Origin of the sequence: Amycolatopsis ponsaeliensis, assembly GCF_030182635.1 — a bacterium.
GTDB lineage: Bacteria > Actinomycetota > Actinomycetes > Mycobacteriales > Pseudonocardiaceae > Amycolatopsis > Amycolatopsis ponsaeliensis.
This window is the reverse complement of sequence record NZ_JAPZLD010000051.1, coordinates 1-82,905: the sequence shown is the minus strand read 5'-3', so window position 1 is coordinate 82,905 and position 82,905 is coordinate 1. Positions and strand designations below refer to the sequence as shown.

Annotated in this window: 69 protein-coding genes; 27 read left to right on the top strand and 42 right to left on the bottom strand. The window is 72.2% G+C overall.

What is annotated here, in order from left to right; genetic code table 11:
* Nucleotides 1–117: 117 nt before the first annotated feature.
* Genes QQ657_RS46670 through QQ657_RS46660 form a run of 3 tightly spaced genes read right to left on the bottom strand, consistent with a single transcriptional unit; the run spans nt 118 to nt 3,016 of the window.
* Nucleotides 118–960, bottom strand: coding sequence for an alpha/beta hydrolase (locus tag QQ657_RS46670; RefSeq protein ID WP_284748850.1), 843 nt, complete (start codon nt 958–960; stop codon nt 118–120).
* Nucleotides 957–1,904: an aldo/keto reductase gene (locus QQ657_RS46665; RefSeq protein WP_284748849.1), complete on the bottom strand. Its 948-nt coding sequence runs from the start codon at nt 1,902–1,904 to the stop codon at nt 957–959. Before QQ657_RS46665 ends, QQ657_RS46670 begins: the two co-directional genes overlap by 4 nt.
* Nucleotides 1,905–1,912: 8 nt before the next feature.
* On the bottom strand, nt 1,913–3,016 hold the full coding sequence (locus QQ657_RS46660) for a zinc-binding dehydrogenase (protein ID WP_284748854.1): 1,104 nt from the start codon (nt 3,014–3,016) through the stop codon (nt 1,913–1,915).
* Between the two features lie 56 nt (nt 3,017–3,072).
* On the opposite strand from QQ657_RS46660, the gene QQ657_RS46655 reads away from it, so the two are divergent.
* On the top strand, nt 3,073–4,362 hold the full coding sequence (locus QQ657_RS46655; RefSeq protein WP_284748848.1) for an amidohydrolase: 1,290 nt from the start codon (nt 3,073–3,075) through the stop codon (nt 4,360–4,362).
* Here QQ657_RS46655 and QQ657_RS46650 read toward each other — a convergent pair.
* Nucleotides 4,359–5,087 (bottom strand): SDR family NAD(P)-dependent oxidoreductase, encoded by a 729-nt coding sequence (locus QQ657_RS46650; RefSeq protein ID WP_284748847.1) that lies wholly within the window; start codon nt 5,085–5,087, stop codon nt 4,359–4,361. The genes QQ657_RS46655 and QQ657_RS46650 overlap by 4 nt on opposite strands.
* Nucleotides 5,088–5,132: 45 nt before the next feature.
* Between QQ657_RS46650 and QQ657_RS46645 the strand changes: the two genes are divergently transcribed.
* Nucleotides 5,133–6,059, top strand: a complete 927-nt coding sequence (locus QQ657_RS46645) for an aldo/keto reductase (RefSeq protein WP_284748846.1) — start codon at nt 5,133–5,135, stop codon at nt 6,057–6,059.
* 53 nt (nt 6,060–6,112) lie between these two features.
* Here QQ657_RS46645 and QQ657_RS46640 read toward each other — a convergent pair whose 3' ends face one another.
* The 5 genes from QQ657_RS46640 to QQ657_RS46620 are packed head-to-tail and all read right to left on the bottom strand — an operon-like array spanning nt 6,113 to nt 11,902.
* Nucleotides 6,113–6,835, bottom strand: a complete 723-nt coding sequence (locus QQ657_RS46640; protein ID WP_350310759.1) for an alpha/beta fold hydrolase — start codon at nt 6,833–6,835, stop codon at nt 6,113–6,115.
* 12 nt (nt 6,836–6,847) lie between these two features.
* The gene (locus QQ657_RS46635) at nt 6,848–7,690 is read right to left on the bottom strand and encodes an ABC transporter permease (protein ID WP_284748845.1); all 843 of its coding nucleotides are present in this window, start codon (nt 7,688–7,690) and stop codon (nt 6,848–6,850) included.
* On the bottom strand, nt 7,687–8,631 hold the full coding sequence (locus QQ657_RS46630; protein WP_284748844.1) for an ABC transporter permease: 945 nt from the start codon (nt 8,629–8,631) through the stop codon (nt 7,687–7,689). The genes QQ657_RS46635 and QQ657_RS46630 overlap by 4 nt, the downstream gene beginning before the upstream one ends.
* Nucleotides 8,628–10,205, bottom strand: coding sequence for an ABC transporter substrate-binding protein (locus QQ657_RS46625; RefSeq protein WP_284748843.1), 1,578 nt, complete (start codon nt 10,203–10,205; stop codon nt 8,628–8,630). The genes QQ657_RS46630 and QQ657_RS46625 overlap by 4 nt, the downstream gene beginning before the upstream one ends.
* Nucleotides 10,202–11,902: a dipeptide ABC transporter ATP-binding protein gene (locus QQ657_RS46620; RefSeq protein WP_284748842.1), complete on the bottom strand. Its 1,701-nt coding sequence runs from the start codon at nt 11,900–11,902 to the stop codon at nt 10,202–10,204. The genes QQ657_RS46625 and QQ657_RS46620 overlap by 4 nt, the downstream gene beginning before the upstream one ends.
* 226 nt (nt 11,903–12,128) lie before the next feature.
* Between QQ657_RS46620 and QQ657_RS46615 the strand changes: the two genes are divergently transcribed.
* Nucleotides 12,129–13,103 (top strand): methyltransferase family protein, encoded by a 975-nt coding sequence (locus tag QQ657_RS46615; RefSeq protein ID WP_284748841.1) that lies wholly within the window; start codon nt 12,129–12,131, stop codon nt 13,101–13,103.
* Nucleotides 13,100–14,008 (top strand): alpha/beta hydrolase, encoded by a 909-nt coding sequence (locus tag QQ657_RS46610; protein ID WP_284748840.1) that lies wholly within the window; start codon nt 13,100–13,102, stop codon nt 14,006–14,008. The genes QQ657_RS46615 and QQ657_RS46610 overlap by 4 nt, the downstream gene beginning before the upstream one ends.
* Before the next feature lie 2 nt (nt 14,009–14,010).
* Here QQ657_RS46610 and QQ657_RS46605 read toward each other — a convergent pair whose 3' ends face one another.
* The 4 genes from QQ657_RS46605 to QQ657_RS46590 form a co-directional block, all read right to left on the bottom strand.
* Entirely contained in the window at nt 14,011–14,598 is a 588-nt protein-coding gene (locus tag QQ657_RS46605) for a TetR/AcrR family transcriptional regulator (RefSeq protein ID WP_284748839.1), read from the bottom strand.
* A gap of 65 nt (nt 14,599–14,663) precedes the next feature.
* Nucleotides 14,664–16,274 carry an amidohydrolase gene (locus QQ657_RS46600; RefSeq protein WP_284748838.1) on the bottom strand — a complete coding sequence of 537 codons (1,611 nt, stop codon included), beginning with the start codon at nt 16,272–16,274 and terminating at the stop codon, nt 14,664–14,666.
* A gap of 2 nt (nt 16,275–16,276) precedes the next feature.
* The gene (locus QQ657_RS46595; protein WP_284748837.1) at nt 16,277–17,020 is read right to left on the bottom strand and encodes a MoaF C-terminal domain-containing protein; all 744 of its coding nucleotides are present in this window, start codon (nt 17,018–17,020) and stop codon (nt 16,277–16,279) included.
* A gap of 6 nt (nt 17,021–17,026) precedes the next feature.
* Entirely contained in the window at nt 17,027–18,880 is a 1,854-nt protein-coding gene (locus QQ657_RS46590; protein WP_284748836.1) for a primary-amine oxidase, read from the bottom strand.
* Nucleotides 18,881–18,993: 113 nt separating this feature from the next.
* Between QQ657_RS46590 and QQ657_RS46585 the strand changes: the two genes are divergently transcribed.
* Nucleotides 18,994–19,704 carry an SDR family NAD(P)-dependent oxidoreductase gene (locus QQ657_RS46585; RefSeq protein WP_284748835.1) on the top strand — a complete coding sequence of 237 codons (711 nt, stop codon included), beginning with the start codon at nt 18,994–18,996 and terminating at the stop codon, nt 19,702–19,704.
* A gap of 13 nt (nt 19,705–19,717) precedes the next feature.
* A complete protein-coding gene (locus QQ657_RS46580) occupies nt 19,718–20,518 on the top strand; it encodes an SDR family NAD(P)-dependent oxidoreductase (RefSeq protein WP_284748834.1) in 801 nt (266 codons plus the stop codon).
* 4 nt (nt 20,519–20,522) lie between these two features.
* Here QQ657_RS46580 and QQ657_RS46575 read toward each other — a convergent pair whose 3' ends face one another.
* The 7 genes from QQ657_RS46575 to QQ657_RS46545 are packed head-to-tail and all read right to left on the bottom strand — an operon-like array spanning nt 20,523 to nt 27,119.
* Nucleotides 20,523–21,215 (bottom strand): ABC transporter ATP-binding protein, encoded by a 693-nt coding sequence (locus QQ657_RS46575; RefSeq protein WP_284748833.1) that lies wholly within the window; start codon nt 21,213–21,215, stop codon nt 20,523–20,525.
* The gene (locus QQ657_RS46570) at nt 21,212–22,912 is read right to left on the bottom strand and encodes a branched-chain amino acid ABC transporter ATP-binding protein/permease (RefSeq protein ID WP_284748832.1); all 1,701 of its coding nucleotides are present in this window, start codon (nt 22,910–22,912) and stop codon (nt 21,212–21,214) included. Before QQ657_RS46570 ends, QQ657_RS46575 begins: the two co-directional genes overlap by 4 nt.
* Nucleotides 22,899–23,759: a branched-chain amino acid ABC transporter permease gene (locus tag QQ657_RS46565; protein WP_284748831.1), complete on the bottom strand. Its 861-nt coding sequence runs from the start codon at nt 23,757–23,759 to the stop codon at nt 22,899–22,901. Before QQ657_RS46565 ends, QQ657_RS46570 begins: the two co-directional genes overlap by 14 nt.
* A 10-nt stretch (nt 23,760–23,769) precedes the next feature.
* On the bottom strand, nt 23,770–24,939 hold the full coding sequence (locus tag QQ657_RS46560; protein ID WP_284748830.1) for an ABC transporter substrate-binding protein: 1,170 nt from the start codon (nt 24,937–24,939) through the stop codon (nt 23,770–23,772).
* Nucleotides 24,936–25,331 (bottom strand): nuclear transport factor 2 family protein, encoded by a 396-nt coding sequence (locus tag QQ657_RS46555; RefSeq protein ID WP_284748829.1) that lies wholly within the window; start codon nt 25,329–25,331, stop codon nt 24,936–24,938. Before QQ657_RS46555 ends, QQ657_RS46560 begins: the two co-directional genes overlap by 4 nt.
* 12 nt (nt 25,332–25,343) lie before the next feature.
* Entirely contained in the window at nt 25,344–26,105 is a 762-nt protein-coding gene (locus QQ657_RS46550; RefSeq protein ID WP_284748828.1) for a MoaF C-terminal domain-containing protein, read from the bottom strand.
* 57 nt (nt 26,106–26,162) lie between these two features.
* Complete coding sequence (locus tag QQ657_RS46545; RefSeq protein ID WP_434056851.1) at nt 26,163–27,119, bottom strand: AraC-like ligand-binding domain-containing protein; 957 nt, start codon at nt 27,117–27,119, stop codon at nt 26,163–26,165.
* A gap of 326 nt (nt 27,120–27,445) precedes the next feature.
* Between QQ657_RS46545 and QQ657_RS46540 the strand changes: the two genes are divergently transcribed.
* Nucleotides 27,446–29,665, top strand: a complete 2,220-nt coding sequence (locus QQ657_RS46540; RefSeq protein ID WP_284748826.1) for an ATP-binding protein — start codon at nt 27,446–27,448, stop codon at nt 29,663–29,665.
* A gap of 401 nt (nt 29,666–30,066) precedes the next feature.
* On the opposite strand, the gene QQ657_RS46535 is transcribed toward QQ657_RS46540, so the two are convergent.
* From QQ657_RS46535 to QQ657_RS46525, 3 genes are read right to left on the bottom strand one after another with little or no spacing between them, the layout of a single operon-like run.
* Entirely contained in the window at nt 30,067–30,783 is a 717-nt protein-coding gene (locus QQ657_RS46535; RefSeq protein ID WP_284748825.1) for a glycosyltransferase family 2 protein, read from the bottom strand.
* Nucleotides 30,780–32,021 (bottom strand): bifunctional PIG-L family deacetylase/class I SAM-dependent methyltransferase, encoded by a 1,242-nt coding sequence (locus QQ657_RS46530; RefSeq protein ID WP_284748824.1) that lies wholly within the window; start codon nt 32,019–32,021, stop codon nt 30,780–30,782. The genes QQ657_RS46535 and QQ657_RS46530 overlap by 4 nt, the downstream gene beginning before the upstream one ends.
* Nucleotides 32,018–32,959, bottom strand: a complete 942-nt coding sequence (locus QQ657_RS46525) for an acyl-CoA dehydrogenase family protein (RefSeq protein ID WP_284748823.1) — start codon at nt 32,957–32,959, stop codon at nt 32,018–32,020. Before QQ657_RS46525 ends, QQ657_RS46530 begins: the two co-directional genes overlap by 4 nt.
* A gap of 482 nt (nt 32,960–33,441) precedes the next feature.
* Here QQ657_RS46525 and QQ657_RS46520 point away from each other — a divergent pair, with 482 nt between their 5' ends.
* Nucleotides 33,442–37,998, top strand: a complete 4,557-nt coding sequence (locus tag QQ657_RS46520; protein WP_284748822.1) for a HAMP domain-containing protein — start codon at nt 33,442–33,444, stop codon at nt 37,996–37,998.
* 14 nt (nt 37,999–38,012) lie between these two features.
* Nucleotides 38,013–40,379 (top strand): SpoIIE family protein phosphatase, encoded by a 2,367-nt coding sequence (locus QQ657_RS46515; protein ID WP_284748821.1) that lies wholly within the window; start codon nt 38,013–38,015, stop codon nt 40,377–40,379.
* Nucleotides 40,380–40,414: 35 nt separating this feature from the next.
* Here QQ657_RS46515 and QQ657_RS46510 read toward each other — a convergent pair whose 3' ends face one another.
* The 3 genes from QQ657_RS46510 to QQ657_RS46500 all read right to left on the bottom strand — a co-directional run bounded on the left by QQ657_RS46510 (nt 40,415) and on the right by QQ657_RS46500 (nt 43,568).
* Nucleotides 40,415–41,305, bottom strand: coding sequence for a cobalamin-binding protein (locus QQ657_RS46510; protein ID WP_284748820.1), 891 nt, complete (start codon nt 41,303–41,305; stop codon nt 40,415–40,417).
* Between the two features lie 211 nt (nt 41,306–41,516).
* Entirely contained in the window at nt 41,517–42,614 is a 1,098-nt protein-coding gene (locus tag QQ657_RS46505; RefSeq protein WP_284748819.1) for a calcium:cation antiporter, read from the bottom strand.
* 51 nt (nt 42,615–42,665) lie between these two features.
* Nucleotides 42,666–43,568 (bottom strand): LysR family transcriptional regulator, encoded by a 903-nt coding sequence (locus QQ657_RS46500; protein ID WP_284748818.1) that lies wholly within the window; start codon nt 43,566–43,568, stop codon nt 42,666–42,668.
* A gap of 70 nt (nt 43,569–43,638) precedes the next feature.
* Between QQ657_RS46500 and QQ657_RS46495 the strand changes: the two genes are divergently transcribed.
* Nucleotides 43,639–45,372, top strand: coding sequence for a pyruvate dehydrogenase (locus QQ657_RS46495; protein WP_284748817.1), 1,734 nt, complete (start codon nt 43,639–43,641; stop codon nt 45,370–45,372).
* Here QQ657_RS46495 and mftB read toward each other — a convergent pair.
* From mftB to QQ657_RS46475, 4 genes are all read right to left on the bottom strand, one after another.
* A complete protein-coding gene (gene mftB, locus QQ657_RS46490; protein ID WP_284748816.1) occupies nt 45,369–45,632 on the bottom strand; it encodes a mycofactocin biosynthesis chaperone MftB in 264 nt (87 codons plus the stop codon). The genes QQ657_RS46495 and mftB overlap by 4 nt on opposite strands.
* Before the next feature lie 20 nt (nt 45,633–45,652).
* Nucleotides 45,653–46,765 carry an NDMA-dependent alcohol dehydrogenase gene (locus QQ657_RS46485; protein ID WP_284748815.1) on the bottom strand — a complete coding sequence of 371 codons (1,113 nt, stop codon included), beginning with the start codon at nt 46,763–46,765 and terminating at the stop codon, nt 45,653–45,655.
* A 93-nt stretch (nt 46,766–46,858) separates the two neighbouring features.
* Nucleotides 46,859–48,463, bottom strand: coding sequence for a sigma-54-dependent Fis family transcriptional regulator (locus QQ657_RS46480; RefSeq protein WP_284748814.1), 1,605 nt, complete (start codon nt 48,461–48,463; stop codon nt 46,859–46,861).
* A gap of 101 nt (nt 48,464–48,564) precedes the next feature.
* The gene (locus QQ657_RS46475; protein WP_284748813.1) at nt 48,565–49,395 is read right to left on the bottom strand and encodes an urea carboxylase-associated family protein; all 831 of its coding nucleotides are present in this window, start codon (nt 49,393–49,395) and stop codon (nt 48,565–48,567) included.
* Between the two features lie 142 nt (nt 49,396–49,537).
* Here QQ657_RS46475 and QQ657_RS46470 point away from each other — a divergent pair, with 142 nt between their 5' ends.
* Nucleotides 49,538–50,851 (top strand): hypothetical protein, encoded by a 1,314-nt coding sequence (locus tag QQ657_RS46470; RefSeq protein WP_284748812.1) that lies wholly within the window; start codon nt 49,538–49,540, stop codon nt 50,849–50,851.
* A gap of 82 nt (nt 50,852–50,933) precedes the next feature.
* The gene (locus tag QQ657_RS46465; RefSeq protein ID WP_284748811.1) at nt 50,934–51,590 is read left to right on the top strand and encodes an HNH endonuclease family protein; all 657 of its coding nucleotides are present in this window, start codon (nt 50,934–50,936) and stop codon (nt 51,588–51,590) included.
* On the opposite strand, the gene QQ657_RS46460 is transcribed toward QQ657_RS46465, so the two are convergent.
* Nucleotides 51,587–52,411 carry a fructosamine kinase family protein gene (locus tag QQ657_RS46460; protein ID WP_284748810.1) on the bottom strand — a complete coding sequence of 275 codons (825 nt, stop codon included), beginning with the start codon at nt 52,409–52,411 and terminating at the stop codon, nt 51,587–51,589. The genes QQ657_RS46465 and QQ657_RS46460 overlap by 4 nt on opposite strands.
* Nucleotides 52,412–52,465: 54 nt before the next feature.
* Here QQ657_RS46460 and QQ657_RS46455 point away from each other — a divergent pair, with 54 nt between their 5' ends.
* Nucleotides 52,466–52,822 carry an MmcQ/YjbR family DNA-binding protein gene (locus QQ657_RS46455; protein WP_284748809.1) on the top strand — a complete coding sequence of 119 codons (357 nt, stop codon included), beginning with the start codon at nt 52,466–52,468 and terminating at the stop codon, nt 52,820–52,822.
* On the opposite strand, the gene QQ657_RS46450 is transcribed toward QQ657_RS46455, so the two are convergent.
* The 5 genes from QQ657_RS46450 to QQ657_RS46430 form a co-directional block, all read right to left on the bottom strand.
* A complete protein-coding gene (locus QQ657_RS46450) occupies nt 52,747–53,604 on the bottom strand; it encodes a GNAT family N-acetyltransferase (protein ID WP_284748808.1) in 858 nt (285 codons plus the stop codon). The genes QQ657_RS46455 and QQ657_RS46450 overlap by 76 nt on opposite strands.
* A gap of 56 nt (nt 53,605–53,660) precedes the next feature.
* The gene (locus QQ657_RS46445) at nt 53,661–55,733 is read right to left on the bottom strand and encodes a putative Ig domain-containing protein (protein ID WP_284748852.1); all 2,073 of its coding nucleotides are present in this window, start codon (nt 55,731–55,733) and stop codon (nt 53,661–53,663) included.
* A gap of 108 nt (nt 55,734–55,841) precedes the next feature.
* Nucleotides 55,842–56,063: a hypothetical protein gene (locus QQ657_RS46440; protein ID WP_284748807.1), complete on the bottom strand. Its 222-nt coding sequence runs from the start codon at nt 56,061–56,063 to the stop codon at nt 55,842–55,844.
* Nucleotides 56,064–56,262: 199 nt separating this feature from the next.
* On the bottom strand, nt 56,263–57,834 hold the full coding sequence (locus QQ657_RS46435; protein ID WP_284748806.1) for an acyl-CoA synthetase: 1,572 nt from the start codon (nt 57,832–57,834) through the stop codon (nt 56,263–56,265).
* A 189-nt stretch (nt 57,835–58,023) separates the two neighbouring features.
* Nucleotides 58,024–58,614, bottom strand: a complete 591-nt coding sequence (locus QQ657_RS46430) for a hypothetical protein (protein WP_284748805.1) — start codon at nt 58,612–58,614, stop codon at nt 58,024–58,026.
* 53 nt (nt 58,615–58,667) lie between these two features.
* Here QQ657_RS46430 and QQ657_RS46425 point away from each other — a divergent pair, with 53 nt between their 5' ends.
* Nucleotides 58,668–59,033 carry a DUF488 domain-containing protein gene (locus QQ657_RS46425; RefSeq protein ID WP_284748804.1) on the top strand — a complete coding sequence of 122 codons (366 nt, stop codon included), beginning with the start codon at nt 58,668–58,670 and terminating at the stop codon, nt 59,031–59,033.
* A gap of 290 nt (nt 59,034–59,323) precedes the next feature.
* On the opposite strand, the gene QQ657_RS46420 is transcribed toward QQ657_RS46425, so the two are convergent.
* Both QQ657_RS46420 and QQ657_RS46415 read right to left on the bottom strand, forming a co-directional pair.
* Nucleotides 59,324–61,714 (bottom strand): glycoside hydrolase family 2 protein, encoded by a 2,391-nt coding sequence (locus QQ657_RS46420; RefSeq protein ID WP_284748803.1) that lies wholly within the window; start codon nt 61,712–61,714, stop codon nt 59,324–59,326.
* Between the two features lie 81 nt (nt 61,715–61,795).
* Complete coding sequence (locus QQ657_RS46415) at nt 61,796–62,830, bottom strand: LacI family DNA-binding transcriptional regulator (RefSeq protein ID WP_284748802.1); 1,035 nt, start codon at nt 62,828–62,830, stop codon at nt 61,796–61,798.
* A 150-nt stretch (nt 62,831–62,980) separates the two neighbouring features.
* Here QQ657_RS46415 and QQ657_RS46410 point away from each other — a divergent pair, with 150 nt between their 5' ends.
* The 10 genes from QQ657_RS46410 to QQ657_RS46365 all read left to right on the top strand — a co-directional run bounded on the left by QQ657_RS46410 (nt 62,981) and on the right by QQ657_RS46365 (nt 75,039).
* A complete protein-coding gene (locus QQ657_RS46410) occupies nt 62,981–64,498 on the top strand; it encodes a sugar ABC transporter ATP-binding protein (RefSeq protein ID WP_284748801.1) in 1,518 nt (505 codons plus the stop codon).
* Nucleotides 64,495–65,535, top strand: a complete 1,041-nt coding sequence (locus QQ657_RS46405) for an ABC transporter permease (protein WP_284748800.1) — start codon at nt 64,495–64,497, stop codon at nt 65,533–65,535. The genes QQ657_RS46410 and QQ657_RS46405 overlap by 4 nt, the downstream gene beginning before the upstream one ends.
* A complete protein-coding gene (locus QQ657_RS46400) occupies nt 65,528–66,541 on the top strand; it encodes an ABC transporter permease (protein ID WP_284748799.1) in 1,014 nt (337 codons plus the stop codon). The genes QQ657_RS46405 and QQ657_RS46400 overlap by 8 nt, the downstream gene beginning before the upstream one ends.
* 5 nt (nt 66,542–66,546) lie before the next feature.
* Complete coding sequence (rhaS, locus tag QQ657_RS46395; RefSeq protein WP_284748798.1) at nt 66,547–67,611, top strand: rhamnose ABC transporter substrate-binding protein; 1,065 nt, start codon at nt 66,547–66,549, stop codon at nt 67,609–67,611.
* A 65-nt stretch (nt 67,612–67,676) separates the two neighbouring features.
* Nucleotides 67,677–68,021 carry an L-rhamnose mutarotase gene (locus tag QQ657_RS46390; protein ID WP_284748797.1) on the top strand — a complete coding sequence of 115 codons (345 nt, stop codon included), beginning with the start codon at nt 67,677–67,679 and terminating at the stop codon, nt 68,019–68,021.
* Nucleotides 68,018–69,193 (top strand): L-rhamnose isomerase, encoded by a 1,176-nt coding sequence (gene rhaI / locus QQ657_RS46385; protein ID WP_284748796.1) that lies wholly within the window; start codon nt 68,018–68,020, stop codon nt 69,191–69,193. The genes QQ657_RS46390 and rhaI overlap by 4 nt, the downstream gene beginning before the upstream one ends.
* Nucleotides 69,194–69,195: 2 nt before the next feature.
* Nucleotides 69,196–71,214: a bifunctional aldolase/short-chain dehydrogenase gene (locus QQ657_RS46380; protein ID WP_284748795.1), complete on the top strand. Its 2,019-nt coding sequence runs from the start codon at nt 69,196–69,198 to the stop codon at nt 71,212–71,214.
* A 9-nt stretch (nt 71,215–71,223) separates the two neighbouring features.
* Nucleotides 71,224–72,645, top strand: coding sequence for an L-fucose/L-arabinose isomerase family protein (locus QQ657_RS46375; RefSeq protein WP_284748794.1), 1,422 nt, complete (start codon nt 71,224–71,226; stop codon nt 72,643–72,645).
* Between the two features lie 5 nt (nt 72,646–72,650).
* The gene (locus QQ657_RS46370) at nt 72,651–74,048 is read left to right on the top strand and encodes a rhamnulokinase (RefSeq protein WP_284748851.1); all 1,398 of its coding nucleotides are present in this window, start codon (nt 72,651–72,653) and stop codon (nt 74,046–74,048) included.
* 229 nt (nt 74,049–74,277) lie between these two features.
* Nucleotides 74,278–75,039 carry an NPP1 family protein gene (locus tag QQ657_RS46365; protein ID WP_284748793.1) on the top strand — a complete coding sequence of 254 codons (762 nt, stop codon included), beginning with the start codon at nt 74,278–74,280 and terminating at the stop codon, nt 75,037–75,039.
* Here QQ657_RS46365 and QQ657_RS46360 read toward each other — a convergent pair.
* From QQ657_RS46360 to QQ657_RS46345, 4 genes are all read right to left on the bottom strand, one after another.
* On the bottom strand, nt 75,036–75,566 hold the full coding sequence (locus QQ657_RS46360) for a mycothiol-dependent nitroreductase Rv2466c family protein (protein ID WP_434056852.1): 531 nt from the start codon (nt 75,564–75,566) through the stop codon (nt 75,036–75,038). The genes QQ657_RS46365 and QQ657_RS46360 overlap by 4 nt on opposite strands.
* Before the next feature lie 66 nt (nt 75,567–75,632).
* Nucleotides 75,633–76,241, bottom strand: a complete 609-nt coding sequence (locus QQ657_RS46355; RefSeq protein ID WP_284748791.1) for a response regulator transcription factor — start codon at nt 76,239–76,241, stop codon at nt 75,633–75,635.
* A complete protein-coding gene (locus QQ657_RS46350) occupies nt 76,238–77,314 on the bottom strand; it encodes a sensor histidine kinase (protein ID WP_284748790.1) in 1,077 nt (358 codons plus the stop codon). Before QQ657_RS46350 ends, QQ657_RS46355 begins: the two co-directional genes overlap by 4 nt.
* A 10-nt stretch (nt 77,315–77,324) precedes the next feature.
* A complete protein-coding gene (locus tag QQ657_RS46345; protein ID WP_284748789.1) occupies nt 77,325–77,717 on the bottom strand; it encodes a hypothetical protein in 393 nt (130 codons plus the stop codon).
* A 132-nt stretch (nt 77,718–77,849) separates the two neighbouring features.
* On the opposite strand from QQ657_RS46345, the gene QQ657_RS46340 reads away from it, so the two are divergent.
* The 3 genes from QQ657_RS46340 to QQ657_RS46330 all read left to right on the top strand — a co-directional run bounded on the left by QQ657_RS46340 (nt 77,850) and on the right by QQ657_RS46330 (nt 82,779).
* Complete coding sequence (locus tag QQ657_RS46340) at nt 77,850–78,893, top strand: LacI family DNA-binding transcriptional regulator (protein ID WP_284748788.1); 1,044 nt, start codon at nt 77,850–77,852, stop codon at nt 78,891–78,893.
* Between the two features lie 17 nt (nt 78,894–78,910).
* Nucleotides 78,911–79,399 carry a DinB family protein gene (locus QQ657_RS46335; protein WP_284748787.1) on the top strand — a complete coding sequence of 163 codons (489 nt, stop codon included), beginning with the start codon at nt 78,911–78,913 and terminating at the stop codon, nt 79,397–79,399.
* 167 nt (nt 79,400–79,566) lie between these two features.
* Nucleotides 79,567–82,779, top strand: a complete 3,213-nt coding sequence (locus QQ657_RS46330) for a TIM-barrel domain-containing protein (protein ID WP_284748786.1) — start codon at nt 79,567–79,569, stop codon at nt 82,777–82,779.
* The last annotated feature ends 126 nt before the right edge of the window (nt 82,780–82,905 follow it).

The window sequence follows — 82,905 nt, the reverse complement described above, 5'->3', positions numbered from 1 at the left end:
CGTCTCCACCGTCGGCAAGAACGGCCTCAACGTCATCACCGCACTCCGCGACGCCATCACCGGAAACCCCTGGCTTCCAACCAGCCCCGCAACCACCTGACTAGTTACCACGGTTTCTCACTCACGACCTCCCGCGCCGAGCAGCCGCCGGAGCCAGGAGGACCGCGCCGCCAGCGCTGCCCGGGTCACCTCCGACTCCGGGGCGAAGCGGTCGAAGCCGTGGTGCGCGCCCGCCCAGACGTGCAGTTCCGTCGGGACTCCCGCACTCGCCAGCCGTTGCGCGTAGGCCATATCTTCGTCGCGGAACAGCTCCGCCCCGCCGACCTCCACGAACGCGGGCGGCAGACCGGAAAGGTCCGGCATCCGCGCCGGGGCCGCGTACGGTGACGTCCGCCCGGCCAGGAGGCTGCGCCAGCCGAAGTCGTTGGCTTCGCGGGTCCACACGAGGTCCGGGAGATCCGCGGACGTGCGGTCGTCCAGCATCGGGCACAGCAGCAGCTGACCCGCCAGGTCCGGCCCACCGCGATCCCGCGCGAGCAGGGCCACCCCCGCGCTCAGCCCACCACCCGCGCTGCCGCCACCCACGATCAGCCGGGAGAAACCCTGGCCGGCGAACCAAACCAACCCCGCGTAACAGTCTTCCAAGGGCGCCGGATGCGGGTGCTCGGGCGCCAGCCGATACTCGACCGTCGCGCAGACGAACCCGAACTCCTCGATCAGCGCCACCAGCCGCGGCAGGTCGGCGAACCGGTCGTCCATGACCATGCCGCCGCCGTGGATGCTGTACAGCCCCGGGGCGTCCGGCCGGGCGTGCCGGGGCCGCAGGACCGTGACGGCCACACCGCTGTCGAGGACGTGGTCCGACCACACGATGTCCCGGTCGCCGATTGCCTCCTCCGGGCGGAGGTTGCGGATCGCGGCACGGACCGCGGGCAGCGTCTCGGCGGACAGCGCGGTCACGGCCCCTCGGGATCGACGGCGTCACGGTCCGCCCAGAACGGCTCCACGAGCGAGCGCAGGGCAGCGGCGCCCACCCGCTCCACCAACGCGACCGCCTCCAGGTTGTCGGAAAGCTGCTCGACACTGGTCGCGCCGAACAACGTCGTCGTGTTCGCCGGATGGGTGAGCGTGAAAGCCAGGCACAGCTGCGCCGGCGTCGCTCCGAGGCTCGAAGCGACCTTCGCGAGATCGGACGCCGAGTCCGCGATCCGCTGCCGGACGGCCCCCGGGTCCCGGCCGATCTGCCGCCCGCCCTTGCCGAGCAGCACGCCGCCCTCGAAGACGTCCGATGCCTGGAGCGAAACACCGCGCGCGAACACCGATTCGAACGGCGATCCGTCCGGAATGGACCGCCGTGCGACGCTGTACTTGAGCTGCGCGATCGCGGGACCGGGCGCTCCCTCGGCGAGGGCGATGTCGTGCACCGCGTGGACCGCGCCGGCCGACCAGTTGTTCACGCCCCACTGGCGGATCAGGCCCTCGGCTCGCAGCGCGGCAAGGTCGCCGACCAGAGCACGCAGATCCGTGTCGTCGCGGCGCAGGTCGCCGAGGATCACCAGGTCGGCGTGCGCCACCCCGGTCCGGAACAACGCGTTCTCCAGCTGCGCCCGCAGGCTCTGCTCCGGATATCCCTCCAGCCAGAGCTTCGCCGACAGCTGGTAGTCCTCCCGCCGCAGGCCCGCGGCCCGGACCATGGCGGAGAACAGCACGTCGGTGAACACCGGCGGGCTGCCCGGAAAGCCGTACACACCGACGTCGAACAGGGTGATGCCGGCGTCGACGGCGGTCCGCAGCAGCGCGACGGCGTCGCGGAAGTCCATCCGGTCGTACGTGTGCCACGAACCGAGGGACAGGACGCCGGTGAGCGGGCCGTCGCGGCCGATGCGGCGCTGGGAGATCGTCACGGGCACTCCTAGGGCAGTCGGGGGTCGATGACGGCTTTGAGCTCGCCGAGCCGGGACATCGACTCGACGGCGGCGGACGCGCCGGCCAGCCCGACCGGCGCGCTGAACAGCTCCGCCCAGGGCATCCGGCCGGCGAACGCGCGGAAGAACTCCACGGAACGGTGGTAGTCGGCAATGTCGCCGTTGAGCGATCCGGCGATCGTCAGCTCCTTGCCCATCACCGTGCCCAGCGGCACGGGGGAGGGCACCGGCCCGGTCGACCCGACGATCGCGACCGTCCCACACTGCGCCGCGAACGCGACGGCCTCTTCGCCGATCGTCGGCCCGCCCGCGAAGTCGAAGACGTGGTCCGCGCCCCGGCCGCCGGTCAGCTCACGGACCCGCTCGACGCGTTCGTCCGGAGTGGACTCGACGGAGACCGTGGCCGTGGCCCCGAACCGTTCGGCCGCTTCCAGGCGGGACGAAGGCCCGCCGACGGTGATCACCACCCCGGCACCACAGAGCCGCGCGACGGCCGTCGCGAACACGCCGAGCGCGCCCGCGCCCTGGACGACGACCGTCGCGTTCGGACGGATGCCGCCGGACCGCGCGACCGCGCGCAGCACGGTCTTGCCCGCGCAGCCGGACATCGAGGCCCACGTGTCCTCGACGTCGTCCGGCAGCAGCAGTTTCGCCGCGCCGGGCGTGACGTAGCAATACCGGGCGAGTCCGCCGGTGGCGTACGGGAACCGGTCGGCGCGCTGGAGAAAGCCGTAGCCGCGACGCTCGCACGCGACCGGCTCGCGCAGGATCGTGCAGCCGTGGCAGCGGCCGCACGTCGACTCCGACCAGCCGATGCGGTCACCGGGCCGGATTTCGCGGCCGAGGGTGTCGGTGGTGCCGGCTCCGGTGGCGACGACCTCGCCGACCATCTCGTGCCCCAGCACCATCGGCAGCATGCCGGGCAGGCTCATTTCGCCCGACCAGAGGTGGACGTCGGTGCCGCACAACGTGGTGCAGGTGAGCCGGACGAGCGCGGCGCCGGGCTCCGGCTCCCCGGGAAGGGGCAGCTCGCGCAGTTCGAGGGGCGCGTGGTGGCCGGTGAGGACGGCGGCCTCCGTGTGGGTGGGCAGGGCCATCGTTTTAGTCTACAGTTGTGGAAGATAAAGTCCAGGGCCGGAAGGAAACCATGACGCCACAACGGATCCGGCCGGCCGACCTGGTGGTCCACCGGGGCACCGTGCTCACCTTCGACGCCGTGGGCACCGTGGCGGACGGCTTGGCCGTGCGCGACGGGCGGGTCGTCGCGGTGGGGGACGTCGCCGGCCACATCGGACCGGACACCGAAGTCCTGGACCTCGCCGGGCGCACGGTGCTGCCCGGCATCAACGACGCGCACCTGCACGCCACCTGGCTCGGCGCGCGCTGGCCGCACCCGCTGCTCGGTGCGCCGCACGAGGAGAAGCCGGTGACGACCGGCGAGGAACGCCGGGCGGCGATCCTGCGCGCGGGCGACGTCTGCGCCTCGCTGGGCATCACCAGCTACACCGAACCCGGCCTCGGCCCCGGCGAGACCGGGTGCTTCTCGGCGGAAGTCCTGGACGAATACGCGGCCCTGAACCGCGAAGGCCGGCTGCGGGCGCGGGTCACCGTCCTGCGTCTCTTCGGCCTCCTCGACGGTGCCAGTTCGACGGCGGACTTCTTGCGTGGTCTGGAAACGCCGGTGCCGGAAGCGGATCCGGAGTGGCTGGCGGTCACCGGCGTCAAGATCTTCGCCGACGGGATCCCGCCGATGCGCACGGCCTGGACGCACCACTGCTACGCCGACGGCTCCCACGGCGCGCTGCTGGTCGACGGCGCCGACGACGGCACCCGCGCGGCGAACCTGGCCTCGATGATCTCGGCGGCCCACCGGGCGGGCCTGGTCGTCGGGGTGCACGCGACGGGGGAGCGCAGCATCGAAGCCGCGCTGACCCACCTGCGGGACGGCGACCACCTGGTCCACGGCGATCTCGTCACGCCCGCGCAGCTGCGCCGGATGGCGTCCGCCGGGGTCGGCCTGACCACGCAGCCGGCGATCGCGACCGCGATGCGCCCGATGGTCGCGGCCGCCTTGGGTGACGACGTCGCGGCGAAAGCGTGGCCGCTGCGGGACGTCCTCGGCTCCGGGGTGCGGCTGACCTTGAGCAGTGACGCGCCGGTCGTCACGCCCGACTGGCGCGTCCACCTCGCGGCGGCCGGCGAGCTGCTCGACGCGCGAGGCGTGACGCCGGAGCTGACCGCGCGGCTCCTGCGCTGCTACACGGCCGAAGCCGCCGTGCAGGACGGCTCCGCTAGCTGGAAGGGCTCACTCGAACCCGGGATGGCCGCCGACTTCTGCGTCCTGGCGGGCAATCCCCTCGACGTCGCCCTGGCGGACCTGCCGTCGGTCACCGTCGAGCTGACCGTGACCGGCGGCCGGATCGTCCACCGGGTCTAAGTCAGCAGCTGCCCGCCGTCGACCGCCAGGCTCACCCCGGTGATGTGCTTCGCGGACGCCAGGAAGACCACCGCCGGCGCCACGTCCTCGACGTCGGCGATCCGGCCGAGCGGGATCCGCGCCTCCCAGGCCGCGCGGGCGGCGGGGTCCGCGGCGAACCCGGCGGTCATCGGGGTGTGTACCGGGCCGGGCGCGACGGCGTTCACCCGGATTCCGTGCGGTGCCAGCTCGAGTGCCGCGGACCGCGTCAGCGCGTCGACGGCCGCTTTGGTGGCTTCGTAGTGGCCGAGGCCGGGCGTCGGCTGGCGGGCACCGATCGAGGAGACGTTGACGATCGCGCCCCGCGTCCCTGCCGCGACCATGTGCGCGCCGACCGCCCGGGTCATCAGGAACGTGCCGCGGAAGTTGACCCGCACGCAGCGGTCGAACACCGCGATGTCGAGGTCGGTGAGCGGCCCGCCGCCCCCGGCGAGCCCGGCGTTGTTGACGAGCACGTCCACCGGCCCGAAGCGGCCCGAGACGAGCGAGACGGCCGCGTCGACCGAAGCCGGTTCGGAGATATCCAGCTCGACGTGCTCCGCGCCGAGCTCCCGGGCGACGTCGTGCGCCGCGCGGGCATCGACGTCGGCGAGGACGACCCGGTCGCCCGCGGCGAGGAACGCTTCGGCGACACCTCGCCCGATCCCGCTCGCGCCACCCGTGACCACCACGATTCGTGCTTTCATTCTACAATCGTAGACGAACGATGTGCTGAAACGAAAGGAAAGCTCGTGAGCGTGCTCGGGAAGTCGGTCTTCGGCCTCGGTTCGTGGAACACCTGGGACCGGATGGAGTTCGGCGACGCCGTCCGGCTGTTGCGGACCGCCGCCGACGCCGGCGTACGGCTGTTCGACGTCGCGCACTACGACTTTGGCCCGCACGCCGAGAACTCGCAGACCGACGTGATCTTCGGGAAGGCCGTGCGGGAGGCGGGGATCGCACGCGAGGACTACGTGCTCTGCGGGAAGCTGTGGCTGTGGGACTACCCGCGCGCCGGGTTCGCGCGGCAGCTGGAGACGTCGCTGGGCCGGATCGGCACCGGGCACGCGGACCTGGTCGTGGTGGGGGACTACCGCGAGCGGCCGGACGTCGCGCGGGTCGTGACGGAGGTGGCCGAGCAGGTCCGGGCCGGGCGGATCGGTGGCTGGGGCGTCAACAACTGGCTCGCTGCCGACCTCGACCTCGCACTGGAGTTCGCCGAGCGCGAAGGTCTTCCGGCGCCGGAGTTCGCGCAGCTGAAGTACTCCATCGCCCGCCGGTCGATGGCCGAAGGCGAGTTCTACGGCAAGCACATCGCGAGCGGACGGCTGGTGCTGCAGGCCTCGGACGTCTTCGAGGGCGGTGTCCTGCTGGGCAACGCGACCCCCGCGCGCAAGATCGGCGCCGACCCGGGCGGCATCCGTCAGTCCATCGTGGACGCTTCGGCCGAGCTGACGGCCATCGCAGCGGACTTCGGCGCGACGCGGGCCCAGCTGGCGCTGGCGTTCTGCCTGGCGTACGCGCCGGTGGCGAACGTCCTGTTCGGAGTGAGCCGGGCCGGGCAGCTGACCGACAACCTGGGCGCGCTCGACCTGGCCCGCAGACACGGCACGGAGATCCGCACGGCTCTCGACCACCTGTGGCTGGACCGCGCCGTCAACCCCGACGGCTCCTGGTGACGCGGTCGTGAGCGGGAAACAGTGTTCTAACCCTGTTTCCCACTCACGACCGGCTACGGCGTGTCGAGGAACGTGAGGGCCGCGATGCGGAACGGTGCGCCGCGCAGGGCCGCGCCGTGGTCACCCGGGACCGTCAGCAGCTCGCTGCCCGGCACCAGCCGGACCAGGTGCTCGATGCCGGCGCTGACCGGGTCGTCGCGGCCGGCCACGAACCGCGTCGGCACGCCGATCGTCCCGACCCGCGGGGTGAACGGCTCGCGCCGCAGCCCCTCGATGCAGCGGGCCAGCGCGACCGGGTTCCGGCCGGGTGCGGTGATCATCCGGGCGATCGCCGCCGTCAGCGGGTCAGCGGGCAGCCTCCCACCACTGGCGAAAGCCAGTGCCGCCTCGACGTCGACCGCGCCGAACGGCTCGTGCGGGCTGATCCCGCCGAGCACCAGCCGCCGGACCGGCAGCCGCGCGGGCAGTTCCCACGCCAGCCGCGCGCCGAGCGAGTAGCCGATGACGTCCACTTCGGACACCTCGCCGACCGCCAGTGCCAGCTCTTCCACCACGGCCTTCGGGGTGGCGTCGACGGGTGCCGGGCTCGAGCCGTGGCCGGGCAGGTCGGGGACGAGCACCGGGCGGCCCGACGCGGTGAGCGCCGCCGGCCAGCCGGTGCTGACCCAGTCGGTCGCGCCGTCGGAGGCGAAGCCGTGCAGGAGCAGCACCGGCGGACCGGCGGGCGGGCCGTCCGGGGCGAACCGGCGCACGGCCAGGGAAGGCGAGAGCGTCAAGGAAGTCCTCTCTCAGGAGCGGGGACGCGAGCGCAGCCGCTGCAGCTCGCCGAGCGTGCGGGCGCGGGCGTCGACGGCGATCCGCAGCGCGGAGCCGATGAGGTTGAGCAGGAACACGCAGAGCATGATCGTCACGCCCGGCACGACCACCAGCCACGGCGCGGTGACCAGGTAGGACCGGCCCTCGGCGATCATGTTCCCCCAGGTCGGGGTGGGCGGCGCGATGCCGAGGCCGAGGAAGCTCATCGCGCCGTCGACCAGCATCGCGGCCGCGGCGAGGATGACGACCTGCACCAGGGCCAGCGGCAGCACGTTGGGGAACACGTGCACCAGCAGGATCTTGCCGCGGCTCATCCCGGACACGCGCGCGGCGCCGATGTACTGCCGGCCGGCGACGCCGAGCACGCGGCTGCGGATGACCCGCGCGGTGAACGGCGTGAAGATCACCGTGAGCGCGATGAGCTCGGTCCAGATGCTCGCGCCGAGCGAGATGGCCAGCGCCATCGCCAGGATGATCGCCGGGAACGACATCCACGCGTCCATCAGCCGCATCAGCACCGCGTCCGCCGCCCGGTAGAACCCGCTGACCAGGCCGATCACCATGCCGGAGAACGCCGCGCAGAGCGTGATCAACGCCGACAGGCCCAGCGACGCCCGCCCGCCGGACACCAGCCGGGCGAGCACGTCCCGGCCGAACGAGTCCGTGCCGAGCGGGTGCGCGGCCGACGGCGGCAGCAGCCGGTGCACCGGATCTGTCGCGCTGACGCTCGGCAGGAAGAACGGCAGCACGACCACCGTGAGCACGATCAGCCCCAGCAGCACCGAACTGATCACCAGGGTCCGGTTGCGGCTCACGCGACGCGCACCTTCGGGTCGAGCAGGGCGTACGACAGGTCGACCAGCAGGTTGACCACGACGAAGAGCACCGCGACGAACAACGTCACGCCCTGGATCAGCGGGAAGTCGCGAGTGGACACCGCGCCCATGAGCAGGTGGCCGAGCCCCGGCACGACGAAGATCGACTCGATGATCACGATCCCGCCGACCAGCATGGCGAAGTTGCTGCCGAGCTGCGTGACCAGCGGCATCAGCGCGTTCGGCAGGACGTGCTTCAGCATGACCCGCCGCTCCGGCAGACCCTTGACGCGGGCGGTGCGCAGGTAGGCCAGCGGCAGTTCGCCGAGCACGCTCTCGCGCAGCGTCAGCACGAACAACGCCGTCTGCCCGATGACGAGCACCGTGACCGGCAGCACCAGCGCGGGCACCGCGGCCACCGGGTCGGTCAGCAGGTCGTGGTAGCCGCTGGAGGGGAACCACCGCAGCGTCACCGAGAAGACGAGCACGAGCACCAGCGAGATCCAGAAGTCGGGCATCGCCATGCCGAGCGCGGAGAACCGGTCGAGCGCGCGGGCCAGCGGGTTGCGTGGCGACACCGCCTGCCACGCCGTGATCGCGACCGACAGGAAGAAGCTGATGACGGTCGAGAGCACGGCCAGCGTCAGCGTCGGCACGATATGCGCGGCGACCACGTCGAGCACCGGCTGGTGGTAGGTGATCGACGTCCCGAAGTCGCCGCGCAGCACGTGCCCGGCCCAGCTCAGGTACTGCTGCCACAGGGATCCGTCGAGACCCATGCTCGAGCGCAGCGCCGCGACGTCGGCCGGGCGCGCGGTGGGGCCGAGGATGGCCTGGGCCGGGTCGCCCGGAATCAGCCGGATGACGAAGAACATCATCGTGCCGACGATGACCAGGATGATCGCCAGGTCGCGCAGCCGGCGCAGCAGCACGCCGGTCACGACGCCAGCCAGGAGTTCCAGAACACCCGGTAGAAGTCGCCGTAGCCCTTGAGCCGCGGGGTGTAGGCGGCGTAGAGCTTCGACTGGCTGAGCGTGATCACCGACAGCTGCTTCCACGTGAAGGCCTGCAGCTTGTCGATGACGGTCTTGGCCTGTTCCGGGGTTGTCGAGGCGTTGAACTCGGCCATCAGCCCGTCCAGCTCCGGCGACGACGAACCGTTCAGCGTGCCGAGGGTGAGCGCGGGCATCTGGGCGGGCGAGGTCAGCGACGAGTCGAAGAACATCGTCGTGATGTCCCAGCCACCCGGGTCCTTGGTGAGCGTGCCGAGCATGGTGGCGAAGTCGTAGGTGTCGATCTTGGCGCCGAGCCCGATCTTGCCCAGCTCGTCCTGGAGGAGCACGGCCCACTTGCCGAACTCGGGGTAGGAGTTCGTGGTGACGATGTGGATCGTCGTCCCGGCGGTGATCCCGGCCTCGGCGAGCAGCTGCTTCGCGCGCGCCGGGTCGTGCTGCTGGTAGACGTCTTGGCCGGCGGTCGAGTAGGACGCCTTGTTGTCCGGGGAGGCGAACGCGCCGGTCTCGATGGTCAGATCCTTGCTGCCGCCGGTCGCCGCGTTGATCGCCGGCTTGTCCAGCAGCAGGTTCAGCGCCTTGCGCGCCCGCGGGTCGGCGAACTTCGAGCCGGGGTTGAAGTTGGGGATGATGACGTTCTCGTTGCCGCCGGGCAGGTTGTGCACGACGAGGTTCGGGTTGGCCTTGAGCTGCTCGTACTGGTCGTTCGCCGGCATCGCGTGGTCCCACTGGCCGGTCTGCAGGCCGTTGACCAGTGCGTCCTGGTCGCCGACGACCTTGTAGGTGACCGTGTCGAGGTAAGCGTGCTTCGCGCCGGCCTGGCCACCCCAGTCCTCTTCGGACCGCGACTTGTAGCCGTCGTAGCGTTCCAGCACGAGCTGCTGGCCGATGTCCCAGCTCTTCAGCTTGTACGGCCCGGTGCCGATGGCCTTGTCCTGACCGAAACCGGTGGCGGGAAGACCGGCGAGGTTCTTCGCCTCGTAGATCTCGGTGCCGGCGCCGGCCAGTTCGTCGATCAGCGGGTAGCGCGGCCGCTTGAGGTGGACAGTCACGGTGGCCGGGTCCGGCGCGGCGATCGCGTCGATGTCCGGCGTGACCAGCTGGCCGGTGCGGTGGCTCTTCTGCCAGCGCTGCAGGCTCGCGACGACGTCGGTGCCGGTCAGCGGGTTGCCGTCCTGGAACGTGACGCCCTGGCGGAGCTTGAAGGTGTAGGTGAGCCGGTCCGGGCTGATGTCGAACGTGTCGACCAGCATCGGCCGCGCGACGAAGTGCTGGTCCACTTCGAACAGCTTCTCGTACATCATGTTGCCGATCTGCGCGGTCACCTGGCCGGGGTTGGCGACCATGTCGAGCGACTGCGGATCGGTGGGGACGGCGACGGTGAGGTTGCCGCCGCGGACCGGCGGCCCGTCGGCGGCGGCCTGGGTTCCGGCGCCGCCCATGCAGCCGGCGAGCAGCGTGGCCGCGGCGGCGAGGGTGGCGAACAAGGGAATTCTCTTCATGGGCGCGTCGATCCTGTGTGGGGGAGGGCGGGCAGTTCGGGATTCGCGGCGAGCAGCCGTCGCGTGTAGTCGTGCCGCGGGGCGAGGCGGATCTCGTCCGGGGTGCCGGTTTCGATCAGCTCGCCGCGGTACATGACGCCGACGCGGTCGGCCACCGACAGCACGAGGCTGAGGTTGTGGGTGATGAACAGCAGGCTCAGCGTGCGGGTGCGGCGCAGGTCGAGCAGCAGGTTCATGACCTGGCCCTGCACCGAGACGTCGAGCGCGGACGTCGGTTCGTCGGCGACGATCAGCTCGGGCCCGGCGGCGACCGCGCGGGCGATGGAGACGCGCTGGCGCTGGCCGCCGGAGAGCTGGGACGGGAGCTTGCCGGCGGTGTCCTTCGGCAGGCCGACTTCGTCGATGAGGTCGGCGACCCGCCGGTCGAGTTCGGCGCCGCGCAGCGGGGTCAGCTCCTTGAGCGGCTCGGCGATGATCCGCGCGGCGGTGTGGCGGGGATCGAGGGAGCTCTGCGGGTCCTGGAAGATCAGCTGGACGCGCCGCCGGAACGCGCGTTCGCCGCCGGTGAGCCCGGCGGGTCCGATCCCGTGTGGGCCGAAGGTGACCGTGCCCGAGGTCGGCGGTTCGAGCGCGGTCACCACCCTGCCGAGGGTGGACTTGCCGGAGCCGGACTCGCCGACCAGGCCGAAGAACTCGCCCGGCGGGATCTCGAGGGAGACGTCGCGGACGGCGTCGATCCGTCCTTTTCGGCCGTACACTTTGGACACTCGCTCGATCGTGAGCGGAGCCCCTTGGTGGACCCGGTCCGGACGCTGTGCCACCGCGGGCGTCTCGAGGGTCATCGTGGGGGAGATGACCGGGAAGCCGTCCCGGCGGCTGACGCCGAGCTGCGGCACGCAACCCAGCAGCGCCCGGGTGTAGGGGTGCCGGGGTCGCGTCAGGACGTCGTCGCGGGACCCCGCTTCGACCAGGCGGCCGCGGTACATCACCGCGATCCGGTCGGCGACCTGCGCGGCGACCCCCATGTCGTGGGTGATGAACACGCACGCGGTGCCGTGGTCGCGGCGCACGCGGTCGAAGAGCGTGAGGATCTCCGCCTGCGTGGTGACGTCGAGGGCGGTGGTCGGCTCGTCGGCGATGAGCAGGTCGGGGTCGGCCATCAGGGCGAGCGCGATCATCACGCGCTGCTGCATGCCGCCGGACAGCTGGTGCGGGTACAGCCGCAGGATCCGGCCGGTGTCGGCGAGCCCGACCTCGGTGAGCAGCCGGCACGCCTTGGCCTCGGCCCGCTTGCGCAGGGGACTGCCGCGCCGGGCCGCTTGCCCGGGTAGCGACCCGGCCTCGCGGTAGGCCTCGACCAGCTGCCCGCCGACGCGGCGGCCGGGGTTCAGCGAGTCGAGGGCTTCCTGGAAGACCATGCCGATCCGCGGGCCGCGGTAGGCGCGCATGGCGTCGGCGGGCAGCTTCGTGACGTCCACGCCGTCGATCGCGATCTCGCCGCGGGTGCGCACCGGGGCGACGAATTCGAGCAGGCGGATGATCGAGAGAGCGGTCACCGTCTTGCCGCTGCCGGACTCGCCGACCACGCAGAGCGTGCGTCCCTGCTCGAGATCGAGCGAGAGCTCCCGCACGAGTTCGCGCTCGGCGTCCTCGGTGACGACACCGACGGTGAGGTCCCGGATTTCGAGCAGCGTCATGGATTCCCCTTCCTCGCGCCCGCCGCGACGGGCGAGCCGGACTGCCGGTGCCGGCAGGGGTAGTTCTACGCATGTTGACACTCCCCGGAGAGCGTGTCAATGGTTTTATTCTACAAACGTAGGAAGTTGAAACACGACGGATTTCCGTTGCTGCGCGTGGGAAATCGGCACTGGACGGTTTTATCTACGCATGTAGAGTGTCCGCGTCGAACAGAAGGAGGACGACGTGACGACGACCCCAGCCACGCCGGAACGGATCGTGGACATCGCGGTGGGCTACATGGCCGCCCAGCAGCTCTTCGCCGCCAACCGGATCGGCCTGTTCCCGGCACTGGCTGCCGGCCCGCTGACCGCCGCGGACCTGGCCTCGCGCACCGGGCGGCCGGAGAAGATCACCCGGATCCTCGGCGATGCCCTGGCTTCCCTCGGCCTGCTGTCCCGTGTGGACGGTCGCTACGCCCTCGCGGCCGACACCGCCGCCTACCTCGGCGGAGACGGCCTGGACCTGGCGCCCTTCCTGACGTTCCTCGAGACGATCAGCTACCCGCACTGGCAGCAGTTCGCGCACACCGCCGACACCGGCGAACCCGGCGACCTCGACCTCACCGGCGACCGCTGGGACACCTTCCTCGGCGGAGTGATGGTGTATAACGCCCTACACGCTCGGCAGCTGGCGAGCGCCTTCGACTTCGAGGACTGCAAGAGTCTCCTCGACCTCGGCGGGCTTTCGGCGGAGTTCGCGCTCGGAGCGTTGCGGGCCAACGACGTCCTGCGAGCGACGTTCGTCTACGACCCGCGGTCGGTGCCGTCGGTGACCGCGGCGGTGGCTCCGTTCGCGGACCGGACTTCTGTTCACGGCGTGCCGACTCCGGAAGCCGAGCCGGAGGGCGAGTTCGACCTGGTCATGGTGAACCACGTGGTGCACCGGTTCACCGTCGACGAGAACCGGGCGATCCTGCGGCACGCGCGGGCCGCGGCGGCGCCCGGCGCGCGGCTGCTGCTGCTCGACTTCTTCCTGGACGACGACGCCACGCCGCGGGCGCTCGACGCGTTGCACGCGGGGGAGTACCTCGTCATCGACGGCACGGTGGTGTACCCGGAGGCGGACGTGCGAGGCTGGCTGTCCGGCGCGGGATGGCGCACGGTGGACCGGCTGACGCTGCCGGGTTCCCCGCGGGTCCTGGTCGCGGAGGCGGTATGAGCCTCGACCCCGCGGTGCGTGAGCTTCTCGACCGGAGCCCGGACGCGCCTGCCCGGCCGTTGACCGCGGTGGAGCTGCGTGCGGCGTTCGCCGCATCGCGGCCGCGGCCGGGTGCGACGGCGCCGGTCGCGTCGGTGACCGACCACCACCTCCCGGGCGGCCTCCGGGTGCGGCTGTACTTGCCGGAGACGTCCGGTCCGGTGCCGGTGTTCCTCTGGATCCACGGTGGTGGCTGGACGATCGGCTCGATCGAGGAGAACGAGGTCGCGTCACGCGCGGTGTGCGCTTCGGCGGAGGTCGCGGTGGCGGCCGTCGAGTACCGGCTCGCGCCCGAAGATCCTTACCCGGCCGCGCCTTCGGACTGTTACGCGGTGCTGGAATGGCTGGCCGCGGGCGGTGCCGGACCTTCGGTGGCCCCCTCCCGGATCGCGATCGGCGGGGAAAGCGCGGGTGGCAACCTGTCCACTGTGGTCTCGCTGATGGCGCGGGACCGGGGCGGGCCACCGATCGCGGCGCAGGTCCTGATCTGCCCGGTGTTCGGCCATCCCGACGACGGGTTCGCGTCCTATGCGGACTTCGCGACGGGCTACGGCATGACGGCGGACGCGATGCGGTTCTTCTTCGCCCAGTACGTCCCCGGCTCCTGGGACGACCCGTACGTGCTGCCTTCGCGGTCCGATGACCTGTCGGGCCTGCCTCCGGCGCTGGTGCTGACGGCGGAGTACGACGTCCTGCGTGACGAAGGCGAGGCGTTCGCCCGGCGGCTGTCCGAGGCCGGGGTCGCGGTCGATCTGCACCGGTACGCGGGGCAGATCCACGGTTTCTACGGGCTGTACACGGACCTGCCGGCGTCGCCGCGATCGCACGCCGAAGTGGCGGGATTCTTGCGGCGGATCTTCGCCTGAAGTCAGGGGCGGGTGAGTCTCCCGAGCAGCGACTCCAGGTGCCGGTGCTGGAGCTCGACGGTGGAGAACTCACCCGCCACCAGGCTCATGACGTTGGCGCCGGCGTTGAGCAGGACGATCTCGTCGACGAGCTGCTCGTCGGGGGTCCCGGTGACGATGTCGCCGTCCTCGCGGCCTTCGGCGAGGAAGCGGTGCAGGAGGCCGCGCCATTCGCGGACGTGCTCGAGGTACTTGTCGTGCATGGCCCGGTTGGCGAGCGACATCTGCCAGAAGATCATCAGCACCCGCCCGGCGGTGATGCGCTCTTCGTCGATCGGCATGGAGGAGACGCAGATTTCGCGGAGCGCGGTGAGCCCGCGAAGGCCGTCGAGCTCGACGTACTGGCGCATCATGTCGAGCGCGCGTTCGTAGGTGGCCGCGATGATGTCTTCCTTGCTGGGGAAGTACAGCTTGAGGGCACCATTGGCGAACCCGGCCGCGGCGGCGATCTCCCGCATGGTGGCGGCTTCGATGCCTCCGCGCACGATGAGGTCCCAGGTGACTTCGACGATGTCCCTGCGCCGCTGGTCGTGGTCGATGATCTTGGGCACCCGGCACCTCCCGCGCTGGTTTCTCTACCAGTGTAGGAGAAAGTACCGGCGGGTACAGCGCCGGGCTACCGCCGGAACACGCGCCGCCCCGCGAACCACGTCTCGACCACCTGGGTCCCGGCCACGTCGGCCGTCCGGAACGGATCGCGGTCCAGCACGACGAAGTCCGCCGACCGGCCCGGCGTCAGCGAGCCCGTGACGTCGTCGAGCCCGCAGGCCCGGGCCCCGCCGAGGGTGAACACCTCGATCGCTTCGGCCACCGTGATCGCCTGCTCGGGCCACAGCGCACCGGGCCGCCGCCCTTGCGGGTCCTGCCGCGTCACCAGGCCCGCGATGCCCTCCCACGCGTTCGGCGACTCGCTGACCGGCCAGTCCGAACCACCCGCGACCAGGGCGCCCGTGTCCAGCAGCGTGCGGTTCGGCTGCATCCGGGACGCGCGCGCCGCCGGCAGCACCTCCGCGATCCCGTCGGGGATCACGCCGGGCACCCACAAGAACGGCGAGATGTCGGCCGCCACGCCCAGAGCCGCGAATCGCGGGACGTCGGACGGATCGACGAACTGCCCGTGCGCCACCTGGAACCGCGTCTCGGTGTACCCCGCGGCCCGCACCCGGGACACCGCGTCGAGGAACTGCCGCACCGACGCGTCCCCGGTGCAGTGGACCTTCGCCGAAAACCCCGCCGCGGCCGCTTTCACCAGCCAGTCCGTCAGCTCCTCGGGTGGCATCGTCGTCGAGCCGCGGAAACAGCTGCCGTGGGTGTCGTCGGGGAGGTACGGCTCGAGGAACGCCGCCGTGCGCGTGGGCGGTACGCCGTCGAGGAAGATCTTCACGAAGTCCGGCCGGTGGTGCTCTGTGCGATACCTCCCGGCCACCTCCAGCAGCGGTGCGCCGATCGGGTCGAACCCGAAGATCGGGTCGTTGACCAGCAGCGACGACACCACCCACGCGTCCAGTTCCCCGGCGAGATCCAGCGAGTGGAGCGCACCCAGGATGTCGGTCGAGACGCCGGCGTCCTGGAACGCCGTGACGCCGAAGCCGTGCAGGATCTCGATCGCCCGCTGGGACGCCCGGCGGTGCTGCGCGGGAGTCAGCGCGCCGGTCACGCGCTCGACGAGCACGCCCGCCGCTTCCAGGAGGAGGCCGCTGGGCGAGCCGCCGTCCCGGACGATCACGCCGCCGGCCGGGTCCGGGGTGGCCGCGGTGATCCCGGCCAGCTCCAGGGCCCGGCTGCTCACCCAGCGGTTGTGCCGGCTGTCGTCGGTGAGCGAGACCGGCCGACCACTCGCGGCCTCGTCGAGCGCGCGCCGGGCCGACGCCGAAGACATCGTCTCCACCAGGGTGGACGCCCACGCCCCGCCGGTCAGCCACTCGTCCGGGCCCAGCGTGGCGGCTCGCGCGCGGACCGCGTCGAGGATGTCGTCGAAGCTCGCGTCCGCACCGAAGGTGAGCTCGAACAGCTCGGCGCGCCCGGCCATCGCGTGGTGGTTGTGCACGTCGACCAGGCCCGGCAGGACGAACGCCCCGCCGAGGTCCAGCACCTCGGTGCCGGGCCCGCGGTCGACGTCCTCGAGCGCGACGATCTTCCCGCCGGTGACGGTCAGGGACGATGCCCACGGCCGGGCCTTGTCCACTGTGTACACCACGGCGTTGGTGACGACGAGGTCGGCGGCCACGGTCAGCTCTCCGCCGGGTCGAGGTGTCCGGGGTGGACGGTGGTGCTCAGCAGCCGTCCGTGCGCGCCGAAGGTGAAGTGCGCCGCCCGCTCGCCGGTCGCGCCGAGTCCGAAGAGGACACCGTGCGAGCGCAGCCCGCGGGCGTCGCGGTGGTCGGCGATCGTCACCGACGCGCACGGGATCACCTTCTCCCGCCAGGTGAAGACGTGGATCCCCGGCCGCACCCGGTACACGGTGTTCTCGTCGGTGTCGGCGAGGCCGTGTTCGGGCCCGGCCAGGCACTGCCACGTGTACCAGTGCGGGCTGAGGTAGACGTGCTCGTAGGCGTGCTGCTCGCTGTAGACCCACAGCACCCGCCGGCCGATCAGCGCGGTGCTCGGCGCCATCGCCTCGCCGCGGACCTCGATGCCGTCGATCGTCGCGGGCCGGAACTCCTGGGTGACGCGCGGGGTGCCGGTGTCGCCGATGCGGGTGGTGATGACGAGGGCGCGGCCGTCGCGCACGTCGAGGACCAGCGAGACGGCTTCGCGAGCGTCGCCGGGGTCCGGCTGGACGTAGTACAGCCCGTCGTCGACGAGGAAGGTTTCGCCGGGTTCCGTGCCGTTCCAGGTGAAGACCGGCCCGTCGTCAGTGCGCAGGACGAACGAGCGGCCGTGCAGGTCGCCGACGACCGGTGCCTTGTTCGCGTCGAACCCGGGGGCGAGGCCGTCGAGCGGGAGCCAGGTGGAGGTGTCCGAAAGGGTCATGTGTCCTCAATGGTCGCAGTGGTCGCCGGCGGGCAGGTCGAGCGCGGGGTTGCGGTCGCAGAAGCCGGCCGGCCGGAACAGGAAGCCGGACTTGTCGACCGGCATCACGGGCCAGTCCTCGGGCCGGGGGACGTGGGTGGGGCCGAAGACGTGCCAGAGCACGAGGTCGGCGTCGACGAGGTCGCGGTCCGCGGCCGTCCAGGCGGGCAGGCCCGCGCCGCCGGGGTGGGCGCCGGGCCGCTCGCCGGCCGGGTAACGCTCGTCGTCGCGGTACGGGGTCGCCCACAGGTGCTTCGTCGCGAACGTCGCCCGCGCGTGCACGGACGCTTCGGGCTGGGCCATCAGCGTCGCCGACGGACGCGGGACGAGCTGGTAGGCGGTCGGCTTGCCGAGCCGGTTCACCCGCGAAGCGCTGCGGACCTCCCAGACGCGCGCGCGGGCCGGATCGGCGAGGCGCCTGGCCTCGCTTTCGGTCCGCAACGGCGTGCTCTGCCAGGTGAACGCGTTGCCGTACGGGTTGTCCGGGCCGGTCGGCACGCCCACGACGTCCACCTCGTGCAGGCTGGTGAGCCCGCCGTCGACCTCGACGTCGAGCCGGGCGCAGAACAGGTGCTGGTGCACCGGCGCGAACAACCCGGGCGCGAGCTCGGTGGCGTGACGCTGGTCCTGCCCCGGCGTCCCGGCGCCGCAGAAGACGACCCCGGTGGCCTTCGCCTCGAACTCGATCGTGCCGTCGAGGTGGAAGTACCAGTAGTGGCCGTAGTCGTAGTTGCCGATGGTGGAGATCGAGGAGACGACGAGCCGCCGCGAGCGGCGCACCTCCGGCGTCCCGGTGAGGTCGGTGTGCTTCCAGAGGATCCCGTCGTCTTCCTCGTGCAGGCAGATCGCCCGCGGGATCTCGACCGGCTCGCCGTGGTCGTCGGCGACCCAGGCGGGGAAGTAGCGGATCTCGCCGACGCAGTCGCAGCCGAGGCGCAGGTCGTTGCCGTTCTTGCCGAACTGGTACTCGCCCGCGTCGAAGTAGCTGATCCAGAACCGGCCGGGCGCGACGTCCCCGTACGGGACCACCATCTCCGGAACGGAGGCCCGGTACAGGACCGGCCGGTCCTGGAAGCTCACCCGGTGCAGGGTCAGGCCTTCACGGGCGTTGAAGCCGACGCGCAAGCGCCAGCCCTCCCAGGTCACCTCGGTCCCGTCGACGGTGAAGCTCGGGCCGGCGGGCTGGGTGATCTCGATCGGCCGCTGCGTCGTCCGGGCGGGGATCCCGGTGTAGAGGCCGGGCTCGGCCGGAACCGGGACGTCGCCCGCGTCCTCGACGCGCAGGACCTCCTGCCGCGTGAGATCGAGGTGCACGACCAAGCCCTCGACCGGGTGCGCCCACGGGCTGTCGCCTTCGTCCTCGCGCAGGAAGGTCAGCGAGCGCATGATGCGGCCGGTCTCGTCCTCGCGGCCGAAGTAGCCCGGAGCCAGGGGCGCGCAGAAGGCGTGCTCGACACGGTCGCCGAGGCCGCGGCGGACCATCGCGGCCTGCCAGCCCTCGGACGCCTTCGTGAGCCGCTCGGCGAGCTCGTACTCCTCGAAGAGGTAGGACGGCTGGCCGTCCGCGGTGGCCCAGTCGTCCCAGGAGACCAGTTCGTGCTCGGTGACGTCGACGACTGCTTCGCCGGCGCGGCCGGTGGCGGTGTCGAGCAGCGTGTAGCGGATCCGCCGGCCGGGGTGCGGTTCGTCCTTGGCGGGTTCGAGGGGGACGACCTGGGGGAACCGGATCGGGCCGTCGGCGAGGCCGGCGGCGGCGAGGACCGCGCGGCCGGCGGAGAGTTCGGCGGCGGTCAGCGGGTCGAGGGGGTGCGGCGTGCTCACCCTGGACAGTCTCACGCGCCGGCGTGCCGCGCGGAACCGCCCGTGCGGCCGCGGACAACAAGGCTGCGCTCGACGCCAACCGCGGCGCGGGCGGCGGCAGTGAGGATGGGCGCATGAGAACCGAACTGGCCGGGAAGGCGGTGCTGGTGACCGGCGGGGCGTCCGGGATCGGGCTGGCCTGCGTGCGGGCGTTCCAGGAGGAAGGGGCGTGGGTCGGGGTGATCGACCGGACGCCGGGGCCTGCCGTCGAGGGTGGGTTCGTCCGGGCCGACGTCACCGACGAGCCCGCCCTGGCTGCCGCGGTCGGTGACCTCGCCCGCCGGCTGGGCGGCTTCGACGTCGTCGTCGGGTGCGCCGGGGTCTCCGGGCCCGTCGGCAAACCCCTCGCCGAGACCACCGCCGCCGAGGTGGCCGCCGTGCTCGCCGTCAACGTCACCGGGCAGTTCCTGCTGGTCAAGCACGCGCTGCCGCACCTGAGCGACGGCGGCTCGGTCGTTCTCCTCGGCAGCGACTCCGCGTTCGCCGCCGCGCCGGGCATGGTGCCCTACTGCGCGTCCAAGGGTGCCGTCGTCGCCATGACCCGGGCGCTGGCCGTCGAGGTCCCGGGGATCCGCGTCAACTGCGTGTGCCCCTCGGTGGTCGACACGCCGATGGCGCGCGGCGACCTCGGTGACGTCCTCGACGACCCGGCGTTCCCCGTGCAGCAGGCCCAAGACGTCGCCCGGCAAGTGCTGTTCCTCGCGTCCCCCGCTTCCCGGCCGGTCAACGGCCAAGCCCTGCTGGCCGACTTCGGGATGTCGGCCCGCTCGGCGTTCCCCGCCTAGGAAAGGATCCACAGTGGACACATCGGCAAGGGTCGTCGCCATCACCGGCGGCGGCACCGGCATCGGCGCGGCGGTCGCCCGGCGCTACTCGGGCGAAGGCGATGGGGTCGTCGTGCTGGGACGGCGTCGCGAGCCTCTGGAGAGGGTCGCCGCCGAGACCGGCGCGCACGTGATCGCGTGCGACGCGAGCGTGCGTGCCGACGCCGAGCAGGCGATCGCGGAGATCGTCGGCCGGTACGGGCGGCTGGACGTCGTGGTCGCCAACGCCGGCGGGCACGGCCTGTCCTCGGTCGCCGACACCGGCGACGACGAGTGGGAGCTCGCGCTGCGCTCGAACCTGTCGAGCGCGTTCGTCCTGTGCCGGGCGGCGCTGCCGGCGCTGGTCGGGACGGGCGGGCAGATCGTGGTGGTGTCGTCGCTGGCCGGGCTGTTCGCCGGGCCGAACGTCGCCGGGTACACGGTGGCCAAGCACGCCCTGATCGGCCTGACCCGCTCGATCGCCCGCGACTTCGGGCCGCGCGGGGTGCGCGCGAACGCCGTGTGCCCCGGCTGGGTCCGCACGCCCATGGCGGACGGCGAGATGGACCAGTTCGCGGCGGCGGCCGGCTTCGAAGGCGGCCACGACGAGGGCTACCGCCGGGTGACGGCCGAGGTCCCGCTGCGCCGCCCGGCCGAGCCCGAGGAGATCGCCGCGGTGGTCCGGTTCCTGGGTTCGCCGGAGTCGTCGTACATCACCGGCGCGGTCCTGGTCGCCGACGGCGGCGCCCACTGCGTCGACCTCCCGACGCTGGCCTTCGAGCGCGCCGGGATGTGAGGCGTCAGGTGCCCAGGTAGGCGGCGTGCAGCGTTGCGGGCGAGTCCAGCAGCGTCTGCGCGTCGCCCGCGTACGTCACCCGGCCCGACGACACCACCAGCGCCTCCTGCGCCACGCCCAGAGCCAGGTGCGTGAACTGCTCGACCAGCAGGATCGCCGCGCCCTCGGCCGCGAAGCGCGTCACCACCGGCAGCAGCCTGGTGAACACCACGGGGGCCAGTCCCAGCGACATCTCGTCGATGAGCAGGAACGCCGGGCGCGCCGCGAACGCCCGTGCCAGCACGACCATCTGCTGCTCGCCGCCGGACAGCAGCGCCGCGGGGGAGTCGCGGCGCTTGTCCAGTTCGGGAAAGAGGGAAAGCACGTCATCGAGCCGGGCCGGCGTGCGCGCGGTGAGGCGGAGGTTCTCCAGCACCGTCAACCCGGGGAACACCGCCCGGCCCTGCTCGATGTGCGCCAGCCCGAGCCGCGCCCGCGCCACCCGCGAATGCCGGGTGATGTCGACGTCGCCGACGTGGACGCGGCCCGCCGACGGCGCCACGACCCCCGACACGGCTTCCAGGAGGCTCGTCTTGCCGGCGCCGTTCGGCCCGACCAGTGCCGTGATCCGGCCGGGCTCGAGCGTGAACCCGACGTCCCGGATCACCGGGCCCGCGCCGCGCTTCACCGTCAGCCCGTCGACACGCAACGCCGTCACAGCAGCTCCGTTTCGCCCATGTACGCCTTCAGGACCGCCGGGTCGGCGAGCACGTCCGCCTGCGGACCGCTCGCCAGCACCTCGCCGAAGTCGAGCACCGTCAGCCGGTCGCACACCGACCGCACCAGGTCGAGGTCGTGCTCGATGAGCAGCACCGACACCCCGAATCGGGCCGGTACCTGCCGCAGCCGCCGTCCGAACGCCACGTGCTCCTCGTGCGGCAGGCCGGCCGCCGGTTCGTCGAGTAGCAGCACCCGCGGCCGGGCCAGCAGGTGGCCGACGACCTCGACGAGCCGTCGCGCGCCGGCGTCCACCCGGGACAGCGGGGTCCGCGCCGGCGGGCAGCCGAAGAACTCCAGCGCGTCGGCGACCTCGGTGCCGGAGAGCCGTCGGCGGGCGACGAACCGGACGTACGCCCCGACCGTCAGCCCGGGTGGGACGCGGTCCTGCTGGAACGTCCGTCGCAGCCCGCGCCGGGCCCGGCGGGTGGGCGAGCCGGTCAGCGGACGGCCGTCCAGCGTGACGGTCCCGGTCGCCCGCGGCAGGAAGCCGCTGACGACGTCGACCAAAGTGGACTTCCCGGCGCCGTTCGGCCCGATCACGCCGAGGATGCCGTGCTCGGGCACCACGATGTCCACCTCGGACAGTGCCTTGACGTGCCCGAAGTGGACACTCAGCCCGCGCACCTCCAGCACCGGCTCGCCCGGCGGCAGCGGCTCGGCTTCCGCGATGTCCGTGAGGCAGGCCCCGGCCGGTCCGCGGGACCGGCGCCGGTGGACGAGGTTCCGGACGGCCGTGCCGAGGTTGCCGCGCCCGGCCAGGGCCTGGATGCCGAGCACGCCGAAGATCACGAACCCCCAGTCCTGCGGCACGCCCCAGCGTTTCAGCAGCTCCGGCACCGCGACCCAGAGCAGCGCGCCGAACACCGCCATGTCGATGAGGTGCGCGCCGGACATGACGGCCAGCACGTACAGCGCGAGGGACTGGATCGCGGTGAAGCTCGCCGGGAAGGCGAGGCCGACCTGGCCGGTGAGCAGGCCGCCGCTGACGCCGCCGAGCGCGGCGCTGACCGCGAACGCCGTCAGCTTCGACGTCCGCACGCCGGCGCCGACCGCGGCGGTGCCGCGCTCGGAGAACGCGACGAGGTGCCAGCTGCTGCCCCAGCGGCCACGGCGCAGGTAGTGCACGAGCAACCCGCAGGCGACCAGGACCAGCACCGCGAACAGGAAGTACGACCGGTCGTCGGAGAACGCCTCCGGCCGCTCGACCGGGAGCCCTTCCGTGGCGCCGGGGAACTGGATCTGCACCAGCGTGAGGTCGGCGGCCGCGGCGAGCCCGAGGGTGACGACGGCGAGCGTGATCCCGCGCAGCCGCAGCGCGGGCAGCCCGACGAGCACGCCGGCCACGGCGGCGGCCAGCCCGCCCAGGACGAGCCACACGACGAACCCGCCGGGCACGCCGGCGACGTTGCACGCCGAGACGACGAACGCGCCGACCGCGCCGAACGTGAGCTGGCACAGCGAGACCATCCCGGCGGTGCCGGTCACGACGCCGAGCCCGAGCAGGGCGATCGCCGCGACGACGGCGCTGACGCCGAGGTAGACGAAGTACCCGGCCAGCCCGACGCTCAGCGCGTAGCCGACCGCGATCGCGGCGGCCGCGACGAGCAGCGGCAGGAACCGCTCAGCGAGCCGCATCCCACACCTCCTTGCGCTGCGTCCACAGCAGCAGCGCGACGATGACCAGGAACGGGAGGAAGTACCGCAGCACCGACAGCCGGTCGGACTGGGCGACCGCGCCCTGCGCCATGCCGAGCACCAGCCCGCCGGCCACGGCCAGGTCGAGGCGACGGAAGCCGCCGAGCAGCGCGGCCGCGGCCGCCGGGACCACCAGCATGGCCAGCGACGTCGGGTCGTTCGACTGCGACGGCGCGACGATCGAGACGGCGAGCGTGGCGATCACGCCGGTCGCCGTCCAGACGCCGACCGACAGCGGCCGGGCCGGGATGCCCAGCAGCTCCGCCGTCGTGGGCCGCTCGGACAGCGCGCGCAGCCGGACGCCGAGCGTCGTGCGGGCCAGCACCACCCGGCAGCCGAGCGCGACCAGCACGGCCAGTGCGACGGTGACCACCGTGACCTGGCTGATCACCACGCCGCCGAGGGTGAACGCCGGCCCGGCCAGCAGCGGGTGGAACGGCTGCGGCTTGTTCCCGAACAGGATGAACGCCAGGGAGATCAGCAACAGCAGCACCGCGACGGTCACCGCCGAGCGCGTCCCGGTGTCCGCCTCGGCCAGCCAGGTCGAGACGATCCAGCCGAGGACCGCGCTCAGCGCACCGCCGAGCACGATCCCGGCCACCGTGGCCAGCCACTCCGGAAGTCCCAAGTGGACCGACAGGAACACTGCGACGTAACAGCCGAACATCCCGGTGGCGGACTGCGCGAAGTTGACCACGCGCACCAGGCGCGACATCAGCGTCAGGCACACCGCGAGCACCGCGTAGAGGCCGCCGGCGGCGAGACCGGCCAGAGCGCCCTGCAGCATGGACGTCCTCCTAGGACTGGGGGATCCGGAGCCAGTCCTGCCCGGCCAGCTCCCACTTGTTCGTGCCGGTGGCGAGCTTGATCGGCCACCCGGCGGTGTTGTCGTGGTGTGCCTGCGCGGGGCCGAACACGTACGGCGTGCCGACCATCGGGTCGCTGACCGGCTTCATCTCGCGCAGCGCCTTCGTCACCGACTCGCGCGTGATGTCACCCTGGATTCCTTTGAGGACGTCGAGGAAGTACTTCGCCGCCAGGTAACCGCCCTGGCTGAACGACGTCAGCGGGATCTTGTTCTTCGTCATCAGGTCGCGCCAGTCCTTCGTCTGCGGGCTGCCGGCGTCGGTGAACGGGTAGAACTCCGCCGGCACGTACACCCCGGCGCCGGCGTTCGAGATCGCCTTCGCGTAGTTCTCGCTGTAGACGCTGGTCAGCAGCAGCCAGGTGACGTCGTTCCAGCCCTGCGCCTGCGCGGCCTTGAGCTGGCCGATGGAATCCGGCTCGACGGGGTTCACGGTGATCGCTTTGCAGCCCGCCGCGCGCGCCTTGACGATGTAGGACGTGTAGTCGGAGCCACCGTAGGGCACGGTCGCGTCGAGGTACTTGAGCTTCTTGCCGGTGATCTTCGTCCACTCGTCGATCGCGGCCTGGTACGCCGGGAGCGTGTTGCCCGCGATCTCCAGCAGCGCGCAGATGTCGTTCAGCTTCAGCGTTTCCGAGCCGTAGAGCAGGGTGAGCGTCATGTCGTGGAACGGCCCGACGTTGACCGGCGCGATGTTCGGGCTGGAGAAGCACGCCGGGTCGACGCCGATGCCCTGCACGGACAGGATCTTCTGCTGCTCGTAGTACTTCGCGTTGATCTCGCACTCGATCAGGCTCGACGACCCGACGAGCGCGACGCCCTCGTCGCCGCCGACCACCTCGCGGGCGGCCGCCGCGGCTGCCGCCGGGTCGCCCTTGTCGTCGATCGCCTTGTACTCGATCTTGCGGCCGTTGACACCCCCGGCGGCGTTGGCCGCGTCGAACACGGCCTTGGCCGCCTGCGAGGCCTCCGGGAAGGTCGCCGCGCCGCTGAGCGCGTTCACCGAGCCGACGACGATCGGGCCGTCCGCGCCGGCGCCGGACCCGGCGCAGCCCGCGGCGAGGAGAGTGGCGGCCGCCAGGGCGGGAAGGATCTTTCTCATGACTGCTCCCGGGTCGCGGCCACGACGGGCGCGGAGTCGACGATCTGCTCGAACGAGATGACGTCGCCGCCGTCGAAGCGCCACAAGTGCGCGACGCGGGCGGTGAACGACCGGCCGGTCCGGCGGTGGGTGCCGGTGTAGGTGCCGACGCCGACGACGGTGTCCCCGGCGTCGAGGAGATCGGCGAGGGTGAAGCGGTAGCCGTCCCAGTCCCGTCCGATCGGTTCGAAAACGTGGCTCCGGACCTGGTCGGGGCCGGTGTAGGTGCCGGCGTAGGGGAAGCCCGCGGCCTCCGTCCACGTCGTCTCCGGGCCGAGCGGGGCGAGCATGCCGGGCAGGTCGCCGCGGTCGCTGGCGGCGTAGTGCGCGCGGATCACGTCCACAGTGGACATAGGGGGTCTCCTTCAGACGGGCTGGGCGTCGGGATAGGCGACCGACCCCAGCGGGTAGATGTGCCCGCCGGCGCGGGAGTGCTCGGACCGGCCGTCGCCGGTGAGGCCGAGGAAGACGCCGGTGGTGCGCAGCGCGTGGCCGAGGTCGTGCAGCCACACGCTCGCCACGGCGATCCGGAACTCCCGGAAGCAGAACAGGTAGAGGCCGTCGGCGAACTTCCACACCGTCGAGAGGTCCATATCACCGTGGCCGCGCTGGACGCCTTCGAGGCACTGCCACGCGTAGCGCTCCGACGAGATGTAGACGTGCTCGTAGAGGTGTTCAGGGCTGTAGCGGTAGAGGTTGCGCTTGCCGATGAGGTCGCGCGACGGCCCGGGCGCGACGCCGGAGGGCGGGCCGCCGTCGGTGACACCGGACTGGAAGCTTTGGGAGACGCGCGGAACGACGTCTTCCGCACCGATCACCGAGCGGACGGCGAGCGCGCGATGGGACGTCGTCGAGTACACGACGGTGAGCGCTTCGCCGTCGACGCTGGTGAGCGGCAGGTTCACGAAGAAGACGTCGTCGCGCACGGCGACCGCGTCGTACGGGTCTTCGACGCCGTTGCAGACGACGTGCTCGGCGTCTTTGAAGCTCAGGGAAAGGACTTCGCCGTCGTCGAGGGTGATCGTGACGTCCCGGCCGGTGAGGTCGGCGTCCGGCAGGCGGTAGGTGGCGATCCCGGCGGCGAACTCGTCGTAGGTGCGCCAGCCGTCGGTGGGGGCTTCGGGCATGGCCTCATCGTCGGGCGGGGCGAGCGGCCCGGCGAGCGGTCACGCGCTGCGGGGCAACTACCGGTCGCTGACGGTCAACTCCCGGCGCAGCTCGCTCGGCGCCCGGCCGAACGCGCTCTTGAACACCCGGCTGAAGTGCGCGGCGTCGACGAACCCCCAGCGCGCGGCGATGGCCGCGACCGGGCGGCCGGCGTGGACGGGGTCGAGCAGGTCACGGCGGCAGTGTTCGAGCCGGCGCGTGCGGATCCAGCCGGCGACGGTGGTGCCCTGCTCCTGGAAGAGGCCGTGCAGGTGCCGCGTCGAGATGAAGTGCTCGGCGGCGATCCGCCCCGGGCCGAGGTCGGCCGAGGACAGGTTCGCGTCGATGTGCGCGCGGATCCGGCGCATCAGCTCGTGGTGCGGGTCTTCGTTCGCCAGGTCCAGTTCGGTGGCGACGAGCGTGGAAAGGAGGTCGACGGCGCTGTGCGCGAGCCGCGCGCCCGCCGGGCCGGCCAGCTGGTCGAGGTTGCCGCCGAGCTGGGCGAGGAACGGCACGACGACGTTCCCGACGCCCTCCTTGCCCGACATGCGCACGGCGGTGAGCCGGCCGACGAGCTCGGCGGGCAGGTCGATCAGGCGCTGCGGGAACATCACGACGAGGGTGCGGAAGTCCTCTTCGAACACGAGCGAGTAGGGCCGGTGGGTGTCGTAGAGGGCGACGTCACCGGGGCGCAGGACGGCTTCGCGGCCGTCCTGCACGAGCAGGCTGGTGCCGGCGAGGATGAGGCTGAGCTTGTAGTACCGGCGTTCGCCGCGCCCGATGAGCTCAGGCGTCCGTTCGACGACATGCGGCGACGCGGTGACCTCGGAGACCTGCACCTCATCGGCGGCCGACGAGCGGATCCGGCCACGGAAGCCATCCCGGCCGTCGGTGACGTGCAGGGGGACGAACGACTGCGAGACGGCGGTACGGAACTCGGTGAAGTCACGGGCGATGAGAGTCGTGGGGGCGGGCACGGGGTCACCTCGCAGCATCGAGAGGGGAGCAGTGTCGTATACGATAAGCGATACGATCCCCGGCGACAATGCTCGGTGGTGGAGAGTGGGCGCGGCCGGGTTGCCGGCTCGGCCCGCTGTCGGCGGTCCGACCTCGCTCGGCGCGTTGCCGGTGGCCTGACCCGGCCTGGCCCGGTGTCGGCGGCTCAACCCGGCCCGCCCACTGCCGGCGTGAGCAACAGGAGCAGGTCCGAGCCGCCCAAGCGAGCACCGCTCACCGGGACAGCCGGCGAACCTCCGTCACTCCGGCGTCTGGCGCCCTCCCACCCCGCCATGTGATCCTCATCCGGGGAGGAGAGGCGGGGATGGATTCGTTCGGCACGACGCTGCGCCGGCTCCGGCGCGCTGCGGAGCTGACCCAGGAGGCGCTCGCCGAGAAGTCCGGCCTCAGCGGCCAGGCCATCGGCGCGCTCGAACGCGGGGATCGGCGCTACCCGCACCGTGACACCCTCGACCGGCTCGCCGACGCCCTCGGCCTCGCCGGCGACGACCGCGCGGAGTTCGCCGCCGCGGCCGCGCGGCCCGGGAGTCCCGCTCGCGCGGATGCGGATGCCGTCCCGCGGGAGCTGCCCGGCGGGATCGCCGTGTTCACCGGCCGCGAAGCCGAGCTGGACCGCATCCTTGGTCTGCTCGGCGAACCCCGGCAGGGCGGCGTCGTCGCCATCGCCGGGATGGCGGGCGCCGGGAAGACCGCGCTCGCCCTCGAAGCCGGCCACCGCCTCGCCCGGCGCTTCCCCGACGGCTCGCTCCACCTCGACCTGCGCGGCCACGCCGCCGACCCGCCGGATCCCCTCGACCTGCTCGACCGGCTCATCCGCGAACTCGGGGGCGAGCCGCCGACACCGCTGTCGCTCGACTCCGCGTCGGCCCGCTTCCGGACGCTGCTCGCCCCGAAGCGCGTCCTGCTCCTGCTCGACAACGCCCGCGACGCCGCCCACGTCGCGCCGCTGCTGCCCGGGGCCGGCGGCTCGGCGGCGATCGTCACCAGCCGCGTCGCGCTGACCGACCTCCCGCAGGCGCACCAGGTGCTGCTCGACGTCCTGCCCGAGGCGGACGCGCTGCGCCTGCTCGCGGCCGAGATCGGGGCTGAGCGCGTCGCGGCCGAGCCCACCGCCGCCCGGAACGTGGCACGCCTGTGCGGCTACCTGCCGCTGGCGCTGCACCTGGTCGGCGCCCGCCTGGCGACGCGGCCGCGCTGGCCCGTCGCCCACCTCGCGCACCGGCTCGACGACGAGCGCCGCCGCCTCGACGAGACGGGCGTCCGGACCAGCTTCGCCCTCGCCGTCGGCGCTCTGGACGACACCGCGGCCCGCGCGTACCCGCTCCTGTCGCTGCTCGACGTCCCGGAGCTGTCGGTGCCCGTCGCGAGCCGGCTGCTCGACGCGCCGGAGCGGGCGACGGAGGCGCTGCTGGAGCGGCTCACCGACGAGCACCTCCTGACCACGCCCGCGCCGGGCTGGTACCGGCTGCACGACCTGCTCCGGCTCTTCGCGCGGGAGCACGCGGCGCGGTTGCCGGCGGGCGAGCGGGCCGCGGCGATCACCCGCGTCGTCGAGCTCTGCGCGGCGATGGCGTGGCAGAGCATGGGGCTCGTTTCGGCGGCTTCGCACCGTCACGACTGGGCGGCCGGGCGGTGGGCGGACGCGGGACCGGCGTCCGCCGAGGAGGTGTTCGCCTGGCTCGACCGGCACCAAGCGCACCTGGTCACGGTCGTGCGACAGGCCGCCGCGACACCCGGGGTGCCGCCCGAGGCGATCGCCGCCGTCGGGCTCGGCCTGTACGAATACCACCGCGCGCGGGCACGCTGGCGGGACGCCATCCAGGTCGACGAGGTCGCCCTCGAGCTGGTCGACGGCGTCGACCCGGTCGCGGCCGCGACGCTGCGCAACGACCTCGGGGTCGCCGAGGCCGAGCTGGCGAGCGGCGGTGAAGCGGCGGGTTTCCGGCGGTCGCACGCGTTCCTCCGCCGGAGCCTCGCGGACTGGGAGGCGATCGGCGACGAGCGTCAGCTGGCGGGCATCCTCAACAACCTCTGCTTCGTCTACGGCCTCGGCGACGACGTCGACGCGGCCATCGGCTTCGGCGAGCGGAGCCTGGCGCTCAACCGGTCGCTCGGGCTGCGGTACGTCGAGACGCTCAACCTGGTCAACCTCGCCGTGCTGTACGGACGCCAGGGCGACCGCGCGCGTGAGCTGGCGTACGCGACCGAAGCGGTGTCCGTCGGCGAAGAAAGCGGCGACGTCCGCGGGACGGCGTACGGCCGGATGCGGATCGGGATCGTGCACCGGGAGCTGGGCCGGTTCGACGTCGCGGTCGAGGAGCTGAGCCGGAGCGCGGACCTCTGGCGCGAGGCGGGCGTCCGGCTGTACGAGGCGATGACGCTGGCCGAGCTGGGCCGCGCGCACCTGGGCCGAGCGGACCGCGACCGCGCGCGCGAGGTGCTCACGGACGCGCTGGAGCTGATGCGGGAGTACGGCGGTGAGGAGCGCGCGGCCGAGGTCCGAGCGGAGCTGGACCGGTTGTGACCACGGCCGTCAGGTAGGGCCGGGCACGGTGCGCGGGGACGCAGGCGACCACGCCGTCGTGGGACCCGCAGACGAGAGTGACGGTGTCGCGGACCCGCTCGACGAGGACGACGTGCGTCGGTTCACCCGCCGCGGCGGCGGGCGCCCCGGCGAGGAAGGACGCCGCGACGAGCGCGGCGAGAAGCGTTGTCCAGGCGGCTCTCACCGGTGCCCTTCTCGTCGGGAGCTGGCGGCAAGGCCGATCTTGGTGGCCCGCGGGCCGGCGCGACAGCGACAACCTCTACGAAGGACCTCTACAAGTGGTTGCGACGGGCATCTCGTGTGATTGAGCGGGCATCACGCGTGATTGAGCGGGCATCACTTGTGATTGGAGGGGCATCACGCGTGATCGGGCGGACCGGTCAGGCGACCGTGTCCTCGGCCAAGGTGCTGAGCAGGGCCGCGAGGCCGTCCGGGGCCCGGCCCCGCAGCCTCGCGCTCGTCACCACCGGGGCTCCGGACTCGTAGCACCGGCGGAAGCCCGCCTGGCCGAGCCGGCGCCACAGGTCGTGGTCCTCGCCCGTCGCCCGGGGGCCGAAGCCGCCCACCACGTCGAACGCGTCCGCTCGCACGCCCAGGTTCGCGCCGTACACCGACCCGTGTCCCTCCGTCGTGCGCGCCTGGTCGAGGACGTCGTCGTACCGGGAAAGCGCCCGCGCCGACGCACTGAACGGCGCCGACAGCTCCGCCGTCCCCGCGATCGCGTGGTACCCCTGCCGTGCCCGGGCCAGGTGCGCCCGCGCCCACCCGGGCGTCACGCGCGAGTCGGCGTCCGTGCTCAGCAGCAGCGTCCGCGCCGCCGGTGTGCCCAGTAACTCGCGGACCCGGGCGACTCCCAGGTCGCGCACCTCGCCGATCGTCCGCGCCGACCGGGAGACCACGACCACGCCCGGCACGTCACCGAACGCCGCGCGGGCCACCGCCGCCGTCGCGTCGTCGCAGCGGTCGGCGACGACGCAGACCGCGCACGCGACTCCGGCGGGCAGCCGCCGCAGCGCGAGATCCACCGCGCGTACGCACGCACCGACCAGCGTGGCTTCGTCCCGCGCGGGCACCACGACGCCGACCGCCGTGATCACCGGCGCCTCAGCACGTGCAGCAGGAACTGCTCGTCGGTGTGCTCGGCCAAGGGCTCGAACGCGGGGTGCGCGAGCAGCCGCGCGTGCGCGTCCCGGCCGTCACGCGGTGCTTCGGGCGCCCACGGGAGCCAGTGCACGGCGAGCAGGTGCCCGCCCGGACGCAGGGCTGCCGCCGACGCTTCGATCGTCGCGTCGAGCGCGTCATCGTCGAAGTAGTACAGAAGCTCGCTGTACACCAGCAGGTCGACCGGCCCGGCCGGCAGCGTGTCCGGCACCGATCCCTTGTGGACGTCCACATGGGACAGATCGGCGACGGCCGCCCGGGCGCGCTCCACCGCCGCAGGCACGGGGTCGAACGCGATCACCCGGTCGGCGCGCGCCGCGAGGTCGCGGGTCAGCACGCCCACGCCGCACGCGGGTTCGACGACCGTGCCGTAGTGCTCGTCGGGCAGGCAGGCGAGCACCATCGCCCGCTTCCGCCGCTCGTACCACTTCGTCCCCACCGACCACGGGTCCTCCTGGGCGGCATACAGCGAAGCGAACCGGCTGACCGGCGCCGACGTCCGCGGCGGCTGCCGGAAGAACACCTCGGTGTCGCCGGTGAAGTGGGCCAGCACCTCCGGCGGCAGGATCGGGTCCTCGCCCCGCGGGCCGGGCTCGAGCTGCGAGGTGAACGTCGCGATCGCCGCCGCCTTGGCGGCCCGTTCCGCGCCGGTGAGCCGCAGCGACCGCGCGCGGGGCCACGGGATGGCCGGGTCGTCCGGGCGCAGCCGGTGCCAGAGCCAGATCGGGTACGACCAGCACTGCGCGGCGACCGGCGCCGCGGCGAGCGCGGCCCGGGCGGCCGCCCGGTGGTCCGGGTGCGGGTCGTCCGGCCACGGCAGCAGGCACAGATCGTGCCCGGCCGCGTGCGCACGCAGCACGGAGGTCAGCTCGTCCTCGTGCGCGGCCAGCCCGGAGTCCGGCAGCCCGGCCCACACCGGCTCGACGCTCGAAAGGCCTTGCGACCGAAGGGAATCCGACAGTTCGTGCCGACGTGTCCGGGCCAGCTCACGACGTTCCGCGGCGCCGGCGGCGGGAAAGGCGGCTTCGCCGTCGGTCGCCACGACGAGCGTCACCGCGGTGCCGGCGGCGTGCAGGCGCTGCAGCAGGCCGCTCGCGCCGAGCGTCTCGTCGTCCGGGTGCGCGGCGACGACGAGAGCGCGCTCGAACGGCTCCGCCGGCCAGTCCGCGATCACGCCGGGCCCAGAACGAGGCGGCCGAGGGCGGCGAGATCGCGTTCGGCGTGGTGCTGCCGGACGTAGACCGGCAGGTCGGCGACCCGCTGGGCGAAGCGCCGGTCCCGGCACGCCGGCGTCGGCCCGGTCACTTTGAGCGCCCGCTCCAGGACCTCGACGGCGGCGCGTTCGGCCGCGGCCCGGCAGGTGCCGGCGACGAGGGCGTCCACGTCGCTTTCGGCCGCGCGGGCCAGCACGGCTTCCGCGCAGCTCAGCGCCGTGTGCATCGCGCCGACGTGGGCGAGCTGGTGCTCGTCGGCGCCGCCGCGCTCGCGCAGGTAGGCGAGGACGCCGTCGAGGAGGCCCGCGGCGCCGCCGAGCCACACGGCCGCGACGCCTGCTCCGCCGAGCGCGAACCCGGGCCGGGCCACGTACCAACGGGGCGGCCCGACGAGGGTGCCGGGCACCCCGTCGAACACCACGTCACCGCTGTCGGAGGCGTCCATCCCGACGGCTTGCCACGCGTCCGGGTGCCGCCGGACGCCGGGGTCGGCGAGGTCCACCTCGACCAGCCGGTCGCCGGCGGCCACCAGCGCGCGTTCCAGCAGGGAAAGCCCGGAGCAGAACCGGACCGTCCCGGTGAGCGCGCCGCCGTCCCAGACCGCGCCGGTGCCGCCGGACTTCGCCGCCCACACGCCGTAGAGCGCGCCCGGGGCGGCGGAGCGGCCGGCCTCGGCGAGGATCGTGACGGCGTCGGCGTGCCCCTCGGCGAGCCGGGCCAGCGTCAGGTCGCGGCGGCCGAACGCGGCCAGTGCCGCCCAGCGGGCCGCGGTCCGCGCACCACCGGGCAGCGGCAGGTCGAGCTCGCCCGCGGCGTACCGGGAGCGCAGTTCGGCGCCGACCACCGCGGTGGTGCGCGGCGACGGCAGGGGTTTCGGCGGGGTTTCCGCCAGCAGCATGGTCACAAGATCGGCGCTTACCCGCTTTCCGGCGGGTTACGCGACATGTGAAGGCATTCACGGCCGGGCGTTCCCAGGGTGTGACGAGAATCCGCGGCGAGCGGAGGGGCCGGGCCCGTTCCGCCGCTCCACGCGGGAGGGTCACCCGCTCGGCGCGGCGCGCGCATTTTCGCTCCACAATGGAGTGTCCACTGTGGACGTAAAGCGGACATGGCTACGCCCGGCGCCGCCGTGGAGCTCGCGTCACCGGTCTCCGTCACGGCGTTCAGCCGAACGGGTCAATACGGCCGGATGGCCTGGGAGGAAAGGAAAGGCTGGGGAGCACCGCCTGGAGAGCGCGCACGGACACGGGTGCGGCTGGTTGCTCAACCGTTGCCGCTCAGCATAGTGCAGCTGCACTATGCTGGACCATCCCGGTGGGCACACCGGGACGGCGCCGGGGTGCCGACAAGCGAAGAAACGGGTGGCGGATGGGTGGGGCAATGGTCGAGGGGACGCGCCCGGGTGCCAAAGGCGCAGTCGCAGGCGTGGGCGAGGCGGGGGAGCAGGAGCTGCGCCGGCTGCTGGCCGGCCTGACCGCGGTCCGCGACGGCGACTTCGGCATCCGGCTGCCCGGCGGGGCCGACGGTGACGGCTTGCTCGGCGAGATCGCCACCGTGTTCAACGGCATGGCCGACCAGCTGTCGCTGTTCACCTCCGAGGTCACCCGCGTCGCGCGGGAGGTCGGCAGCGAGGGGCAGTTGGGCGGGCAGGCGAAGGTCCCCGGCGTGTCCGGCACATGGAAGGACCTCACCGACTCGGTGAACGCCATGGCGGGAAATCTCACCACCCAGGTCCGCGACATCGCGCAGGTGGCGACCGCGGTCGCGAAGGGCGACCTGTCGCAGAAGATCGACGTTGACGCCCGGGGCGAGATCCTGGAGCTGAAGGACACCGTCAACACGATGGTGGACCAGCTGTCCTCGTTCGCGGACGAGGTCACCCGGGTGGCGCGCGAGGTGGGCAGCGAGGGCCGGCTCGGCGGCCAGGCCCAGGTGCCCGGCGTCGGCGGCGTGTGGCGCGACCTCACCGACTCGGTGAACTTCATGGCCGGGAACCTGACCGACCAGGTCCGCAACGTCGCGCAGGTGACGACAGCGGTCGCGAAGGGCGACCTCTCGCAGAAGATCACGGTCGACGCCCGCGGCGAGATCCTCGAGCTGAAAAGCACGATCAACACGATGGTGGACCAGCTGTCGTCGTTCGCCGACGAGGTCACGAGAGTGGCGCGCGAGGTGGGCACTGAAGGCCGCCTCGGCGGCCAGGCCGACGTCAAGGGCGTCTCCGGCACCTGGCGTGACCTCACCGACTCGGTGAACTTCATGGCCGGGAACCTGACCGACCAGGTCCGCAACATCGCCCAGGTCGCGACGGCCGTCGCGAAGGGCGACCTGTCGCAGAAGATCAACGTGACCGCCCGCGGCGAGGTCCTGGAGCTCAAGGACACGCTGAACACGATGGTGGATCAGCTGTCAGCGTTCGCGGACGAGGTCACCCGGGTGGCGCGTGAAGTGGGCACCGAGGGCCGGCTTGGCGGTCAGGCCGACGTCAAGGGCGTGTCCGGGACGTGGAAGGACCTCACCGAGTCGGTCAACGTCATGGCCGACAACCTCACCGCGCAGGTCCGCTCGATCGCCCAGGTCACGACGGCCGTCGCGCGCGGCGACCTGTCGCAGAAGATCCGGGTCGACGCCCGCGGTGAGATCCTCGAGCTGAAGGACACCATCAACACGATGGTGGATCAGCTGTCCGCGTTCGCGGACGAGGTGACCCGCGTGGCGCGCGAGGTCGGCACCGAGGGCAACCTGGGCGGCCAGGCGACCGTCCGCGGCGTGTCCGGGACCTGGAAGAACCTCACCGACAACGTCAACGTGATGGCGTCCAACCTGACCGGCCAGGTCCGCTCGATCGCGCAGGTCGCCACGGCCGTCGCGCGCGGCGACCTGTCCGGCAAGATCACCGTCGAGGCCAAGGGCGAGGTCGCGGCGCTGGCCGACGTCATCAACACGATGGTCGACACGCTGTCCGCGTTCGCGGACGAGGTCACCCGCGTGGCGCGCGAGGTCGGCACCGAGGGCATGCTCGGCGGCCAGGCCCGCGTGCCGAACGTCGCCGGCACGTGGAAGGACCTCACCGACAACGTCAACTCGATGGCGAACAACCTCACCGGGCAGGTCCGCAACATCGCCCAGGTGACCACCGCCGTCGCCCAGGGCGACCTGACCCGCAAGATCGACGTCGACGCGCGCGGCGAGATTCTGGAGCTGAAGACCACGATCAACACCATGGTCGACCAGCTCTCGGCGTTCGCCGCGGAGGTCACCCGTGTCGCGCGCGAGGTCGGCAGCGAAGGCCGCCTCGGCGGCCAGGCCGAGGTCGAGGGCGTGTCCGGCACCTGGAAGCGGCTCACCGAGAACGTCAACGAGCTGGCCGGGAACCTCACCCGGCAGGTCCGGGCGATCGCCGAGGTCACCAGCGCGGTCGCCGAGGGCGACCTGACCCGCTCGATCACCGTCGACGCCTCCGGCGAGGTCGCCGAGCTGAAGGACAACATCAACTCGATGGTCGAGTCGCTGCGCGAGACGACGCGGGCGAACCAGGAACAGGACTGGCTCAAGTCGAACCTGGCCACGATCACCGGGCTGATGCAGGGCCGGCGCGACCTCGCCGTCGTCGCGGCCGCGGTGATGGACGAGCTCGTCCCGCTGGTCAACGCCCAGTTCGGCGCGTTCTACCTGGCCGACGACACCGCCGAGGTCCCCGAGCTGCGGCTCGTCGGCGCTTACGGCCACCCGGACGACGGTGACGGCCCCGCCGTCCGGTTCCGGATCGGCCAGTCGCTGGTCGGGCAGGCCGCGCGCAGCCGCCGCCCGATCGCGGTCGACGAAGTGCCGCCCGGCTACGCGACGATCTCCTCCGGGCTCGGCAGCACCGTGCCGGCCAGCCTGATCGTGCTGCCGATCGTGGTCGAGGACCAGGTCCTCGGCGTGCTCGAGCTGGCGTCGGTGCACGGCTTCACCGCGGTGCACCGGGCCTTCCTAGAGCTGCTGATGGAGCAGATCGGCGTCAACGTCAACAGCATCGTCGCCAACGCCCGCACCGACGAGCTGCTCGGCGAGTCGCAGCGGCTGACCGCCGAGCTGCAGACCCGGTCCGAGGAACTGCAGGCGCGCCAGGAAGAGCTCCAGTCGTCCAACGCCGAGCTGGAGGAGAAGGCGGCGCTGCTCGTCACGCAGAACCGCGACATCGAGACGAAGAACCTCGAGATCGAGCAGGCGCGCCAGGAGCTGGAGGCGCGCGCCCAGCAGCTGACGATCGCGTCGAAGTACAAGTCGGAGTTCCTGGCCAACATGAGCCACGAGCTGCGCACCCCGCTCAACAGCCTGCTGATCCTCGCCCAGCTGCTCGCGCAGAACCCGACCCGCAACCTCACCGCGAAGCAGGTCGAGTACGCGGGCATCATCCACTCCGCGGGCTCGGACCTGCTGCAGCTGATCAACGACATCCTCGACCTGTCGAAGGTCGAGGCCGGGAAGATGGACGTCACCCCGGAGCAGGTGTCGCTGCGCGGCCTGCTGGACTACGTCGAGGCGACGTTCCGGCCGATGACGTCGCAGCGCACCCTCGACTTCCGGATCACCGTCGCCCCCGGTTCGCCCGTCGAGCTGCTCACCGACGACTCCCGGCTGCGGCAGGTGCTGCGCAACCTGCTGTCCAACGCGGTCAAGTTCACCGAGGTCGGCGGGATCGAGCTGCACATCGAGCCGGTCGACGCGGAAAACCTGCCCCGGCCGCTGCGCGCGCACGGGCCCGCGGTCGCGTTCCGGGTGACCGACACCGGCATCGGCATCGCCGAGCACCAGCTGGAGTCGATCTTCGGCGCGTTCCAGCAGGCCGACGGCACCACCAGCCGCAAGTACGGCGGCACCGGGCTCGGCCTGTCGATCAGCCGCGAGATCGCCCAGCTGCTCGGCGGGTTCATCACCGCCGAGAGCACCCCCGGCGAGGGCAGCTCGTTCACGTTCTCCCTGCCGGTCGCGCGACCGGACTTCGCGACGCTGCCCGCGGGCGAGCACCCCGGCACGGCCGTCGCGGTCGGGGACGCGGGGACCGCCGTCACGACCTCGGTGCCGCGCACCCACCGGCGGCTGCTGGTCGTGGAAGAACGCCAGCACGGGCTGCTGACGCTCGTCGCCGAGAGCGCCGCCGCGGACCTGGCCGAAGGCCGGGACATGGGGATCTCGCCGGCCGAGGTCGAAGTGGTGACGGCGGTCGGCACGCAGGAGGCCGCGGCCGCGCTCGCCACCGACGCTTACCACTGCGTCGTGCTGGACCTGGATCTGCCGGACCGCACGGCGTTCGGCTTCCTGGACGCGATGCAGGGCGACAGCGCGCTGCGGATGGTGCCGGTGCTCGCGCACAACAGCCGCCGGCTCGACAGCGAGCTGGAACAGCTGGTGCAGTCCCGCGCGGACGTGCCGTCGCTGGAAGTGCTGTCCGGTCTCGACGAGCTGCGGGAGCGGATCGCGCTGCACCTGTCGGCGGAGGAACCGGGGGCGGTGCTGCCGCTGGTCCGCCCGGACGAGCCGGCCGCGCCGGTGCGGGCGGCCGACGTCGACACGACCCTGGCCGGGCGCACGGTGCTGATCGTCGACGACGACCCGCGCAACGTCTTCGCGCTGACCGGGATCCTGGAGCTGCACGGGATGCAGGTGCTGCACGCCGAGGACGGCCGCAAGGGCGTCGAGACCGTCGCCGCGCACCCGGGCATCGACCTCATCCTGATGGACGTGATGATGCCGGAGATGGACGGCTACACCGCGACGGCGAAGATCCGCGCGATGCCCGAGCACGCCGGCATCCCGATCGTCGCGGTCACGGCGAAGGCGATGCCCGGCGACCGCGAGAAGAGCCTCGCGTCGGGGGCCACCGACTACGTGACCAAGCCGGTGGACGCGGACGATCTCATCGCCCGCATCAAGCGGCACGTGACGGCGTGATCGGCGACGAGAGCTTGACCGCAGAAGAGCAGATCGTCCCGATACCGGCGGCTCAGGTGTCGGCCAACCTCGCGCGGCTCGCCGACACCGTCGCGCGCTTGCGCGGGGAGGTCGACCACGCCCACGCCGTCGCCGACGGCCGCGCGCTGATCGAGCTGGCCAAGGGCGTCCTGATGGAACGCCTGCACTGCACGCCCGCCGACGCCGCCCGGCAGCTGGAGACGCTGGCGAAGCGCTCGGGGCTGACGCCGCTGGAGTTCGCCGCGGACGTCGTCGGCGAAGCGGCCGAGGACCGGATCACCGAGGTGACGCAGGAGTTCCTGGCCCGCGCCGAGGGCGAGGAGTCCGTCGCGGTGCGGCTGCGCACCGCCGAAAGCGGCGTGCTCGCGGCGGGGGACACCCAGCGCGTCGCGGAGTCCATTTTGGAGCATGCACTGCGGCCGCTCGGCGCGACGGCGGTCGCGGTGTGGCTCGCCGGGCCCGACGGGTCGCTGACGCTCGCCGGGTCGGCCGGGTTCTCGGCCGAGGAAGCGGCCCGCTGGCGCTACGTCCCGCCCGGCGTCGCGACCCCCGCCCGCAGCGCGCTGCTCGAGCGCGAGATGGTCTGGTACCCGACCCTGGCCGGCGGCGGGCTGCCGTCGATCGGGCAGCACACGCTCGGCGAGGGCGGCCGCGTCGCGGTGCCCACCGGGACCGGCGGCCGGATCATCGGCGTCGTCGAGATGTGCTGGCCGGACCCGCTGCCCGCCGAGCCCGGGCGCCAGCGTCGGCAGCTGGAGGCCTTGGCGGAGCTGTGCGCGCACACGCTCGACACCTGGGACGGCGTGGTCGCCCCGGTGGCCGCCGGTGGCTCGGGGGACTTTCTCGGCGAGCTGGTGGACTTCGTCGATGGGCTGCACGACCCGGCCGTGCTGCTCTCGCCGTGCCTCGACGGCGGCCGGCTGACCGACTTCCGCATCCACCACGCCAACGTCCGGTTCGCCGACCCCGGCGGGCGCCCTCGCAGCCGGATCGTCGGCACGCGGCTGCTGGAGACGTACCCGCTCGCGGCCGAGGAGAGCGGCCTGCTCGACATGATCCAGCGGGTCTACGCCACCGGCGAGCCGTTCCGCGCCGAGAGCATGGCGGTCACCACCCTCGTCGACCAGGTGCCGCTGACCGTCCTCACCGACATCAGCGTGACCCGGTTCGCCGGCAATGTGCTGCTGATCCTGCGCATCCAGGACGACGCGGCCAAGCTCGCGGTGCTGCTGCAGCACGCCCAGCGGCTCGGCCGCATCGGCGGCTTCGAGGAGAATGTGGTGACCGGGGCGATCACCTGGAACACCGAGCTGTTCTCGCTGTACGGGCTGCCACCGACCGCGACACCGCTGTCGCTGAACGAGCTGGCGTCGCACGCGCACGCGGACGACGCGCAGGGGATCGGCCGGTTCCTGCGCGCGCTGCTGCACCACCGGCGCCCGTCGTCGACGGCGTTCCGGCTGCAACGGTCCGACGGCGTCGCCCGGCACATCCGGGTGGTCGCCGAGCCGGTCGTGGACGGCCGCGGCGAGCTCGTCGCGGTCCGCGGGGCCTACCAGGACGTTTCGGCGCAGCACTGGACCGAGGTGGCGCTGGCCGCGACGCGGGACAGGCTGGCCGAGACCGAGCAGGAGGCGATCGAGCGCAACCGGCTCGCCCTGCAGCTGCAGCACGCGATCATGCCGCCGGCCAAGGGCCCGATCGACATGCCGGGCCTGCGCGCGGCGGTCCGCTACCGGCCCGCGGAGAAGGAGCACCTGGTCGGCGGCGACTGGTACGACGCGGTCGCGCTGCCGACCGGCGAGGTGCTGCTGTGCGTCGGCGACGTCGCCGGGCACGGCATCGACGCGGCGACGGGGATGGTGAGCCTGCGCAACGCCCTGCGCGGCCTGGCGGCGACCGGCGCCGGACCGGCGCAGCTGCTGACGTGGCTGAACCTGGTGGCCTACCACCTGACCGACCACGTGACGGCGACGGCGGTGGCGGCGGTGTACGACCCGGCGACCCGCAAGCTCCGCTGGGCGCGTGCGGGACACCTGCCCCCGATCGTCCGCCACCGCGACGGCGGCGCGTCGACGTTGCCGCTGCTGCGCGGGTCGCTGCTGGGCGCGGTCCGCGACGTGACGTACCAGGAGGAGGAGCTCCAGCTCGACGAGGGCGACATCCTGCTGATCTACACCGACGGCCTGATCGAGCGCCGCGACCGGCCGGTCCAGGAGACGGTGTCCCGCTTGGTGAGCCTCGTGAAGGGTCATGACGGCGGGCTGGAGCACCAGCTGGACACGCTGTTGACCTACAGCACGGCCGACACGGACGACGACACGTGCGTGGTGGGGATCGAGGTCACGTCGGGAAAGTGACCGCTGCTTTCACGTGAAAGCAGCGCTCTGGCGGGTTACCGCGTGGGCGTCAGCCGCCGTGCCTCGTCGGGCGGTGGGGTCTCGCCGCCGAGGATGGCCGCCAGGATCTCCGCTCCTCGCACCACTCGCGGGCCGGGCCGGTTGAAGTGCGCCGGGCCGTCCAGCACCCACACCTCACCCGCGCGGACCGCCGGCAGGTCCGCCCACCCGGGCAGGTTCGCCAGCGACGGTGCCTCCGCGAGGGTGCGCTCCGGCGCGAACCCGCACGGCATCAGCAGGAGCACGTCCGGGCGAGCCTCGACCACCGCTTCCCACGGCACCGGCCGCGTGTGTTCGCCCGCCTGGGCAAGCAAGGCTTCACCCCCGGCGAGGGCGATCTGCTCGGGCACCCAGTGGCCGGCGGGCCAGATCGGGTCCAGCCATTCCAAGGCGACGACCCCCCGCCCGGGGGCCGGCGAACCGAGTGCGTCCAGCCGTTGTCGGAGTGCGGCGATCTCGGCCGCGGCTCGTGAAGGCACCCCGAGGACCTCGCCGACCTGACGGAGGCAGTCCAGGACGCCGTCCAGCGTGGCCGGTTCGAGGCTCACCACCAGTGGTCCGGTGTCGAGCGTGCGCACCGCTTCGGACACCTGCCGGTACGACACCGCGCAGACCTCGCACAGGTCCTGCGTGAGCACCACGTCCGGGGCGAGCCGGGCCAGCTGCGCACTGTCGAGCGTGTAGAGCCCGGAGCCACGGTGGGTGGCCTCGGAGATCTCCCGGCTCGACAACGCGTCCGGGTCGAACTCCGCCCGCGTCACCACCGGGACGCGCTCGACGAGCCCCGGCGGCCAGTCGCACTCGTGGGTCCGGCCGACGAGGTCGGGCAGCCGGCCGAGCACCGCGACGAGATCCGTCGCGGCGGGCAGCAGCGAGACGATCCGCATCACTTCACCGTAACCGGCCCGCCGTGCCGACCGCCCGATCACGAGTGATGCCCCTTCAATCACGCGTGATGCCTCCCCGATCACGCGAGAGGCCGTTTCCGACCCCGGGCGGCCCGGCATCAGCCGTGATCGGAAGGGGATCGAGCGTGATCAGCGGGGCATCACGCGTGACTGGGAGGGCATCACTCGTGATGGGCGGGTCGACACGGGGTCACGGGTTGACGGCCAGCACCAGGAACCCGGCCAGCAGCACCAGGTGCACGCCGCCCTGCAGGCGGGTCGCGCGGCCGGGCACCACCGTCAGCACGCTCACCACGACCGTCAGCGCCAGCAGCACGATCTGCGTCGAACCGAGGCCGAGGAGCAGCTCGCTCGGCAGCCACACCGACGCCAGCGCGATCGCCGGGATCGTCAGGCCGATGCTCGCGATCGCCGAACCGTAGGCGAGGTTGAGGCTGATCTGCATCCGGTCGCGCTGCGCCGCGCGCGTGGCCGCCAGCGTCTCGGGCAGCAGCACCAGCAATGCGATCACCACGCCCACGAACGACTGCGGGAACCCGGCGGCGCGCACGCCCGCCTCGATCGCCGGTGACTCGACCTTCGCCAGCCCGACCACCGCGACCAGCGCCACCAGCAGGAGGGCGAGGCTGCCCAGCGCCGCCCGGTTCGACGGCGGTTCGGCGTGGTCGTCCTCCTTGACCTCGCCGTCGGCCGCCACCGGGAGGAAGAAGTCGCGGTGGCGCATGGTCTGGGTCAGCACGAACGTCCCGTACAGCGCCAGGGACGCGATGGCCGCGAAGGTCAGCTGCGCCGTCGAGAACGCCGGGCCGGGGGTGGTCGAGGTGAACGTCGGGAGCACCAGGCTCAGCGTGGCCAGAGTGGCGACCGTGGCCAGCGCGGCGCCACTGCCCTCCGAGTTGAACAGGGTGACGCCGTAGCGGCGTGCGCCGACGAGCAGCGAGATGCCGACGATGCCGTTGGTCGTGATCATCACGGCCGCGAACACGGTGTCCCGCGCGAGCGACCCGGCCTCCGGCCCACCCGAAACCATCATCGTGACGATCAGCGCGACCTCGATGACGGTGACCGCGACGGCGAGCACGAGCGACCCGAACGGCTCACCGACGCGGTGCGCGACGACCTCCGCGTGGTGCACGGCGGCCAGCACCGTCGCGCCGAGCGCGATCGCGACGACGGCCACGAAGACCGGGCCGAGGTCGCGGCCCCAGGCGAAGGCCAGCACGAGGAGGCCGAGCACGGGGGTTACGGAGGTCCAGGACGTCAGGAAGGATCTCAGCGCGGCGACCATGACACCACTTTCGCACAGTAGTGGTCACGATGCGTGGTCGTAAGGGACTTCTCACATTTCCGGCACTGTCCCAAGTGGACGGTCGAGGTCGGCGGCGAGGACGTGCCGGCGGAAGGTTTCGCTCAACGGCGGCAGAGTCCGCCCCGCCGCCCAGGCGAGGCCGATGTCGCGCGCAGCGTCCACATCGGTCAGTTCGAGGTGCGGTGCCGGGAAGGCGGCCGGGTGCGGCAGCGGCAGCACGGCCACGCCGAGCCCGGCGGTGACGAGCCCGCGCAGCGTCTCGACCTCGTCGCCCTCGAAACCGATCCGCGGCGTGAACCCGGCCTCGGCGCACAGGCGCTCGGTGGTTTCGCGCAGCGCGTAACCCGGCCGCAGGAGGATGAACGTCTCGTCCGCGAGGTCGGCGAGGCGGACCCGCCGGCGCTTGGCGAGCCGGTGGTGCGGCGGGACCGCGAGCCGCAATGGCTCGACGAGCAGACGTTCCCAGTGCAGCTGCGGGTGCCCCGGGTCGCCGCTGGTGACGACGAGGTCCGCGGTGCCGTCGAGCAGTTCCGCCTCGAGCCCGGCCTCGCCGTGCTGCCGCAGTTCGAACCGGGCGCCGGGGTGCTCGCGCAGGAAGCCCCGCAGGATCTCGGGCACCAGCCACGTGCCGAACGTGTGCAGGAAGGCCAGCGGGACGACCCCGGTGCCCGGCGCGACGATTTCGCCGACCTCGCGCAGGCCCTGGTCGAGCTGGTCGAGCACGACGTCGACGTGCCGCTTGAAGGCGTGCCCGGCCGGGGTCAGCCGCAGCACCCGCCCGGACCGGCGGAACAGCTCGGCCCCGGCGTCGTGCTCCAGCCGCCGCAGGGCGCGGGAGAGTGCGGGCTGGGTCAGGTGCGCGCCGGCCGCGGTCTCCGTGACGGTCGCGCCGCCGGCGACCTCGCGGAAGAGCCGCAGCGTCTGGACGTCCATGCCTCCAGTGTATGGATTTTCATCCAATCAGGCATTGGACGCATCGGTCGGCACGGGCCACGCTGGAGGTATGGCAACCGTGGCAGAACAGCTGGTCAGGACCCTGCGGGACGCGGGCGTCGAGCGCATCTACGGCATCGTCGGCGACAGTCTCAACCCGATCGTCGACGCGGTCCGCCGCACCGACGGCATCGAGTGGGTGCACGTCCGCCACGAGGAGACCGCCGCCTTCGCCGCGGCGGCCGAAGCGCAGGTCACCGGCAAGCTCGCGGTGTGCGCGGGCAGCTGTGGGCCGGGCAACCTGCACCTGGTCAACGGCCTCTTCGACGCCCACCGCTCGGGCGCGCCGGTGCTGGCCATCGCGTCGCACATCCCGTCGAACCAGATCGGCACCGGCTTCTTCCAGGAGACGCACCCGGACCGGCTCTTCACCGAATGCAGCCACTTCAGCGAGGTCGTGGCGGACCCGGCGCAGCTGCCGCGGCTCCTGCGGATCGCCACCCAGGCCGCCGTCGGCAAGGGCGGCGTCGCGGTGCTGACCATCCCGGGCGACCTCGCCGACCGCAAGGCCACCGGCCCGCTGACCGAGCGCCTCCCGCTGGTGACGCCGTCGCCCGCCGTGCCGCCCGCCGAAGTCGTCGAGGAGCTGGCCGGCCTGCTGAACTCGGGCGAGAAGGTGATGCTCTTCGCCGGCGCGGGCGTCCGCGGCGCGCACGAGGAGGTCATGGCGCTGGCGGACAAGCTCGGCGCGCCGGTCGGGCACTCGCTCGGCGGCAAGGAGTGGATCCAGTACGACAACCCGTTCGACGTCGGCATGAGCGGCCTGCTCGGCTACGGCGCCTGCTACGACGCGATGCACGAGGCCGACCGGATCCTGTTGCTGGGCACGGACTTCCCGTACGACAAGTTCCTCCCGCAGGCCCGCACGATCCAGCTCGACCACGACGCTTCGCGCCTCGGCCGGCGGACCCCGCTGGAGCTGGCGGTGCACGGCGACGTCAAGGAAACCCTGCGGGCGCTGCTGCCGCTGCTGCGTCCCCGCACCGACCGCGCGTTCCTCGACCGGATGCTGCGCGAGCACGTGCGGAAGCTTGAGAAGGTCGTCGGCGCGTACACGACGAAGATCGAGCACCGCCGGCCGATCCACCCGGAGTACGTCGCCTCGGTGCTCGACGAGGTCGCCGCCGATGACGCCGTGTTCACCGTGGACACCGGCATGGGCAACGTCTGGGCGGCGCGCTATCTGACCCCGAACGGCCGCCGCCGCGTGCTCGGCTCGTTCCGGCACGGCAGCATGGCGAACGCGCTGCCGCACGCGATCGGCGCGCAGCTCGCCCAACCGGGCAGGCAGGTCGTGTCGCTCTCGGGCGACGGCGGGCTCGCGATGCTGATGGGCGACCTGCTGACGCTGCCCGCCTACGACGCTCCGGTGAAGGTCGTGGTGTTCAACAACGCCACGCTCGGCATGGTGAAGCTGGAGATGCTCGTCGACGGACTCCCGGACTTCGGCACCGACCACCCGCCGGTGAACTTCGGGGCGATCGCGGCCGCGTGCGGGATCTTCGCGGAACGCGTCGAGGATCCGGCCGACGTCCGCGGCGCGCTGGAGAAGGCGTTCGCCCACCCCGGCCCGGCGGTCGTCGAGGTGGTGACCGACCCGAACGCGCTGTCGATCCCGCCGCGGATCACCGGCGAGATGGTGCGCGGGTTCGCGTTGGGCGCCACGAAGACGGTGCTCAACGGCGGGGTCGGCAAGATGGTCGACCTGGCGCGCACCAACCTGCGCAACGCGCCGCGTCCCTAGGGGTCCACGACGATGACGCCGGAGTCGGCCAGGGCTTCCAGGGAAGCGAGGATCCGCGCCCGGCGGGTGCCGCCCAGCTCCGCGGCGTCGAGTGCGTCGCGGAGCGAGGCGTGCATCGCCAGCGCGCGGACGAACCGCACCAGCTCCGGGCAGGTCAGGTAGGACAGTTTCCGGTTGCCGGTGTGGTAGGCGAGCGCCCCGAACGGCTCGGGGCGCAACGCCACCAGCGGGTTCAACCGGTACGCGGCGTCGATGTCCATTGTGGACTCCGCGGCACCGGCTATGCGGAGTGGACGATGACGCCGCGGATGTTCTTGCCGTCGCGCAGGTCCTGGTAGCCCTCGTTGACCTGCTCGAGGGTGTACTTGCGCGTGACCAGCTCGTCGAGCTTGAGCTTCCCGGCGTCGTAGAGCCGCAGCAGCCGGACGATGTCGTACTGCGGGTTCGCCGAGCCGAACAGCGTGCCCTTGATCGTCTTCTCGAACAGCGTCATCACGCCGCCGGAGACGTGCACGGTGAGCTTCTCGGGGTTGGCGAGCCCGGTGATGACGACCGTGCCGCCCTTGCCGACGACGTTGAACGCCTCGCTGACGACGTCCTCTTCGACGGTGCCGACGGTGATGAGCGCCTGGTCGGCCAGCTGGCCCCAGGTCAGTTCGTTGACCTTCTCGGCCGCTTCGGCCGCGGTCGCGAAGGCGTGGGTGGCGCCGAACTTGAGCGCGGCCTCCCTCTTGAACTCGACGGGGTCGACGGCGACGACGTACTTGGCGCCGGCGTGCGCGGCGCCCTGCACGGCGTTGATGCCGATGCCGCCGATGCCGTAGACGACGGTGGTGTCCCCGGCCCGGACGCCGCCGGCGTAGTTCGCGGTGGCCCACCCGGTCGGGACGCCGCAGCCGACCAGCACGGCGGTCTCCAGCGGCAGCCAGTCGTCGACCTTGACGACGGAGTGCTGCGAGATGGTGGCGCGCTCGGAGAACGTGCCGAGCATGCACATGGCGCCGAAGTCCTGGCCGCCGCCGTGGAAGCGGAAGGTGCCGTCGGGCATGTGGCCGTCGAGGATGGTGGCGCCCATGTCGCACAGGTTCTGGCGGCCGGTGGAGCAGTAGCGGCAGGTGCCGCAGTTGGGGATGAAGCTGCAGACGACGTGGTCACCGGCCTGCACCTTGGTGACGCCGGGGCCGACCTCCTCGATGATCCCGGCGCCTTCGTGCCCGCCGATGATCGGGAAGCGCGGCACGAGGTCGTTGTCGATGAGGTGCAGGTCCGAGTGGCACAACCCGGCGGCGGTGTACTTGATGAGCACCTCGCCCGGACCCGGGCCGTCGAGGTCCAGCTCCATGATCTCGAACGGCTTTCCGGCATCGAACAGTACGGCTGCCTTGGTCTTCACGGCCATCTCCTCCACGTGCGGCGGTGCACCCTTCGTGCCTCGATTGTGTGGAGACCGGGCGTCCGTGGAGTGTCCAAATCCCGGACACCGCGCTCAGCGGACCCGCAGCGCCCGCATCCGGTTGTAGAGCGTGGAGCGGCTGATGCCCAGCTGCTTCGCCGCCCGCACCTTGTTGCCGTCGCACGCTCGCAACGTCCGGACGATCACGTCGTACTCCGCCTGCTCCCAGCCGCTCAACGCCGCTCCCGGGGCCGTGTCCGAGCAGCCCGGTGCGATGTCGGCCGCCGTCAGGTCGCCCGCCGAGCGGCGGTCGGCCGCGCCCGCCAGGACTCCCTCCAGCTCGCGCAGGTTGCCCGGCCACTGCTGGGAGCTCAGCAGCTCCAGGGCGCCCGGGGTCAAGCGGAGCGAGCCGCGCAGCAACGCTCGGGCGATCGCCGGGATCTCGTCGCGGCGCTCGCGCAACGGCGGCAGTTCGATCCGCCGGTGCATGCGCGCCGCCAGGGTCGCCTGCTCGCCGCGCAGCTCCGGCAACGGCCCGCTGAGCAGCGCGAACCACGCCGCCGTCGTGTCCAGGAGCCGGGCCAGGCGGACCGCCGCCAGCGGGGGCAGCAGCTGGATGCCGTCGATCACCAGCAGGCCGGGCGCCGAAGCGGCGGCTTCGACCCGCGCGCACCACTCGGCCGCGCCGTCGACGACGTCGGACGCGTCGAACTCGTGCACCGGCTCGTCCCCGGCGACGACGTGCGCCGCCGTCGTCCGGCCGGCTCCCGGTTCGCCCGAGATCAGCACGCGCCGCCGGGCGCGCCCCGCGCTGCGGAGCCGCTCGTCGACCTGGGCCGGGAACAGGCCACGTGAACTCCGGGGCCGCGACACGACCGGGCTCGACGTCCGCACCGGCGCCAGCTCGAACAGCAGCCCGGCGCTCGCCGACACCGCTTCGACGCGCACCTCGACCGGCGTGCCCGACGTCAGCCGGAGCCGGCCGAGGCCACGCTGCGTCCGGCCCAGCTCGCGCAGCAGCCGGTGGTCGGCGGTGTCGACCAGCTCGGTCGCCGCGGTGTTCGCGAGCACGACGTCCTGGCCGAGCGCCAGCACCGCGCACGCCCGGTGCTGCACCGACTGGAACGCGGCCAGCAGCTGCTGCTCGGCGAGCTTCGCGCCGTCGAGCAGCCGCCGTTCGATGTCGGCGACCGCGCGCCGCAGGAACGGCCCGAGCAGCGGGTTCGCGTCGCCCGCGGGGCCGGTGATGTCGAGGACGCCGGCCAGCCGCCGCGTCGTCGGGTACACCACGGGGTGGCCGTAGCAGGTGAACTGCTTCATGGCTTCGAGGAAGTGCTCGTCGCCGTCGACGGAGACGCCGCGGCGGGTCTCGAACGGCGTCGCGAGGGCGTTCGTCCCGGTCTGCTCCTCCAGGAACTGGCAGCCGGGAACCGCGCTGATGTTCTCCAGCGCCACCTCGACCGACCGCTCGGAGAACCGCCGGGCCACGATCCGGCAGTCGTCGTCGGCGAGCACGACGCAGAACCGCGTGCCGGCCAGCTGCCGGGCCAGCTCGTCGAGCACCGGCGAAGCGGCCCGCAGCAGCCGGCTGCGACTGTCGACGTCGGCGATCTTCAGCCGCTCGACCGACGACGCCGGCGAGAGCCCGGACAGCTCCGCCCGCCGCCACGACTGCGCGATCTCGGTCCGCAGGTCCACTCGCACTCCTCGCCGAGCCGATCGGTGTCCCCGGACTTCCATCATCACACGGGGCGGGCGCGGGGAGAACCTTCGCGTCGATTTCCGTTGCGGGACAACGATTAGGCCCGAGCATCCCACTCCGGCAGCCGGACGCCGTGCAGGCCCCGGTAGGCCGCGCGCTCCGGCTCGTGCCAGTGTTCCAGCAGGTCGGGGCGGGGTTTGACGACCTCGACGCCGATCGGGTGGCAGACGTCGATCGGGTCGCGCGCGTCCGGGCCCCAGAGCGGGATGGAGAGGTCGCCGCCCGGGCAGGTGGACAGCGCGCACAGCAGGTCGATCTCGGCGAAGAACTCGAAGTGGTCGCCCGGGCGGGCCGGGCAGGCCTTCATGAAGTACCGGTCCTCGTCGTCGAGACCGGTGCACTGGAAGACGTTCAGGACGTCGTGCACGTCGAATTCGGTGAGCCCGAACGGCGCGACCGCGCGCACGAGGTTCGAGTGGCAGTGGAAGTCGAAGTCCTCGCCGGTGAGCAGGCGGTTGACGTAGGGGTCGCAGCGGGTGCCGAGCAGGTCGTGCACGCGGCCGCCGTCGTCGTCCTGGCCGTAGTTCGCGAGGGTGTCGGCGGTGATCGTCGCGAGCGGGCGGAGGAAGGGCAGCGTCGACCAGAGCCGGTCGAAGGTGCTGACGTGGGCGCGCTGCAGCTGCCGGGTGCGCGCGGCCCAAAAGCGTTCGCGAGGGTCGTCGGCGTTCCACAGGTTGAGGTCGCCGACCTGCGGGCCGTCGACGGTGGTGAGGCGGCAGAGGTGGCCCTTCGGGACGCGCCAGGCGCGGCCCGAGCGGATCGGGATCTCGAAGGCGTCGACGAGTTCGCGGGTTTCGTCCTCGGCGAGCCGCCGGTAGAACGGCCGGTCGACGTCGAGCGCGCGGCCTTGGTAGGCGGGTGGGGGCATCGGGTCTCCCTCGTGCTGGATGGGGCTCCCAGGATGCCCCGGCTACGCACGGTGGCGTTCGACCACTCGTTCGGCTGCTGGGTGGCGGCCCGTCCGGCTCTTACCGTCGAGGGAGCTCTACTCGTGGGAGGAGTGACCGGCGGTGCTCGTGGCATTCCAGCGCACCGGCGAGGAGCGGCGCCTGCCCGCGGCGGCGGCGCACCTCGTGGGGTTGCTGCGTTCCTGGGGTCCGGGACCGGACCACCTGACGGGTCTGGCGCTGACCGGCATCACGGTCCCGAGCCGCCTCGGCCCCCGCTTCGTCGACGCGCTGGTGTTCACCCGGTCGGGGGTAGTGGTGATCGCGGCGCACTCACCGGGTCTTTCGCCGGGTTCGGCCGAACGGGCAGGTGCGGGAGTGGCGGCGGCGAAGGGAGCATTGGCCGCGCACGACGGTGGGCGGTACGTGACGGGGCTGGTCGCAGTGGTGCCGGGTGGTGTGCAGGAGGCGGTGGCGGAGGAGCGGGACCGGCTGGCCGAGCCGGTGGGTCTTGGGGCTGCGGGTCTTGGTGCGGCGGGGCTGCCCGGGCTTGAGGCGGTCACGGTGCCGGCGCCGCGCGAGCCGGTGGCGGAGTCGCGTTCGCCGGAGGGGGATTCTGCTTGGCGTGAGCCGGATCCGGGTGAGCTTGATTCGGACGCGGTGTGGCGCCGGCCGGAGTCCGCGCGGCGCGAGCAGGTGCCGGACGACCGCGCGCCAGACCGAGCGTGGGGCGAGTCGGATTCGGGCGCCCGCGAGCCAGTCCGAGCGTGGGACGAGTCGGATTCGGGCGCCCGCGAGCCGGATCCGGTCTGGCGTGGACCCGATCCAGGCGAACCTGCGTCCGACCGGGCTTGGCGCGAGCAGGCCACCGCCGAGCCTAAGGCGGACCAGCCCTGGGGCGAGCGGGATCCGGGCGCACCCGAGCCGACCCCGGCCTGGAACGAACCGCCCCCGGCCGACCGCGAGCCGGACCAAACCTGGGGCCACCCCGACCTGCCCTGGCTAGGCACCGACTCCTTCCCCGGCGTAGCCGTCGTGCTAGCCGACCCCCGCGGACTGCGGCGGATCATCGGCCAGCACAACCGGTGGCGGACCGTCTGGACGGCCGACGATGTCCTCGACGCCTGCTACGCCCTCTCCCTCGCCCACCTCGCCCCGCCGCGCGCCGCGCTGCTCGCCGATGGCTTCCCCGCTCGGCTTCCGGCGCTCGAGCGGGTTCCCGTGCTCCCCGCCGTCCTGCCGCTGCCGCCCGATCCGCCTCCGCCGGCCGACGACGATCACGGTCCGCGGATCCCGCGGCCGCGGGGGCATACCACCTTCCCCCGGCAACGGCCGATCCGGCAGGTGCCGTGGGGACTGGTCTTCGTGCTGTCCCTGCTCGTCACCATCGGCGTGATCGCCGCCGTTTTCGTCGCGCAGGTCTTCCACGGCTCGTGAGTTTCGCGCCAACTACGCCATCTGCACCGTTTCCCCGACGCGTCGACTGGGCACCTCCCGGTAGACGTGAAAGGGGTTCACGATGCCGCGCACCCGAGCGCTCGTTCTGCTGGCCGTCCTCGCGGGCGCGTCCCTCACCGGCTGCAAGGTGCCCGACGGACTCGCGTCCGGGCCGCAGGCCACCGGGACCGCCGCCGCGCCGCCGATCGCGCCCGGCGAGGCCAAGGCGCAGCTGGCGCAGCTCAAGGTCGCCGTGCGCGGCACCATGGACGGCTACAGCCGCGAGAAGTTCCCGCACTGGGACAAGGTCGAGGGCGCCTGCGACACCCGCGAGCAGGTCCTCAAGCGCGACGGCAAGGACGTCACCACCAACGCCGACTGCGCCCCGAAGTCCGGCACCTGGGTCAGCGAGTACGACGGCGAGACCTGGAAGAAGGCGTCCGATGTGGACATCGACCACATGGTGCCCCTCGGCCAGGCCTGGGTCAGCGGCGCGAAGGCGTGGACGCAGGAGCGCCGTGAGCAGTTCGCGAACGACCTGATCCGCCCGCAGCTGCACGCGGTCACCGACAACCTCAACGAGCAGAAGAGCGACAAGGCGCCGGACCAGTGGAAACCGCCGCTCGTCTCCTACTGGTGCACCTACGCCACCGACTGGATCGTGGTCAAGAGCAACTACGGTCTCACGATCACCGTCCCCGAGAAGACGGCCCTCGAAAGCATGCTCCAGCACTGCTAGAACGAGCGGGCCGCGGCCACCGCCTGCCCGGCGTAGGACCGTCCGAACAGGACGGTGTGGACCAGCAGCGGGAACAGCTGGTGCAGCCCGATCCGCCCGGCCCAGCCCTCGGCCAGGGGTGCGACCTCCTCGTACGCGCCCAGCACGCTGCCGAGGTGCGGGCAGCCGAACAGGTGCAGCATCGCGAGGTCCGTCTCGCGGTGCCCGCCGTGGGCGGCCGGGTCGATCAGCCACGCCTCGCGGCCGTCCCACAGGACGTTGCCCGTCCACAGGTCGCCGTGCAGGCGCGCCGGCGGCTCGGCCGACGCCGGGATCCGGTCGCACGCGCGCTCGAACACCGCCGCGTCGGCCGCGTCGAACGTCCCCGCGTCGACCGCCCGCCGGACGTAGGGCAGCACGCGGTCCGACGCGTACCAGGACGCCCAGTCGTCCGCGGGGACGCAGCCCATCGGCGCCAGGCCGATCCACGCCTCGGCGGGCCCGCCCGGGGGAGCCGCGCCGAACGCCGGCGCCCCCGCCGCGTGCAGACGCGCGAGCCCGCGCCCGAGCCGTTCGGCCGCCGCCGCCGAAGACCGCCCCGAAAGCACGCGGTCGACCACCAGCCAGTCCTCGTCGTGGCCGGCCACGGACGGCACCGGGACCGCCTTCGCGGCGGCCAGCCAGCGCAGGCCCGCCGCTTCGGCCGCGGTCGCGCCCGGCTCGTGCCCGCGCTTGACCACGACCACCCGGCCGTCGTCGAGGACGGCTTCGCGAAGGTATCCCGGCATCGGGCGCCACTCGGTGACGGTGTGCCCGGTGAGCCGGGCCACGGGCTCGGTCATGTCCCGCACGGTACCGGCGCGCTACGGTGGCTGTCGCAGACACAAGGAGCGGCGGTGACGGTGCGGGTCGAGGAATTCGAGCGGGTGCTCGGCGAGCTGACGGAGGTCGAGCGCTCCGAGGCGCGCGACTATTCGGCGTTCGGCGTGCGGGGCAAGCGGTTCGGCTACTTCTGGCCGCGGACGCGGACCGTCGGCCTGAAGCAGACGATCTCCGAACAGCTCGCGCTGGTGGCCGAACGGCCGGACGTCTTCGAGGTCCAGTTCACCATGGGCGGCTTCGGCTGGGTCGTGGTGTACCTCGACGGCATCGACGCCGACGAGCTGGCCGAGCTCCTCTACGAGGCCTGGCGGCTGTCCGCGCCGGAGGAGCTCGTCGCCGAAGTCCCCTTCACCAGGATCGCCCGGGCGTAGAGCAGGTCGAAGCCCTGCCGCTGCACGTTCCGGTGCGACTTCGACCCCGGCTGCGTGGTGACGACGGCGACGTCGCACCCGGCCGCGGCCGCCGCCGTGAGCCGGGCTCGCAGCAGCGCCGTCTGCACGCCGCGACGGCGGTGGGCCGGCACGGTCGCCGCGCCGGTGAACTGCGCGATCCCGTCGGTGACGCGGAAACTGGCGCCGCCCGCGAACTCGCCGCCGCGCCACGCCGCGTACCGCGTCACCCCGGCCATGTCCGCCATCGCGTCGATGACGGTCTGCCGCGGGAAGTCTTCGTGGGACGGCAGCCCTTCGGTGTCGGCGACGGCGATCGCGTCGGCGACCTCGGACAGCCACAGCTCCAGCTCGTCGTCGCGGATGAGCCGGACGTCTTCGGGAACCCCGGCGTCGGTGACCCGGCGGCCGAGCACGTTCTCGAACGACTCCAGGCGGTACCCGCGCTCGGTGAAGAACACGCCCAGCGCGGGGTCGGCGAGCTGGCACAGCTCGACCTGCACCGGCGCGCCCAGCTCGGCGAACGCGGCTTCGACCTCGTCGAGCGCGTCCGGCAGGCCGCCGAAACCGAGCCCGGCGATCTTGTTGAACGGCGAGTCCGTCTCGGCGAAGCTGGCGACGCCGCCGACGAGCGGACGCGCGAACCCGATCGCGTCCCCGCGCCGCATCCGCGCGGCGTCGCTGCTTTCGGCGATCAGCCGCGCTTCGGCGCGTTCGATCCGCTCGGCCAGCGCGGTGTCGCAGAAGAGCCGTTCCCCGTCCATGCCCGCACTGTGCCGGACACAGACGGGGAACGAAACCCGATTATCAGCCTGCAGCGCTATCCCTCGACACGGTGCGAGGCCCAGAACGACGTCAGGTCGGTCGACCCGGCCGCCGCCTGCGCCGCGGCCTTGAACTCGGCCGTCGTGGACACGCCGTACCAGTGCGACTGGGCGTACGACTTCAGCAGGTTCGCCATCGCCGTGTCGCCGATGGTGCGCCGCAGGTCGTGCAGCGTGCACTTGCCGTAGTTGTAGACCACCGTCGAGTACCGGGACGAATGCGCGTCCCAGTAGGCCATCGAGTTGGTCAGCTTCTCCGCGCTCGACTGCCACGTGATGCCGCAGCCGCTGCCGGTGATCCCGCGGTAGAGGTCGGTGGCGTAGTCGGTGAAGCTCTCGTCCAGCCACGGGGAGTTGTACTCGTCGTCGCCGACGATCCCGTAGAACCACTGGTGCGCCAGCTCGTGGGGGAGCGCCGTGGTCGACACGAGGTCGAGCACGAAGCCCGGGTACTCCATGCCGCCGAACCAGAAGTTGTTGTCCAGCACGACGTCCACCTCGCCGTACGGGTAGTCGCCGAAGCGGCCCGAGTGGACGTCGATCGAGTCGGCGGCCAGCGTCAGCATCTGGTTGGCGCTGCTGGTGGAGATCCCGCTGACCGAGTAGACGTTCACCCGCACGCCCTTGCCGGACGTCGTGGTGATCTTCGCGAACGGCCCGGCGGCCCACGCGAAGTCACGCACCTTCGCGGCGGTCGCGTGGGTGGTGGTCGTGCTGCCACTGGTCGTCTCGGTCGAGCTGCCGGTGGCCGGCGTCAGCAGCGACGTCGGGTGCACCAGGGTGACGTCGAAGTCGCCGATCACCGTGTAGAACGCCTCGCCGTTGTTGGTGTACGGGTCGAGGTGCCAGCCCGCGCCGTCACGGACGGCCAGCACCGGCAGCGCGTTGCCGATCATGTTGTACGCGCCGTCGTGGCCGAACCGGTCGGCGCCGCTGGGCACGACGATGCTCAGGTCGAACCCGATGGTCGCCGACTGGCCCTGGGCCAGCGGGCTCGGAAGCGTGATCTTCATGGCCGTGCAGTTGACGCTGAGCGCGGCCGCGGTGCCGCCGGTGACGTTCGTGACCGTGATCGGCGTCGTCGGGCAGCTGCCGTGGTAGTTGTCCCAAAGCCGCAGGTAGACCTCGGGCAGCGCGGTCGCCGAGCCGTTGGTGAAGCTCACGCTCTGGTGGCCGGTCCACGTCGTGCCGGCGGTGTTCGAAGTCAGGTTGACCGTGTACGCCGGGTTGATCGGCGTGCGGGTGGAGTCCGCGGGCGCGGCCGTGATCGTCCAGGCGAAGGTGGCGCTGCCGCTGTTGCCGGCCGGGTCCTTGGCCGTGACGGTGACCGAGGACGTCCCGGCGGTGGTCGGGGTGCCGGTGATCTTGCCGGTGCCCGCGCCGATCGCCAGCCCGGCGGGCAGGCCGGTCGCGGTCCAGGTGAGCGCGTCGTTCTGCGGGTCGGTGGCCTGGACCTGCAGCGACACGGCCTGGCCGGCGGCGCTGGACTGGGCGCCCGGCGAGGTGACGACCGGCGACTGCGGGTTGCTCGTGCCCGTCGTGGTCAGCGAGAAGTCGTCGAGGAGGAAGTTGGTCGCGAGGCTCGAGTCCTCGGTGCCGGTGATCTTGAGCGTCACGGTCTGGCCCAGGTAGCGCGACACGTCGACGGTGCGCTGGACGTACCCGGCGTTCTTGTCGAGGTTCGAGTAGCTCGCGAGGGTGTCGGTACCCGCCTGCACCACCAGCTTGTCGTAGGCGGTGCTGGTCGTCGTCTCCTTGGTGTCGACGTGCGCCCACCAGGACAGTGACGCGGAAGCGCAGCCGGCGGGGAGCGTCAACGCCTGGGACAGGGTGTCGGTGTGCGTGCTGCCGTACCCGTCCAGCCAGGCGTCCATCGTCCCGCCGTGCGCGGGCTCCGCCGAGGTGGCGGCGGAGATCACGCCACTGGACTGGGTCCACGGGGCGGTACCGCTCTCGAACCCGCCGTTGCCGACGACCTGGTCACCGCAGACCGCGGCGGCCTCGGCCGGCGCGGCGACGACGACTGTGCCCAGCAGGCCCACGGCCGCACTGAGCGCAGCAGAAAGCACCCTCGATCTCATGGGGGGAGTCCTTTCCCGGCCCCGTCCGTCGGGGCCAGGAGAAAGCGTGCGCTGCCGCCGGGGCGGCAACAACCCGCCATGAGTCGGGTTCCGCGATCAGGCCTGCTGGAGCACGTTGAGCAGGATGAAGAGCAGCACGAGAGCACCGACCACCGCGACCAGAGCCGACACCGCGGACCGGATCATCTCCCCGAACCCCTTGGCGGTGCGGGCCCGGTAGGCGGAGTAGTTGGAGCGTGCCTCGCGGGCGCTGTGGACGCGGCTGCCGACGAGCAGCCCCGCGGCCAGGGCGAGCAGAACGGCGAGGAAAATGGACACGAGAGATCCTTTCGGGTTCGGGAACGAGGAACGGCCTCATTACTAGACCCGACGGACGTCGCGCGCCATGGCTTTTGGCAATCTCGTTTCCGGGCCGGTCGGCCCTGGTGGGACGCACGTCCCGCGTTCCTCGGAAGGCGGCGGTGGCAAGCCGACGGTATCCGTCGTCTTCCCTGTCACGCAAGGAGTTTTCGGTGGCTCAGCCCTCGGTCGCGAGTCCTTTGTGTCGTTCCCGCAATTCGCGCTTGACGATCTTTCCGCTGGGATTCTTGGGAAGCCGGTCCGCGAACACGACGTACTTGGGACATTTGTAACCGGCGAGATGTGCCTTTGCGTGGTCAACCACTTGCGCAGCGTCGAGAATGACGCCTTCGCGCGGCACGACGACCGCGGTCACCGCTTCGATCCAGTGTGGATGACCGATCCCGAAGACGGCGACCTCGGCGACGCCGTCGAGCAGGTACAGCGCTTCTTCGACTTCGCGGCTCGCGACGTTCTCGCCGCCGGTCTTGATCATGTCCTTCTTGCGGTCCACGACGGACAGGTAGCCGTCCTCGTCGACGACGCCGAGGTCGCCGGAGTGGAACCAGCCGGCGCGGAACGCTTCGGCGGTCTTGGCTTCGTCGCGGTAGTAGCCGAGGGTGGCGTGCGGGCTGCGGTGCACGATCTCGCCGATTTCGCCCGGCGCCACGGGGTTGTCCTCGTCGTCGACGATGCGGGTTTCGACGTTGAGCGAGGGCCGCCCGGCCGAACCGGCGCGGTCGAGCTGTTCGTGCGGGCGCAGGATCGTGGCCAGCGGCGCCATCTCGGTCTGGCCGTAGAAGTTCCACAGCTCGACCTCGGGCAGCCGGCGGCGCAGTTCGCGCAGCACCTCGACCGGCATCGCCGACGCGCCGTAGTACCCCTTCCGCAGGCTGGACAGGTCGGTCCGGTCGAAGTTTTCGTGGCGCAGCAAGGAGATCCACACGGTCGGCGGCGCGAAGAGCTTCGTCGCGCGCTCCCGTTCGACGGCAGCGAGCAGCGCGGCGGGGTCCGGGCCAGGGAGGATCACGCTGGTCGCGCCGAGGTAGACGTCGACGGAGAAGAAGCAGTCCAGCTGGGCGCAGTGGTAGAGCGGCAGCGAGTGCACCTCGACGTCGTCGGCGCTCATGCCGCCGTCGATGACGCACGAGACGTACTGCGCGAGCAGCGACCGGCTCGACAGCAGCACGCCCTTGGGACGTGACTCGGTGCCGGAGGTGTACATGATCCGCAGCGGGTCGTCGTCGGCGACGAGGATGTCGGGGGCCGTGGCGTCCCCTTCGGACAGCCAGGTGCCGATGTCCTCCCAGTCGCCGCCGCCGGTTTTCGGGATGCGGCCTGTGACCACCTCCCGTCGCTCGGCCAGTTCGAGGGCTTTGGCGGCGGTCGGTTCGAGGGCGTCCTCGGCGACGAACGCTGCGACTTCGGCGTGGCGGAGGATGTAGGCGATCTCGTCGGCACCGAGCATGAAGTTGACGGGCACTAGCAGCACACCGAGCTTGGCGGTGGCGAAGGCGAGGGCGCCGTACTGCCAGCAGTTGTGGCTCAGCAGCGCGAGCCGGTCACCCTTGCGCAGCCCCCGCGCGGCGAGGGCATGGGCACAGCGGTTGGCGGCGGCTTCGAACTCGGCGAAGGTGAGCTTGGTACCACCATCGACGACGGCGAGCTTGCCGGGCAGCCGCAGCGCGGTGCGGCGGAGCAGGTCGCCGAGAGAGTGCTGCCGGGCCCGGTCGACGAGGTACTGATCCATCCCGGCAGTCTCGGCCGGGGCGCGGAAACTCGCAAGCGTGGCGGCCGATCCGGCTCAGTGGTCTTGAATGAGTCATTCAGGACCTCCCGCGCCCTGAATGACTCATTCAAGACACCACGGGAGGGCTCTTCGGGCGGGCAGTTCTCGAGAACCCGCGCCGCTCGTGTGTGAAGAGGCCGGCACCCCAGTTCAGCGGGCGCTGTCGTCGATCTGCACGGGGTAGCCGGCGCGCAGGACGGCGATCGTGGCCGGCGGGGTCAGGACCGGGACGGTCCCTGCCGTGGGCAGCTGCTGCTTCCGGCCGTAGCCCGCGGTCGTCCAGGTGGTGAGGTGCCCGTCGAGCTTCAGTTCCGGGTCGGGACCGCGGAGCACGAAGACGCCGTCTGGGAGGTCGGCCCAGCTCAGCTCGTGGAGCCGGCGTGTGTGGGTGCCGCGGACCAGGCGTTCGGTGTGCAGCTGCCGGTTCATCGCGGTGGCCGACGGCGTGCCGGGCCAGGCGTCGCGGTAGGCGGTGTACGCGGGACGGCGGCACTCCCCGCACGGCCGGTGCCCGGCGGCGAACGAGACGGCTTCGTCGTGGAAGTACAGGTGCGTGTAGCGGTTCGGCAGCCACTGCTCGCGCCAGCGGTCGTTGAAGGTGAGGGCGCAGGTGATCCACAGGTCGCCGCCGTGGAAGCGGACGATCTCGTGGCCGCGGTGGAGGACGCCCCGGTTGCCGGTCCAGGCGCCGCGCAGCGGGATGTCGACGATGTCCCCGGTGGGGGTCACACGGTTGCGCATGGGGAGAGCTTGCCGGAGTGGCGGGGCGCGCGGGCACACCGCAGAATGCGCGCATGCAGCCGACGCTCGTCCGGGTGGCGCGCCTGGCCGACCCGGCCGGACCCGCCGACGGCGTCCGCGTGCTCGTGGAACGGCTCTGGCCTCGCGGGACCGCTCGCACGGCGGTGGTCCTGGACGGCTGGTACCGCGGGTTGGCACCCTCCGACGAGCTGCGCACCTGGTACGGCCACGATCCCGAGCGGTTCGCGGAGTTCGCCGAGAGGTACCGCGCGGAGCTGAGGGAGCCGGAGCGAGCGGCGGCGCTGGAGCGGCTGAGGGAGCTGGCGGCGGGCGGGCCGGTGACGCTGCTGACGGCGAGCGGCTCGCCCCTGATCAGCCAGGCGGCGGTGCTCGCCGAGATCCTCACCGGCGAGAGGTGACGGGGGAGCGGTCCGCGGGGTGCCTTGGTCGGTGGGAGCTGCCGCAGCGACCCGCCGGTCCGAGGTCACCGCTCCGCTGCGGCCCGAGCCGGTCATGTCCGCAGCCCGCCTTCCGAACCGCTCGCGGGCGAGGGTGATTGGCAGGCTGCGGGGGTTGCCGTGTCGGCCGGTGGGAGCTGCCGCTGCGGTGATTGGCCGCCCGCGATAGTTGCCGGCGAGGCCTGCCGGCCAAGCCCGGTCGCGGCGGCCACCTGCGAAGTCGTTCACCGCTCCGCCGCGGCCCGAGGCAGTCATGTCCGCGACCCGCCGTCCGAACCGCTCGCGGTCGTCGTCACCGTCGCGGTCGCCGACCCCAGAGTGTCGTGCCGGGCAGTCAGCGTCAGTGTCCCCGGCGGGCCCGCGAACGGCCGCAGCCACACCGCCGCCGCACCACCCGTCGCGCCCAGGTCCATCGTCGGATCACCGACCAGCTCGCCCGGGCCGGTCAGGGCCAGCGTCACCGTGCCGGTCGCGCCCGCGCGCAACGTCCCGAAACGGTCCAAAGCCGACACCACCACCCGGGTCGCGTCGCCGCCGTCCGCGCGCAGCTGCGAGTCGTCCGGGACGCAGGCCAGCACATCCCGGCTCCGGTCGCCGCTGAAGCGCCGGGACACCACCAGCCGGTCACCCACGTAACCGTCGATCCGCAGCTGGGGACGCTGCCCGCGCGGCACCGTCAGATCGGCGGCGAACGGCGGATACCGAAGGTGCGGGAACTCCGCCCGCCGGCTGCGCGCCGAACCCACCGGCCGGTCGTCCAGGAACAGCTCGAGCCGGTCGCAGTTGGACCAGATCGTCGCGGCGCGTCCGGGGCCGGTCGGGGACGCCGTGAAGTCCCATGCGAACCCGGGCTCGACGACCGCGCGCGCCCGCGGGTCGCCCTGTGACGCGTAGAACGCGGCCGCGGGCTTGGGGATCCGGAAGAAGTCCGACACCCCGCAGAACTTCGACCCGCCCATCGAGCGCTGCCAGCCCGACGGGTAGTCGAACGCGCACCACGCGAGCAGCCCGCAGTAGCGGTCGTCGGCCGCCGCCAGGTCGTGGGCCTTCGCGTGCAATTCGGCCTGCAGCTGCTGGGTCGCCGCGGGATCCGTCCGGCGGTACGTGCGGGCGCCGGCCAGCGTGCCGATCGTCTCCGTGACCAGGTACGGGACCCCCGCGCGCGGCGGGCGCAGCTGAAAGGGCGCGCCGCGGCGGGCCGTGTAGTCGTTGTAGGCCAGGACCTCGACGTCGCTGCCGGCGAACCGCGCGCCCGTGGAACTGGCCAGCGCGCCGCTCGTCGGGCGGGACGGGTCGAGCTTGCGGGCGAGCCGCCCGGTCCGGCCGTACATCGCCGTCGTGCCGTTCGCCTCGTTCACGCGGGTGCCCCACACGACAATGCTGGGGTGGTTGCGGTCCCGGGTGATCATCGCCGAGACGTCGCGGAAGTTCTGCTGCTGCCAGGCGGCGTCCCCGATCCGGCCCCAGCCGGGGATCTCCTCCCACACGAGCAGGCCCAGCTCGTCGCACGCGTCCAGGAACGCGCTCGACTGCGGGTAGTGCGAGCAGCGGACCATCGTGCAGTTCAGCTCGCGCCGCAGGATCTCGGCGTCGCGCCGCTGGACGCGGTCCGGCATCGCCCCGCCGGCGAACGGATACCACTGGTGCCGGTTCAGGCCGACCAGCTTGAGCCGGCGCCCGTTGAGGAAGAAACCGTCCGGGGTGAACGCGGCTTCGCGGAACCCGACCCGCACGACCTGCTGGTCGAGTGCCCGCGGCCCGGACCGGACGCTCACCACGACGTCGCAGAGCGCCGGGTCCTCGACGTCCCACAGCCGGACCGCGCCCAGCCCTTGGACGTCGAACTCGACGGTCTTCGTGCCGACCGGCATCGGCGCCACGTCAGTACTGCCGCGCGCGATCTCCCGGCCGGCTTGCCGCACGGACGCGGTCACCTGCACCGGCTCTCCGATCGCGACCGTCGTGTCCAGTTCGCACGTCAGGTGCAGCGACCGGGCGGGACCCAGGACGTCGACCGGGCGGGCGAAGACGTCGGCCAGCCGGGTTCGCGGCACGGTGCCGATCGAGGCCGGCCGGTAGATCCCGGCCGGCTGGTAGAAGTCGATCGCCGTCGGGCCGGACCCCGGCAGGTTGGGCGGGACGTCGAGCTGCCAGCGTCCGTCGACGACCACGGCGAGGACGTTGTCGCCCACGGTGACCTGCGGCAATTCGACTTCGAAGGGCAGGTAGCCGCCTTCGTGAGTCGCGACGAGCGTGCCATTGAGATAGACCTCCGCGTTCGTCATGACGCCGTCGAAGCGGGCCCGGACGCGGTCGGCGGTCATCGTCGCCGTCACGGTGAAGTGCTTGCGGTAGATCCACCGGTCCTGCCACGACGACGGCTGCCAGCCGGTCCACGAAAGTGGCGTCACGCAGTGGGGGAGCTGCACCGGCGAGAGGTCGATCTCGTCGAAGCCGAGGTCCGCGCACCCGTCCTCATAGCGCCCGAACAGCCAGAAATCGCCCAGCCGCACGGCATCCGGGTCCGGCTCGCCGAGCCCGGCCGATCCGGCGACGGTCGCGACGGCGGCCACCCCGAGCAGCGCGGCCCCGCTCGCGGCGAGGAACCCGCGCCGCGAGACGCGCGGCTTCTCCTCGGCCATCGACGACCTCCGTGCTCGGTGCCCCACCCGGGGAATCGCATCCGAGGGCTAAGACGTCACAAGCGAGCAAAGGGTTGGCTCTCAGCGCAGAGTCGAAGCCCGGACCACCAGCTCGGGGGTGAAGACGACCTGCCGGTGCTCGTGGCCCGGTTCGGATTCGTCCAGCAGCAGCTCCGCCGCCGTGCGGCCCAGGCGTCGCCGGGGCTGGCGGACCGAAGTCAGCGGGACCGCGGCCGCCGCCGCGAACTCGATGTCGTCGTAGCCCACGATCGCCATGTCCTGCGGGACGCTCATGCGCAGGTTCGCGCAGGTCTGCAGCAGCCCGAGAGCCACCAGGTCGTTGGCGCAGAACGCTGCCGTCGGGCGGATCGACGCCGGCAGCCCGGCCAGCCGCTCGCCCGCGCCGCGGCCGTCGGCCACGGTCAACGCCGTCGTCGTCAGGTCGACCAGGTGGTCGGGCCCGAGCCCGGCGGCGCGAAGAGCCTGCAACGCGCCCAGCCGCCGGTCGCGGACCTGGCCGACCGTCGTGTGGTTGCCGATGAACGCGATGCGGTCGTGGCCCTGCTCGATCAGGTGCCGCACGGCGATCTCGCCGCCGTAGACGTCGTCGACCGCGACCGAGCAGTGCGCGGTCCCGCCGGGCGTGCGGTCGACGACCACCACCGGCGTCCCGCGGTGCGCGATCTCGCCCAGCAGCGGCGCGTCCGGGTCGACCGGCGTGATGAGGATGCCCTGCACCCGCTGCTGTTCGAGGCGGCCGAGGTAGGCCGCTTCGCGCGCGGGCTGGTGGGCGCTGTTGCAGAGGAACAGCGAGAGGTCGCCAGCGTCTGCTGCGTCTTCCATGCCGGCCGCGACGTCGGTGAAGAACGGGTTGCTGCCGTCGAGCATCACGTACGCCAGCACGCGGCTGCGCCCGGCCCGCAGCTGCCGCGCGGACTCGTTGCGCACGAACCGGAGCTCGGCCATCGCGGTCTCGACCTTCGCGCGCGTGGCGGGGCTGACGCGGTCGGGCCGGTTGAGCACGTTGGACACCGTGCCGAGGGAGACGCCGGCGGCCGCGGCGACGTCCTTCATGCCGGCCGCTTTCGGCTCGGCACCGGACTCCTGGACCGTCATGGAACCCCCTCATTGAAACGTAACATCGCCACGAACAGTCCGGCCTTGAAGACGTTCGGCCACGGTTCGGTGGATTCATTGACTTGCTCTTCGCTCGCATAGTAGCGTCACCGCACCAGATTTGTGAAACCTTTCAATCCGGAGGTCGCGATGACGCGGCAGGACTCGGACCGGCCGCCTCTGCTGGAGGTGCGGGGCGTGACGAAGTCGTTCGGCGCCGTCGCGGCGGTCGCCGGGGTGAGCTTCGGCCTGTACCCCGGCGAGGCCCACGCGCTCGTCGGCGAGAACGGCGCCGGCAAGTCCACGATCGTGAAGATGCTGGCCGGGGTGCACAAGCCCGACGACGGCACGCTGCTGCTGGACGGGCACCCGGTGGAGTTCGGGTCGCCGGCCGACGCCAAGGCCGCCGGCATCGCGGTGATCTACCAGGAACCGACGCTGTTCCCGGACCTTTCGGTCGCCGAGAACATCGTGATGGGCCGCCACCCGCGCAAGGGCCTCGGCCGCATCGACCGGGCCGCGATCCGCGCCGAGGCCGAACGGCTCTTCACCCGGCTCGGCGTCCGGATCGACCCGGGCCGCCCGGCGCGCGGGCTGTCGATCGCCGACCAGCAGATCGTCGAGATCGCCAAGGCCCTCAGCGCCGACGCCCGTGTGCTGGTGATGGACGAGCCGACCGCCGCGCTGAGCCGCGTCGAGGTCGATCGGCTCTTCACCGTCGCGCGGACGCTGCGCCAGGAAGGCGCGGCGATCATGTTCATCTCGCACCGCTTCGAGGAGATCACCGAGCTCTGCCAGCGCGTCACGATCATGCGCGACGGCAAGCACGTCTCCACGGACCTGGTCGAAGACGTCACGGTCGACGACATGGTCAAGCGCATGGTCGGCCGCGACCTGGACGCGCTGTTCCCCAAGCAGGACGTCGTGCCAGGCGCGGTCGTCCTCGAGGTCGAAGGACTGGCCCGCGAGGGCGTCTTCCGCGACATCTCCTTCTCGGTGCGCGCGGGGGAGATCGTCGCGTTCGCCGGGCTCGTCGGGTCCGGGCGCTCGGAAGTCGTCCAGGCCGTCTTCGGCGTCGACGAGCGCGACGCCGGGGTCGTGAAGATCGGCGGCAAGAAGCTCAAGGCGCACTCGTCGCGGGCCGCGATGGCCGCCGGGATGGCGCTGGTCCCCGAGGACCGGCGCCAGCAGGGCCTGATCATGGACCTCTCCATCGAGCGGAACGTGACGCTGCCGCGGTCGCGCGCGCTCTCGAAGCTCGGTTTCCTGACCGGCGCGAGCGAACGGCAGGAGGCCCGGCACTGGACCGAGCGCCTGCGCACCAAGTACCGCCGCCTCGGCGACCCCGTCGGCACGCTCTCGGGCGGCAACCAGCAGAAGGTCGTGCTCGCGAAGTGGCTCGCGATGGCACCGAAGGTGCTCATCGTGGACGAGCCGACGCGCGGGATCGACGTCGGCACGAAGGCCGAGGTGCACCGGCTGATGTCGGCGCTCGCGGCCGAAGGCGTCGCGATCGTCATGGTGTCCTCGGAGCTGCCGGAGGTGCTCGGCATGGCCGACCGCGTCCTGGTGATGCGGGAAGGGCGGATCGTCGCCGAGCTCCCGCGCGCCGAAGCCACCGAAGACTCGGTCATGTTCGCCGCCATGGGCCAGGGAGCCGCAGCATGACCGCGACCAAGGAGGCCCCCGTGACCGGGGAACCGGCCGTCCACACGCGACAGTCGTGGACCGCGAACGTCTTCAAGGCCCGCGAGTCCGGCATCGTCCTCGCCCTCGTCGTCCTGGTCGCGTTCACCGCGACGCAGAACTCCCGGTTCCTCTCCGGGCAGAGCATCCGCGACATCCTGCTCGGCACGGCGATCCTCGCGGTGCTGGCCGTCGGGCAGGCGATCGTGATCGTCACTCGCAACATCGACCTGTCGGTCGGGTCCGTGCTCGGCCTCTCGGCGTTCGCGGTGGGCTCGCTGATGCGCGACAACCCCGGCCTTCCGGTGATCGTCGCACTGCTTGCCGGAATCGCCGTCGGCGCGGTCTGCGGGCTGCTCAACGGCGTGCTCGTCCGGTTCGGCCAGGTGCCCGCCCTGGTTGTCACCCTCGGCACGCTCTACGCGTTCCGCGGGGTCAGCTTCTTCTGGGCCGGCGGCCAGCAGATCAACGCCGACAAGCTGCCGCCGTCCTTCCTGGACTTCGGCACGGCGTCGGTGCTCGGGGTCCCGTGGCTGGTGCTGATCGCGCTGGTCGTGCTGGTGGCCGCCGGGATCGTGCTGCGCAGCTACCGCGTCGGGCGCGAGCTGTACGCGATGGGGTCCAGCCCCCAGGCGGCGAAACTCGCGGGCATCAAGGTCGGCCGTAACACCAGTGCCGCGTTCCTGGTCAGCGGCGCGCTGGCCGGGCTCGCCGGCGTCCTGTTCGCGGCGCGCTTCGGCACCGTGGACGCAGCGGCGGGTACCGGCTACGAGCTGAACGTGGTCGCCGCGGCGGTGGTCGGCGGGGTCGCGGTCTTCGGTGGCAGCGGCTCCGTCTGGGGCGCCGGCCTCGGCGCCCTGCTGCTCACGGTCATCGGCAGCGCCCTGGCCGTGCTCGACATCAACCAGTTCTGGCAGCAGGCGATCGTCGGCGCGCTGATCCTGCTGGCGATCGGGGCCGACCGGCTGGTCGCGGTCCGGGTCGCCAAGGCACTGAAGAAGAGGGATTCCCATGTCTGACACCGGGAACCGGTTCGGCCGGCTGCTCAGCTGGGACGCCGCGGTCGTGCTCGTGACGGTGGTCGTGGTGCTGGTCGCCTCCGGCGCCGTCGAGAACTTCGGCACCAGCCGCAACTTCACCTTCCTGCTGCTCGACCTGCTGCCGATCGCGCTGATCGCGCTGCCGATGACGTTCATCATCGTCACCGGCGAGATCGACCTCTCGGTGGCCAGCACGCTCGGCCTGACGTCCGCGGTGATGGGCTCGCTGTGGGACGCGGGCCTGTCGATCGAGCTGATCATCCCGCTGTGCATCGTGCTGGGCGCGGTGCTCGGGGCGGTGAACGGCTTCTTCATCACCGTCCTGAAGCTGCCCGCCCTCGCCGTCACGATCGGCACGCTCGCGTTGTACCGGGGCCTGGCCTTCGTCGTGCTCGGCGACGGCGCCGTGGCCGACTTCCCGCGTGACTACACGAGCTGGGTCACCGGGACCATCGGCGACGGCCCGATCCCGAACGTCCTGGTCCCGCTGATCGTCGTGGCCCTGCTGTTCGGCCTGGTGCTGCACGCGACGCCGGTCGGGCGGGGCGTCTTCGCGGCCGGCGCGGGCGAACAGGCCGCACGGTTCGCCGGGATCCGCACCGCACGGCTGAAGTTCTGGCTCTTCGTCGTGAGCGGCGCGGTCGCCGGGGTCGCCGGGGTGCTGTGGACCCTGCGGTACTCGAGCGCTCGCGCGGACAACGGCTCCGGCCTCGAACTCGCCGTCGTGGCCGCCGTCCTGCTGGGCGGCGTGTCCATCTTCGGCGGCAAGGGCACCCTGCCCGGCGTGCTCGCCGGCGTCGTGCTGCTGGCATCCCTGCAGAACGCGCTGCGCCTGCAGGACGTCTCGAACGAGGCGCTCAACATCGTGACCGGCGCACTGCTGATCGTGTCGGTCCTGCTGCCCAACATCCTCTCCTCGGCCCGGACGGCGCTGCGGCGCCGGCACCGGATCACAGCTTCCAGCGCGGTATCCCCAGAAAGGTGACAAAGATGTCCCGACGGTTCATCACCGGCGCAGTGTCGGCCGGGCTGGTGCTCGTGCTGGCCGCCTGCAGCGGCACGACGAAGAACGACAGCACCGGGTCTTCCGGTGCCCAGCAGTCCACGGCGGCGGCGAACCCGAACGCCGCGGCCAAGGAAGGCGTCAAGATGGCCTTCCTGCCCAAACAGCTCAACAACCCCTACAGCGACATCGAGGTCAGCGGAGGCAAGGCCGCGCTCGAGGAGCTGAAGGGCGAGTACAAGCTGGTCGGGCCGAACGACGCGAGCGCGTCGTCGCAGGTCAGCTACATCAACACGCTGATCCAGCAGCAGCAGAACGTGATCGGCATCGCCGCGAACGACCCGAACGCGGTCTGCCCCTCGCTGAATCAAGCCCGCAGCGCCGGCATCAAGGTCGTCGCCTTCGACTCCGACGCCGCGAAGGACTGCCGCGACGTCTTCATCAACCAGGCCACCACCCAGGGCATCGGCGAGTCGCTGGCCAAGCAGGCCAAGGACCTCACCGGCGGATCCGGCGAAATCGCGGTCCTGTCCGCGACACCCAACGCCACCAACCAGAACGCCTGGATCGACGTCCTCAAGGAGACCCTGAAGAAGCCGGAGTACGCGAACATCAAGCTGGACAAGGTCGCCTACGGCAACGACGACGACCAGAAGTCGTTCCAGGAGGCGCAGGGTCTGCTGCAGTCCTTCCCGAACCTCAAGGTGATCGTCGCGCCGACCACCGTCGGCATCGCGGCGGCCGCGCGCTACGTCAGCTCGTCGAGCTACAAGGGCAAGGTCGCGGTGACCGGCCTCGGCACGCCGAACCAGATGCGCGCCTTCGTCAAGGACGGCACGGTCAAGCAGTTCGCCCTGTGGAACCCGGCCGACATCGGCTACCTGGCCGCGTACGCGGGTGTCGCGCTGTCCTCGGGGCAGATCACCGGCAAGGAGGGCGAGAAGTTCAAGGCCGGCAAGCTCGGCGACTACACCATCGGCGCGAACGGTGAGATCGTGCTCGGTCTGCCGACGACGTTCGACGCGAACAACATCGACAAGTTCAACTTCTGATGAGTCTCCGCGGCCGGGCCGGATCGCCGCCCCGGCCCGGCCGCGGGTTCCACAAAGGATGCACAGTGCCCCGATACTGCTTCTGCCTGCAGGTGAAGCCGGACCGGAAAGCCGAGTACGCGCAGCGGCACCGCGCGGTGTGGCCCGAGATGCGGCAGGCCTTGCTCGACACCGGCTGGCGCAACTACTCGCTCTTCCTGCGCGAGGACGGCCTCCTGATCGGCTACGTCGAAGCCGACGACCTCGAAGCCGCGCAGGCCGCGATGGCCGAGACCGAGGTCAACGCCCGCTGGCAGGCGGAGATGGCGGAGTTCTTCACCGGCCTCGACGGCGGCCCGCCCGACGAAGGCTTTCAGCTCCTGGACGAGGTCTTCCACCTCGAAACCCCCACCGTCGCGGAAGGACAGTGATCGCCGTGGGCGACTTGACGGCCGTGAAACAGGCCCTGCGGGCCCAGCGCATCGAGACGCCGTCGTGGGCGTACGCGAACTCGGGTACCCGGTTCAAGGTGTTCCCGCAACCCGGTGTCCCGCGGACACCCGAAGAGAAGATCGCCGACGCCGCGACCGTGCACCGGTTCACCGGCGTCGCGCCGAGCGTCGCGCTGCACATCCCGTGGGACCGCGTCGACGACTACGGCGCCCTGACGGCCTACGCGCGTGATGCGGGCGTGGAGATCGGCGCGATCAACACCAACGTCTTCCAGGACGAGGACTACAAGCTCGGCTCGGTCACCAACCCCGACGCCGGCATCCGCCGCAAGGCCACCGACCACCTCCTGGAAGCCATCTCCATCATGGACGCGACGGGCTCGCGCGACCTCAAGCTGTGGTTCTCGGACGGCATCAACTACCCGGGCCAGGACGACATCCGCGACCGCCAGGACCGGCTCGCCGAGGCGCTTCGCGAGACGTACGACCGGCTCGGCGACAACCAGCGCATGCTGCTGGAGTACAAGCTCTTCGAGCCCGCCTTCTACGCCACCGACGTCCCGGACTGGGGCACGTCCTACGCGCACTGCATCGAGCTGGGGGAGAAGGCGACGGTGTGCATCGACACCGGCCACCACGCCCCCGGCACGAACATCGAGTTCATCGTCGCGTTCCTGCTGCGGGCCGGGAAGCTCGGCGCGTTCGACTTCAACTCGCGCTTCTACGCCGACGACGACCTCATGGTCGGGGCGGCGGACCCGTTCCAGCTGTTCCGGATCATGTACGAGATCGTCCGCGGCGAGGCCCTCGACCCGGCCTACGGCATCGCGTTCATGCTCGACCAGTGCCACAACATCGAGGCCAAGATCCCGGCGATCATCCGCTCGGTGATGAACGTCCAGGAGGCCACGGCCAAGGCACTGCTCGTCGACCGTCCCGCGTTGCGCGTGGCCCAGCAGGCCGGGGATGTCCTGGCCGCGAACGCCGTGCTGATGGACGCCTACAACACCGACGTCCGGCCGCTGCTGGCCGAGCTGCGCGAAGAGTCCGGGCTCGACCCGGACCCCGTCGCCGCCTACCACCGCAGCGGGTACCAGGAGAAGATCGTGGCCGAGCGCGCCGGCGGCACGCAGGCCGGATGGGGAGCATGACGATGACCGTGCCGGAGCAGCTCATCGCGCGCAGCAACGCGCTCGGAGCCGACCCGCGCAACACCAACTACGCCGGCGGCAACACCTCCGCCAAGGGCGCCGTCACCGACCCGGTGACCGGCGCGCCGACGGAGGTGCTGTGGGTCAAGGGATCCGGCGGCGACCTCGGCACGCTCAAGGAGACCGGGCTCGCCGTGCTGCGGCTGGACCGGCTGCGGTCCCTGGTGGACGTCTACCCGGGCGTCGAGCGCGAGGACGAGATGGTCGCCGCGTTCGACTACTGCCTGCACGGCCGGGGCGGGGCGGCGCCGTCGATCGACACCGCGATGCACGGCCTGGTCGAGGCCCCGCACGTCGACCACCTGCACCCGGACTCCGGCATCGCCCTGGCCACCGCGGCCGATGGCGCCGCGCTGACGAAGGAGTGCTTCGGAGACCGCGTCGCGTGGGTGGACTGGCGGCGGCCCGGGTTCCAGCTGGGCCTGGACATCGCCGCGGTCAAGGCAGCGAACCCGCAGGCCATCGGCGTGATCCTCGGCGGGCACGGCATCACGGCGTGGGGCGCGACCTCGGAAGAGTGCGAGCGCAACTCCCTCGACATCATCCGCACGGCCGAGGCGTTCCTCGCCTCGCGCGGGATCGCCGAGCCGTTCGGGCCGGTCGTCCCCGGCTTCGAGGCGCTGCCCGACGCTGAACGCCGGACCCGGGCAGCCGCGCTCGCGCCGGTGGTGCGTGGGCTGGCGTCGACCGACCAGCGGGTCGTCGGGCACTACACCGACAGCGACGTCGTCCTCGAGTTCCTGGCCCGCGAGAAGCTCGCACCTCTCGCCGCGCTCGGGACGTCCTGTCCGGACCACTTCCTGCGCACCAAGGTCCGGCCGCTCGTCGTCGACCTGCCCAGTTCCGCGCCGCTCGAAGACGTCGTCGCGCGGCTGAAGGAACTGCACGCCGAGTACCGCGACGAATACCGCGCCTACTACGACCGGCACGCGACCCCGGACTCGCCCGCGATGCGCGGTGCCGACCCGGCGATCGTGCTCGTGCCGGGTGTCGGGATGTTCTCGTTCGGCAAGGACAAGCAGACCGCGCGCGTCGCGGGCGAGTTCTACGTCAACGCGATCAACGTCATGCGCGGCGCCGAAGCGGTCTCGACCTACGCACCGATCGCCGAGAGCGAGAAGTTCCGGATCGAGTACTGGGCCCTCGAAGAGGCCAAGCTGCAGCGGATGCCTAAGCCGAAGCCGCTGGCCGGACGGATCGCGCTGGTGACCGGCGCGGGTTCGGGCATCGGAAAGGCCATCGCCCTGCGGCTCGCCGCCGAGGGTGCGTGCGTCACCATCGCCGACCTGAACACCGCCGCGGCCGAAGAGGTGGCGTCGGAGATCGGCGGCCTCGCGGTCACTGCGGACGTCACCGACGCCGACGCCGTGCAGGCCGCGATCGACGCGACCGTGCTGGCCTTCGGCGGGATCGACCTGGTGGTCAACAACGCCGGGCTGTCCATCTCGAAGCCGCTGCTGGAGACCACCGAACGCGACTGGGACCTGCAGCACGACGTCATGGCCAAGGGCTCGTTCCTCGTCGCGCGCGCCGCGGCGAAGGCCATGATCGACCAGGACAGCGGCGGCGACATCGTCTACATCTCGTCGAAGAACGCCGTGTTCGCGGGGCCGAACAACGTCGCCTACGGTGCGGCCAAGGCCGACCAGGCCCACCAGGTCCGTCTCCTGGCCGCCGAACTGGGCGCGCACGGCATCCGCGTCAACGGCGTCAACCCGGACGGCGTCGTCCAGGGCTCCGGCATCTTCGCCGGCGGCTGGGGCGCGCAACGCGCCGCCGTCTACGGCGTCGAGGAGGCGAAGCTCGGCGAGTTCTACGCCCAGCGGACCATCCTCAAGCGCGAGGTGCTGCCCGAGCACGTCGCGGCCGCCGTCTTCGCCCTCACCGGCGGCGACCTCACCCACACCACCGGCCTGCACGTCCCCGTGGACGCCGGGGTGGCCGCCGCGTTCCTGCGTTAAGGAGGATCGATGACCCTCGACCGCATCACGCCGCGTAAAACTCGCATCGGGCTCGTCGCGGGCGGGCTCGGCGCTTACTGGCCGCAGTTCCCTTCGCTGTTGCCGCAGCTGGAAGCCTCGGCCCGGCGCGTCGCTTCGCGACTGTCCGAAATGGACTGCGAGGTCGTCGACGCCGGGTTCGTCTCCGACGCCCAGGAAGGCGCGGCCGCGGCGGAGAAGCTGCGGGTGGCCGGGTGCGACCTGATCGTCGGGTTCCTCACGACGTACCTGACGTCCAGCATGCTGGCGCCGATCGCGCAGCGTTCGGGCGCGCCGGTGCTGCTGCTGAACCTGCAGCCGACCGAGGCGATGGACCACGAGTCCTTCGACACCGGCGCGTGGCTGGCCTACTGCGGCGCCTGCCCGCTGCCGGAGATGGCCAACACGTTCCGCCGCGTCGGTGTCGAATTCCGCTCGGTGTCCGGCTACCTCGAGGACGAGCGGGCGTGGGCGCGGATCGAGCGCTGGATCAAGGCGGCCGGCGTCCGGGCGGCGCTGCGGCACGGGCGCCACGGCCTGCTCGGGCACCTCTACCCGGGCATGATGGACGTCTCGACCGACCCGACCCTGGTGTCCGGCCAGCTCGGCGGCCACGTCGAGATCCTGGAGGTCGACGACCTGCGGGTGCGCGTCGAGAAGGTCACCGACGACGAGACGGCGGCCCGGGTCGCCGTGGCGTGTGACGTGTTCACGGTGGACGAGTCCGTGGTGGACGAAGACTTCGCCTGGGGCGCCAGGGTTTCCGTGGCGCTCGACCGGCTCGTCGAAGACTTCTCCCTCGACTCGCTGGCCTACTACCACCGCGGCCTCGACGGCGAGACGCACGAGCGCGTCGGCGCCGGGTTCATCCTCGGCGCGTCGCTGCTCACCGCCCGCGGCATCCCGGCGGTCGGCGAGTACGAGCTGCGGACGTCCCTGGCGATGCTCGTCATGGACCGGCTCGGCGCGGGCGGGTCGTTCACCGAGCTGCAGGCGCTGAACTTCCGCGACGGCGTCGTCGAGATGGGCCACGACGGCCCGGCGCACCTCGGCATCAGCGCGCGCAAGCCGCTGCTGCGCGGCCTCGGCGTCTACCACGGCAAGCGCGGCTGGGGCGTGTCGGTGGAGTTCGACGTCAAGCAGGGGCCGGTGACGCTGTGCGGGCTCGGCCAGCGGCGCGACGGGACGTTCTCGCTCATCGCGTCCGAAGGCACGGTCGTGCCCGGGCCGCTGCTGCGGATCGGCAACACGACCTCGCGCGTCGACTTCGGGTGCGACCCGGGGGAGTGGACCGACGCGTGGTCGGCCAGCGGCATCGCGCACCACTGGGCACTCGGCACCGGCCACCGGGTCGCCGAGCTGACGGCCGTCGCGGACCTGCTCGGGCTGGAGCTGACCGTGGTGAACCCGTGACGCGGGTGGCGGCCGTCGACCTCGGCGCGTCCAGCGGGCGGGTCATGGCGGGGACCGTCGGCAGTTCGACGTTGAGCGTCGAGGAGGTGCGGCGGTTCCCGAACGGCGGGGTCCGGGCGGGGCCGGTGCTGTACTGGGACGTCCTGGGCCTCTACCGGGAAACCCTCGCCGGGATCCGGGAAGCCGGCGCGGTGTCCGGGGTCGGGATCGACTCGTGGGCCGTCGACTACGGGCTGCTGGACGAGCGGGGAGCGCTGCTCGGCAACCCCGTCCACTACCGGGACTCGCGGACCGACGGAGTGCCGGCCGTGGTGGCCGCTTCGGTGTCCGCCCGGAAGCTGTACGACGTCACGGGGCTGCAGCAGCTGCCGTTCAACACGCTGTACCAGCTGGTGTCCGAGGGCGACCGGCTCGACGCGGCCCGGACGATGCTGCTGATCCCGGACCTGCTGAACTACTGGCTCACCGGCGAGATCGGCGCCGAGCGGACGAACGCGTCGACCACGCAGCTCTACGACGTGCGGGCGCGGACTTGGGCCACTTCGCTTGCTTCGCAGGTCGGGATCCCGCCGCGGTTGCTGCCGCCGTTGCGCGACCCGGGCACGGTGGTCGGCACGGCACCGGAGCTGTCCGGGCTGCCGGTGGTCGCGGTCGGCTCGCACGACACGGCGTCGGCGGTGGTAGCGGTGCCGGCTTCGCCGGGGACGAACTTCGCCTACATCTCGTCGGGCACCTGGTCGCTGGCCGGGCTGGAGCTGCCCGAACCCGAACTCGGCGACGCTGCCTTGGCGGCGAACTTCACCAACGAGGGCGGTGTCGACGGCACGATCCGGTTCCTGCGCAACGTGATGGGCCTGTGGGTGCTCTCGGAGACGCTGCGGACGTGGTCCACTTCGGACCTTCCCGGCCTGCTGCGCGCGGCGGCTTCCTCGCCGGGGCTGGCGGCGGTCGTGGACATCGACGCACCGGAGTTCTTGCCACCGGGCGACATGCCGGCCCGCCTTGCGGCCGCCTGCACGGCAACCGGCCAGCGGCTGCCTGCGGAGCGGGGCGCGGTGGTCCGGTGCATCGTGGACAGTCTGGCGCTGGCGTACCGCCGCACGCTCCGCGCGGCGGCCTCGATCACGGGCCGCACGATCGACGTGGTCCACATCGTCGGCGGCGGCGCACGCAACGAGCTGCTGTGCCAGCTGACGGCGGACGCGTGCGGAGTGCCGGTGCTGGCGGGCCCGGTCGAGGCGGCGGCGCTGGGGAACGTGCTGGTCCAGGCCCGGGCACTGGGGGAGGACCTGCCGGACCTGGCGGCGATGCGGTCGCTGGTGCGCGAGACCCAGGAGGTCCGCCGCTACGAGCCGTCGGGAGCGGCCGACTGGGACGCGGCCGAGGCCCGGCTGGCCCACTGAGCCGGCGCGCCCCGGCAAACGTCTTGAATGAGTCATTCAGGACCTCCCAAGACCTGAATGACTCATTCAAGACACCGGCGACCGGCCGTGCCACTCACCGGACACAACTGCGCGATCTTCCCCTTCTCCCTGCCCAACCCGGGCACACTCCCCGAAGCACGGTTGCGGGCCAGGGCGGCCCGCCGCGAGCCTGAGCACGGATCCGGCCCAGACCCGAGGGAGTTCCGCGATGGCGCACCGAACCCGCACCCTGACCGTGGCGGCCGTCGCCGCCTTGGGCCTGTCCCTGATCGCACCCGGGATCGCCGCCGCCGATCCGCCGAGTGCCCTGCCGGGGAACGCCTCCGACTTCGAGAAGACCTTCCAGCCCGCCTTCGACTACGACAAGGACGGCTGCTACCCGACCCCGGCCATCGGCCCGGACGGCACCATCGCCCCCGGCCTCTCCCTCGGCGGCGACACCAACGGCCACTGCCGAGACTCCTGGGACCTCGACAACACGAACTCCTACTCGCGCCAGAAGTGCAACAACGGCTGGTGCGCCGTGATGTTCACCCTCTACTTCGAGAAGGACCAGGCCTCCCTCGGCCCCGGCAGCGCCGGGCACCGCCACGACTGGGAGCACGTCGTCGTGTGGGTCAAGGACAACCAGGTCGAGTACGTCGCGACGTCGCAGCACGGCGGCTTCGCCATCCACGACCGCGCGAGCATGTACTTCGAAGGCACGCACGCGAAGGTCGTCTACCACAAGGACGGTGGCTCGACGCACTGCTTCCGCGCGGCCAACGGCAACGACGACCCGCCCGAGAACCACAAGGGCACCTGGCAGTACCCGACGCTCGTCGGCTGGGACGGCTACCCCACCGGCATCCGCGACAAGCTCGTGGCCGCGAACTTCGGCAGCGCCACCTTCGGCATCAAGGACGACCAGTTCGCCGGCAACCTCGGCAAGGCGAAGCCGGGCGGGATCCCGTTCGACGAGAACGCCTAGGTCGTCACCGGGGCGCTGCGGCCGCGTTTCAGCTCGAAGAACCCCGGCGTCCCGGTCACCAGCAGCACGCCGTCCCACAGCCGTCCGGCCTCCTCGCCGCGCGGGACCGGGCTGGCGACCGGGCCGAAGAAGGCGTTCCCGTCCACGTGGATCGCCGGGACGCCGAGGTCTTCGCCGATCGGGTCGAGCGCGGCGCGGTTCCCGGCGCGCAGGTCCGCGTCGAGTTCCGGCGACTCGGCCGCGTCCGCGAGCGACGCGGGCAGGTCCACGGAAGCCAGCGCGGCGACGATCGTTTCGCGCGAGACCGGCGCCTTGTCGTGGTGGAAACGCGTGCCGAGCGAGGTGTAGAGGTCGCGCAGCACCTCGTCGCCGTGCGCGTGCGCGGCGGCCAGTGCGACGCGCGCGGGACCCCAGCGTTCGTCGAGCCACTTCCGGTACCAGTCGTCCACCGGGCGGCCTTCGTTGTGCAGCGCCAGGCTGAACACGTGGAAGCGCGTCCGGACTTCGCGGACGGCCTCCACCTCCAGCAGCCAGCGCTAAGCGGGGGACCGGCCTGGCAGAAGATCCAATTCCGGCGGGCCGGACCGGGCCAATCAGAGCCAGCCGCGCTCGTCCGCGATCCGCACGGCGTCGACGCGGTTGCGTGCGCCGGTCTTGGTGATCGCCGCGGAGACGTAGTTGCGGACCGTGCCTTCGGACAGGTAGAGCCGCGACGCGATCTCGGCGACCGTGGCACCGGTGCGGGCGGTGATCAGCACGTCCCGTTCCCGCGCGGTGAGCGGCGACTCGCCCGCGGCCAGCGTGGCCACGGCCAGCGCCGGATCCACCACCCGCTCGCCCTTCCGCACCCGGCGGATCGCGTCGGCCAGGACGTCGGCGGGGGCGTCCTTGACGACGAACCCGGCCGCACCCGCGTCCATCGCGCGGCGCAGGTAGCCCGCGCGTCCGAACGTCGTGAGCATGACGACGCGGCAGTCCGGCACCTGCGCGGCGAGCACCGCCGCGGCCGCGAGCCCGTCGAGCCCGGGCATCTCGATGTCCAGCAGCGCGACGTCGGGACGGTGTTCCCGCGCCGCCGCGACGACCTCGTCGCCGCGGCCCACGGACGCGACCACCTCGAAGTCGTCCTCCAGCGCGAGCAGCGCGCACAGCGCCTGGCGGACCAGTTCCTGGTCGTCGGCGAGCAACAGGCGGATCGTCACAGCGTCACCCGCACGTGCCAGCCACGCGGCCGGACCGGCCCGGCCCGGAACTGCCCGCCGGCGGCCTTGACGCGTTCGCGGAGCCCGGCCAGCCCGGAGCCCTCCTCGGGGGAACCGCCCACGCCGTCATCGACCACCTCCACAGTGGACTCGGTCACCGTGACCGTGCACCGTGTCGCGCGCGCGTGCCGGGCCACGTTGGTCAACCCTTCGCGCACGACCCACCCGAACAGTTCCTGCCGGGCCGGGTCCACGACGTCGGCCGCGGTCGGCAGGTCGGCGGTGACGCCGCACGCGCGCAGCAGCTCGCGGCCGCGGGCGAGTTCGCCGGCCAGCGTGACGTCCCGGTAGCCCGAAACCGCAGCGCGTACGTCGGTCAGCGCCTGGCGGGCGAGCGTCTCGACCGCGGTCATCTCCTCGCCCGCGCGGGCGCCGTCGGTGTCGAGGAGCCGCCGGGCGAGGGTGCTCTTCACGGTGATCGCGGTCAGCGAGTGGCCGAGCAGGTCATGGAGATCGCGGGCGATCCGGGTCCGTTCGGCCTCGGACGCCAGCCGCGCGACCTCGGCCCGGGCCTCGACGAGCGCGGCGTTCGCGCGGACCGCTTCGGCGAAGGCGTAGACGACCAGCACGGTGAACACCAGCGCGACCGCCTGCGTCCACCCGGCGGCGTCCCACAGCACCCACGGGACGATCAGCGCCGCGAGCGCGACGACGGCCACGAGCACACCGGAGTACCGCGGCAGCCGCGGCACGGCCAGCGACACGACGACCGTGGCGAGGAAGAACGCCTCGGCGTGGGCGAAGGGGAGTGCGGCCACGAAGAGGACGGCCAATACCCCCAGGAGTGGCCAGAACCGCCGCGGCGCCCGCTGCGCCGCGGCACGTGCCGCGAGGACGTAACAGCCGACGAAGACGGCGACGAGCACACAGCCCGCGATCGCGGCGTTCCCGGCCGAGTGCTGCAGCACGCCGGGCACGGTCACCGCCGGGTAGACGAGCATGCCCGCGTCGAGCACCATCACCCGCCAGCCGCGCACCCAGCGCTGCACGTCGGCCGGCTCCGTCCTGTCCATCACCGGAACGCTACCGGGCCCGCGCTCGCCGGCCGTTGACGAGCACCGTCACCCCGAGCAGGAGCAGCCCGCAGACGGCTTGTTCGATCCGCAGCCACAGCGGGAACAGCCCCGGCAGGGCGACGATGACGACGATCGCCACGAGCATCACCGCCGAGACGATCCGCAGTCTCAGCAGTCCCTTCTTCGACCCGCGGGCCGCGCTGCGGGCGAAGGCGAACGTCAGCAGCGAACTGGCGACGACGAGGACGGCGCGCACCCAGACCGCGTCGGTGACCATCGCGTGGTCGTTCCGGAAAAGGACGATCGCGACGAGGGTGAGCACGGAAAGCGTGGCGTAGCCGCCGGTGAGCAGCAGCACGGGCCGGAAGCCGGCGGTTTCGGTTCGAGTCGTGGTGGTCATGGGAGAAATGGTCGTCGTGCGGGGTGCGCGGGCGGCAGTGTCGTCCTTCAGCGGCCGCTGATGACATTTGTCATCGGCATGTCCTGGGCAAAGAGCTGGGAGAGCGCTCTCACAGCGTGCTACAAAGAGGGGGTGACGACGCATCCGCCCCCGGCGCCGCCGACCCTCGAGGACGTCGCGCGGGTCGCCGGCGTCTCGCGGGCCACGGTGTCCCGCGTGGTCAACAGCGTGCGCAACGTCGACCCGAAGCTGCGGGAGACCGTCGAACGCGCCATCGCCGCCACCGGGTACGTGCCGAACCGCGCGGCCCGGTCCCTGGTCACGCGCCGCACGGGCGGGATCGCGCTGGTGGTGTCCGAGCCGGCGCGGCACGTCGAGGCGTTCACCGGCGGCGTGTTCGGCGACCCGTTCTTCGGCCGGGTGGTCGAGGGCGTGGTCGCGCACCTGCGGCCCCAGGGGCTGCACCCGCTGCTGATGCTCGTCGACAGCGACGAGGAGCGGGAGAAGCTCGTGGCGAAGCTGCGCCAGGAGCAGGTGAGCGGGGTGCTGCTGATCTCGCTGCACCCGGCCGAGGACCCGCTGCCGCGGATGCTGACCGACGCGGGCGTCCCGGCGGCGCTGTTCGCCCGCCCCGGCCGCTCGGCCCCGGTGAGCTACGTCGACGTCGCCCACCAGGACGGCGCCCGGCTGGCGGCCGACCGGCTGGTCGAGCGCGGCTGCCACCGGGTCGCGACGATCGCGGGCCCGGCGGGGACGCCGGCGGGCCAGGACCGGCTGGCCGGGTTCCGCGACGCGATGGCCCGCCACGGCCACGCGTACGTGGCGGTGGCCGAGGGCGACTTCACCGAGCACGGCGGCGAGCGGGCGATGGAGCGGCTCCTGGCCGAGGAACCCGCGCTGGACGGGCTGTTCGTGGCCAACGACCTGATGGCGTACGGCGCGTTGACGGTGCTGCGCGAGGCGGGCCGCCGGGTCCCCGGCGACGTCGCGGTGATCGGTTTCGACGACAGCCGGGTGGCGCTGAGCTGCCGCCCCCGCCTGACGACGGTCCGCCAGCCGGTGGAGGAGATGGGCGCGGCGATGGCCCGGATGGTCCTGGACCGCATGGCCGACCCGGCCGGGCGCGCGGAGTCGGTGATCTTCGACCCCGAGCTGGTGGTCCGCGACTCCGCCTGACCGCTAGGTTCGGCGCCATGGCCGAGACCCAGCGCAAGCCCGTCCCGCGCGACGACGGTGGCGAGCTCGACACCGCGACGGCGTTCCTGACCTTCGCGCGCGAGTGCGTCCTCAAGAAGACGGACGGGCTCACCGAGGAGCAGCTGCGCCGGGTCCTGGTCGGCTCCGGCACCTCGCTGCTCGGGCTGGTCCACCACCTGACCGGCGCGGAGCGCGTCTGGTTCGGCCACCACGTCGCGGGCGGCGAGGACACCGGGGACCTGGGGATGGACGTCCCCGAGGGCCTCACTGCGGAAGACGTGCTGGCGGGATACCGCGCGGCGATCGGGGAGAGCGACGCGGCTATTCGTGCCGCGGGGGATCCCGAGCGGCCGGTGGCCGTCGCGATCGACGGCACTTTCCACACCTTGCGGTGGGTGCTGGCGCACATGACGAGCGAGACCGCCCGCCACGCCGGGCACGCCGACATCCTGCGGGAGCAGATCGACGGCGTCACCGGCCGCTGAAGGCCCGATACTCCGTGCGCGTGGCCTGCCGGGCAATGAGCCCGGCCTGTCCGGACAGTTCCGCCCCGTGGTCTGGACATCCGCCCGACGGCTGTGCTCAGATCTGAACGGCCTTTTCCAACGTTGTAAAACTGGCTGGGTCCCCCTGACCGGAACGGAGTTCCGCCGTGCGGACGAGAACAACGAAAACCCTCCACCTAGCGAGCGTGCTGGCCGTCGCCGCGGCCGTCATCACCGTCGGGACCCCGGCCGAAGCCGGGCATGCGGCACGCCAGACCGTCACCGCCGGAAACGCGCGGTTCCAGGTGCTTTCCCCGACCCTGATCCGCACGGAGTACGCGGGCGACGGCCGCTTCACCGACGCCGCCACCTTCAACGCCGTCGGCCGAGGATCCTTCACGCCCCCGCCGTTCACGTCCACGACGGCGAACGGGGTGCTGACGATCCGCACCAGCGCGACGACCCTGACCTACAAGCTGGACTCCGGGCCGTTCGACTCCGGCAACCTCCAGATCCGCGCCAACGCCGGTGCCACGCCGGTGACCGCGGCCCCGTGGCGCCACCTGACCTGCGCGACCGGCGCGCTGTGCGAGGCCGAAGACCTGACCGCCGACGGGCTGGGCGTCGCGACCGACCACACCGGCTACACCGGCGAGGGCTTCCTCGCCGGGTTCGAAAGCGCCGGCAACTCGGCCACGGCCGACGTCGTCGCCGCCACGGCCGGGACCTACAACGTCACCGCCCGGTTCGCCAACGGCCAGGGCGGCGACGGCCAGCACGTCACGCGCACGCTGAGCGTGTCCGTCGACGGCGGCACGCCGCAGAAGCTCACCCTGCCCACGACGGCCGACTGGAACAGCTGGGCCACCGCGTCCGTGCCGCTCACCCTCGGCGCCGGCCGCCACAACCTCCGCCTCGAGCGCACCGCGACCGACTCCGGCAACGTCAACGTCGACGCGCTCGCGGTGCTGACGCCCGGCGCGGCCTTCCCGCCCGCGTCGGCGCGCGCGTTCACCGGCTGCGCCCTCGATGTCAGCTGTGAAGCCGAAGCCGGCCTGCGCACGGGCTCGGCCGTGGTCGCGACCGACCACGCCGGGTACGCCGGGCGCGGGTTCGTCGCCGAGCTCAACCGCGGCTCGTCGCTGACCCACCGCGTCGTGGCCGTCCCCACCGCCGGGACCTACCAGCTGTCGGTCCGCTACGCCAACGGCACCGGCGGCGACGGCAGGCACGAGACCCGGACCGCGACGGTCGCCGCGTCCGGCGTGACCCGCACGCTGTCGCTGCCGATCACCGCGAACTGGGACACCTGGGGGAGCGCGTCGGTCCCGGTCGACCTCAAGGCCGGCACGAACGACGTCGTCCTCGGCTGCCCGGACGACACGAGCTGCCACGTGAACGTCGACACGGTCGCGGTCACCGGCACCGGCGCGGCGGTACCGCAGCCGCACCTGACCCTCGGCGGTTACCGGCGCGGCCTCGACGGCGTCAACGGCGACAACGGGACGCCGTCGCTCACCGAAGGGCTTCTGCACTCCGACGGCTGGTACCTGCTCGACGACACACCGTCGGCCCTGTACGACACCGCCGCAGGCAAGGTGACGCAGCGGCCGTCGCACGCCGGGAACCCTTACCAGGACGGCTATGTCTTCACCTTCGGGCACGACTACAAGGCGGGCCTGCGGGACCTGGCGACCCTGACCGGGCCGTCGGAGCTGCTGCCGCGCTGGGCCTACGGCGTCTGGTACTCGGAGTACATCGACCGCACCGCGGCCGACTACCGCGACAAGATCCTGCCACGCTTCCGCAGCGAGGGCGTGCCGCTGGACGTCCTGGTGACCGACACCGACTTCAAGGCGCCGGACACGTGGAACGGCTGGCAGTTCGACCGGACCAAGTTCCCGGACCCGGCGGGGTTCTTCGCCTGGTCGGCGTCGCAGGGCCTGCACAACACGCTGAACACCCACCCGAGCATCATGGGGTCGGACCCGCAGTTCGCCCGCGCGCAGGCGACGGCGAAGGGCAAGCTGGCGAAGTCCGGGTGTGGCACGGACTGCTACGTCTTCGACTGGGGCGACCCCGACCAGCTCAAGGCCTATCTCGACCTGCACGGCGAGATGATGAGCCAGGGCAACGACTTCTGGTGGCTCGACTGGTGCTGCGACTCCTCGAAGTCGAGCCTGCCGGGCGTGACGCCGGACGCGTGGATCAACCAGAAGTACGCCGACCTCGCCGCACCGGCGGTCGAACGCGGCTTCGTGACGTCGCGGGCGTACGGCTCGCTGCAGGCCGGGGGCTACGGCGGCCCGGTCGGGCTGCCGACGGGACCGTGGGCCGACAAGCGCAGCACCGTCCACTTCACCGGCGACACGTCGTCGACGTGGGGCACGCTGCGGATGGAGGTCGGGATCACCCCGGCGGAGTCGGCCGCGACCGGCCTGTCGCCGATCAGCCACGACATCGGCGGCCACAACGACACGACCGGCCTGCGCGGCAGCGAGACGTACACCTCGGGCGGCCAGCAGCACCAGACGGTCAAGCTGCCCGACGACCTGTACGCGCGCTGGGTCCAGCTCGGCGCGTTCCAGCCGATCGACCGGCTGCACAGCAACCACAGCGACCGGCTGCCGTGGCAGTACGGCGACGCGGCGAAGGCGTCGGCGACGAAGTTCCTGAACCTGCGCGAGAACCTGGTGCCCTACACCTACACGCTGGCGCAGCAGGCGGCGACGACGGGCGTGCCGGTGGTCCGCCCGACGTACGTGGAGTACCCGGACGAGCCGGCGGCGTACACCGCGGCGCAGAGCGAGTACTTCTACGGGCCGGACATGCTGGTGGCGCCGGTGACGTCCCCCGGGACCTCGGCGACGACATCGGTCTGGTTCCCGCCGGGCCAGTGGACGGACTACTTCACGGGCAAGTCCTACGCCGGCGGCACGACGCAACAGGTGACGTCCGACCTCGGGACGATGCCGGTGTTCGTCCGGGCGGGCGGCATCACGGTGACGCGGACGGCGGACGTCCCCAACGACGTCCAGAGCCCGCTGAACCGGGCGACGGTGACGGTGGCGCCGGGCGCGTCGGGGTCGTTCTCGCTGTACGAGGACAACGGGACTTCGTCCAAGCACAGCTCGACGACCCGGATCACCTACACCGAGCGGCGCGGCGCGCACACGGTGACGGTGGCGCCGGCGCAAGGCCGATCCCAGGTCGCTTCGCGGGAGTGGACGGTCAAGTTCCTCGGCGTGACGGCCGCACCTTCGCGGGTGCACGTCGGCGATGGCTGGGCGCCGTCCCGCGCTTGGAAGTGGGACGCGGCCACGCAGACGTTGACGGTGACGGCCCAGGGCGGGCGAGGACCGGTGACGGTGACGTACTGAGACTACCGGCGGGCGGAGCCGGTATGGCCGTCGGGGCCCCCCCCGGGGGGGGTGGGCGCGGCGGCGCCCCGCGCCGGCCCCCAGTGGGGGGTTGGGCCCCCCCCGCCCCGGGCGCAGTCAACGGCC

Bases quoted from the DNA above. Each gene is read 5' to 3' on its own strand.
- QQ657_RS46655 (WP_284748848.1), top strand. From the start codon at position 3,073: ATGACGCCACAACGGATCCGGCCGGCCGACCTGGTGGTCCACCGGGGC.
- QQ657_RS46650 (WP_284748847.1), bottom strand. From the start codon at position 5,087: ATGAAAGCACGAATCGTGGTGGTCACGGGTGGCGCGAGCGGGATCGGG.
- QQ657_RS46625 (WP_284748843.1), bottom strand. From the start codon at position 10,205: ATGAAGAGAATTCCCTTGTTCGCCACCCTCGCCGCCGCGGCCACGCTG.
- QQ657_RS46620 (WP_284748842.1), bottom strand. From the start codon at position 11,902: ATGACGCTGCTCGAAATCCGGGACCTCACCGTCGGTGTCGTCACCGAG.
- QQ657_RS46610 (WP_284748840.1), top strand. From the start codon at position 13,100: ATGAGCCTCGACCCCGCGGTGCGTGAGCTTCTCGACCGGAGCCCGGAC.
- QQ657_RS46595 (WP_284748837.1), bottom strand. From the start codon at position 17,020: ATGACCCTTTCGGACACCTCCACCTGGCTCCCGCTCGACGGCCTCGCC.
- QQ657_RS46585 (WP_284748835.1), top strand. From the start codon at position 18,994: ATGAGAACCGAACTGGCCGGGAAGGCGGTGCTGGTGACCGGCGGGGCG.
- QQ657_RS46570 (WP_284748832.1), bottom strand. From the start codon at position 22,912: ATGCGGCTCGCTGAGCGGTTCCTGCCGCTGCTCGTCGCGGCCGCCGCG.
- QQ657_RS46565 (WP_284748831.1), bottom strand. From the start codon at position 23,759: ATGCTGCAGGGCGCTCTGGCCGGTCTCGCCGCCGGCGGCCTCTACGCG.
- QQ657_RS46560 (WP_284748830.1), bottom strand. From the start codon at position 24,939: ATGAGAAAGATCCTTCCCGCCCTGGCGGCCGCCACTCTCCTCGCCGCG.
- QQ657_RS46555 (WP_284748829.1), bottom strand. From the start codon at position 25,331: ATGTCCACTGTGGACGTGATCCGCGCGCACTACGCCGCCAGCGACCGC.
- QQ657_RS46550 (WP_284748828.1), bottom strand. From the start codon at position 26,105: ATGCCCGAAGCCCCCACCGACGGCTGGCGCACCTACGACGAGTTCGCC.
- QQ657_RS46545 (WP_434056851.1), bottom strand. From the start codon at position 27,119: ATGCTGCGAGGTGACCCCGTGCCCGCCCCCACGACTCTCATCGCCCGT.
- QQ657_RS46540 (WP_284748826.1), top strand. From the start codon at position 27,446: ATGGATTCGTTCGGCACGACGCTGCGCCGGCTCCGGCGCGCTGCGGAG.
- QQ657_RS46525 (WP_284748823.1), bottom strand. From the start codon at position 32,959: ATGCTGCTGGCGGAAACCCCGCCGAAACCCCTGCCGTCGCCGCGCACC.
- QQ657_RS46520 (WP_284748822.1), top strand. From the start codon at position 33,442: ATGGTCGAGGGGACGCGCCCGGGTGCCAAAGGCGCAGTCGCAGGCGTG.
- QQ657_RS46510 (WP_284748820.1), bottom strand. From the start codon at position 41,305: ATGCGGATCGTCTCGCTGCTGCCCGCCGCGACGGATCTCGTCGCGGTG.
- QQ657_RS46505 (WP_284748819.1), bottom strand. From the start codon at position 42,614: ATGGTCGCCGCGCTGAGATCCTTCCTGACGTCCTGGACCTCCGTAACC.
- QQ657_RS46500 (WP_284748818.1), bottom strand. From the start codon at position 43,568: ATGGACGTCCAGACGCTGCGGCTCTTCCGCGAGGTCGCCGGCGGCGCG.
- QQ657_RS46495 (WP_284748817.1), top strand. From the start codon at position 43,639: ATGGCAACCGTGGCAGAACAGCTGGTCAGGACCCTGCGGGACGCGGGC.
- mftB (WP_284748816.1), bottom strand. From the start codon at position 45,632: ATGGACATCGACGCCGCGTACCGGTTGAACCCGCTGGTGGCGTTGCGC.
- QQ657_RS46475 (WP_284748813.1), bottom strand. From the start codon at position 49,395: ATGCCCCCACCCGCCTACCAAGGCCGCGCGCTCGACGTCGACCGGCCG.
- QQ657_RS46465 (WP_284748811.1), top strand. From the start codon at position 50,934: ATGCCGCGCACCCGAGCGCTCGTTCTGCTGGCCGTCCTCGCGGGCGCG.
- QQ657_RS46460 (WP_284748810.1), bottom strand. From the start codon at position 52,411: ATGACCGAGCCCGTGGCCCGGCTCACCGGGCACACCGTCACCGAGTGG.
- QQ657_RS46450 (WP_284748808.1), bottom strand. From the start codon at position 53,604: ATGGACGGGGAACGGCTCTTCTGCGACACCGCGCTGGCCGAGCGGATC.
- QQ657_RS46435 (WP_284748806.1), bottom strand. From the start codon at position 57,834: ATGGATCAGTACCTCGTCGACCGGGCCCGGCAGCACTCTCTCGGCGAC.
- QQ657_RS46430 (WP_284748805.1), bottom strand. From the start codon at position 58,614: ATGCGCAACCGTGTGACCCCCACCGGGGACATCGTCGACATCCCGCTG.
- QQ657_RS46425 (WP_284748804.1), top strand. From the start codon at position 58,668: ATGCAGCCGACGCTCGTCCGGGTGGCGCGCCTGGCCGACCCGGCCGGA.
- QQ657_RS46420 (WP_284748803.1), bottom strand. From the start codon at position 61,714: ATGGCCGAGGAGAAGCCGCGCGTCTCGCGGCGCGGGTTCCTCGCCGCG.
- QQ657_RS46415 (WP_284748802.1), bottom strand. From the start codon at position 62,830: ATGACGGTCCAGGAGTCCGGTGCCGAGCCGAAAGCGGCCGGCATGAAG.
- QQ657_RS46410 (WP_284748801.1), top strand. From the start codon at position 62,981: ATGACGCGGCAGGACTCGGACCGGCCGCCTCTGCTGGAGGTGCGGGGC.
- QQ657_RS46405 (WP_284748800.1), top strand. From the start codon at position 64,495: ATGACCGCGACCAAGGAGGCCCCCGTGACCGGGGAACCGGCCGTCCAC.
- QQ657_RS46400 (WP_284748799.1), top strand. From the start codon at position 65,528: ATGTCTGACACCGGGAACCGGTTCGGCCGGCTGCTCAGCTGGGACGCC.
- rhaS (WP_284748798.1), top strand. From the start codon at position 66,547: ATGTCCCGACGGTTCATCACCGGCGCAGTGTCGGCCGGGCTGGTGCTC.
- QQ657_RS46380 (WP_284748795.1), top strand. From the start codon at position 69,196: ATGACCGTGCCGGAGCAGCTCATCGCGCGCAGCAACGCGCTCGGAGCC.
- QQ657_RS46375 (WP_284748794.1), top strand. From the start codon at position 71,224: ATGACCCTCGACCGCATCACGCCGCGTAAAACTCGCATCGGGCTCGTC.
- QQ657_RS46365 (WP_284748793.1), top strand. From the start codon at position 74,278: ATGGCGCACCGAACCCGCACCCTGACCGTGGCGGCCGTCGCCGCCTTG.
- QQ657_RS46350 (WP_284748790.1), bottom strand. From the start codon at position 77,314: ATGGACAGGACGGAGCCGGCCGACGTGCAGCGCTGGGTGCGCGGCTGG.
- QQ657_RS46345 (WP_284748789.1), bottom strand. From the start codon at position 77,717: ATGACCACCACGACTCGAACCGAAACCGCCGGCTTCCGGCCCGTGCTG.
- QQ657_RS46335 (WP_284748787.1), top strand. From the start codon at position 78,911: ATGGCCGAGACCCAGCGCAAGCCCGTCCCGCGCGACGACGGTGGCGAG.